This window comes from Streptomyces sp. NPDC043176 (genome assembly GCF_056436715.1).
This window is the reverse complement of the sequence record NZ_JBWKCA010000008.1, coordinates 1-114,204: the sequence shown is the minus strand read 5'-3', so window position 1 is coordinate 114,204 and position 114,204 is coordinate 1. Positions and strand designations below refer to the sequence as shown.

Genomic DNA, 114,204 nt, shown 5'->3' with positions numbered 1-114,204 from the left:
GCCACTACGTCGCCGGTCCCGAGCGCATGGAGCGGGCCGTCAACGACATCGAGCGCGAGCTGGAGGTGCGCCTCGCCGAGCTCGACAAGCAGGGCAAGCACCTGGAGTCCCAGCGCCTGCGCATGCGCACCACGTACGACATCGAGATGATGCGGCAGATCGGCTCCTGCTCCGGCATCGAGAACTACTCGATGCACTTCGACGGACGCGAGCCCGGCTCCGCGCCGAACACCCTCATCGACTACTTCCCCGAGGACTTCCTCCTCGTCATCGACGAGTCGCACGTCACCGTGCCGCAGATCGGCGCCATGTACGAGGGCGACGCCTCCCGCAAGCGAACCCTGGTCGACCACGGCTTCCGGCTCCCGTCCGCCCTCGACAACCGCCCGCTCAAGTGGGAGGAGTTCCAGGAGCGGATCGGCCAGACCGTCTACCTGTCCGCGACCCCCGGGACGTACGAACTCTCCCGCGGCGACGGCTTCGTCGAGCAGATCATCCGCCCCACCGGCCTCGTCGACCCCGAGGTCGTCGTCAAGCCCACCGAGGGGCAGATCGACGACCTGGTCCACGAGATCCGGCTGCGCACCGAGCGGGACGAGCGGGTCCTCGTCACCACCCTCACCAAGAAGATGGCCGAGGACCTCACCGACTACTTCCTGGAGCTCGGCATCCAGGTCCGCTACCTGCACAGCGACGTCGACACCCTGCGCCGCATCGAGCTGCTCCGCGAACTGCGCGCCGGCGAGTACGACGTCCTCGTCGGCATCAACCTCCTCCGGGAGGGCCTCGACCTTCCCGAGGTGTCGCTCGTCGCCATCCTCGACGCCGACAAGCAGGGCTTCCTGCGCTCCGGGACCTCCCTGATCCAGACGATCGGCCGTGCCGCCCGAAACGTCTCGGGCCAGGTCCACATGTACGCCGACCGGATCACGCCGGCGATGGAGCAGGCCATCGACGAGACCAACAGGCGCCGCGAGAAGCAGATCGCGTACAACACGGAGCACGGCATCGACCCGCAGCCGCTCCGCAAGAAGATCAACGACATCGTCGCGACCATCGCGCGCGAGGAGATCGACACCGAGGAGCTGCTGGGCAGCGGCTACCGCCAGGCGAAGGAGGGCAAGGGCGCCAAGGCACCCGTCCCCTCGCTCGCCGCGCACGGCGCCAAGGGCCGGGGCAAGGCGGGCTCGACGGTCGAGCTCGGCGACCGTCCCGCCACCGAACTGGCCGCGATCATCGAGGAGATGACCGACCGGATGCGGGCCGCGGCCGCCGAGCTGCAGTTCGAGGTGGCCGCCCGGCTCCGCGACGAGGTGGGAGAGCTGAAGAAGGAGTTGCGCCAGATGAAGGAGGCGGGACTCGCCTGACCGGACACGGTCCGGTGTGTTGCAAGACCGACACAAAACCGGACCGCGCCCACCGTGTGTCGGTGGCGCTGCGTAGGGTGCTCGACAACCGCACGCACCGGAACGGCGGACGCGGGGAACGCAAACGAGAGGGGCATACGCGTGTCGGTCAACATGACCAAGGGTCAGGCCATCAGCCTGGAGAAGAAGGGCGGGGGCAGCCTCACCCAGGTGCGGATGGGCCTCGGCTGGCAGGCCGCGCCGCGCCGCGGCCTCTTCGGTTCGCGCACGCGGGAGATCGACCTGGACGCCTCGGCGGTCCTCTTCGCCGACAAGCAGCCGGTCGACGTGGTCTTCTTCCGTCACCTGGTCAGCGACGACGGCTCGGTCAAGCACACCGGTGACAACCTCGTCGGCGGCGCGGGCCAGGGCGGCGACGACGAGGCGATCCTCGTCGACCTGGAGCGGGTCCCGGTCCACATCGACCAGATCGTCTTCACGGTGAACTCCTTCACCGGCCAGACGTTCCAGGAGGTGCAGAACGCGTTCTGCCGGATCGTCGACGAGACGAACGGTCAGGAGCTCGCGCGCTACACCCTCGACGGCGGCGGCAACTACACCGCGCAGATCATGGCGAAGGTCCACCGGGTCGGCTCCGGCTGGCAGATGACCGCCCTGGGCAACCCGGCCAACGGCCGCACCTTCCAGGACCTGATGCCGGCGATCCTGCCGCACCTGTAACCGCGGCGCGGACGCACCCACAGCTCCCGGAGGCATCAGGCCGCCGGGAGCTGTCCCGCATGAACTTGTTCCGGTACCAGGAAACACCGAGGGGACAGAGTCGATGACGGCCGAGCTGGTCCGGGGGCAGAACCACCCCCTGCCCGACACCCGACTGGAGATCCGCGTGTCGGCCGGGCACCCCGTCCTCGCCGGAGCCACCCTCGGCGACGAGCACGGCAGGGTGCCGGGCGCGGAGTGGGTCGTCCACCCCGGAGCGCCCTCGCTCCCCGGCGTCGAGGTCCCGGGACGGTGCGCCGCCGACCACCGTCTCACCGTCGATCTGGAGGCCGTCTCCGACACGGTCCACCGGGTCTCCGTCCTCCTGGCGCTCCCGGCGGGCGGCGCCGCCCGCTTCGGCGCCCTCGCCGCCCCCTTCGTCGCCGTCGCCGGCCGCGACGGCGCGGACGTCGCCAGCTTCACGATCACCGGACTCGAGAGCGAGTCCGCCGTGGTGGCCCTGGAGCTGTACCGCCGCCAGGGCGCCTGGAAGGTCCGCGCCATGGGCCAGGGGTACGAGGGCGGTCTCGCCGCCCTGCTCGGCGACCAGGGCCTGGAACGGCCCGCGGAGCTGGCCGCGTCGATCCAGGCGGCGGTGGAACCCGGGCGGCCCGCGGAGCCGGCGCCTCCTGCGGCCGACCGGACGGCGCGCCTGCCCGAGGTGGAGCGCGTGGGCCGGTCCGCTCCGCCGGGCGCGCCGGACACGGTACCGACCCCGGTCCCGCCCCTGCCGCCGACGGCCCCGGCCACCCCGACGACGGACACGCCCACGACGGGCACGCCCACCCCCACGACGGCCGCCCCGGCGACGGGCACGCCCACCCCCGCCATGGGTACCGGCGGCCCCATCAGCTACGCCCACCCGCGGCGGCAGGCGGCCCCCGCCCCCGCCCCGGAGCCCCGGCAGGCGCCGCCGACGCCGGTCGCCGGAGACGCCTCGGGCTGGTCGATGGACGAGCGCCTGTACAACCAGGTCTGGGGGATGTTCGAGGACCTGGCCCGTACCGCCGCCGCCTACCGCAGCGCCTGCGACTTCGCGGAGTCCCGGCTCGACCGGGAGCTGGACCAGTCGCTCTCCGACTACCGCTCCCGGGTCGGCGGCGCGAACGACGCCGCGCGGGCGGCCGCCCGCGCCCGGCACGACGAGCTGGTGGGGCGGGCCCAGGAGGTCCTGGACCGGGACCTCGCCCAGCTCGCCGCCGAGTCCGAGGTCGTCGAACCGGCGCTGCCGCCGGCGTACGCCCGCTGGGACAGCCCCGTCTGGCACGCCTACCGCGTCCCGGCCGAGGAGCCGATGGCGATCCGCCTGGGCGACCTCCACCTTCCGGAGCGCACCGACCTGCGGATCCCGATGCTCGTCCGGCTGCCGCTGGAGCGCGGGCTGTGGGTCGACAGCGGGCGCGGGCACTCCGAGGCGGCGGGCCTGCTCGACGAGGTCGAACTGCGGCGGCTCGCCCTGGACTGCGCGGTCGCGCACGCCGCCCGGCTGCTCGCCGCGCACCCGGCGGGGGAGTTCGCCGTCCACGTCCTCGACGCCGCCGGCGCGGGCACGGCCGCGCTCGCGCCGCTCGTGGAGACGGGCGTGCTGGCCGCCCCGCCGGCCCGGGGAGCGGCCGGGGTGTCGGCGGTCCTGGAGCAGCTCACCGAGCGGGTCGACCTGTTGCAGATGGCGATGCGGGGCGGCGCCGCCGACGCGCTGCCGCCCGGCCTGGACATGGCCCGGCAGCTGCTGATCGTGCACGACTTCCCGCACGGGTTCGACGACCGGGCGGTCACCCGGCTCCGGTACCTCGCCGACGAGGGCCCCTCGGTCGGCGTCCATCTGCTGATGGTCGCGGACCGGGCGGACGCCGCCGCGTACGGTCCGCTGCTCGACCCGCTGTGGCGCTCGCTGCTGCGCCTCACCCCGGTTCCCGACGACCACCTCGCCGATCCGTGGGTCGGGCACGCCTGGTCGTACGAGCCGCCGATCCTTCCGCCGGGCGGTCAGGTCCTGCGGCAGATTCTTGGGCAGGTGGCGGCGGCTCGTTATGGAAAGCAGCCCTGACCTGCACTTTTGATGGCCCTTTACCCTGCCCTTTACCTTCTCTTGGTCTTTCGGGTAGTCTTTTCCGTGCGGAGGGGAGTACTCCCTATACGCGGCGTACCCGTCAATACGGACGGATCTCGATGATCCGATCCCGGGGCGTCGGCCCGGCGGCGATCGTCCCCGGGTGGAAGAGACCTCCGGCAGCGACGACGCTGATCAGTAGCCGTACGACGCCGGAGGCGCAGTGGACGTTTCAATGACCCTGTGGGTCCTGACCATTCTCGGTCTGGGTGCCCTGATCGGTGCCGACTTCTTCATCGGCCGCAAGCCGCATGACGTGTCGGTCAAGGAAGCCGGCATCTGGACGATCGTCTGGATCGTGCTCGCCGCGCTCTTCGGCGTCGGCCTGCTGGTCTTCGGCAACGCCCAGGCCTCCGGAGAGTTCTTCGCCGGCTACATCACCGAGAAGTCGCTCAGCGTCGACAACCTCTTCGTCTTCGTCCTGATCATGGCGAAGTTCTCGGTCCCCTCCCACCTCCAGCAGCGCGTGCTGCTCGTGGGCGTGCTGATCGCCCTGGTGCTCCGCGCGATCTTCATCGCCGCAGGCGCCGCGATCATCGCGAGCTTCTCCTGGGTCTTCTACATCTTCGGCGCGTTCCTGATCTACACCGCGTGGAAGCTCATCCAGGAGGCGCGCGCCGACGAGGACGAGGACGACTGGGAGGAGAACCGTCTCCTCAAGACCGTCGAGAAGAAGTTCGGCGTCGCCGACCGGTACCACGGCACCAAGCTCTTCATCCGCAGCAACGGCAAGCGGGTGCTGACCCCGCTGATGATCGTCATGCTGGCCATCGGCACCACCGACATCCTCTTCGCCCTCGACTCCATCCCGGCGATCTTCGGCCTCACCCAGGACCCGTACATCGTCTTCACCGCCAACGCCTTCGCCCTCATGGGTCTGCGACAGCTGTACTTCCTGATCGGCGGCCTGCTCAAGAAGCTGGTCCACCTCAGCTACGGCCTGTCGGTGATCCTCGGCTTCATCGGCGTCAAGCTGGTGCTGCACGCCCTGCACGAGTCCGGGGTCCACGTCCCCGAGATCTCCATCCCGGTCTCGCTCGCGGTCATCGGCGGCGTCCTGACCGTCACCACGATCACCAGCCTGATCGCCTCCAAGAAGCAGGCGGAGCGCGAGGCCGCCGAGAGCGTGGCCGACGCCGACGGCGCCGAGAAGGACAGCGTCGACGCCTGACGCGGCACACACGGCGACGGCCGGCCCCGGGACAGCGTCCCGCGGCCGGCCGTCGCCGTGTGTGCCGGTCCGCCCGTCAGGCGGCCGTCACCTCCCCCGCCCGCGCCCGCCCCGGCAGGGTCTCGGGCAGCAGGGCGAAGCAGACCAGACTGACCAGGGCCACCAGCGTCAGATAGGCCGCCACGCCCCACGGCGGGCCGGAGCCGCCGTCGGAGAGCGCCGTGGCGACGAGGGGCGTGAGGGCCCCGCCGAGGACGCCGGCGAGGTTGTAGCCGACGGCGGCGCCCGTGCAGCGGACCCGGGGCTCGTACAGCTCCGGCAGGTACGCGGCGACCACGGCGAACATCGTGACGAAGGCGAGCAGCGAGCCCAGGAAGCCGAGGAACATCAGCAGCGGCTGCGCGGTGTGCAGCAGCGCCACCATCGGGAACGTCCAGAGCGCCGAGCCCGCGCACCCCGCCAGGCACAGCGGGCGGCGGCCCCACCTGTCGGCGAGCAACGCCACGAACGGGGTCACGGCGCCCTTGACCGCCACCGCCGCCATCACACAGGTCAGCATCACCGTGCTGCTCACCCCGAGCCGCTCGGTGCCGTAGGCCAGCGCCCAGGTGGAGACCGTGTAGAAGACCGCGTACCCGACCGCGAGCGCCCCGGCCGTCAGCAGCACCAGCCGCCAGTGGTCGCGCGCCACCTCGGCCAGCGGGGCGCTCGCACGCCGCCCGGACACGGACAGCTCCTCGAACTGCGGCGTCTCCGCCAGCGAGGTGCGCAGCAGCAGTCCGGCCGCCGCGAGCACGCCGGCGGCCCAGAACGGCACCCGCCAGCCCCAGGCCCGGAACTCCGCGTCGCTCAGCCCGGCCGTGAGCGCCAGCATCACCCCGTTCGCGAGGAGGAAGCCGATCGCCGGGCCGACCTGCGGGAAGCTCGACCACAGCGCCCGCCGGTGCGCCGGGGCGTGCTCGGCGGTCAGCAGGACCGCCCCGCCCCACTCGCCGCCGAGCCCCAGACCCTGGAGGAAGCGCAGGACCAGCAGCAGGACGGGGGCGGCGATGCCGAGCGTCGCGTACGTGGGGACGCAACCGACCGCGACGGTGGCGCAGCCGGTCAGGAGCAGCGAGGCGAAGAGGACAGGCCGGCGGCCGTACCGGTCGCCGACGTGGCCGAAGAGGACCGAGCCCAGCGGCCGGGCCAGGAAGCCGACGGCGAAGGTGCCGAAGGCCGCCAGGGTCCCGGCGAGCGGGGAGAAGGTCGGGAAGAAGAGCGGCCCCAGCACGAGGGCCGCCGCGGTCCCGTAGACGAAGAAGTCGAAGAACTCGATGGCGGTGCCGACGAGCGAGGCAGCCGCGAGCCGTCCCATCGAGGGGGCCGGGGCCGCCGGGGGATCCGGCACGGCGGGGGCGGCGGGCGGCGACGGAGGGTGACTGTGGCGCATGTCGCGCCAACTGCCCCGCCGCCGTCCCGGTTACGGGGCGTGCGGAGGCACGCGGCCCGGCGGCCGCGCGCCGGGCGTCACCAGCCGCGCTCGCGCCACTCCGCGAGGTGCGGGCGCTCGTCACCGAGCGTGGTGTCCTTGCCGTGGCCCGGGTAGATCCAGGACTCGTCCGGCAGGACCGCGAAGAGCTTGGTCTCCACGTCGTGGATCAGGCTCGTGAAGGCCTCCGGGTCCTTCCAGGTGTTGCCCACCCCGCCGGGGAAGAGGCAGTCGCCGGTGAAGACGTGGGGGTGGCCGTGCGGGTCGTCGTAGACGAGGGCGATGGAGCCGGGGGTGTGCCCGACCAGACGGCGGGCGGTCAGCTCGACCCGGCCCACCCGGATCGTGTCGCCGTCCTCGACGGGCACCTCGGTCGCGACCGGGATGCCCTCCGCGTCGTACGCGCCCGCGTAGGTCCGGGCTCCGGTGGCCGCGACCACCTCGGCGAGGGCCTGCCAGTGGTCGCCGTGGCGGTGGGTGGTGACGACGGCGGCGATGCCGTCGTCACCGATCAGCGTGAGGAGCGTGTCCGCGTCGTTCGCCGCGTCGATCAGCAGCTGCTCGCCGGTCGCCCGGCAGCGCAGCAGATACGCGTTGTTGTCCATCGGGCCGACGGCGACCTTCGAGATCATCAGGTCCGTCAGCTCGTGCACGTCCGCAGGACCGCCGACCTTCACCACTCCGCTGTACGTCATGGCCTCAGACTAGCCCTGGGGGATGACGGTGGCGGCTACAGCGCGGGGAGCGCGGGCAGAGGGCCTCCCTCGACCTTCAGCGCGGAGCCGTCGCGGCGGCCCGCGAGCCATCCGAGGAGCTCGGGCGCGGGGCCGGAGACGACCAGGGGAGCCCCCCCGGCGCCGCCGCCGGTCGTCCAGGTGCCGCCCTCCTGCAGTCCTCCGCCCGGCGTCCAGACGCGGCCGTCGTCGGAGCGGACGGCGGTGGAGGGCACGTCCTTGTGGCCGGCGAACCGCTCCGCCAGAAAGTCGATCTCCCGCAGGACGAACTCCTCCGGCAGGTCCTCCAGCTCGTAGCCGACGCCGAGGTCGACGTGGTGCAGGGCCACCTCCACCCAGCGGCGGAAGGGGATCCGGGAGGCGCTGTCGGTGACGCCGTTGCGGAGCTCGACCGTGCGGGCCCAGTCGGCGGGCTCCGCGCCCACGGCCTGGAAGCGGTCGGCGGACCCGCGCAGGTCTGCGAGGTGGACGTCGAGGGGGCGGGTGGAGTCGCGCTCGATGTCGGCGTCGCGGGTCGCGGCGTCCGCGTACATCGGCCGGCCCTGGAGGACGTTGACCAGAGCGTCGGCGTTGCGGGAGAGATGGGCGAGCACGTGGCCGCGTGTCCAGCCGGCAAGCCGTGACGGCTCGGCCGCCGATGCGTTGTCCCATGAGGCGACGTCGGCGATCAGCCGGTCGGTCGCTTCGCGTACGGAGGCAAGGTCGAGTTCGTGGTCGATCATGGCGCCGACCCTAGGGGGTGGCGCACCGGTCCGGCCAGGTCATCGAGGGCTCGGCACCCCGGCACGGCCACTCGTTCGGGTGAAGCGGTCTCCACGCGGCCGGAAATCGAATGTGCGTGCTATAGGCTCGATGGAAGCATCCGGCATCCTTGGTTGTTGGGTGTGTCAGGCACATCCGCTCTCTCAAGAAAGGTGCGGACCGGCGTGGCCGACCGTCTCATCGTCCGTGGCGCTCGCGAGCACAACCTCAAGAACGTCTCGCTCGACCTCCCGCGTGACTCCCTCATCGTCTTCACCGGGCTCTCGGGATCGGGCAAGTCCTCCCTCGCGTTCGACACGATCTTCGCCGAGGGGCAGCGCCGGTACGTCGAGTCGCTCTCCTCGTACGCCCGGCAGTTCCTCGGCCAGATGGACAAGCCGGACGTCGACTTCATCGAAGGTCTGTCGCCCGCCGTCTCCATCGACCAGAAGTCGACCTCGCGCAACCCGCGCTCGACGGTCGGCACCATCACCGAGGTCTACGACTACCTCCGGCTGCTCTTCGCCCGCATCGGCAAGCCGCACTGTCCCGAGTGCCGCCGCCCGATCTCGCGCCAGTCGCCGCAGGCCATCGTCGACAAGGTCCTCGAGCTGCCCGAGGGCAGCCGCTTCCAGGTCCTCTCGCCGCTCGTCCGCGAGCGCAAGGGCGAGTTCGTCGACCTCTTCGCCGACCTCCAGACCAAGGGCTACAGCCGCGCCCGGGTCGACGGCGTGACCGTCCAGCTCAGCGAGCCGCCGACGCTGAAGAAGCAGGAGAAGCACACGATCGAGGTGGTCGTCGACCGCCTCACCGTGAAGGACAGCGCCAAGCGCCGGCTCACCGACTCCGTCGAGACCGCGCTCGGACTCTCCGGCGGCATGGTCGTGCTCGACTTCGTCGACCTCCCCGAGGACGACCCGGAGCGCGAGCGGATGTACTCGGAGCACCTGTACTGCCCGTACGACGACCTGTCCTTCGAGGAGCTGGAGCCGCGCTCCTTCTCCTTCAACTCGCCCTTCGGCGCCTGCCCCGACTGCACGGGCATCGGCACCCGCATGGAGGTCGACCCCGAGCTGGTCGTCCCCGACGAGGACAAGTCCCTCGACGAGGGCGCCATCCACCCCTGGTCGCACGGCCACACCAAGGAGTACTTCGGCCGGCTCATCGGAGGCCTCTCCCAGGCCCTCGGCTTCCGCACGGACATCCCGTACGCCGGACTGCCGCAGCGCGCCAAGAAGGCCCTGATGCACGGCCACAAGACCCAGGTCGAGGTCCGCTACCGCAACCGGTACGGGCGCGAGCGGGCGTACACCACCCCCGCCTTCGAGGGCGCCGTCTCCTTCGTCAAGCGGCGCCACACCGAGGCCGAGAGCGACTCGAGCCGCGAGCGCTTCGAGGGCTACATGCGCGAGGTGCCCTGTCCCACCTGTGAGGGCAGCCGCCTCAAGCCGATCGTCCTCGCGGTCACGGTCATGGAGCGGTCCATCGCCGAGGTCGCCGCGATGTCCATCAGCGACTGTGCCGAGTTCCTCGCCCGGCTCACGCTCAACGACCGCGACAAGAAGATCGCCGAGCGGGTCCTCAAGGAGGTCAACGAGCGACTGCGCTTCCTCGTCGACGTCGGCCTCGACTACCTCTCGCTCAACCGCGCCGCGGGCACCCTGTCCGGCGGCGAGGCCCAGCGCATCCGGCTCGCCACCCAGATCGGCTCCGGCCTGGTCGGCGTGCTGTACGTGCTCGACGAGCCGTCCATCGGTCTCCACCAGCGCGACAACCACCGGCTCATCGAGACCCTGGTCAGGCTCCGTGACATGGGCAACACGCTCATCGTCGTCGAGCACGACGAGGACACCATCAAGGTCGCGGACTGGGTCGTCGACATCGGCCCCGGCGCCGGCGAGCACGGCGGCAAGGTCGTCCACTCCGGCTCGCTGAAGGAGCTCCTCGCCAACGAGGAGTCGGTGACCGGGCAGTACCTGTCCGGCCGCAGGGCCATCGCCACCCCGGAGATCCGCCGCCCCGTGGACCCCGGGCGCCGGCTCACCGTGCACGGGGCCCGCGAGAACAACCTGCGGGACATCGACGTCTCCTTCCCGCTGGGCGTCCTCACGGCCGTCACCGGAGTCTCGGGATCCGGCAAGTCGACCCTGGTCAACGACATCCTCTACACCCACCTGGCGCGCGAGCTCAACGGCGCCAAGTCGGTGCCCGGACGGCACACGCGGGTGGACGGCGACGACCTCGTCGACAAGGTCGTGCACGTCGACCAGTCCCCGATCGGCCGCACCCCGCGGTCGAACCCGGCGACCTACACCGGCGTCTTCGACCACGTCCGCAAGCTCTTCGCCGAGACGATGGAGGCCAAGGTCCGGGGCTATCTGCCCGGCCGGTTCTCCTTCAACGTCAAGGGCGGCCGCTGCGAGAACTGCTCCGGCGACGGCACGATCAAGATCGAGATGAACTTCCTCCCGGACGTCTACGTCCCGTGCGAGGTCTGCCACGGTGACCGGTACAACCGGGAGACCCTGGAGGTCCACTACAAGGGCAAGTCCATCGCCGAGGTCCTGGACATGCCGATCGAGGAGGCCCTCGACTTCTTCGAGGCCGTCCCGACCATCGCCCGGCACCTGCGCACGCTCACCGAGGTCGGCCTCGGTTACGTCCGCCTCGGCCAGTCGGCGCCGACGCTCTCCGGTGGCGAGGCGCAGCGCGTCAAGCTCGCCTCCGAGCTCCAGAAGCGTTCGACGGGCCGCACGGTCTACGTCCTGGACGAGCCGACCACCGGTCTGCACTTCGAGGACATCTCGAAGCTGATCAAGGTCCTCTCCGGCCTGGTCGACAAGGGCAACTCGGTGATCGTCATCGAGCACAACCTCGATGTCATCAAGACCGCCGACTGGGTCGTCGACATGGGCCCCGAGGGCGGCAGCGGGGGCGGCCTGGTCATCGCCGAGGGCACACCGGAGGAGGTCGCCTCCGTCCCGACGAGCCACACGGGCAAGTTCCTCCGGGAGATCCTGGGCGCCGACCGGATCAGCGACGCCGGCGTCACCGTCCCGGCGGCCCGCGGTACGAAGAAGGCGGCGGCGAAGAAGGCCCCCGCCAAGAAGACCGCGGCCCCGGCCAAGAAGACGGCCACGAAGGCGGCGGCCGCCAAGACGGCCACGAAGGCGGCGGCCGCCAAGACGGCCACGAAGGCGACGGCCGCCAAGACGGCCACCAAGGCGACGGCCACCAAGGCCACGCCCCGGGCCCGCAAGGCGTGACGTCTCGCGGCAGGGCCCCCACCAGGGGGTCCTGCCGCATGCCCGACCCCTGCCCCTGCCCCCGCCCCGGACCCGGGGTTACGGCCAGGTCAGGGTCGGGCGTCGGGGCGGGGGAGGGCGCCGGTATCGTCGGTTCGGTCACCCCTGGGGTGTGTTGTCCCCGATCTCACCGTGGAGCGCTCATGTCCGGCCAGTCCAGCCGCCGCACCGTACTGAAGGGCGCGGCTCTCGCCGGTGCCGCCGGGCTGGGAGTCGCCGCCTGCTCCACCGAGTCCAAGCTCGGCCACGCCCAGGTCCCCACGCCGACCGCCCCGGTCCCGCTCGGCGCCCCGGACGAGGTCCCGGTCGGCGGGTCCAAGCTCTACCGCGAGCAGCGGCTGGTGGTGAGCTGCCCGGCCAAGGGCCGGTACAAGGCGTTCAGCGCCCAGTGCACCCACGCCGGCTGCGTCCTCGACAAGGTGGAGGAGAACGAGGGCAACTGCCCGTGCCACGGCAGCCGCTTCGACGTCACGACCGGCAAGGCGCTCCGCGGCCCGGCCACCGTCCCGCTCCCCGAGGTCCCGATCCGCGTCGAGAACGGCACGCTGGTGGCCGGCCCCGAGGCCTGAGCCGGAGGGCTCACGCCCAGTCCCAGTCGATCCCCAGGATCCCGGGACGCACGCCCTGCTCCACGAGGTGCACCGTGCGGTGCCGGCCGCTCAGGGTCAGCTCCGCCCGGCCCCCGCGCGGCGCGCCCGCGGAGACCTGCGCGAACCTCCGGCAGCGCACCGGAAGCGCGGCCTCGTCGAAGCGGACCTGGAGCACGTACTGCCCGCCCGCGAAGCTGAAGCCGCGCACGTACTCCCCGCTCGGACCCGCCGTACCGTCCTCGAAGCCGTACGAGAAGAGGTACGTGTCGCCGGCCCGCAGCCGCGCGTCGAAGAGGAGCTCCGCGACCAGCACACCCGTCCCGGCATGCCACCGCACCCGCCCGGCACGGCAGTTCTCCACCGCCCGCACCGCCACCCGGGACGGGTCGCAGCCCGGGTCCCCGTGGTGGATGGCGAGATAGCGGTCGACGCCGTTCCGGTGCGCCCGCACCACGTGCTGCGACTCCCGGCCGACCAGCTCGCGCCCCGCCCCGATCCGTACCCGCTCGTGGTGCCCCACCGTGTGCAGCCCGCCGTCCGTCGGCACGTCGAGCTCCGCGAGCAGCTCCTCGACCGAACCGGACGTCTCCACCAGCGAGCGGTACGAGCGGGTCGCCGGGCGCTCCCCCTCGGACCGGGCGGCCGCGTCCTCCGTCAGGAGCCGCAGCAGCGAGTTCCCCGGCAGCTGGAGCACCTCCTCCAGGGCGCGGACGGCCTTCAGGGACTCCGGCCGCTGCGGGCGGCGGGCTCCCTGCTGCCAGTAGCTCAGACTCGTCACCCCGACCTTGACGCCCCGGTGTGCGAGATGGTGCTGGACCCGCTGGAGCGGCAGGCCGCGCACCGCGAACGCGGTGCGCAGCGCCAGGTGGAAGGGACCGGTGTGCAGCAGCTGTGCCAGATCGGCCTCGGTGTGGCTCACGAGGACTCCTCAGTGAACATTCACGGTGGGGGGTGCGGACCGTCGCGCCGCGTGGGGTGGGCGGGCAGGTGGGCCGAGGGCGTCCGTTCACACCCGGGGTCACACCGTTCACAGTCCGATGTCACCCCGCATTGAAGCGTGTTGACCCGTTCCGGACAACGGAACATGCTCCTGACCAGCGTCCGGAAGCGCTCCTCCACTCCCCACATCCCCACACCCCCCGCTTTGGGAGGAACGCGATGCGCAGTAGAAGACTGTCCCTCGCGGCACTCGCCGCAGCCGCCCTCTTCCTCGTCCCCACCACCTCGGCCACCGCCGCCCCCGCCGGTGAGGACGCCGCCCTCGCCTCCAAGAGGCTGAACATCACCATGCAGGCCCAGCAGAAGACCAACTGGTGCTGGGCCGCGAGCGGCAACACCATCGCCACCTGGTTCGGCCGCAACTACAGCCAGAACCAGTTCTGCAACGCCGCGTTCAACCGCCAACAGGGCTACGACTGCCCCAACTGGCAGGCCACGCTGGGCAACGTCCAGACCGGCCTCGACTGGGCCGGCATCAACCCCGGCTCGTACGTCGACGGCTGGCTCCGCTACTCGACCGTCCAGACCGAGATCAACGCCAACCGGCCCGTCGAGACCCGCATCCAGTGGTCGAGCGGCGGCGGCCACATGCACGTGATCCACGGGTACGACGACGCGAACAGCTGGGTCTACTGGGGCGACCCCTGGCCCTCCAGCGACCGCTACAACTGGGCCTCGCACGCCTGGTACGTGAACAACAGCTCGTTCTCCTGGACCCACTCGCTCTACCGGATCGGAGCGTGACCACGATGAACGCACGTGCCACGGCCACCGGCCTCCTCACCGCCGCCCTCATCACCCTCGGCACCCTCCCGGCCACCGCCACCACTCCGGCACCCACCACGAACGGCGCGCCGCCCGCCCCGGCCGCCGCGAACGGGATGCCGCCCGCCCCGGCCGCCGCGAACGGGATGCCGCCCGCCCCGGCCGCCGCGGGCGGGGCGCCGCTCGCCGACGCCCTGCCCGCCGCGCCGACGCCCGAGCAGGCCGCATCCGCGCCGCGGACCCTGGACACCCTCTCCCGGTTCTTCGCCCGGGACGGCGCCCTCGCCCGCTCCGCCGCCGCCCCGCGCGTCGACGGCGCGTCCGTCCCGGTACGGCTCCTCTCCCCGGACTTCGTCGCCGGGAAGCCGGGCGCGCCCGTCGCCCGCGTCGAGTTCCACGCCAGCCGGGCCGTCGCCTCGGACGGCCAGAAGGCCTCCCTCTGGACGGTCCGCCGGGCCGCCGGCTGGCAGGTGGTCAACATCGCCACCGGCGACGACGAGATCCGCTACGCCGAACAGGGCGGGCGCCTCCTCCCCGGCGGCCTCGTCTTCCGTGAGCCCCAGATCGACGCGTGGTACGTCCACAAGGGCACGAAGGTCCTGCCCCTCGACGAGGACGCGATACGGGCCGTCGGCCGCAACGGCACCACGCTCGTCGCCTACCGGTCCCGGGTCGCCCGCGCCTACGCCGACAAGCTCCCCGACTCCGCGTACGCCCGCCGCGGGGCGGCCGGCGGCTACGCCGCCACCTCCTCCGGGCCGCCCTCGTCCGCCGACTCGCCCGCCGTCGCCGCGGGTGGTACGGGTGCCGTCCTGGCCGTCGCGCTGGGCGCCACCGTCGCGATACGTCGTCGCCGCCGCACCGCCGCCGCGACCTGAACCCGCCCCCACCGCCCGCCACGGCCCGCCCCCACCGGCCCCGTGGCGGGCCTCCGCCCACCGGCCCCGTGGCGGGCCTTTGCCCCCCCGGCTCCCGTGGCGGGCCTTTGCCCCCCCGGCTCCCGTGGCGGGCCTCCGTCCCTCCGGCTCCTGTGGCCCGCCGCCGGCTCCCGCGGCGGGTTTCCGTCTCCCCGGTTCCCGTGGCCCGCCGCGCCCCACGGTCGTGCGGGCCCGCGTCCGCCGCAGTGTGGGCCTGCGCCCGTCTGGGCTGTCGCCCTCGCCCGCCGTGTGCGCTTGCGCCCGCCTGGGGGCTGTCGCGCACCGAGCCCCCGCCCCGTGTGGGCCGTCGCCCCACCGCCGTGTGGGCAATCGTCCCGCTGGGCGGGACGGGTGGGCACACGGGACGGCGCGCTTGGCGGCGCCTCCGCCCCTTGTGCCCTGGCCCGCACCCACAGTCCGGTGCGCACCGGGCGCGGGTACAGACCCGAAAGCCTGGGCCCGGCAAAGGGCGCCGTCCGTTGTGCCCACCCGTTCCGCCCCAGCGGAACGATTGCCCACAACGGAGTGGACGGAGGCGCGGGGGTGGGCACCGCCCCGGCGGAACGATTACCCCCAACGCGCGGGGGCCCGGGGGTGGGCACTGCCCCAGCGGAACGATGGCCCCCAACGCGCGGGGGCGCGGGGGTGGGTACCGCCCCAGCGGAACGAGGCCCACGACGAGGGGGCGGGGCGCGGCGGGCCGGCGGGAGCGCACGGAGGGCCAGGCGCGGGAGCGCGCGGAAGGCCGGGCCAGGCGACGGAGCCACCGAAGGCGCCGATCGGCCGGCGAGGTCCACGCGAGGGCCACGTGGCGAGGGCCGCGCCGGGCGCAGGCCGACGAGGCCACCGAGGGCGCCGGCCAGTCGGCGGGGGCGGGGGCGGGGTCAGTGGGCCAGGTAGCCGCCGTCGACGGGGAGGATGGCGCCGGTGACGAAGGACGCTTCGTCGGAGGCGAGGAAGAGGATGGCGGCGGCCACCTCGTCGGGGGTGCCGAAGCGGGCCATGGGATGCGCGCGGACGACGTCGGCGAGGTACTCGGGGCCGCCGGGTTCGAGGCGCGCGGCGGCGACGCGTTCGGTCTCGATGGTTCCCGGGGCGACGGCGTTGACCCGGATCCCGTGCTCCGCCCATTCCACGGCGAGGTGTTTGGTCAGTCCGGAGGCGACGAACTTCGCGGGACCGTAGACGGCCTGCCGGGCCTGGCCCGCGACGCCGGAGACGGACGAGGTGCAGACGATGGCGCCGCCGCCGGAGAGGAGCATGGCCTCGATCGCGTATTTGCAGGTCAGGAACATGCCGCGACCGTCGACTGCCATCACCTCGTCGAAGTCGGACGCCTCGGCCTCCGTGACGGAGAGCAGCGGGATGACGCCGGCGTTGGCGACGAGGACGTCGAGCCGGCCGTAGCGTTCGACCGCGGTGGCGATCATGCGCCGGGCGTCGTCCGGGAGGGAGACGTCACCGGTGACGGGGACGACTCCGCGCAGGGTCGCCAGGCGCTCCGCGTCGCGGTCGGCGGCCACCACGCGGGCCCCTTCGCGGAGGAATCGCTCCGCCGTCGCCCGCCCGATGCCGCTCGCCGCGCCCGTGATCACGCACACCCGGTCCGCGAGCCGTCCCCGAGCCGTGTCCGCACTGTGGTTCACCATGCTTCGCCAACGAGCGCGCCCGGCCGGAGTGTCGGTGGGCGACAGTAGGGTGGGGAGCATGGCAGACCCCTCCAGCTACCGCCCCAAGCCGGGTCAGATCCCCGACTCCCCGGGGGTCTACAAGTTCCGCGACGAGCACCGCAGGGTGATCTACGTGGGCAAGGCGAAGTCGCTCCGCCAGCGCCTGGCGAACTACTTCCAGCCGCTCACGAGCCTGCACCCCCGCACGGCGACGATGGTGACGACGGCCGCCTCGGTGGAGTGGACGGTCGTGTCGACCGAGGTCGAGGCGCTGCAGCTGGAGTACACCTGGATCAAGGAGTACGACCCCCGGTTCAACGTCAAGTACCGGGACGACAAGAGCTACCCGTACCTCGCGGTGACGCTGAACGAGGAGTTCCCGCGGGTCCAGGTCATGCGCGGCCAGAAGAAGAAGGGCGTGCGGTACTTCGGGCCGTACGCGCACGCGTGGGCGATCCGCGAGACGGTGGACCTGATGCTGCGGGTCTTCCCGGTCCGCACCTGCTCGGCGGGCGTCTTCCGGAACGCGGCGTCGGCCGGCCGGCCCTGCCTCCTGGGCTACATCGGCAAGTGCTCGGCGCCCTGCGTCGGCCGGGTGGCGCCGGAGGAGCACCGTGAACTGGCCGAGGAGTTCTGCGACTTCATGGCCGGCCGCACCGGCACGTACATCCGCCGGCTCGAGAAGCAGATGACGATCGCGGCCGAGGACATGGAGTACGAGAAGGCCGCCCGGCTCCGGGACGACGTAGAGGCGCTGCGCCGGGCGATGGAGAAGAGCGCGGTCGTCCTCGGCGACGCCACCGACGCCGACCTGGTCGCCCTGGCCGAGGACGAGCTGGAGGCCGCCGTCCAGATCTTCCACGTCCGCGGCGGACGTGTCCGGGGCCAGCGCGGCTGGGTCACGGACAAGGTGGAGGCGGTCGACACGGCGGGCCTCGTCGAGCACGCGCTCCAGCAGCTGTACGGCGAGGAGAGCGGCGACACGGTGCCCAAGGAGGTTCTGGTGCCGGCGCTGCCGGACGACGTGGAGGCCGTCACGGCCTGGCTGTCCGGCCGCCGCGGGGCCGGCGTCTCGCTGCGGGTCCCGCAGCGCGGCGACAAGAAGGACCTGATGGAGACGGTCGCGCGCAACGCCCAGCAGGCGCTCGTGCTGCACAAGACGAAGCGGGCCAGTGACCTGACCACCCGGTCCCGTGCCCTGGAGGAGATCGCCGAGGCCCTGGACCTGGAGTCGGCGCCGCTGCGCATCGAGTGCTTCGACATCTCGCACCTGCAGGGCGAGGACGTCGTGGCCTCGATGGTGGTCTTCGAGGACGGGCTGCCCCGCAAGAGCGAGTACCGCCGCTTCCAGATCAAGGGCTTCGAGGGCCAGGACGACGTCCGGTCCATGCACGAGGTGATCAGCCGCCGCTTCCGGCGCTACCTCGTGGAGAAGGACAGGACGGGGGAGTGGGGGCCGGCCGCCGACGGCGAGGTCCCCGGCGACGGCGAGGTCCCGGCCGAGGACGAGGGGCGGCCCAAGCGCTTCGCGTACCCGCCGCAGCTCGTGGTGGTCGACGGCGGGCAGCCGCAGGTCGCCGCCGCCCGTCGGGCCCTGGACGAGCTGGGCATCGACGACATCGCGGTCTGCGGGCTCGCCAAGCGGCTGGAGGAGGTGTGGCTGCCCGGCGATGACGACCCGGTGGTGCTGCCGCGCTCCAGCGAGGGCCTCTACCTCCTGCAGCGGGTGCGTGACACCGCTCACGACTTCGCCATCCGCTACCAGCGGTCCAAGCGGACGAAACGCATCCGGACCAGCCCTCTCGACGCGGTCCCGGGGTTGGGCGACACCCGGAAACGAGCGTTGATCAAGCATTTCGGCTCGGTGAAGCGGCTCCGGCAGGCGACAATCGAGCAGATCTGCGAGGTCCCCGGCATGGGCCGGAAGACCGCGGAGGCGGTCGTCGTGGCCCTCGCCCAGGCGGCCCCGGCCACACCCGCCGTGAACACGGCGACAGGAGAGATCATGGAAGACGGGGACGGCACGGCATGACCGCGCACCAGCAGGACCGGAACGAACCGCAAGACCAGCACGACCGAGAAGACGGAGCAGGACACGTGAGTACGGGCACGAAGGAGACCCCCGGCGACAACGGCGCCGAGGCGGCCATTCCCGAGCTGGTGATCATCTCCGGCATGTCCGGAGCCGGCCGGTCCACCGCGGCGAAGTGTCTGGAGGACCTCGGCTGGTTCGTCGTGGACAACCTGCCGCCCGCGCTGATCCCCACCATGGTGGAGCTCGGCGCCCGCTCCCAGGGCAACGTCGCCCGGATCGCCGTCGTCGTCGACGTCCGCGGCCGGCAGTTCTTCGACAACCTCAGGGAGTCCCTCGCCGACCTCGACTCCAAGCAGGTCACCCGCCGGGTCGTCTTCCTGGAGTCGTCCGACGACGCCCTGGTCCGGCGCTTCGAGTCGGTCCGCAGGCCTCACCCGCTCCAGGGCGACGGCCGGATCACCGACGGCATCGCCGCCGAGCGCGACCTGCTGCGCGAGCTGCGCGGCGACGCCGACCTGGTGATCGACACCTCCAGCCTCAACGTCCACGAGCTGCGCGCCAAGATGGACGCCCAGTTCGCGGGCGACGAGGAGCCCGAGCTGCGGGCCACCGTGATGTCCTTCGGCTTCAAGTACGGCCTGCCCGTCGACGCCGACCTCGTCGTCGACATGCGCTTCCTGCCGAACCCGCACTGGGTCCCCGAGCTGCGCCCCTTCACCGGCCTCAACGAGGAGGTGTCGAACTACGTCTACAACCAGCCCGGCGCCAAGGAGTTCCTCGACCGCTACACGGAGCTGCTCCAGCTGATCGCCGCGGGGTACCGCCGCGAGGGCAAGCGGTACGTCACCGTCGCCGTGGGCTGCACCGGCGGCAAGCACCGCTCCGTGGCCACCGCCGAGCGGCTCGCCGCCCGCCTGGCGGCCGAAGGGGTCGAGACCGTCGTGGTCCACCGGGACATGGGGCGCGAGTGAAACCGTACCGCCGGCGTACGTCCACCCTCGCGGTGCGGCGTACGCTCCGCAGGCGCGGCACCCAGCCGAAGGTCGTCGCGCTGGGCGGCGGCATGGGCCTCTCGGCGTCCCTCGCCGCGCTCCGCCGGATCACCGGCGACCTCACGGCCGTCGTCACCGTCGCGGACGACGGGGGCTCCAGCGGCCGGCTCCGGGAGGAGCTCGGCGTGCTGCCCCCGGGCGACCTGCGCAAGGCGCTCGCCGCGCTCTGCGGGGACGACGACTGGGGCCAGACCTGGGCCCGGGTCATCCAGCACCGCTTCCAGTCCAAGGGCGAGATCAACGGCCACGCCGTCGGCAACCTGCTGATCGTCGCCCTCTGGGAGCAGCTCGGCGACCCCGTCCAGGCCCTCGACCTGGTGGGGCGGCTGCTCGGCGCCCAGGGCCGGGTGCTGCCCATGTCGGCCGTACCCCTGGAGCTCCAGGCCCTGGTCAGGGGCCATGATCCGGAGCGACCGGACGACGTGGACACCGTGGCCGGACAGGCGACGGTGGCGCTCACCCCGGGCGAGGTGCAGTCCGTGCACCTGGTGCCGAACGACCCGCCCGCCGTGCCCGAGGCGGTCGCGGCGGTCCTCGACGCGGACTGGGTCGTGCTGGGGCCGGGCTCCTGGTTCTCGTCCGTGATCCCGCACCTCCTTGTCCCCGAACTGCTCGACGCCCTGGCCGAGACGAAGGCCCGTAAGGTGCTCTCGCTGAACCTCGCGCCGCAGCCCGGAGAAACAGAAGGCTTCTCCCCGCAGCGTCATTTGGAGGTTTTGGGACGACACGCCCCTAAACTCGCCCTGGACGTGGTGCTCGCCGACGAGGCAGCCGTGCCCGACCGCGAGTCCCTCGCCGATGCCGCCAAGCGGCTCGGTGCCGCGGTCGAGCTGGCGCCGGTGGCCGGGCCCGACGGCTCCGCGAAGCATGACCCGGAGCTGTTGGCCGCCGCGTACGACCGTATTTTTCGGATGCATGGAAGGATCGGCCCATGGCGATGACGGCAGCGGTGAAGGACGAGATCTCCCGGCTTCCCGTCACCCGGACCTGCTGCAGGAAGGCAGAGGTCTCGTCGATCCTGCGGTTCGCGGGCGGGCTGCACCTGGTGAGCGGCCGCATCGTGATCGAGGCGGAGCTGGACACGGCGATGGCGGCCCGCCGCCTCAAGCGGGACATCCTGGAGATCTTCGGGCACAGCTCCGAGCTGATCGTGATGGCCCCCGGCGGGCTGCGCCGGGGCTCCCGGTTCGTGGTGCGGGTGGTGGCCGGAGGCGACCAGCTGGCCCGCCAGACGGGTCTCGTGGACGGTCGGGGCCGCCCCATCCGGGGTCTCCCGCCACAGGTGGTCTCCGGTGCCACCTGTGACGCGGAGGCGGCCTGGCGGGGGGCTTTCCTGGCGCACGGTTCGCTGACGGAGCCCGGCAGGTCCTCCTCTCTGGAGGTCACCTGCCCGGGGCCGGAGGCGGCGCTCGCCCTGGTCGGCGCGGCCCGTCGGCTCTCCATCGCGGCCAAGGCCCGCGAGGTGCGGGGGGTGGACCGGGTCGTCGTCCGCGACGGCGACGCGATCGGCGCCCTGCTGACCCGGCTCGGCGCGCACGAGTCGGTGCTCGCCTGGGAGGAGCGGCGGATGCGCCGCGAGGTCCGCGCCACCGCCAACCGCCTCGCCAACTTCGACGACGCCAACCTGCGCCGTTCGGCCCGCGCCGCGGTCGCCGCGGGCGCCCGGGTGCAGCGGGCCCTGGAGATCCTCGCCGAGGAGGTGCCCGAGCACCTGGCGGCGGCCGGCCGGCTCCGCATGGAGCACAAGCAGGCCTCCCTCGAGGAGCTGGGCGCGCTCGCCGACCCGCCGCTGACGAAGGACGCGGTGGCCGGCCGGATCCGCCGGCTGCTCGCGATGGCCGACAAGCGGGCACAGGACCTGGGCATCCCGGGGACCGAGTCCAACCTGACCGAGGAGCTCGACGACAGCCTGGTCGGCTGACCGCCCCGTCGTCGTACGGAACGGTGAACTCCACGCTGCCGGTGCCTTTCTGAGGCACCGGCAGCTTTTTCGTACACCCGCGAGGCACCCTTGACAGGGCCATGGGCGCCGATGAGCCTGGCGTCTGTTCACCATCGTGACGGACAACAGCAAGGGGGGCTCATGGGACGCAGAGCGAGATCGATCCTCGCCGCGGCTTCACTGCTGATCGCGGGAGTGGCGGCGGCACCCGTCGCCGGAGCGCAGCCGAACGACCGGGACGGCGGCGACGCCCTCGCCGTATGGCGCGCGGTGGTCACCAAGGAGCAGGTGCCGCTGCTCCTCGACGCCGGCGCCGACGCGCACGAGATGACCGAGCAGGTGCCCGCGCGGGGTTCCGCGACGGTCGAGCTCTTCCTCACCGACCGGCAGGCAGGACGGCTGCGCGGCCAGGGCGTCGAGCTCACCGAGCACCGGCTGACCGCCCAGGCCGAGAAGCGGGTCGCCGCCGCCGGGGACGGCGTCTTCCGCCCGTACGGCGGTCCGGACGGCCTCAAGCAGGAGATCCTGGACACCGCCCGGGCCAACCCCGGCATCACCAAGGTCGTCTCCATCGGCAAGACGGTCAAGGGCCAGGACATCCTCGCCCTCAAGGTCAGCAAGGGGGCGCAGCGCGTCAAGGACGGCTCCAGGCCCGCCACGCTGTACATGTCCAACCAGCACGCGCGCGAGTGGATCACCCCCGAGATGACCCGGCGGCTGCTCCACCACTACCTCGACCACTACGGCAAGGACGAGCGGATCACCCGGATCGTCGACTCGACCGAGCTGTGGTTCGTGCTCTCCGCCAACCCGGACGGCTACGACTTCACGCACGCCGACCCCGACAACCGGCAGTGGCGCAAGAACCTCCGCGACAACGACGGCGACGGACGGACCACCACCGGCGACGGCGTCGACCTCAACCGCAACTTCGCCTACAAGTGGGGTTACGACAACGAGGGTTCGTCGCCCGACCTCGCCGACGAGACCTACCGCGGCAAGGGACCCATGTCGGAGCCCGAGACCAGGGCCCTCGACGCGTTCCAGAAGCGCATCGGCTTCGCGTACGGCATCAACTACCACTCGGCCGCCCAGCTCCTGCTGTACGGCGTCGGCTGGCAGGTCGCCACCGACACCCCGGACGACGTGGCCCTCAAGGCCCTCGCCGGCACCCCGCAGAACCCGGCCGTGCCCGGCTACCGCCCGCAGGTCTCCTCGGAGCTCTACATCACCAACGGCGAGGCGGACGGACACGCCGCCAACGTCAACGGGATGCAGATGTTCACCCCGGAGATGTCGACCTGCGCCACCGCCTCCCGGGTCGACCCGAACGACGCCTGGAACCCGGCCGACTGCGCCTCCGTCTTCACCTTCCCGGACGACGAGAAGCTGATCCAGGCCGAGTTCGCCAAGAACATCCCCTTCGCGCTCGCCGTCGCCGAGACCGCCGCCCACCCGGACCGGCCCGTTTCCCCGGTCGGCATCGAGGCCCCCGACCTCACCCCGAAGGCCTTCGCCACCTCCTACGCCCGCGGCGGGGAGCAGGAGGTCGCCGTCACCGCGCGCAAGTCGCTGCGCGCCAAGACGCTGAAGTACCGGATCAACGGCGGCCGCACCCACAGCGAGGAGCTCGCGGCCTGGAAGGGCGGCGAGACCTTCGGCGGCGAGGACAACCTCTACTTCGACGAGTACCGGGCCGAGGTCGAGGGCGCCCGCCCCGGCGACTCCGTCGAGGTCTGGTTCACCGCCCGCACCCGGGAGGGCCGGGCCACCGCCTCCGCCCCCTTCACCTACGAGGTGGCCGAGCGCCCCCGCGGCGACGTGCTCGTCCTCGCCGACGAGGGCGGCACCACGGCCGCCCGGCACACCGCCGCGTACGTGAAGGCGGTCGCCGCCAACGGCCGCTCCGCCGCGGTCTGGGACGTCGCCACCCAGGGCGCCCCGGACGCCCTCGGAGTCCTCTCCCACTTCCGCACGGTCGTCTGGTACACCGGCGCCGAGAGCCCCTCCGGGGCCACCCAGCTCGCCGTCCGCGCCTACCTCAACGAGGGCGGCAAGCTGGTCAACGCCGGCGAGAAGTCCGGCGGGCTCACCCGGATCGGCCGGGCCGAGTCCAACGACTTCGCCCAGTACTACCTCGGCGCGTACCACCGCGCGGGCCTCAAGAACCCGCCCGCCTTCGCGGGCGCGGGCGGCTTCGCCGGCGCCGGCGCGTCCCTCGGCGCGGCCGCCGACAACCCGCTCGACAACGCGGGCGCGTACACGGTCACCTCGGACACGCTGACGCCGGACCGGTTCCCGCAGTTCGCGAGCAGCGCCTCCGCAGGTGACTACCCGGGCATCAGGACCCCGTTCGAGCCCGCCGAGGGGGCGACCTTCGCCGCCGTCAAGCACGCCGACGACACCTGGGCCCGGCTCGCCAGGACCGTCGACCTCACCGGCGTCGTGGCCGCCCAGCGGCCCCGCCTCGACTTCCAGGTCAGCTACGACACCGAGCCCGGCTACGACAACCTCGTCGTCGAGGCCCACACCGTCGGCCAGGACGACTGGACCACCCTGCCCGACCTCAACGGCGGCACCTCCGCCGAACCCCCGGCCGACTGCGGCGAGGGCTACTACGTCCGCGGCCACCCCTTCCTCGCCCACTACCTCACCGTCGGCGAGGACGGCTGCGCGCCCTCCGGCACCACCGGCTCCTGGAACGCCTTCACCGGTCCCTCCAACGGGTGGCGCCAGGCCTCCGTCGACCTGAGCGCCTGGGCCGGCAAGCAGGTCGAGCTCTCGATCTCGTACGTCTCCGACCCCGGGACGGGCGAGACGGGCGCCTTCGTCGACGACACCCGGCTCGTCACCGGCACCACCACGGAGGCGGAGGGCTTCGAGACCGCCTTCGGCGCGTGGACCGTGCCGGGCGCCCCGGCGGGCAGTCCCGGCAACGCCTCCGACTGGACGCGCTCCGCCGCGCTCTTCCACTCCCAGGCCGCGGTCACCACGCGTGACACGGTCCTCCTGGGCTTCGGGCTGGAGCACGTGCCCGGCGAGGCGGACCGGGCACGTCTGGTCGGCCGGGCCCTCGCGGTGCTCCGCCGCTGACGGAGAGTAGTGGGGACAAAGGTCCCAAGGCGGCCCGTACCCGTCGGTAGGTACGGGCCGTCGGCCATTTTCCCTCACTTTCCGGGCTCGCCCGGATGAGCTCGATGTCACTCCGCGGCCCCTGGGGGGGTAGGGTCGTAAGCGGTCGGGGACATCCCAAAAAACAAAAATCTCGCCGGCGTCGAGCACACCGGCGTTAGCTGACGAGGAGATCGGTTCGTGACGATCCGCGTAGGCATCAACGGCTTTGGCCGCATCGGCCGAAACTACTTCCGCGCGCTCCTTGAGCAGGGTGCCGACATCGAGATCGTGGCTGTCAACGACCTGGGTGACACCGCGACCACCGCACACCTGCTGAAGTACGACACCATTCTGGGACGCCTCAAGGCCGAGGTCACCCACACCGCCGACACCATCACCGTCGACGGCCACACCATCAAGGTCCTCTCCGAGCGCGACCCGGCCGACATCCCCTGGGGTGAGCTGGGCGTCGACATCGTCATCGAGTCGACCGGCATCTTCACCAAGAAGGCCGATGCCGAGAAGCACATCGCCGGCGGCGCCAAGAAGGTCCTCATCTCGGCTCCGGCCACCGGCGAGGACATCACCATCGTCATGGGCGTCAACCAGGACAAGTACGACGCCGCGCAGCACCACGTCATCTCCAACGCGTCCTGCACCACCAACTGTGTGGCGCCGATGGCGAAGGTCCTCGACGAGAACTTCGGCATCGTCAAGGGCCTGATGACCACGGTCCACGCGTACACGAACGACCAGCGCATCCTGGACTTCCCGCACAAGGACCTGCGCCGCGCCCGCGCCGCCGCGGAGAACATCATCCCGACCACGACGGGTGCCGCCAAGGCCACCGCCCTGGTCCTCCCGCAGCTCAAGGGCAAGCTCGACGGCATCGCCATGCGCGTCCCGGTCCCGACCGGTTCCGCCACCGACCTCGTCGTCACCCTCGGCCGCGAGGTCACCAAGGACGAGGTCAACGCCGCGTTCAAGAAGGCCGCCGACGACGGCGACCTCAAGGGCATCCTGTTCTACACCGAGGACCCGATCGTCTCCTCGGACATCGTCAGCGACCCGGCGTCCTGCACCTTCGACGCCTCCCTGACGATGGTCCAGGAAGGCAGCACGGTCAAGATCCTCGGCTGGTACGACAACGAGTGGGGTTACTCCAACCGTCTCGTCGACCTCACCGTCTTCGTCGGCGGCCAGCTCTAAGCTTCAGGGCAGGCTTTCGATGTGAGCAGGGCTCGGGCAGCGCAACGCCGCGCTGTGCGAGCCCTGTTTGTGTGCTCCACCGCGTACCAAGGAGTCTGTTAACAGATGAAGACGATCGACGAGCTCCTCCACGAGGGCGTCGAAGGCAAGCGCGTGTTCGTCCGCGCCGACCTCAACGTGCCGCTCGAAGGCACCACCATCACCGACGACGGCCGCATCCGCGCCGTCGTCCCCACGGTCAAGGCGCTGGCCGACGCCGGCGCCCGGGTCGTGGTCGCCTCGCACCTGGGCCGTCCCAAGGGGGCGCCGGACCCGGCGTTCTCCCTCGCCCCGGCCGCCGCCCGTCTCGGCGAGCTGCTCGGCGCCGACGTGGCCTTCGCGACCGACACGGTCGGCGACTCCGCCACCGCCACCGTCGCGGGCCTCGCCGACGGCCGGGTGGCCGTCATCGAGAACCTCCGCTTCAACGCCGGCGAGACCTCCAAGGACGACGCCGAGCGCGGCGCGTTCGCGGACCGTCTGGCCGCCCTCGCCGACCTCTACGTCGGCGACGGCTTCGGTGCCGTGCACCGCAAGCACGCCTCGGTGTTCGACCTCCCGGCGCGCCTCCCGCACGCCGCCGGCTACCTCATCGCCACCGAGGTCGGCGTCCTGAAGAAGCTCACGGACGACGTCCGGCGGCCGTACGTGGTCGCGCTCGGCGGCGCCAAGGTCTCCGACAAGCTCGGCGTGATCGACCACCTCCTGGAGAAGGCCGACCGCATCCTCATCGGCGGCGGCATGGCGTACACCTTCCTCAAGGCCCAGGGCCACGAGGTCGGCATCTCGCTGCTCCAGGAGGACCAGATCCCGGCGGTCCAGGAGTACCTGGACCGCGCCAAGGAGCGTGGCGTGGAGTTCGTCCTCCCCGTCGACGTCCTGGTATCGCCCGAGTTCCCGGACCTCAAGACCAAGGCCCCGGCCAACCCGACCACGGTCGCCGCGGACGCCATCCCGGCGGACGAGGAGGGCCTGGACATCGGTCCGGAGACCCGCAAGCTCTACGCCTCGAAGCTCGCCGACGCCGGCACCGTGTTCTGGAACGGCCCGATGGGCGTCTTCGAGCACCCCGACTACGCCGAGGGCACCAAGGCCGTCGCCCAGGCGCTCGTCGACTCCCCGGCCTTCACGGTCGTCGGCGGTGGCGACTCCGCCGCGGCCGTCCGCATCCTGGGCTTCGACGAGAACGCATTCGGCCACATTTCGACCGGCGGCGGCGCCTCCCTCGAGTACCTCGAGGGCAAGACGCTTCCCGGCCTCGCCGCACTGGAGGACTGACCCACCCATGAGCACCCGTACCCCGCTGATGGCGGGCAACTGGAAGATGAACCTCAACCACCTCGAGGCCATCGCCCACGTCCAGAAGCTCGCCTTCGCCCTGACCGACAAGGACCACGACGCCTGTGAGGTCGCGGTCCTGGCCCCCTTCACCGACCTGCGGTCCGTCCAGACCCTGGTCGACGGCGACAAGCTGAAGATCAAGTACGGCGCCCAGGACATCTCGGCGCACGACTCCGGTGCCTACACCGGCGAGATCTCCGGCCTGATGCTGTCCAAGCTGAAGTGCGCCTACGTCGCCGTCGGCCACTCCGAGCGCCGCCAGTACCACGCCGAGACCGACGAGGTCTGCAACGCCAAGGTGAAGGCCGCCTTCAAGCACGGCGTGACCCCGATCCTCTGCGTCGGCGAGGGCCTGGACGTCCGCAAGGCGGGTCAGCAGGTCGAGTACACCCTCGCCCAGCTCGACGGCGGCCTGAAGGACGTCCCGGCCGAGCAGGCCGAGACCATCGTGATCGCGTACGAGCCGGTGTGGGCCATCGGCACCGGCGAGGTCGCCACCCCCGAGGACGCCCAGGAGGTCTGCGGGGCGATCCGCGGCCGCCTCGCCGAGCTGTACTCGCAGGAGCTGGCCGACAAGGTCCGCATCCAGTACGGCGGCTCGGTGAAGTCCGGGAACGTCGCCGCGATCATGGCGCAGCCGGATGTCGACGGCGCCCTGGTGGGCGGCGCGGCGCTGGACGCCGACGAGTTCGTCAAGATCGTGCGCTTCCGCGACCAGTGAGTATGCGGTAGCGGAGTTACGTCGTACCCTTGCGGGGGTCGGGCAGGTGCCCGGCCCCCGTCCGTATAAGTCCGAGGAAGTTGGTCCAGCCGTGGTTATGGGGTTCTCGATCGCCCTGATCGTCTTCAGCGCGCTGCTGATGCTGCTCGTGCTGATGCACAAGGGGAAGGGCGGCGGCCTCTCCGACATGTTCGGTGGCGGTATGCAGTCCTCCGTCGGTGGCTCCTCGGTCGCCGAGCGCAACCTGGACCGCATCACCATCGTGGTCGGTCTGCTGTGGTTCGCCTGCATTGTCGTACTCGGCCTGCTGATGAAGTTGGACGGGTAACTCCAATCACTGGACGCGCGTTGGGCCTTACGTAGACTGGGGCATCTTCGAGCACCATCACGCAGGGAGTTACGACCGTGGCAAGTGGCAACGCGATCCGGGGAAGCCGGGTCGGAGCGGGGCCGATGGGGGAGGCCGAGCGGGGCGAGTCGGCACCGCGCCTCCGCATCTCCTTCTGGTGCTCGAACGGGCACGAGACGCAGCCGAGCTTCGCCAGCGACGCGGCTGTCCCGGAGACCTGGGACTGCCCGCGCTGCGGCTTCCCGGCAGGTCAGGACCGGGACAACCCGCCGGACCCGCCGCGCACGGAGCCGTACAAGACCCACCTCGCCTATGTGCGTGAGCGGCGCAGCGACGCCGACGGCGAGGCGATCCTCGCCGAGGCGCTCGCCAAACTGCGCGGCGAGATCTGAGCGTGGTGTGACGGTGTGACGAACGGGCCTTGCCCGCGAACCGGGTTCGCGGGCAAGGCCCGTTCGCCGTTCCCCCGTTGTCAGTGGCGCCCCCTATCGTCGGTCGCACGGGGGATCACTCGATCGAGGGGGCGGAGTGGCGACGACGAGCGCGGTGGGCGAGCGGACCGTGCCCGCATGGCGGGGCGGCTTCGGACGGCTGTGGACGGCCGCCGTCGTCTCCCGGTTCGGCGACTCGCTGCGCACCGCGGCGATGCCCCTGCTCGCCGCCTCGGTCACCGACGACCCCCTCCTCATCGCCTCCGTCACGGCCTGCGGCTTCCTGCCGTGGCTGCTCTTCGGTCTCCTCGGCGGGGCCGTGGCCGACCGGGTCGACCAGCGGCGGGCCATGTGGGCCGTGGACCTCGTCCGCGGCGCCCTGATGGCCGCGTTCGCCGTCGCCGTGGCGCTCGGACACGCCGGCATCGCCCTGCTGCTCGCCCTCGCCTTCGTCCTCACCACCCTGCAGACCCTCTTCGACAACGCGGCCACCGCGCTGCTCCCGGCCCTCGTCCCCGCGGAGACCCTGGCCGGGGCCAACGCCCGCCTGATGACCGGTCAGCAGCTCGCCGGCGGCCTCCTGGCCGCGCCCCTGGTGCCCGCCCTGCTCCTCGCCGGGGCCGCCGTTCCGTACGCGGCGGACGCCGCCACCTACGTCCTGGCCGCGTTCCTCATCGCCTCCCTGCGCGCCGGGGCGCCCGAGCGGCCGCCCAGACCGGCCGGCTCCACCCTCCGCAGGGAGATGGCCGAGGGGCTCGCGGTCCTGCGCGGGGACCGGCACCTGCGGTGGCTCTGCACCGCCACCACCCTGTGCAACACCGGCATGGGCGCGCTCATCGCCACCCTCGTCGTCCACGTCACCGAGGGACTCCACGCGGGGAACGCGGGCTACGCGGCCACGATCACGGCCTACGCGGTCGGCGGCGTCGCCGGTGGGTTCCTCGCCCGCCGGATCGCCGAACGGACCGGGCGGGTCCGCGCGGTGTTCCTCGCCGGGGCCGTCCAGACCGGCTGCCTGGTGCTGATGGGGGCGGTGCCGGTGCTCGTCGCGTCGATATCCGCCATGGCGGTGTTCGGCTTCATGGGGACGGTGTGGAACGTCCAGCAGACCACCCTCATGCAGGAGCGCGCCCCCGAGGGAATGCTCGGCCGCATCGCCGCCGCCTTCCGCACCCTCGCGGTCGCCGGCGCCCCGCTCGGGGCGCTCCTCGGCGGCGCCGCGGCGGCCGGCTGGGGTCCGCAGACGCCCGCCCTCCTCGCGGCGGCGCTGTTCGCGCTCGCCGTCGCGTCGCTGGCCCCTCTGATCAATTAGGTTTGGGGGTGCAGCGGGGCAGACAAGCAGTACGAGAAGAAGTGGGCGATGTCCGACATGACTACCGAAGGCCGTACCAGGCTCAACCGGCTGCCCGAGTGGGCTGCCCTCGGCAAGCACCGTGAGCAGCTGGGCGAGACCCATCTGCGGGAGCTGTTCGCCGCCGAACCGACGCGCGGCACCGACCACACCCTGCGGGTCGGCGACCTCTATCTGGACTACTCCAAGCACCTCGTCACCGGCGAGACCCTGACCCTGCTGCGCGAACTGGCCGCCGCCACCGGCGTCGCCGAGCTCCGCGACGCCATGTTCCGTGGCGAGAAGATCAACACCACCGAGGACCGGGCGGTCCTCCACACCGCGCTGCGCGCTCCCCGCGGGGCCGTCGTCGAGGTCGACGGGGAGAACGTCGTCCCGGGCGTGCACGCCGTCCTCGACAGGATGGGCGCCTTCGCCGACAAGGTCCGGGCGGGCACCTGGACCGGCCACACGGGCAAGCCCGTCAAGAACGTCGTGAACATCGGCATCGGCGGCTCCGACCTCGGCCCCGCCATGGCCTACGAGGTCCTGCGCTCCTTCACCCAGCGGGACCTGACGTTCCGTTTCGTCTCCAACGTGGACGGCGCCGACCTCCACGAGGCCGTCCGCGACCTGGACCCCGCCGAGACCCTCTTCATCGTCGCCTCGAAGACCTTCACGACCATCGAGACGATCACCAACGCCACCTCCGCGCGCGACTGGCTGCTCGCCGGCCTCGGCGCCGGCCAGGAGGCCGTGGCCAGGCACTTCGTCGCCCTCTCGACCAACGCCGAGAAGGTCGAGGAGTTCGGCATCGACACCACGAACATGTTCGAGTTCTGGGACTGGGTCGGCGGCCGCTACTCCTACGACTCCGCCATCGGCCTCTCGCTGATGATCGCCATCGGCCCGGAGCGCTTCCGGGAGATGCTCGACGGCTTCCACCTCGTCGACGAGCACTTCCGCACGGCTCCGCCCGAGGAGAACGCGCCGCTGCTGCTCGGCCTCCTCGGCGTCTGGTACGGCGCCTTCTTCGACGCCCAGTCGCACGCGGTCCTGCCGTACTCCCACTACCTGTCCAAGTTCACCGCCTACCTCCAGCAGCTCGACATGGAGTCCAACGGCAAGTCGGTGGACCGCGACGGCAACCCGGTCGACTGGCAGACCGGCCCCGTCGTCTGGGGCACCCCGGGCACCAACGGGCAGCACGCGTACTACCAGTTGATCCACCAGGGCACCAAGGTCATCCCGGCGGACTTCATCGGCTTCGCCCGGCCCGTGGCCGACCTGCAGCCCGGTCTGGTGGCCCAGCACGACCTGCTCATGGCCAACTTCTTCGCCCAGACCCAGGCGCTCGCCTTCGGCAAGACGCCCGAGGAGGTACGGGCCGAGGGCGTCCCCGAGGAGCTCGTCCCGCACAAGACCTTCCTGGGCAACCACCCCACCACCACGATCCTCGCCGACGCGCTCACCCCGTCCGTCCTCGGCCAGCTGATCGCGCTCTACGAGCACAAGGTCTTCGTCCAGGGCGCGATCTGGAACATCGACTCCTTCGACCAGTGGGGCGTCGAACTCGGCAAGGTCCTCGCCAAGAGGATCGAGCCGGTCCTGACCGACGGGAAGGGCGGCGAGCAGCTCGACAGCTCGACCGCCGGACTCGTCACCGCCTACCGGTCGCTGCGCGACCGCGGCTGACCGCGTGACGGGGGAGAACACGGTGCGGCTGCGGCCGCCCAGGAACGCCGTGGACGAGCGGGCGGTCACCTGGTGGCGCTGGCAGCTCCTGGTGGCCACCGCCGTCCCGGTGGCGGTGCTCGCCGTCCTCGGCGCGTTCATCGGGTCCGCCCGGTCCTGGCTGCTGCTCGCGGCCGGGGCCGTGGCGGTCCTGGGCCTGGCCTGCGCCGCGTTCTTCCCCGTCTGGTGGTTCCGGCTGCACCGCTGGGAGGTCACCGACGACGCCGTCTACGTCCGCACGGGCGCCCTCCGGCAGGAGTGGCGGATCGCCCCCATGTCCCGGATCCAGACCGTCGACACCGTGCGAGGCCCGCTGGAGCAGTACCTCCGGCTCGCCACGGTCACCGTGACCACCGCCTCCGCCAAGGGCGCGATCCGGATCGAGGGCCTCGACCACGAGCTGGCCGCCGCACTCGCCGAGCGGCTCACCCTCCTCACCCGCGCCACCCCCGGGGACGCCACGTGAGCGAGGAGCACGGGGACGCGGACGCCCGGGAGTGGCGGCGACTCGACCCCCGTACCGTCCTCGTACGGGTCACCCTGTTCGGCGGTGTCCTGGTCGGCGCCGCGCTGCCCCTCGCGTTCGCTCTGGCCGGGCGGCGCCCGCTGTGGCAGGCCTTCGCCTGGGTAGCCGCGGGGGTCACGCTCGCCCTGGCCGTCGACGTCGTCACCGAGACGGTCCGCTTCCGCCGCACCCGCTACCGCGTCGGCCCCGACCGGGTCGAACTCCACACCGGGCTGCTCGTGGTGCAGCGCCGCTCGCTCGCCCGCGAGCGCGTCCGCAGCGCCGACCTGAGCGCCAACCCCCTCCAGCGCGTCCTCGGCCTCGTCAAGGTCCGCGTCGGCACCGGCGAACACAGCGGCGGCGAGTCCAGCCTCGAACTCGACCTCGTCACCCGGGCCGAGGGCGAGCAGCTCCGGCGCGAACTGCTCGCCCGGCCCGCCGGGCCCGCCGCCGACCCGGACCGCGACGACGCGCTCGCCGTCCTCGACCCGCGCTGGATCCGCTTCGCCCCCGTCTCCTTCCTCGCCCCCGCCCTCGGCGGCGCCGCGATCGGGGCCGTCCTGCAGGTCAGCGAGTGGTTCGGCGCCCAGAGCGAGGTCATCCACTGGATAGGGGACCGGTTCCAGGGCGTCTCCGTCGCCTGGATGGTCGTCGACCTGGTCCTGCTCGCCACCCTCACCGGTGCCGCCGGCGCGCTCGGCCTGTGGGTGGAGATGTGGTGGAACTACCGCCTGGAGCGCGAACCGGGCGGCACCCTCCGGGTCGCACGCGGCCTCCTCACCACCCGCTCCGTGTCCCTGGAGGAGCGGAGGCTGCGCGGGGTCGAGCTGGTCCAGCCGCTCGGCGTGCGGCTCTGCGGGGCCGCCCGCGTCGACGCCGTCGCCACCGGTCTCGCCCAGGACGACGGCGACCGGCACGGCGACCTGAAGAACCTGCTGCCGGCCGTGGAGCGGACCGTCGCCGACCGGGTCGCCGCCCAGGTCCTGCGCGAGCCGGAACCGCCCACCGCGGCGCCGCTCACCGTCCACCCCCGGGCCGCCCGCACCCGGAGGCTGCGCCGGGCCCTGTGGGCCGCCCTGGTCCCGGTCGTGGTCCTGGCCGGCCTCGGGTTCCTCCTCACCCCGGTCCTGCTGTACGTGGCCGCCGGGTGTGCGGTCGTCCTCACGCCGCTCGCCGTGCTCTTCGCCCTCGACGCGTACCGCGGCCTCGGACACGGTGTCAGCGGCGCCTACCTGGTGACCAGGTCGGGCACGCTGCGCCGCGCCACGGTCGCGCTCCAGCGCTCCGGCGTCATCGGCTGGACCGTCAGGCAGTCGTACCTCCAGCGCCGGGCCGGCCTGCTGACCCTGACCGCCACGACGGCGGCGGGCACGGGCGCGTACGACATCATCGACGCCGGCGAGAGCGAGGGCCTGGCCTTCGCGGCCGGGGCGGTGCCGGACCTCCTCGCACCCTTCCTGGAAACGCGGCCCGCGCGAGGGGAAAGAGAAGCCCGTGCGAAACGTGTGACCGATGCACCGTAATATGTGCGCCTGAATCGGGGCCTGATCGCGGTGTACCGCGCTCCTGCCGGTCCACTGTCGAACGGAGTGTTTTCTTGCCCACGCTCATACGCGAGGCGCCGCTACCCGAAGCCCCCGCTGCCCCGTCGGCCGGACGCGCGGGTGGCATGCTGCCCTCCCTCACGGGCATGCGCTGGGCCGCGGCGTTCCTGGTCTTCGCGTTCCACACGTACAAGTTCGGATATTACGGACCCGAGGACGAGAAGCTGGTGGCCTGGGCCACCCGCTCGGGCAGCGTCGGGGTCATGTTCTTCTTCGTCCTCTCCGGATTCGTGCTGACCTGGTCGGCCCGTCCGAAGGATCGATTCTTCTCCTTCTTCCGGCGTCGGCTCGCCCGCATCTACCCGATCCACGTGGTCACGGCGGTCGTCGCCCTCGCCCTGGCCTTCACCGTGCTCCCCTGGCTGAGGGACGGCGAGCGGGCCGCCCCCGAGGCGATCGCGGCGAACCTGCTCCTGGTGAGCTCCTGGAAGTTCGAGTGGTGGCAGGCGGCCAACCCGGTCAGCTGGTCCCTCGTCTGCGAGGCGTTCTTCTACGCGTGCTTCCCGCTGCTCTACGCGGTGCTGCGGCGCGTGGGACCGGCGGTCCTGACCGCGGTGGCGGTGCTGTGCGTCCTCACCGTCGTCTACCAGCCGGACGTGTACAAGGCGCTGGACATCGACGTGTTCTTCTACAGCTTCCCGCTGGCCAGGCTCCCCGAGTTCATCCTCGGCGTCGCGGTGGCGAGGCTCGTCCAGCTCGGCAAGTGGCGCGGCCCCGGCCTCGAAGGCGCCATGGCCGTGACGCTGGTCGGCTACTTCGTCGCCCCGCTCGTGCCCGGCGGTCTGTCCTGGACCCCGCTCATCGGCCTCACGTTCCTGATCGCGGCCGGCGCCGTCGCCGACATCAAGGACGAGCCGTCGATGTGGCGCCGCCCTGTGCTCGTGAAGCTGGGCGAGTGGTCGTTCGCCTTCTACATGGTGCACCTGCTCGTGATGCACTCCCTGCGGCTGTGGGTGGGCGACAAGCCCAAGTTCGACACCCTGCCGGCGTTCGGTCTCGCCGGACTGGCCTTCGTCATCTCCCTCGCCCTGGCGGCCCTCCTCTACACCTACGTGGAGGAGCCCGGACGCCGGCTGGTCCTGGGGAAGACGCGCCTGAGGCTCCGCGGGCGCCGCTGACCACGGCGCGACCCGCACCGAACGACGGAGGCCCGGTTCACCAGCAGGTGAACCGGGCCTCCGTCGTCGTGCGTCAGGCCGAAGCCGGCGGGTACAGGCTCCGCGGCAGCTCCGAGGCCGCCGCGGCGTCGAGCAGCCACAGCGTGCGCGAGTGGCCGTAGGCACCGGCCGCCGGGGCCTGGACCTCGCCCGCGCCGGACAGGGCGATGGCCGCGGCCTTCGCCTTGTCCTCGCCGGCCGCGAGCAGCCAGACCTCCTTCGCCGCCCGGATCGCCGGAAGGGTCAGCGAGACCCGCAGCGGCGGGGGCTTGGGCGCGCCGTGCACGCCGACCACCGTCCGCTCGGTCTCGCGGACCGCCGGCAGCTCCGGGAAGAGCGAGGCCACGTGCGTGTCGGGGCCGACGCCCAGCATCAGCACGTCGAAGGCGGGCACGGCGCCGTGCCCGGCGGCGGCGGCCAGCTCCTCCGCGTACGCGGCCGCGGCGGTGTCGACGTCGCCGTACGGCCCGTCCGAGGCGGGCATGGCGTGCACCCGCGCCGGGTCGAGCGGCACGCGGTCGAGCAGCGCCTCACGCGCCTGCGTGACGTTGCGCTCGGGGTCGCCCTCGGGCAGGAAGCGCTCGTCGCCCCACCACAGGTCGAGCCGCGACCAGTCGATCGCGTCCCGCGCGGGCGCCGAACCGAGCGCCGCGAGCAGACCGTTGCCGTTGCGGCCGCCGGTCAGCACGACCGAGGCCGAGCCGCGGGTGGCCTGGGCGTCCACGATCCGGGTGATCAGCCGGGCCGCGGCGGCCTGCGCCATCAGCTCCTTGTCGCGGTGGACCACCAGCTGGGGGGCGCTCACTTGGCCGCCGCCTTCTTGGCCGGGGCCTTCTTCGCGGCGGGCTTGGCGGCGGGCTCGGGCGCCTCGACGGCCACGGCCTCGGCCTCGGGGGCCCGGGGCTCGGGCGCGACGGTCGCCGCCTCCTCGTCGAGACGCTCGAGGCCGAACTTGAGGGCCGTCGCGTACGTGTCGTCGGGGTCGAGCCTGCGCAGCTCCTCCGCGATCAGCTCGGCCGTCTCGCGGCGCTTCAGCGCCACGGCACGGTCCGGCTGGCCCTGGATGGAGAGCGTCGCGAGCGAACCGTCGGGCCGGTCGAGGACGATCGGACCCGAGCTGGTCTCCATGCGCACGGAGGTCAGGCCGGGGCCCGCCGACCTCGAGCGCCGCACCGGCACCTGCAGCCGCTCCGACAGCCACATCGCGAGCAGTTCGACGCTCGGGTTGAACTCCTCGCCCTCCACCTCGGCGGAGGTGACCTCGCACGCGACCTGGTCGAGCGCGGCGGCCAGCATCGAACGCCACGGGGTGATCCGGGTCCACGAGAGGTCCGTGTCGCCCGGGGTGTAACGGTCCGCGCGCGCGGACAGCTCCTGGATGGGCTGCTCGGCGGCGTACGTGTCGGTCACCCGGCGCTGGGCGAGGGCGCCCAGCGGGTCGTTCGCCGGGTCGGTCGGCGCGTTCACCGGCCACCAGACGACGACGGGGGCGTCCGGGAGAAGCAGCGGCAGCACCACCGACTGGGCGTGGTCGACGACCTCGCCGTACAGCCGGAGCACCACCGTTTCGCCGGTGCTGGCGTCGGCGCCGAGGCGGACCTCGGCGTCGAGCCGCGCCTGGGCGCGGTCCCGCGGCGAGCGCGAGACCCGCTTGATGACGACGAGCGTCCGCGAGGGGTGCTCGCGGGACGCGTCGTTGGCCGCCTTCAGCGCGTCGTAGGCATTCTCCTCGTCGGTGACGATCACGAGGGTGAGCACCATGCCGACGGCCGGCGTGCCGATCGCCCGCCGCCCGAGCACCAGCGCCTTGTTGATCTTGGAGGACGTGGTGTCCGTCAGGTCGGTCTTCATGGCCGGCGCCAGCTCCTGCCGTCTCGTGCGAGCATCTCGTCCGCCTCGACCGGACCCCAGGTCCCGGACTGGTACTGCGCGGGCTTGCCGTGCTTGTCCCAGAACTGTTCGATCGGGTCGAGGATCTTCCACGACAGCTCGACCTCCTCCACCCGCGGGAAGAGGTTCGAGTCGCCGAGCAGGACGTCGAGGATGAGCCGCTCGTACGCCTCGGGACTGGACTCCGTGAAGGACTCGCCGTACGCGAAGTCCATGGAGACGTCCCGGATCTCCATCTGGGTGCCGGGCACCTTGGAACCGAACCGCATCGTCACGCCCTCGTCCGGCTGGACCCGGATGACGATGGCGTTGCGGCCGAGCTCCTCGGTCGCGGTGTGGTCGAAGATGGAGTGCGGGGCGCGCTGGAACACGACCGCGATCTCGGTGACGCGGCGGCCCAGACGCTTGCCGGTACGCAGGTAGAAGGGGACGCCCGCCCAGCGGCGGTTGTCGATCTCCAGCTTGATGGCGGCGTAGGTGTCGGTCTTCGACTGGGGGTCGATGCCGTCTTCCTGGAGGTAGCCGACGGCCTTCGCGCCGCCCTGCCACCCGGCCGCGTACTGGCCGCGGACCGTGGACAGGCCCAGGTCCCTGGGCAGCTTCACCGCGCCGAGGACCTTGGTCTTCTCGGCGGCCAGCGCGTCGGCGTCGAAGGAGGCGGGCTCCTCCATCGCGGTCAGCGCGAGCAGCTGGAGCAGGTGGTTCTGGATGACGTCACGGGCGGCGCCGATGCCGTCGTAGTAGCCGGCCCGGCCGCCGATGCCGATGTCCTCGGCCATGGTGATCTGCACGTGGTCGACGAACGACCGGTTCCAGATCGGCTCGAAGAGGGTGTTGGCGAAGCGGAGCGCCAGGATGTTCTGGACGGTCTCCTTGCCGAGGTAGTGGTCGATCCGGAAGACCGCCTCGGGCGGGAAGACCTCGTGGACGACCTCGTTGAGCTCCTTCGCGGAGACGAGGTTGTGGCCGAAGGGCTTCTCGATGACCGCGCGGCGCCAGGAGCCGTCCTTCTGGTCGGCCAGGCCGTGCTTCTTGAGCTGCTGGACGACGAGCTCGAAGAACTTCGGCGGGACGGACAGGTAGAACGCGAAGTTGCCGCCCGTGCCCTGCGCCTTGTCGAGCTCCTCGATCGTCGCCTTGAGCTGCTCGAAGGCCGTGTCGTCGTCGAAGTCGCCCTGGACGAACCGCATGCCCTGGATCAGCTGCTGCCACACCTCCTCGCGGAAGGGGGTGCGCGCGTGCTGCTTGACGGCCTCGTAGACCTCCTGGGCGAAGTCCTCGTCCGCCCACTCGCGACGCGCGAAGCCGATGAGCGAGAAGCCCGGCGGCAGCAGGCCGCGGTTGGCCAGGTCGTAGACGGCGGGCATCAGCTTCTTACGGGACAAATCGCCCGTGACGCCGAAGATCACCAGGCCCGACGGCCCCGCGATGCGCGGGAGCCGTCGGTCTGCGGCGTCACGGAGCGGGTTGGCTCCGTGGACTGCGCTCAAAGTGCTTACGCCTCCGAAGGTGCGAGGCGCTGAAGCTCCGCCTCGGTGGACTTGAGCAGGTCGTTCCAGGACGCCTCGAACTTCTCGACGCCCTCGTCCTCGAGGAGCTGGACGACGTCGTCGTAGCCGATGCCCAGCTTCTCGACGGCGGCCAGCTCGGCGCGCGACTGCTCGTAGGTGCCGCGGATGGTGTCACCGGTGACCTCGCCGTGGTCGGCGGTGGCCTCCAGGGTGGCCTCCGGCATGGTGTTCACCGTGCCGGGCGCGACCAGGTCCACGACGTACAGCGTGTCCTTGTACGCCGGGTCCTTGACGCCGGTCGAGGCCCACAGCGGACGCTGCTTGTTGGCCTGCGCCTTGTCGAGGGCGGCCCAGCGCTCCGAGGAGAAGATCTCCTCGTAGGCCTCGTACGCGAGACGGGCGTTGGCCAGGGCGGCCTTGCCCTTGAGCGCCTTGGCCTCGTCGGTGCCGACGCCGTCCAGGCGCTTGTCGATCTCCGAGTCCACGCGGGAGACGAAGAAGGAGGCCACCGAGTGGATCTTGGAGAGGTCCAGGCCGCGCTCGCGGGCCTTCTCCAGACCCGCCAGGTAGGCGTCCATGACCGCGCGGTAGCGCTCCAGCGAGAAGATCAGCGTGACGTTGACGCTGATGCCGAGGCCGATGACCTCGGTGATCGCCGGCAGGCCCGCCTTGGTGGCCGGGATCTTGATCAGGGTGTTGGGGCGGTCCACCAGCCAGGCGAGCTGCTTGGCCTCGGCGATGGTCGCGGCCGTCTCGTGGGCGAGGCGGGGGTCGACCTCGATGGAGACCCGGCCGTCCTGGCCCTCCGTCGCGTCGAAGACCGGCCGGAGGATGTCGGCGGCGTCGCGGACGTCCGCCGTCGTGATCATGCGGATGGCCTCGTCGACGGTCACCTTGCGCGCGGCGAGGTCGGCGAGCTGCTGGTCGTAGCCGTGCCCCTCCGAGATGGCCTTCTGGAAGATGGACGGGTTCGTGGTGACCCCGACCACATGGCTCTGGTCGATCAGCTCGGCCAGGTTGCCGGACGTGATCCGCTGGCGCGAGAGGTCGTCCAGCCAGATCGCGACGCCTTCGTCGGAGAGGCGCTTGAGAGCGTCTGTCATGAGAGTTGCATCTCCAATTAAGTCGTACGTATGGGCGTCAGCGCGCGGCGGCGGCGATCGATTCCCGGGCGGCGGCGACGATCGCCTCGGGGGTGAACCCGAACTCGCGGAAGAGGACCTTGGCGTCCGCCGAGGCACCGAAGTGCTCCAGGGAGACGATCCGGCCGGCGTCGCCGACGTACTTGTGCCAGGTGAGACCGATGCCCGCCTCGACGGCGACCCGGGCCCTGACCGACGGCGGCAGGACCGAGTCCTTGTAGGCCTGGTCCTGCTCCTCGAACCACTCCACGGACGGCATCGAGACCACGCGGGTCGGGACGCCGGCGGCCTGGAGCTGCTCACGGGCCTCGACGGCCAGGTGCACCTCGGAGCCCGTGCCGATCAGCACGACCTGCGCGTCTGCGGTCTGCCCGGAGGGCCCTTCGGCGTCGAACAGGACGTAGCCGCCCTTGACGGTGTCCTCGTTCGGCGCGTACGTCGGCACGCCCTGGCGGGTGAGCGCGAGGCCGTGCGGGGCGCCCTTGCCGAAGACCTTGGTGTGGCGCTGCATGATCTCGCGCCAGGCGATCGCCGTCTCGTTGGCGTCGGCCGGACGGACCACGTTCAGACCGGGGATCGCGCGCAGCGAGGCCAGGTGCTCCACGGGCTGGTGCGTCGGGCCGTCCTCGCCCAGACCGATCGAGTCGTGGGTCCAGACGTACGTCACGGGCAGGTGCATCAGCGCGGACAGACGCACGGCGTTGCGCATGTAGTCGGAGAACACCAGGAAGGTGCCGCCGTAGATGCGCGTGTTGCCGTGCAGCGCGATGCCGTTCATCTCCGCGGCCATGGAGTGCTCGCGGATGCCGAAGTGGATCGTGCGGCCGTACTTGTCGGCCTCCGGCAGCGGGTTGCCCTCGGGCAGGAACGACGAGTCCTTGTCGATCGTCGTGTTGTTCGAGCCGGCGAGGTCGGCCGAACCGCCCCACAGCTCCGGGATGACCGCGCCGAGCGCCTTGAGGACCTGGCCCGAGGCGGCACGGGTGGCGACACCCTTGCCCGGCTCGAAGACCGGAAGCTTGTCGGCCCAGCCGGCCGGCAGCTCGTTCGCCTCGATGCGGTCGAACTCGGCGGCACGCTCCGGGTTGGCCGTACGCCACTCGGCGAGCGACTTGTCCCAGGCGGCGCGGGCCTCACGGCCGCGGTCGCCGAGCGAACGGGTGTGCGCGATGACCTCGTCGGAGACCTCGAAGGTCTGTTCCGGGTCGAAGCCGAGGACGCGCTTGGTGGCCGCGATCTCCTCGTCGCCGAGCGCCGAGCCGTGCGCGGCCTCGGTGTTCTGCGCGTTCGGGGCGGGCCAGGCGATGATCGAGCGCATCGCGATGAACGACGGACGCTCGGTCTCGGCCTCGGCGGCCTTGATCGCCGCGTACAGCGCGGCCGGGTCCAGGTCGCCGTTGGCCTGCGGCTCGACGCGCTGGACGTGCCAGCCGTACGCCTCGTACCGCTTCATCGTGTCCTCGGACACGGCCGTCTCGGTGTCGCCCTCGATCGAGATGTGGTTGTCGTCCCACAGCAGGATCAGGTTGCCGAGCTTCTGGTGGCCGGCCAGCGAGGACGCCTCCGCGGAGATGCCCTCCTGGAGGCAGCCGTCACCGGCGATCACGTAGATCCGGTGGTCGAACGGGGAGGCGCCGGTGGCGGCCTCCGGGTCGAACAGACCGCGCTCGTAACGGGCGGCCATCGCCATGCCCACGGCGTTGGCGACACCCTGGCCCAGCGGGCCCGTGGTGGTCTCGACGCCGGCGGTGTGGCCGTACTCCGGGTGGCCCGGGGTCTTCGAGCCCCAGGTGCGGAAGGTCTTCAGGTCGTCCAGTTCGAGACCGAAGCCACCCAGGTAGAGCTGGGTGTACAGGGTCAGGGACGAGTGGCCCGCGGAGAGGACGAACCGGTCGCGCCCGACCCACTCGGGGTCGGCCGGGTCGTGCCGCATCACCTTCTGGAAGAGGGTGTACGCGGCGGGCGCCAGGCTCATCGCCGTACCGGGATGGCCGTTGCCGACCTTCTGTACGGCGTCCGCGGCCAGGATGCGGGCGGTGTCGACGGCCCGCTGGTCCAACTCGGTCCACTCGAGGTCTGTGGTGGTCGGCTTAGTGCTCACCCTGGGTCAGGGCTCCTCTCCACATGTCTTGGGCCGGTGACTGAGGGTGTACCGGCGTTGTCGAGCCTACCCCCGCCGAACGCCCCTCTTTTCGTGTGCGCGCCCCTCAAATGAGCGGACACAGCAAGACTGCCGCCGGGTGTGGGACTTCGCCTCCCGAGCGGCGTCCACCCCTTGGGACGTACCCCTCCAACACGACCCCACCCCCACGAAGATCGGTGTCTGGGCAACGTCTACAGTGGCGTGGTACGCGCAAGCTTCACCCCGCCTTCATCCGGGGGGCTTGCTGGGAATTTCTCTGTCAGGGGTGTGCGTGACGGCCGTCGAGTCCCGACCCGCAGGGGTCGTCTTGACTCCCAGCCCGGGGGGCCATCGGCCGTTCGGGGCCCGCGTCAAGGCATTCGTGGCGCTGACCAAGCCGCGGATCATCGAGCTTCTGCTCATCACCACCGTCCCGGTGATGTTCCTCGCCGAGCAGGGCGTGCCCGACCTGTGGCTGGTGCTCGCCACCTGCTTCGGCGGCTACCTGTCGGCGGGCGGCGCGAACGCGCTGAACATGTACATCGACCGCGACATCGACGCCCTGATGGACCGCACCTCCCAGCGACCGCTGGTCACCGGCGTGCTCACCCCGCGCGAGGGCCTGGTCTTCGGCCTCACCCTCGCCGTGGTCTCCACGCTCTGGTTCGGCCTGCTCGTCAACTGGCTCTCCGCCGCGCTCTCGCTCGGCGCGCTCCTCTTCTACGTCGTGGTCTACACGATGATCCTGAAGCGGCGCACCGCCCAGAACATCGTCTGGGGCGGCATCGCGGGCTGCCTGCCGGTGCTCATCGGCTGGTCGGCCGTCACCAACTCCATGTCGTGGGCCGCCGTCATCCTCTTCCTCGTCATCTTCTTCTGGACGCCGCCGCACTACTGGCCGCTGTCGATGAAGGTGAAGGACGACTACGCACGCGCGGGCGTGCCCATGCTGCCGGTGCTCGCCTCCAACAAGGTCGTCGCCAAGCAGATCGTGCTCTACAGCTGGGTCATGGTCGCCGTCTCGCTGCTGCTCACCCCGCTGGGCTACACGGGCTGGTTCTACACCGCCGTCGCGCTGCTCACCGGCGGCTGGTGGCTGTGGGAGGCGCACGCCCTGCTCAACCGCGCCAAGAACGGCGCCACCGGCGCCAAGCTCAAGGAGATGCGCCTCTTCCACTGGTCCATCACCTACGTGTCGCTGCTCTTCGTGGCCGTCGCGGTGGACCCGTTCCTGCGCTAGCGCTCCGCTCGTTTGAGGTGTCCGGCCGGCGGCCGGGTCACGTGGGATAGGCCACGTGGCCCGGCCGTCGCCACTCGATTTACCCCTGGGTAGCATCCTTGTCATGGCAGAAACGAAGCAGGCAGAGCGCAAGGCGGCCAAGCTCGCCAAGGAGATCCAGGCCTTCTCCAAGGAGCACGGCGGCTCCGAGGGACACCTCGCGCACATCGGCCAGGCCGGTACCCGGATCGTCCTCGTCGGCACCGACGGCGGCTGGGGCGACCTGGTGGCGCCCACCTACGAGGTCGCGCGGCAGGCGGCCGAGAAGGCCGGACTGACCCTCCACGAGGAGTTCGACGGCGAGTTCGCGGCCAAGGTCGCCACCGGCCCGTACGAGTGGACCCGGATGGCCGGCATCCAGATCGGCGGACCCTCGGACCGCTGAGCCGACAACCTCGCGCGGGGCTCACCCGTTAGGACGTGTGGAGACACGTCCACACAGGGAGCCCCCCGAGATGATCGACACCCCGAGCCTGGTCGACCAGTACTGCCACGGGGTGCTCCGTACCGAGCTCGGCCTCGGCACCTTCGAGGCCCGGCTCGGCGCCCAGCTCGCCGGGACCGCCGCGCTGCCCGCCGCCGGCACCACGTTCTTCGACACCCAGACCGGGTTCGCCGTACGCCGCTGGTGCCCGCCGCTGCTCGGCCTCGAACCGCACTGCCCGCCCGCCCGCTACCTCGCCCGCCGCCGTGAACTCGGGGTCGCCGAAGCGGGCCGCAGGCTCCTGCGCGCCTCCGGCATCTCCACCTACCTGGTCGACACCGGGCTCCCCGGCGACCTCACGGGGCCCGCCGAGATCGCCGCCGCCGGCGCCGCCGAGGCCCACGAGATCGTCCGCCTCGAACCGCTCGCCGAACAGGTCGCCGACACCTCGGGGACCGTCGAGGCCTTCCTCGCCAACCTCTCCGAGGCCGTCCACGGCGCCGCCGCCGGGGCCGTCGCCCTCACCTCCGGCACGGGCGTGCGCCGGGGGCTCGCGCACACCCCGGAACCCCCCGGACCCGGCGAGGTCCGCGGGGCCGCCGGCCGCTGGCTGGCCGGTCGCACCGCCGGTGACCGCCTCACCAACCCCGTCCTGCTGCGCCACCTGCTCTGGATCGCCGTCACCGCGGGGCGCCCCCTCCAGCTGCACACCGGCGACCGGGACCCGTCCGCCGTCGCCGGCTTCGCCGCCGCCACCGCGGGACTCGGCACCGACCTGGTGCTGCTGCACCCCCACCCGTACCACCGCGAGGCGGCGCGGCTGACCGCCGTCCACGCGCACGTGTACGCGGATCTCGGCCCCGTCCTCGCCCACACCGGCGCCCGGGCGGCCGCCGCGCTCGCCGAGGTCCTGGAACGCGCGCCCTTCGGCAAGCTGCTCTTCTCCAGCGGCGCCCACGCGCTGCCCGAGCTCCACGTGGTCGCCGCGAGCACCTTCCGCTCGGCGCTCTCCCGGGTGCTCGGCGAACGGGTCGCCGACGGGGCCTGGTCCCGTACGGACGCCCAGCGCGTCGCCGCCATGCTCGCGGGGGACAACGCCCGGCGCCTCTACCGGCTCGGACCCGCTGTCAGTCCGCGTTGGTAACGTGCGGAGCAGATGGAAACGATCACGGGGGAGGCGGCAGCCATGGGAGAGACGACCGTGCACGAGGTCGACGGGGCGAGGATCGAGCGGGCGCTCGACGGCATCAGGAGCCGGACCTTCGGCCGCTGGCACGACCTCCGGTACGGCAGCGGCATGTCGCTGACCGGCCTCGGGGAGACCCGCGACGAACTCCTCGACCACGTCGGGGCCCGCACCCTGGAGGACCCCGAGCTCGCCACGGAGCCGTCCCGCGCGGCGCTGCTCACCGCCGCCGAGTGCTCCCTGGGAATCCTCGGCATCGGCTGCTTCCCCGACGGTGACTGGGACGTCCCGCTGCCCCTCGCCGGGGAGACCCTGAGCAGCGACGACCAGCTCTTCGACGAGGGCTGGGACCGGGGACACCGGGTGCCCACCGCGCGGACCTGGGTGGAGGCGTTCGCGCTCTGCCTGATCAGCGGCCTCGTCCGGGAGCGCCGGCGGGTGATCGGCCCGCTGCTCCACGAGGACTACGCACCCGCGATCCGCTCCGGGGTCCCGTACTCGCGCTTCGACTCCGTCTCGGAGCCGGCGGACCTCGCCGAGATGGACGCCCTGTGCCTCTACCTGACGGTGGAGAGCGGTCCGGTGCCCGGCGCCGTGCCCGGCGAGCTCCCGCTGCGCCGCCCCGGTGCCGAGGAACTCGCCGCGGCCGCGGCCCGCCTCGACGAGGCCGGGGCGCTGACCCCGGACCAGCGGCTGCTGCGCGTCCTGCTCGACGACGACCGCGAGGCCTTCGAGCGGGCCCTCGTGGCGCGGCTCGACGCGCACCGGGAGGACGCCGGCGCCGATCCGGAGCCGAGGAGCCTGCTGCCCGTGGTGACCGTCGCCCTGGCCTCCCTCGCCCATCTGGCGCACGGCTGGGAGCCCGCCGTCCGCTCCGGCTACCTGCCCGAGGCGCTGCTGCGCGCGCCGGTGTCCGCGTAGCCGGACCGCCCGGACCCCCGCCCGGCGGGGCGGGGATCCGGGCGGTCCCGGGCGTGGTCTCAGGCGGCCGTGAGCGCGGAGTCGGCCTGCGCGGGGATCTCCGGGGCGGGGACCGGGCGCTCGCGCAGGCTCAGGGCCAGCCGCACCACCGCGACCCACATCAGGGAGGAACCGAGCATGTGGGCGGCGACCAGCAGCTCGGGGACGCCGGTGAAGTACTGGACGTAGCCGATCCCGCCCTGGGCGAGCAGCACGATCAGCAGGTCGCGGGCGCGCGCCCGGGTGTCGTCGGGGGCGTCCACCACGCGCAGGACCAGCCACATGGCGAGCGCGAGGGCGCAGACGACCCAGGCGGCGATCGCGTGGACGTGGGCGGCGTTCGTCCAGTCCCACGGCATGCGCGGCACGTCGCTGCTGTCGCCGGCGTGCTTGCCGGCGCCGGTCACCGTCGTACCGAGCACGATCAGCAGACCCGAGGTGATCGTGATCGCCCAGGACAGCTTGCGGACCGGGCGCGGCACCCGCGGCCGGGGCGCGGTGTCGCCCTCGCCGGCCCGGTGCCAGGTGATCACCGCGACCGTGAGCAGCGAGTTCGCGGCGAGGAAGTGGCCGGCCACCGTCCACGGGTTGAGGCCCATCCACACGGTGATGCCGCCGATCACGGCGTTGCTCATCACGATCCAGAACTGCGCCCAGGCCCAGCGGGTCAGGTTCCGGCGCCACGGCTTGGTGGACCGGGCGGCGACGATCGCCCAGCCGACGGCCGCCGACAGCACGTACGTCAGCATCCGGTTGCCGAACTCGATGACGCCGCGGTAACCCTGCTCGGGCGTCACGATGAGGCTGTCGTCGGTGCACTTCGGCCAGGTGTCGCAGCCGAGACCGGAACCGGTCAGCCGGACCGCGCCGCCCGTGACGATGATGAAGACGCTCATCACGACGGCGGAGAGCGCGGCGCGCCGGAGGGTCCGGGGGGACGGCGTCCAGCGCTGGGCGATGTAGGCGAGGGGGGTCAGCACGGGCCCTATCGTAGGGCGGCGCTTGTGCGCGCTTTCACGAGGGGGGCGTATATGGCGGAACGGAACCTTACGGTTACTCCCAGCGGAAGAACCTCGCCGCCGCGCCGAGCCCCAGGGCCGCCCAGATGGCCAGGATCAGCGCGTCGCCCCACGGCATCGCGGCCCCGTTCTGGAGGACGTCGCGCAGGCCGTCGGAGAGCGCGGAGATCGGGAGCAGCGCGAGCACGTCGCCCGCGGCGCCGAACCGGTCCAGCGGCACGATGACCCCGCCGCCCACCAGGAGCAGCAGGAAGACCAGGTTGGCGGCGGCCAGCGTGGCCTCCGCCTTGAGCGTGCCCGCCATCAGCAGGCCGAGGCCCGAGAAGGCGGCCGTGCCCAGGACCAGGAGCAGCAGGACCGACAGGGGGTTCCCCCGAGGCGACCAGCCCAGCGCGAGGGCGATCGCGGTGAGGAGCACGACCTGGAGCACCTCGGTGACCAGGACGGCGAGCGTCTTGGCGGTCATCAGCGCCCAGCGGGGGAGCGGCGAGGCGCCGAGCCGCTTGAGCACCCCGTACCGCCGCTCGAAGCCGGTGGCGATCGCCTGGCCGGTGAACGCGGTCGACAGCACGGCGAGCGCGAGGATCCCGGGGGCGAGGAAGTCGACGGCCTTGTCGGAGCCGGTGTCGACGATGTCGACCGTCGAGAAGAGCACCAGGAGCAGCGAGGGGATGATCACGGTCAGCAGCAGCTGCTCGCCGTTGCGCAGCAGCATCCTGGTCTCCAGGGCGGTCTGCGCGGCGATCATCCGTCCGACGGGGGCGGCCCCCGGCTTGGGGGAGTAGGTACCGGTGCTCACGACCGCAGCTCCTTGCCGGTCAGTTCGAGGAAGACGTCCTCGAGGGTGTGGCGCTCGACGGAGATGCCGCCGGGCAGGACGCCGTGCTGGGCGCACCAGCTGGTGACGGTGACGAGCAGCTGGGGGTCGACGTCGCCGGTGATCCGGTAGGTGCCGGGGAGGGGCTCCGCCGCGGCGGTGCCGTCCGGCAGGGCCTTGAGGAGCGAGCCGAGGTCGAGCCCGGGGCGGCCGGTGAAGCGCAGGGTGTTCTCGGCGCCGCCGCGGCACAGCTGCTCGGGGCTGCCCTGGGCGACGACCCGGCCGGCGTCGACGATGGCGACGTCGTCGGCGAGGTCCTCCGCCTCCTGCATGAAGTGGGTGGTGAGGACCACGCTGACCCCGTCGGCGCGGAGCTCGCGCACGAGGTCCCAGGTGGCGCGCCGGGCCTGCGGGTCGAGCCCGGCCGTCGGCTCGTCGAGGAAGACCAGCTCGGGGCGGCCGACGACGGCCATGGCGAGTGCGAGGCGCTGCTGCTGGCCACCGGAGAGGCGCCGGTAGGTCGTGCGGCCGCAGGATCCGAGGCCGAGCCGCTCGATCAGCGCGTCGACGTCCAGGGGGTGGGCGTGCAGCTTGGCCATGTGGCGGAGCATCTCGTCGGCGCGGGCGCCGGAGTAGACGCCGCCGGACTGGAGCATCACGCCGATCCGGGGGCGCAGGGCGGCGGCGTCGGCGACCGGGTCGAGGCCGAGGACGCGGACGGTGCCGCCGTCGGGCCTGCGGTATCCCTCGCAGGTCTCGATGGTGGTGGTCTTGCCGGCCCCGTTGGGGCCGAGGACGGCGGTGACGGTGCCCGCCCGCACGTCGAGGTCCAGGCCGTCGACGGCCGTCTTGGCGCCGTACCGCTTGACCAGGCCGCGGACGCGGACGGCGGTGTCGGCCGATTCACTCGGTGCGGGCTTCCCGTGCATGCCGGGAAGTCTAAGGACCCGCCGGTACGCCCCGGGCCGCGCCCCCGGCCCGGGGCGGTGCCGGGCGGTGCCGGATGGGCGGCCGCGGAGGGGGCAGGAGCTCCGTATGACGGTCTTCGTGGGAACTTCGGGGTGGCAGTACAAGGACTGGCGGGGGACGTTCTATCCCGAGGGCGTGCCGCAGCGGCTCTGGCTGGAGGAGTACACGCGCCGGTTCGCCACCGTGGAGAACAACAGCGCCTTCTACGGGCTGCCCGAGCGGGACACCTTCGCCACCTGGCGGAAGCGGACGCCCGAGGGCTTCGTCATGGCGGTCAAGGCGAACCGCCGGCTGACGCACGTCGAGCGGCTGCGGGAGCCGGAGGCGCTGGTGGCGCAGCTGCTGGGGCGGGCGGAGGCGCTCGGGGACCGGCTCGGGCCGGTCCTGCTCCAGTTCCCGCCGTCGCTGCGGGCCGACCCCGGTCTGCTCGACGCGGTCCTCGCCTGTTTCCCGGCGGGGGTGCGGGTCGCCGTCGAGCCCCGGCACGCCTCGTGGTGGACGGACCGGACCGAGGCGGTGCTGGTGGAGAGGGGCGCCGCGCTCTGCTGGGCGGACCGGCGGTCGAGGCCGGTGACGCCCCTTTGGCGGACGGCGGACTGGGGGTATCTGCGGCTGCACGAGGGCCGGGCCCGGCCCTGGCCCGCGTACGGCCGCCAGGCGCTGGAGGGGTGGGCCGGGCGGATCGCCGGGAGCTGGCCGGAGGGGGCCGACGCGTACGTCTACTTCAACAACGATCCGGGCGTCGAGGCGGTCCGTGACGCGGCCTTTTTCCGCCGTCTGATGAGCGAGGCGGGCCGGACGGTGGCCGTGCCGGCCGAGCCGGCGGACGGCTGGGAAACCGCTGGTCGGGGCGGCCGCGATTCATCCCACGAATGATCGTTTTCCCAGGTCAGGTAAGCCTTACCTGAGTGATGTACGGCACCGCCGCCGGATCCGGCGGCGCTTGTCACTCGCCGATTAATTACGCAACAATGGTGTTGTGAAAAACGTTGGCGCGGCTCCGGTGGAGGAACTCGCGACCCGAGAGCGTTCGACGCGCAACCGGGTCGCGCGGTCGATCCTGGACCACGGGCCGTCGACCGTCGCCGACCTGGCCGGACGGCTCCGCCTCACGCAGGCCGCCGTCCGCCGCCACCTCGACTCGCTCGTCGCGGAGCACGTCGTCGAAGCGCGCGAGAAGCGCGTCTACGGCACCCGCGCGCGCGGCCGCCCCGCGAAGGTCTTCGCACTGACCGACGGCGGCCGGGACGCCTTCGACCAGTCGTACGACTCCCTCGCGGTCGAGGCGCTCCGCTGGATCGAGCGCAACGCCGGGGGAGAGGCGGCCGTCGCCGCCTTCGCCCGCGACCGGATCGAGGCCCAGGCGGGCGCGTACCGCGAGGCCGTCGAGTCGGCCGAGCCCGCCCGGCGGACCGAGGCGCTGGCCAAGGCCCTGACGGCGGACGGGTACGCTGCCACTGCGCGGAACGCGCCGGTCGGCGAGCAGCTCTGCCAGCACCACTGCCCGGTCGCCCACGTCGCCGAGCAGTACCCCCAGCTGTGTGAGGCGGAGACGGAATTCTTCTCCCGCCTCCTGGGAACGCACGTCCAGCGTCTGGCCACCATCGCCCATGGTGACGGCGTCTGCACCACGTTCATCCCGCACAGCACACCACAGACCACGTCATCAGCATCTGTCAGCACGGCCGGGAGGAACCCCGCATGACCACCGAGATCAGCCACCCCGAGCTTGAGGGCCTGGGTCGGTACGAGTACGGCTGGGCCGACTCCGACGCGGCCGGTGCCACCGCCAAGCGCGGCCTCAACGAGGACGTCGTCCGCGACATCTCCTCGAAGAAGAACGAGCCCGAGTGGATGCTGAAGCTCCGTCTCAAGGGTCTGCGGCTCTTCGGCAAGAAGCCCATGCCGACCTGGGGCTCCGACCTCTCCGGCATCGACTTCGACAACATCAAGTACTTCGTGCGGTCCACCGAGAAGCAGGCCGAGTCCTGGGAGGACCTGCCGGAGGACATCAAGAACACGTACGACAAGCTCGGCATCCCGGAGGCGGAGAAGCAGCGCCTCGTCGCCGGTGTCGCCGCCCAGTACGAGTCCGAGGTCGTCTACCACCAGATCCGCGAGGACCTGGAGGAGCAGGGCGTCATCTTCGTCGACACCGACACCGCGCTGAAGGAGCACGAGGAGCTCTTCCGCGAGTACTTCGGCACCGTCATCCCGGTCGGCGACAACAAGTTCGCCTCGCTGAACACGGCCGTGTGGTCCGGCGGCTCCTTCATCTACGTGCCGAAGGGCGTGCACGTCGAGATCCCGCTCCAGGCCTACTTCCGCATCAACACGGAGAACATGGGCCAGTTCGAGCGGACGCTGATCATCGTCGACGAGGACGCCTACGTCCACTACGTCGAGGGCTGCACCGCCCCGATCTACTCCTCGGACTCGCTGCACTCCGCGGTCGTCGAGATCATCGTCAAGAAGGGCGGCCGCTGCCGCTACACGACCATCCAGAACTGGTCGAACAACGTCTACAACCTGGTGACCAAGCGCGCCGTCGCCTACGAGGGCGCCACCATGGAGTGGGTCGACGGCAACATCGGCTCCAAGGTCACCATGAAGTACCCGGCCGTCTACCTCATGGGCGAGCACGCCAAGGGCGAGACCCTGTCCATCGCCTTCGCGGGCGAGGGCCAGCACCAGGACGCCGGCGCCAAGATGGTCCACATGGCCCCGAACACCTCCTCCAACATCGTCTCCAAGTCGGTGGCGCGAGGCGGCGGCCGCACCTCCTACCGCGGTCTCATCGAGATCGGCGAGGGTGCCCCGGGCGCCAAGTCGAACGTGCTCTGCGACGCGCTGCTCGTCGACACCATCTCCCGCTCCGACACGTACCCCTACGTGGACGTGCGCGAGGACGACGTCTCCATGGGCCACGAGGCCACCGTCTCCAAGGTCTCCGAGGACCAGCTCTTCTACCTCATGAGCCGCGGCCTCACCGAGTTCGAGGCGATGGCGATGATCGTCCGAGGCTTCGTCGAGCCCATCGCCAAGGAGCTGCCGATGGAGTACGCCCTGGAACTCAACCGGCTGATCGAGCTGCAGATGGAAGGCGCGGTCGGCTGAGAGCCCGCCCCACCCCCGCAGCGACTGATTTCTTTTACGCAGGAAGAGAGCAACACGACAGCCATGGCTGAGGCTCAGAACATCCCGGCGGGTTCCACCACCGCGGGCTCGATCGCGGTGGCCGCAGAGTCCACCGTCGCCACGCGCATGAGCGCGCCCCCGTCCTTCGACGTCGCGGACTTCCCCGTCCCGCACGGCCGCGAGGAGGAGTGGCGCTTCACGCCGCTGGCGCGTCTGCGCGGCCTCCACGACGGCACCGCCGTCGTCTCCGACGAGGGCGTCAAGGTCGAGATCGAGGCCCCCGAGGGCGTCACCGTGGAGACCGTCGGCCGCGACGACCAGCGGCTCGGCAGGGCCGGCACGCCCGTCGACCGCGTCGCCGCCCAGGCGTACACGTCCTTCGAGAAGGCCTCGGTCGTCACCGTCGCCAAGGAGGCCGTCCTCACCGAGCCGATCCGCATCTCGGTGCACGGCGTCGGAGGGGTCGCCTTCGGCCACCAGGTGATCGAGCTCGGCGCCTTCGCCGAGGCCGTCGTGGTCATCGACCACACCGGTGACGCCGTGCTCGCCGCCAACGTGGACTACGTCCTCGGCGACGGTGCCAAGCTGACCGTCGTCTCCGTCCAGGACTGGGACGAGAACGCCGTCCACGTCGCCCAGCACAACGCGCTGGTCGGCCGCGACGCCTCCTTCAAGTCGGTCGTCGTCACCTTCGGCGGCGACGTCGTCCGCATCCACCCGCGCGTCTCCTACGCGGCTCCGGGTGGCGAGGCCGAGCTCTTCGGCCTGTACTTCACCGACGCCGGGCAGCACCAAGAGCACCGCCTCCTGGTCGACCACAACACCCCGCACTGCAAGTCCAACGTGGCCTACAAGGGCGCGCTGCAGGGCCAGGACGCGCACGCCGTCTGGATCGGCGACGTGCTCATCCAGGCCGCCGCCGAGGGCACCGACACGTACGAGCTCAACCGGAACCTGGTCCTCACGGACGGCGCCCGGGTCGACTCCGTGCCGAACCTGGAGATCGAGACCGGCGAGATCGCCGGCGCCGGTCACGCCTCGGCCACCGGCCGCTTCGACGACGAGCAGCTCTTCTACCTGATGGCCCGCGGCATCCCGGAGGCCGAGGCCCGCCGCCTCGTCGTCCGCGGCTTCTTCGCCGAGCTGGTCCAGCAGATCGGTCTGCCGGACGTCCAGGAGCGCCTGATCGCCAAGATCGAGGCCGAGCTGGAGGCCTCCGTCTGATGGCCTTCGTACGAGTCTGCGCGCTGAGCGAGCTCGAGGCCGACACCCCGAAGCGGGTCGAGGTCGACGGCACGCCGATTTCCCTCGTGCACACCGAGGGCGAGGTGTTCGCGATCAACGACATCTGCTCGCACGCGAACGTCTCCCTCTCGGAGGGCGAGGTCGAGGACTGCGCCATCGAGTGCTGGCTGCACGGCTCCAGCTTCGACCTGCGCACGGGCAAGCCCTCGGGCCTTCCCGCGACGCGCCCCGTCCCCGTATACCCCGTACAGATCGAAGGGGACGATGTGCTCGTCTCCGTCACCCAGGAGTCCTGAGTCACCCATGGCTACGCTTGAAATCCACGACCTGCACGTCTCCGTCGAGGCGGAGAACGGCCCCCGCGAGATCCTCAAGGGCGTCGACCTGACCATCAAGCAGGGCGAGACCCACGCCGTCATGGGCCCCAACGGCTCCGGCAAGTCGACCCTGGCGTACTCCCTCGCCGGCCACCCGAAGTACACGGTCACCGGCGGCACCGTCACGCTCGACGGTGAGGACGTCCTGGAGATGTCGGTCGACGAGCGCGCCCGTGCCGGCGTCTTCCTCGCCATGCAGTACCCGGTCGAGGTCCCCGGCGTCTCGGTCTCCAACTTCCTGCGCACCTCCGCCACCGCCGTCCGCGGCGAGGCCCCCAAGCTGCGCACCTGGGTGAAGGAGGTCAAGTCCGCCATGGAGCAGCTCCAGATGGACCCGGCCTTCGCCGAGCGCAACGTCAACGAGGGCTTCTCCGGCGGTGAGAAGAAGCGCCACGAGATCCTCCAGCTGGAGCTCCTCAAGCCGAGGATCGCGATCCTCGACGAGACCGACTCCGGCCTGGACGTCGACGCGCTCCGCATCGTCTCCGAGGGTGTCAACCGCGTCCGCGAGACCGGGGAGGTCGGCACCCTGCTGATCACCCACTACACGCGCATCCTGCGCTACATCAAGCCCGACTTCGTGCACGTCTTCGCGAACGGCCGCATCGCCGAGTCCGGCGGCGCCGAGCTCGCCGACCAGCTGGAGAACGAGGGCTACGACAAGTACGTGAAGGGTGGCGCGTCCGCGTGACTTCTGCCCATATGGGGCTCTCCGGCCTCCTCGACACCGAGGCGATCCGCAAGGACTTCCCGCTCCTGGATCGCGTGGTCCACGACGGCAAGAAGATCGTGTACCTCGACTCCGCGGCGACCTCGCAGAAGCCGCGGCAGGTCCTCGACGCGCTCAACACGTACTACGAGCGTCACAACGCCAACGTCCACCGCGGCGTCTACACGGTCGCCGAGGAGGCGACGGCGCTGTACGAAGGCGCCCGTGACAAGGTCGCGGCCTTCATCAACGCGCCGAGCCGCGACGAGGTGATCTTCACCAAGAACGCCTCGGAGTCGCTCAACCTCGTGGCCAACATGCTGGGCTGGGCCGACGAGCCCTACCGCGTGGACCACGAGACCGAGATCGCCATCACGGAGATGGAGCACCACTCCAACATCGTGCCGTGGCAGCTGCTCTCGCAGCGCACGGGCGCGAAGCTGAAGTGGTTCGGCCTCACCGACGACGGCCGTCTCGACCTCTCGAACATCGAAGAGGTCATCACCGAGAAGACCAAGATCGTCTCGTTCACGCTGGTCTCGAACCTGCTGGGCACGATCAACCCGGTGGAGACCATCATCCGCCGCGCCCAGGAGGTCGGTGCGCTCGTCTGCATCGACGCCTCCCAGGCGGCCCCGCACATGGTCCTGGACGTGCAGGCGCTCCAGGCCGACTTCGTGGCCTTCACCGGCCACAAGATGTGCGGTCCGACCGGCATCGGCGTGCTGTGGGGACGGCAGGAGCTCCTGGAGGACCTCCCGCCCTTCCTCGGCGGCGGCGAGATGATCGAGACCGTCTCGATGCACTCCTCGACGTACGCGCCCGCGCCGCACAAGTTCGAGGCGGGTACGCCCCCGATCGCCCAGGCCGTCGGCCTCGGCGCGGCCGTGGACTACCTGTCGGCGATCGGCATGGAGAACATCGCGCGCCACGAGCACGCGATCACCGAGTACGCCGTCCGGCGCCTCCAGGAGGTCCCGGACCTGCGGATCATCGGCCCCACCACGGCCGAGGACCGCGGCGCGGCGATCTCCTTCACGCTGGGCGACATCCACCCGCACGACGTGGGCCAGGTCCTCGACGAGCAGGGCATCGCGGTCCGGGTCGGCCACCACTGCGCGCGTCCGGTCTGCCTGCGGTACGGAATTCCTGCGACCACGCGGGCGTCGTTCTATCTGTACTCCACTCCGGCCGAGGTCGACGCCCTGGTCGAGGGTCTGGAGCACGTACGGAACTTCTTCGGCTAGGGGACGGCTCGTGAAGCTCGATTCGATGTACCAGGACGTCATCCTGGACCACTACAAGCACCCGCACGGGCGCGGTCTTCGGGACGGCGACGCCGAGGTGCACCACGTCAACCCGACGTGCGGCGACGAGATCACGCTCCGCGTGAAGTACGACGGCTCGCGCATCGAGGACGTGTCGTACGAGGGCCAGGGCTGCTCGATCAGCCAGGCCTCGGCGTCCGTCCTCAACGAGCTGCTTGTCGGCAAGGAGCTGGCCGAGGCGCAGAAGATCCAGGGCACGTTCCTGGAGCTGATGCAGTCCAAGGGCCAGATCGAGCCGGACGACGCGATGGAGGAGATCCTGGAGGACGCGGTCGCGTTCGCCGGGGTCTCGAAGTACCCGGCCCGTGTGAAGTGCGCGCTGCTCAGTTGGATGGCGTGGAAGGACGCGACCGCCCAGGCGCTGGGCGACGCGGAGAGGAAGTCGGCATGACCGAGAACGCCGAGGCCACGATGAAGCCGGCCTCCGAGGAAGAAGTCCGCGAGGCGCTGTACGACGTCGTCGACCCCGAACTGGGCATCGACGTCGTCAACCTGGGCCTGATCTACGGCATCCACATCGACGACTCGAACGTCGCGACGCTGGACATGACCCTGACGTCGGCGGCCTGCCCGCTGACCGATGTGATCGAGGACCAGGCCAAGTCCGCGACGGACGGCATCGTCAACGAGCTGAAGATCAACTGGGTCTGGATGCCCCCGTGGGGCCCGGACAAGATCACGGACGACGGCCGCGAGCAGCTGCGCGCGCTCGGCTTCAACGTCTGATCGCAGGTGCACGCGAGAACGGCCGCGCCCTCCGGGGCGCGGCCGTTCTCGCGTGTCCGGGGACCGCGGTCAGAAGAGACCGGCGGCGCGGGCGAGTTCCGGGGCCAGGTTCTCCTTGCGGATGCGCTGGTCGACGTAGAGCAGACCGGCGACGAGCAGCGGGAAGAGCGAGACGACCCCCTGGCTGACGAACTGGCCGATGGAGAGGAAGACGAAGAAGACGGCGAAGGACGCGATGGCCGCGGTGGGGTCGTCGGCGGAGAAGTCGACGGCCGCGAGCGGGGCCGTGACCAGCAGGGAGAGCATCTGCTGGATCAGCCAGCTCGCCACCGTGGCCATCGCGCCGATGGCGAGCAGGCAGCCGAAGATCCGCCACCAGGAGCCGCGGACCAGGTGCGAGGAGCGGCGCATCGAGGCGATTGTGCCCTGCCCCTCCATCACCGCCGCCGCCGGGGCCAGGCTGAACTTCACCCAGATCCACAGCGCGAGCGGGAAGATGAGCAGGGCCACGCCGATCGCGACCAGGGGGACGAGCAGCAGGCCGCCCACCGGGGTGCCCGTGGCCTCGTCCGCGGCCAGCAGCAGCGCCACGACCGTCCCGACGAAGGCCACGACGGCGAGGGCCATCGGGATGACCAGGAGCACGCTGGTCAGGAGCACCGTGCCGAGGACGGCGGGCATGCGGGCCCAGGAGCGGCGCCAGATCGTGCCGAAGGTGGTGGGCCGGCCGAGGACCGCCTCCTGGATCACGGCCGGGCAGGCCGCCGCCACCACGGCGTTGGCGCAGACGATGGCGAGCATCGCGGCGAGCCAGACGCAGCCGAAGGCGATGAGCAGCGGACGGACGTCGTCCCACCGCGGCTCCTGGCCCGTGGGCAGGTCGAAGACGGCCGGGAGGATGTCGCCGACGGCGGCGTAGCCGATGGCGATCGCCGCGCCGACGACCACCAGCGCGCCGCCGTAGACGGTGCCGGTCACCCCGAGCAGCTGCTTCCAGTAGCGGCCGAAGGTCGTGAAGGCGCCGCTCAGGATCGTGCCGAAGCCGAGCGGCGCCAGGGGTATCACGCCGGGTTTCGGCGGCGGGGGCGGCGGCGGACAGCCGTAGCCGTAGGGCGGACCAGGGGGATACGTCATGCGGGACACCGTATCGGTGCTCGTTGCGTACGCTCGTACGCAACGGTGTGTACGCTCGTACGCATGGGATACGGACTGCTGGCGGGAGCCATCGCCGCGGAGATACTCGCCACCACCTCGATGAAGTACAGCGACGGCTTCAGCAGGCTGTGGCCCTCGCTCGTCACCGCCGCGGGCTATCTGATCGCCTTCACGCTCCTGGCCCGGGCCCTCAAGACGCTCCAGATCGGCACCGCGTACGCCATCTGGTCGGGCGTCGGCACCGCCGCCGTCGCCGCCATCGGCTTCCTCTTCCTCGGCGAGAGCCTCAACACCGCCAAGATCGCCGGGATCGTCCTCATCGTCGCCGGAGTCGCCGTCCTCAATCTCGGCGGTGCCCACTGATGGCCCGCGCGCGGCGGTACGACCCCGAGCGGCGCGAACGGATCGTGGACGCCGCCCTCCGGGTGGCCGGGCGCTCCGGCATCGCCGGACTGAGCCACCGCACCGTGGCCGCCGAGGCCGACGTGCCGCTCGGCTCCACCACCTACCACTTCGCCTCCCTCGACGAACTCCTCGTCGCCGCGCTGCGCAAGGCCAACGAGAGCTTCGGGCGGCTGCTGAGGGAGAGCCCCGGCATCGCCGCCCCGGACGGCGACCTCGCCGCCGCCCTCGCCCGGCTCCTCGGGCGGTGGCTCGGCGGTGAACGCGCGCGCGTGGAACTGGAGTACGACCTCTACCTCGCCGCCCTCCGGCGGCCCGCGCTGCGTCCGGTCGCCGCCGAGTGGACCGAGAGCGTCACCGCGGCCCTGACCCCCCGCACCGACCCGGTGACCGCCCGCGCCGTCGTCGCCCTCATGGACGGCATCTGCCTCCAGGCGCTGCTCACCGACACCGCCTACGACGAGGAGTACGGACGTCTCATGCTGGCCCGGATCCTGGACGCCGGGACCTGAAGGAAGCGCCGAAACCGCACGCCGGGGGCTCGTCGGAACCGCCTACGCACGGGACCGACACCTGAGACCGGTTGGCCCGTGCGGGGGGCCGCCGGTTAGGTTTTCCGTCATGACCACTGCTCCTCGCACCACCGGCGCCGTCGCCGCCGGCCTCGCCACCATCTCCGGCGACGGCACCGTTCTCGACACCTGGTTCCCCGCACCCGGGCTGACCGACGCTCCCGGCCCCGCCGGCACCGAGCGGCTCACCCCCGACGAGGCCGTGAACGCCCTCGGCGAGGGCGCCGCCAAGGCCCTCGGCGTGGACGCCCGCCGCGGCGTCGAGGTGGTCGCCGTCCGTACCGTGATCGCCTCGCTCGACGACAAGCCGCTCGACGCCCACGACGCCTACCTGCGTCTGCACCTGCTCAGCCACCGGCTGGTCAAGCCGCACGGCCAGAGCCTGGACGGCGTCTTCGGCCTGCTCGCCAACGTCGCCTGGACCTCGCTCGGCCCGGTCGCCGTCGACGACATCGAGAAGGTGCGCCTCAACGCCCGCGCCGAGGGCCTGCACCTCCAGGTGACCTCGATCGACAAGTTCCCGCGCATGACCGACTACGTCGTGCCCGCCGGCGTCCGCGTCGCCGACGCCGACCGCGTCCGCCTCGGCGCCCACCTCGCCGCCGGCACCACGGTCATGCACGAGGGCTTCGTCAACTTCAACGCCGGCACCCTCGGCACCTCCATGGTCGAGGGCCGGATCTCCGCCGGTGTCGTCGTCGGCGACGGCTCCGACATCGGCGGCGGCGCCTCCACCATGGGCACCCTCTCGGGCGGCGGCAACGTCGTCATCTCGATCGGCGAGCGCTGCCTGATCGGAGCCGAGGCGGGCGTCGGCATCGCGCTGGGCGACGAGTGCGTCGTCGAGGCCGGTCTGTACGTCACCGCCGGCACCCGGGTCACCCTGCCCGACGGCCAGATCGTGAAGGCCCGCGAGCTCTCCGGCGCCTCCCACATCCTCTTCCGCCGCAACTCGGTCACCGGCGCCGTCGAGGCCCGCCCGAACAACGCGGTCTGGGGCGGCCTGAACGACGTCCTGCACAGCCACAACTGAGCCCCCGACAGAGGTGACGACCGGCCGCCCGCCCCGCCCCACACGGCGGGGCGGGCGGTCGGCCGCCTTCCGGGTGCCGTCGAGCCGTGGAACCCCGCCGCACGGCAACCGTTGCGACGACCCCGCGTTAACGGAGGGGAACGCAAGGTTCCCGTACATGGACAAGGCGAGGAGTCGACATGAGGACGAAGCCCACGGTCGTCGGGGTGCTCACGCTGGCGGCGGTCCTGCTGCCGGCCGGTGCGGCCACGGCGGACGAGACGCACACGCACAACGGGCCCACCGTGACGAACGGCCCCAGTCTCTCGCTCCACACCGGGCAGATCGACGACCCGCTGGAGGACGTCCTGGAGCACGCCGCGATCCTCGGCAGGACCTACACCACCGACTCCGCCTGAACCAGCGCCTCGTACGCCGCCCGCAGCCCGTCGACCGCCTCCCGGCCGGCGGGCTGCAGCGGGTCCCGGACCGGACCGCCGAGCAGCGCCTTGGCGGTGACCGTGCCCGGCAGCCCCGAGGCCATCATCAGTTCGGTCAGCGGCAGGAGCCGGGCGTTGAGCCGGGCCGCCCCCGCGGTGTCGCCGGCGTCGAAGGCGTCCAGGACCGCGCGCAGCTGACGGGGTGCCACGTTCGCCACCGTGCTGACGTAGCCCGCGCCGCCGACCGCGTACAGCGGCAGGTTGAGCTCCTCGCTGCCGGAGTAGTACGCGAGCCCGCTCTCCGCGATGACCCGGGCCGAGCCGAGCAGGTCGTACGCGCAGTCCTTCACCGCGACGATCCGCGGGTGCGCCGCGAGCCGCAGCATCGTCGCGGGCTCGACGCGGGTGCCGGTGCGGCCGGGGATGTCGTAGACCATCACCGGCAGGTCCGTCGCGTCCGCGACCTTCAGGAAGTGCGCCTCGACCGCCGCCTGGGGCGGGCGGCTGTAGTACGGGGTGACGACGAGCAGTCCGTCGGCCCCGGCCCGCCCGGCCTGCCGGGCCAGCTCGGCGGTGTGCCGGGTGTCGGCGGTGCCGACGCCCGCCACCAGCGACGGACCGGGGCCGACCGCCGCACGGACGGCACGCACGAGCGCGGCCTTCTCGGCGTCCGTGGTGGTCGGCGACTCGCCGGTGGTGCCGCTGAGGACCAGACCGTCGCAGCCCTCCGCGACGAGCCGGGCGGCCAGCTCGCCCGCCCCGTCGAGGTCGAGCGCGCCGGAGGGGGTGAACGGGGTGATCATCGCGCAGAGGGCGCGGCCGAAAGGGCGTGCAGGCGTCATCCCGAAAGTCTGGACACAACGGACCGTATAGGTCCACTTAGATCTTCTTGCTTCGAGGAATAAGAGATGCTGAAGAGTGGTGGGGGACCGGCCGGGCGGACGGCGGCCGCCACCTCCTGGATCCCTCCCGTCAGAGCGTCAGCTTGAAGCCGTCGTGGCTGCGTGCGAAGCCCAGCGAGGCGTAGAAACGGTGGGCGTCCGTCCGCTGCTTGTCACTGGTCAACTGGACCAGCGCGCAGCCGCGCCCCTTCGCGCGCGCCGCGGCCCGCTCCATCAGCTCCCGGCCGAGACCGCCGCCGCGCCGGTCGGCCCTGACCCGGACCGCCTCGATCAGGGCCCGCTCGGCGCCGCCCTTGCCGAGGCCGGGGATGTACGTGGCCTGGAGGCAGCCCACGACGAGGCCGCCGTCCACGAGGACCAGCATCTCGTTGCGCGGGTCGCCCTCGATGTCCGCGAAGGCCCGTTCGTACGCGGGCGTGACGACGACCGAGCCGGGTTCCACGACCTTCTCCTCGTCGGCGAGCAGGGCGAGGACGGCGGGAAGTTCGGCGCGGGTGGCGGGGCGAAGGATCACGGCGGGAAGTCTCGCACGGCGAAACGCCTTGACCTCGACCACGGTTGAGGGAGGAGCGTGGAGGCATCGAACGGAGCCGATCACTGTCGAAGGAGACCCGCCCATGAACGCCGTCGCACACCCCGACGCCCGCCCCGACCTCCACCGCCCCGGCCTCGGAGCCGTCCTGGTCAGCACCTGGCGGGTCGGCACCCCCGAGCGGCAGCGGGCCGCCGTCGAGGCCATCCGCAAGGCCTGGGAGAGCAGGGAGTGGCCCGACCTGGGCCTGCTCTCGTACAGCGTCTACCTCGGGACGGACGGGGACACGCTGCTGCACTACTCGCAGTGGACGGCCCAGGACGCGTACGACGACTTCGTCCGCACCTACCGCGACGACCGGAACGCCGAGATCGACGCCGCCGTCCCCGGCATCGAACGCGTCGAACTCCGCCGGTACGCCCCGCCGTCCCGGTCCGTCGTCCTCGGCGAGGAGAGCGCCGGAGCGCTCCCCGGCGCCGTCGCGGTCGTCGAGGCCGACTTCGGCGGGCCGGACGCCGGGCGGCCGGAGGCCTGGGTGGAGGCCGTGCTGGCCGCCCTGGCCGACGACGCCCGCGAGCGACCGGCGACCGGCGGGATCGGGGCCCACTTCCACGTGTCCGTCGACGGCCACCGGGTCCTGAACTTCGCCGAGTGGGAGAGCGAGCAGGCCCACGAGGCGTGGCCGGCTCCGGACTCCCCGCCCGGCGAGGCCTGGGAGCGGGTGCTCCGCCACCCCGGGCTCACCGGCAGCCGGATGCGGCGGTACACGCCCGCGCTGAGTCTCGGCGCGGGCGTGTGACCGGGGGCTTCGCGGTGGCGACTACGGGCGGAAGCGCAGGACCTGCGGGTCGTGGTCGCTGTCCTGGTCGGCGAACTCCGCGTTGATGTGCACGCTGTCGTACTCGAAGTGGTGCACGCCCGGGCTGGTCAGAATCTGGTCGAGGACCTGGCTGTTGCCCTGGTAGACGTACGAGTAGCGCTCGCTGCGGGGCAGCGACCTCACGGCGGGGTACAGCGCGCCGCCGTCGGTCAGCGCCTGCGTCGTCCCGGAGAACTCGAAGTCGTTGATGTCACCGACGACGAGGACGTCGGCCTGCTTGTCGATCGCGATGACGTCCTTCACGAAGGCGTTGACGGCCTGCGCCTGGAGGAGTCGCTTCGCCTCGGAGGAACGGTTCGGCGGCTGGTGGTGCGAGACGATGGACTCGTCGCCGCCCTTCGAGCCGAAGTGGTTGGCGATCACGAAGACCGTGCGGCCGCGGAAGACGAACTCGCCCGCGAGCGGCTTGCGGCTGGCGTCCCAGGCGGTGTTCGCCGGGTCGATGCGGCCGGGGGAGAGGGTCAGCGCGGCACGGCCCTTCGTGCCCGTCACGGCGGTGGCGGTGGTCGCGTCGCCGCCCGCGCGGTCCGTGAAGGAGACCCGCTCCGGGTTGAAGAGGAAGACCTGACGGATGTTGCCGCCGGGCTCGCCGCCGTCCTTGCCGTCCTGCGGGTCGATCGAGCGCCACTCGTACGCCGGGCCGCCGGCGGCCACGATCGCGTCGGTGAACTTCTTCACCGTCAGGCCGGCGGTGACCGTGCCGTCGTTCTTGGCGCCGTTGTCGTCCTGGATCTCCTCCAGGGCGACGATGTCGGGCGAGGCGAGGTTCTCGACGACCGCCTTCGCGAGCGCGTCGAACTTCTCCTGCGGGTCGGTCGGGTCGAGGTTCTCGACGTTGTACGTCGCCACGGCCAGCTCGTTCTTGTGCTGCCTGTCCGTGGTCTCGCGCTCCAGGCCCTCGTCGACGACCGTGCCCAGGGTGCGGGCCGTCAGCGTGTAGCCGCCGAACTGGTTGAAGTCGAGCGGGCCCTCGGTCGTGCCGGTCAGCCGGTCGCCGACGTTCGCCTTGGGGAAGGGCTGCTGGGCGAGCGGGACCAGCGACTGGATCTGGAGCCGGCCGGTGTTCTGGGACTCGTACGAGCCGTAGACCGTGCCGCCGCGCTCGTTGTCGTTCTCCCAGGGCTTCACCGTCACCCAGAGCTCCGCGTACGCGTCGGTGGCGCCGACCACCCGCGAGGAGGCGATCCGGACGTTCGTGCCCTCCAGGGACTCGTAGTAGTCCAGGGCGTACGCCTCGGGGTCCAGGGTCAGACCGTTGATCGAGCCGCCCGCGGCCGGGTCGCCCTCGGGGGTGTACCCGTCCGGGACCGACCAGCCCGAGATCGTGACGGGGGCCGGGACGGCGTTCCCCTTCGAGAGGACCGTGACGACCGGCTTGGAGATCTGGGTCAGCGACTGGTTGCCGGAGTTCAGGCCCCCGGGGACGTACTCCGTGACCGTGCCGTTCAGGCTGACCGCGTCGCCGACGGCCACGGTCGGGACGGAGCTGGTGAAGACGAAGACGCCCTCGCTGGTGGCCGGGTCCGCGTCGGCCTCGGGGTCCTGGATCCAGAAGCCGCGCGAGCCGTAGGTGCGGACGGCGGTGACGATGCCCGTGACGCCCGTGACCTGCTTGCCGACGAGGGGGGAGACGCGGGTCGTGCCCTGGATGTCGTGGATGCGGACGGCGGCGGAGTCCTCGGCGGCGGCGCTCGACGAGCTCGCGAGCAGACCGGCGGCGAGGGCGGCGGCGACGACGGCGGAGACCGCGGCGGATCTCGGTATGGAGGAAGACATCAGAGGACTCCGAGGGTGTTTGGACGATCGGCAGATGGATCTACGCGCGTCAATGTCTTTCGAGAGCGGTGGACTTGTCAAGAGTCGACGGGTGTACGAAGGCTGACGGATCCGTGAACCGGCGGACGGACCCCCGGATGCGTCTACGCTGAGGACCGCTCTTTGAGCCCTTTCGCCCACACCCACGCACGCGTCGAGGAGACACCCCAGATGTCAGCGGACCACCCCACCCTTCCCCCCGTTCGGCTCCGTGCGGACGCGGAGCTGGCGCGGGACGCCCTGGCCGCCCCCCTCCTCGTCCAGGCGGTACGCCTCGCCCGCTGGGCCGGGCCCGACACCCGGGTCGACGCGGGCGGCGAGCTCGTCGACGAGCAACTGCCCGAGGCCGTCGGAGTCCTGGGCCTCGCCGACGAGGAGGACGCCGAGATGATGGCCGCCGACGCCTGGCGGCTCGCGGTCGACACCGGCCTCGTGGACGTCGAGGACGGCGAGGAGACCGAGGAGGGCGTGACCCCCGGGCGCGCCGCGGCCGGCGAGAACCTCGCGCTCGTGACGGGCGGTTCCCCGCAGGACGTCCTCGCGCTCTGGCTGGACGGCTTCGACGCGGTCTTCGCCGACGCCGTCGCCCCCGTCCTCGACGACCTCGACGCGATCGTCGGCGACGACGGCGAGATCGACTTCGAGGCGCTGGACTGGGACCCCGAGGTGGAGGCCGACTTCCTGGAGGGCGTCCTCGGCAACCTCTACCTGCTGACCGTCAGCGCGGGCGGCGCCGGCGAGGGCCCGGTGCCGCTGCCCGCGCTCGCCGCGTCGATGGTCGTCCCCGCCGACATGGGCGAGCCGACCGACGACGTCCTGGAGCAGGTCTCCGACGCGATGATGCGGCTCGACGAGCAGTTCCGGCTCCTCGAACCGATCGGGCTCGTGGAGTACCAGCCCGTCGACGAGGCCCTGATGGCCGAGGAGGGCGAGGAGCCCGCGCCCCCGGTCGACGAGGAGGACGTCTCCCGGTACGGCATGGTCCGCCTCACCCCCCTCGGGCTCTACGGCGTCCGGGCCCGCATGCTGGAGGCCGGCGTCGACGCGCCCGCCGTCGGCGACCTGGCCGGGAAGGGCGCCGACGCGCTCCTCGACGGGATCGCCGGCTACCCGGAGGGCGCGGCCCGCGAGGAGACCGCCGCCTGGCTCACCGGCCGCGACGCGGTCACCGCCGCCCGCGAGCTCCTCGCCGCGGCCCGCGGCGCGGACGCGGGCTCGCCGCTCCGCCGGCTGCACTGCCAGCAGACGCTCTCCCTGGTCGGCGCCGAGGCGGAGCCCGCCGTACGGGAGGTGCTCGACGACCCGGAACTCGGCGGTCTGGCACGGGTCTGGCTCACCGAGCGGGGCGCGTCCGACGTGCCCGCGCCCTCCGAGTCGATGGTCTTCTGGCTGGCCATCGACACGATCGCGGCCCAGCTCGGCGCCGACGGCGACCTGGAGGAGCTCCAGGAGCTGATCGAGGGGCTGACCGGACGCCACAGCGGCTTCTTCGAGACCGCCTGGCGAGTGGAGCACCCGGCGACCGCGGAGGTCCTGGAGGCGATGGGCCGGCTCCACCGCGACAAGGCCGCCGCCAAGGACGCCCGCAAGGCCGCCTTCAAGGCCCGCTCGCGCTCGGGCTCCTGACGCGACCGGGCCGGCGGCCGGTGGGCCCGGTGCGCGGCGGGACGGTGGCGCCCACCGGTGTTCCCGTCGTGTTCAGGCGGTGTTCGCGGGCGCGCGGCAGGGTGGCCCGCGAGATCCGGCCATCACAGGGAGAACGCCACACCATGCCCCTCAACCGCAGAGAGTTCACCAAGCAGTCCGCCGCCGCCGGCGCGGGCCTCGCCCTCACCGGTGCCGTCGGTGCTCTCGCCACCGCGCCCGAGGCGCTCGCGTCCGACGAGCCGGAGGCGCACGGGGCCGGCCACGGCCACGGCCACGGTCACGCGCTCGGGTACGGGCCGCTCGAAGCCGATCCCGACGGGGTGCTCGCGCTGCCCGCCGGGTTCTCGTACCGCGTCATCACGCACAGCGGTGTGACCCGTCTGGAAAGCGGCGAGTTCACGCCGTCCAACCACGACGGCACGGCCGCCTTCGCCGGCCCGCGCGGCACCACGTACCTGGTCAACAACCACGAGCTGAAGGGCCCCCGCGCCAAGTGGGCGCACCCCGTGCCGCTCACCGAGGGCCTGGTCTACGACCCGGCCGCGGCCGGCGGCTGCACGGTCGTCGAGGTGCACCGCGACGGCACCGTGGCCGAGTGGGTCGGCATCGCCGGCACCTCCACCAACTGCGCGGGCGGCCGCACCCCCTGGGGCACCTGGCTGACCGGCGAGGAGAACTCCGACCGCGCCGGGGTCAACGGCATGACCATGGACCACGGCTACGTCTTCGAGGTCGACCCGCGCGACCGCCGCGCCAACCGCGACCCGAAGCCGGTCAAGGCCTTCGGCCGCTACGACCACGAGGCCGTCGTCGTCGACCCGAAGCGCGGCCACGCCTACCTCACCGAGGACGCCTCCAACCCCAACGGACTGCTCTTCCGCTGGACGCCGCCGGCGGGCTTCGAGCACGGCCGCGGGAAGCTCCGTACCCTCGCCGACGACGCCGGTGTGCTCCAGGCCTTCAAGTGCACCGACTCCACGGGCCGCTTCGTGGACGACCTCTCCCGCGCCACCCGGATCGGCACCGTCTACGGCGTGGACTGGGTCGACGTCCCCGACCGCGACGGCCGCACCACCGCCGTCCGCAAGCAGTTCGCCGACGGCCAGGTCACCCGCGCCCGCAAGCTGGAGGGCATGTGGTGGGCCGACGGCGGCACCTACGTCGTCTCCTCCTACGCGCGCGAGGAGAGCCCGGGCGCCGCGCACGACGGCCAGGTCTGGTTCTACGACCCGAAGCGCCGCACCCTCACCCTCAAGGTGCTGCTCGGGGTCAACGCGTCCCCCGCCGAGGACGGCGCCTACGACGGCCCCGACAACATCACCGTCTCGCCCTACGGCGGGCTCGTCATCGCCGAGGACGGCGAGGGGGTCCAGCACCTGTTCGGCGCCACCGACTCCGGCCGCACCTACCCGATCGCCCGGAACGACCTCAACGACAGCGAGTTCACCGGCGTGACCTTCTCGCCCGACGGCGACACGCTGTTCGCCAACATCCAGGATCCGGGCATCATGGTGGCGATCACCGGCCCCTGGCGCCGCCAGCCCCGCCGCTGAGGCCGAAACTGATCCCTGTTCAGGTCCATGGACTGACATCTAACATGTCAGTCCATGGACGCACTGCGGCCCGTGGGCCGGACCCTGCTGCGTGACCGGGCGTACGAGGCGCTGCGCGAGGCCATCGTGCGCGGCGACCTCGCGCCCGGCGCCCCGCTGAAGGACGCCGACCTCGCCGACCGGCTCGGCCTCTCGCGCGCACCCGTGCGCGAGGCCCTGGTCCGGCTCGGCGACGAGGGCCTCGTCGAGTCCAAGCCCCAGAGCTACACCCGGGTCACCCGGCCGGTCAGCCGGGTGGTCCGGGACGCCGCCTCCGTCGTGCGGGTGATGCACGAGCTCGCCGCCAGGACCGGCGTGCCCCTCCTGGGCCCCGAGGGAATCCGGGCCATGCGCGAGGCCAACGAGCGCTTCGCCGCCGCCGTCCGCGCCTCCGACGTCGAGGCCGCGCTCGACGCCGACGACGAACTCCACGAGGTCCTCGTCGTCGCCAGCGGCAACCACGCCGCCGCCGCCACGATCGCCCGGTACACCCCCCTCATCCGCCGCGTCGAGCGACGGCTCTTCGGCGACGCCGGAAGCTGCGGATCGGCCGAACTGCACGCCCTGCTCATCGACGCCTGCGCGGCCGGGGACGCCGAGGAGGCGGTCCGGGTCACCACGGAGATCTGGGCGGCCCTCGAACAGCTCGCGGACGACGCCATCGAGGTCGCCGAGGTCACCGGCATCCCGGCCCCCACGCGGCCCCCGGTGCCGTAGCGCCGCCGTGCCGTAGCGCCGTCGTGCCGATCGGGCGGCGCACGGCCCCGCAGGACCGCCGGAGCGTGTCCCCGTCGCGGGCCCGGCGCCGTAGCGCCGTAGCGCGTCCAAGGACCGTCGACCAGTCGCCGTCACCCACCGGGAGCAGCTTTGCCGATCACCGACTTCGACCGCTATCCGCTCCTCTTCGGACCCTCCCCGGTCCACCCCCTCGAACGGCTCACGCACCACCTCGGCGGGGCCACGCTGTGGGCCAAGCGCGAGGACTGCAACTCGGGCGTGGCGTACGGCGGGAACAAGACCCGCAAGCTGGAGTACCTGGTCGCCGACGCCCTCGCGCAGGGCTGCGACACCCTCGTCTCGATCGGCGGCGTCCAGTCCAACCACACCCGCCAGGTCGCCGCCGTGGCCGCACGGGCGGGCCTGAAGTGCGTCCTCGTCCAGGAGAGCTGGGTCGACTGGCCCGACGCGGTCTACGACAAGGTCGGCAACATCCTCATCAGCCGCCTCGCCGGCGCCGACGTGCGTCTGGTGAGGGCCGGCTTCGGCATCGGGTTCAAGGAGAGCTGGGAGCAGGCACTGCGGGAGGTCGAGGAGGGCGGCGGCAAGCCGTACGCGATCCCGGCCGGCGCGTCCGACCACCGGCTCGGCGGTCTCGGCTTCGCGAACTGGGCGTACGAGGTGGCCGAACAGGAGAGCGCCCTCGGCGTCTTCTTCGACACGGTGGTGGTCTGCTCGGTCACCGGCTCCACCCAGGCCGGCATGGTCGCGGGCTTCGCCGCGCTCGCCGAGGAGGGCGGACCGGCCCGCCGGATCATCGGCGTCGACGCCTCGGCGAAGCCCGTCCCCACGCACGAGCAGATCACCCGGATCGCCCGGGACACCGCCGCGCTGATCGGCGTCGAACGCGAGGTGACGGCGGCCGACGTCGAACTGGACGAGCGCTACCACGCGGGCGTGTACGGCATCCCGGACGAGGCCACCCTCGACGCGATGCGGCTCGCCGCCCGCACCGAGGGGATGGTCACGGACCCCGTCTACGAGGGGAAGTCGATGGCGGGCCTGGTCGACCTGGTGGACCGGGGAGAGATCGGCCGGGACTCGACCGTGCTCTACGCCCACCTCGGCGGCCAGCCCGCCCTCAACGCCTACAGCGCGCTGTTCTCGTAGACGGCGAACGGAGGCCGGTCGCTCAGAGCGCCTGGGCGGCCGGCTTCACCATGCCCCGGACGGTCCGGGACTTCACGAACTCGCCCATCGCCGTCATCTCCCACTCGCCGGAGAACTGCTTGATCAGCTTGGCCATCATCACGCCGGTCTGCGGTTCGGCGGTGGTGAGGTCGAAGCGGACCAGCTCCTCGCCCGTCGCCGCGTCGATCAGCCGGCAGTAGGCCTTGGCGACCTCGGTGAACTTCTGGCCGGAGAACGAGTTGACCGTGAAGACGAGGCCGGTGGTGTCGGCCGGCAGCCGGCCGAGGTCGACGACGATCACCTCGTCGTCGCCCGCGCCCTCGCCGGTGAGGTTGTCGCCGGAGTGCTTGACCGAGCCGTTCAGGATGGACAGCTTGCCGAAGTAGCAGCTGTCCAGGTGGTTGCGCTGCGGGCCGTACGCGATGACGGAGGCGTCCAGGTCGATGTCCTTGCCTCGGTAGGCGGGCTCCCAGCCGAGACCCATCTTGACCTGGGAGAGCAGCGGGCGGCCGCCCTTGACCAGCGACACCGTCTGGTTCTTCTGGAGACTGACCCTGCCCTTGTCGAGGTTGATCTTGCCGGTGGAGACGGGCGCGGCGGCCGGGGGAGCGGGCGGCGCCGGCGGGGCGGCGACCCGGGGGTCGACCGGGGCGGCGGCCGGCGCGGGCGGGGCCGGGGGCGCGACGGCCGCGGGGGCGGCCGGTGCCGGGGCGGCGGCCGGTTCCTCGTCCACCGAGACGCCGAAGTCGGTCGCGATGCCGGCCAGGCCGTTCGCGTACCCCTGGCCCACGGCGCGGGCCTTCCAGGCGCCGTTGCGCAGGTAGATCTCGACGACGACCAGCGCCGTCTCGGTGGCGAGGCGCGGCGGGGTGAAGGTGGCCAGGACGCTGCCGTCGTCCGCGTTGCGCAGGGTGGCGGTGGGCTCGATGCCCTGGAAGGTCTGGCCCGCGGCGTCGGGGCTCGCCGTGACGACGATCCGCTCGATGCCGGCGGGGAGGGCGCCGGTGTCCACCACGATGGCGTCGGGCGCGGCCCCGCCGCCGGAGCGGTAGGTGACGCCGGGCCCGGCCGGCTGGTTGTAGAAGATGAAGTCGTCGTCCGAGCGCACCTTGCCGTTGGCGCCGAGCAGCAGGCCCGAGACGTCGAGCCGCACCGGTGCGGCGACGTCCACCGCCACGCGCGCGGCGGTGAGAGGGATGTTCGAGCCGGGGGTCATAGCGGTCATGCCAGGGCTAACGATCCGGGCCCCTTTGCCGTTCCCTTACCCGCGCCCGGTTCGGCCACCCTGGTTACCCCGGCCGCCCTGGTTGCGCGGGTGGTTCCCGGCCTGCCGCTCGTTGCCGAAGCGGTACGCGCCCGTCCAGCGGGCCATGACCAGCTGGGCGTCGCCCGCCTCCACCTCCGCGAGGAACTTCTCGGCACGCCCGCCGCGCAGCACGCCCGCGGCGCGGCCCTGGTGGGTGAGGGCGACGGAGCCGTCCCGGCGTCGTTCGTAGGTGAATCCATGAGGTCGTGGCATGCCGGGCATCCTGCCGTTCCCGGTCAGATCCGTCATATGAATATTCTTTCGACCCATGGGCGCAGTGGGGGCGGCGGGTGCCGCGGGCGGGGTGGGTGGCAGTTCGTTCCGGACGCGGGACGTGGACGAGGCGCGCGAGGAACTCGACGCCCGGTACTACGCGAACCGGATGGACGTCCTCGAAGGGGAGCGGCGGCCGTTCGCGGCCCGCTTCGACACCGTCGCGCTCGGGCCGCTGGTCATCGGCGACCTGAGCTGCGGCGCCGACGTGCGGATGAGCTTCGGGGAGCTCGGCGCGTACCACCTGAACGCGCCGCTGAGCGGGACGATGGAGATGCGCCAGGGCGGCGGCTCCACGATCGTGGCGACGCCGGCCGAGGCCCTGCTGCTCGATCCGGCGGGGGACACCTTCCTCGACCGCTGGAGCGGCGACTGCCGCACCCTGTCGGTGAAGGTGGGGGCCGCCGCGCTCCACGACCGGCTGGGGGAGCTCATCGGCCATCGCCCGGGCGGCCCGCTCGTCTTCGCGCCGCGCCTGGACATCACCCGAGGCCCCGGTCTGAGCTGGGTCCGCTTCGCCCGTCAGGTCGCCGCGGAGACGCTCGCCGGCGACGGGCTCGCCCGGCACGAACTGGTGGCGCGGCCCCTGCAGGAGGCCCTCCTGAACGGGCTGCTCCTGGCCGCCGACCACCCCTGGCGCGAGGCGCTCGCGCACCCGGCGGAGCCGCGCCGCCCGGCCCCGGTCAAACGGGCGATGGACGCGGTGCGGGAGCGCCCCGAGCACCCCTTCACCTCCACCGAACTCGCGGCCCTGTCCCGGGTGAGCGTGCGGCGCCTCCAGGAGTCCTTCAGGGAGTACGTGGGGATGTCGCCGATGGCGTACGTGCGGGAGGTCCGCCTCGACCGGGTCCGCGAGGAGCTGCGGGCGGCGGCGCCGGACGGGGCGAGCGTGAGCGAGGTGGCCTGGCGGTGGGGTTTCGCCCACCAGGGGCGGTTCGCGGCGCGATACCGGGAGAAGTTCGGCGAATCGCCCTCCCGCACGCTGCGCACGGGCCGCTGACGGGCCGGGCGCGCGTTTCACGCGCCCCCTGTGCGCCGGTTCGTGCTTCTGTGCGTCGACTCGTCGCGCATTCCGGACAGAGGCCGCGTTCCGTGGCTCGCGATGATCTTCGCCCCGGCCTACGGTGGACGAGTCCGGTCTGCCAGCGCGCACCGTGACCCGGGCCCCGGCCGGCTCCCCCGTATCAGTCCGGCCGGGTCCTGCGTACCCCCGTCCCCCCGTCGGGTACGCGCCCGGCGGACGCCCCCTGGCCGCCTGTCGCTCAGTGCGGCCAGCGGGGCGGGTCCACGCAGAAGTGACCGCCCAGGTAGAGGTCGTCGGCGCTGCCCTCGGGCGGGAGGCCCCTGTCGGCGACGAGCTTCTGCGCGTACGCCTCCGAGTCGTCCTGGGGCTCGTAGCCGAGCGCCCTGGCCGAGTCGAGGTCCCACCACGCGCGGGTGTTGGCGGAGGAGCCGTGGACGACGGTGTGGGCCACGTCCGGTGCGGTGAGCGCGGCGTGCAGGAGGCGCGCGCAGTCGGCGGGGCTGAGCCACATCGAGAGCATCCGCACGGACGTGGGCTCCGGGAAGCAGGAGCCGATGCGGACGGAGACCGTCTCGACCCCGTGCAGGTCCCAGTAGAGCTGGGCCAGGTCCTCGCCGAAGCACTTGGAGAGGCCGTAGAAGGTGTCGGGCCGGTGCGGGGTGTCGACCGGGATCAGGGGCTCGCCCTCGCGCGGGCGCCGGGTGAAGCCGACGGCGTGGTTGCTGGAGGCGAAGACCACGCGCCGGACGCCCTCCTCGCGGGCGGCCTCGTAGAGGTGGTGGGTGCCGGCGATGTTGGCGGCCATGATCCTGTCGAAGTCGGCCTCCAGGGAGATGCCCGCCAGGTGCACGATCGCGTCGACGCCCCGGACCGCCTCGCGCAGCGCCGCGCGGTCCGCGAGGTCGGCGACGATCGCGTCCGGCTCCCCGGGGACGGGGACGGCGTCCAGCAGGCGGAGCTCGTAGCCGTACGGGGGCAGCAGCTCCCGCATCAGCGTGCCGACGCCCCCGGCGGCGCCGGTGAGCAGGACGGTGCGGGGTACGGACATGGAGCGGGTCTCCTCCGTCGAGTGCCATGCGGCTGAGTGTCGTTCACAACCATGGACACGCTAGGGAGCGGTCCGATGGAGCGTCAAGGGTCGGTGGGGCGACGGGCTTTCTCCTTGACCCCGGTTCGGGGCTGATCTAGCGTGCGTGTCGGCATCGTTCAAGAATATGGATGACAGTCATAACCGTGCACAGAGGCTGTGCATGACGGACTTCCCTGGGAGCGCCCGTGACCACTGCCCCGCTCGCCGGCCGGCTCGACGGCCTGCTCTTCTTCCCCGTCACCGCCTTCGCGCCGGACGGCTCCGTCGACCTCGACGCCTTCCGCGCCCACGTCCGCGCCGGCGTCGACGCGGGCGCCGCGGCCGTCTTCGCCTGCTGCGGCACCGGCGAGTTCCACGCCCTCACCCCCGAGGAGTTCCGGGACTGCGTCGCCGCCGCCGTCGAGGAGGCCGCCGGCCGCGTCCCGGTCCTCGCCGGCACCGGATACGGCACCGCGCTCGCGATCCGGTACGCGCGCCTCGCCGAGCAGGCGGGCGCGGACGGCCTCCTCGCCATGCCCCCCTACCTCGTCGTCGCCGACCAGGCCGGGCTGCTCCGCCACTACACCGAACTCGCCGCCGCCACCCCGCTCGACGTCATCGTCTACCAGCGGGACAACGCGATCCTCACCCCCGCCACCGCCGTCGCCCTCGCCCGCACCGACGGCATCATCGGCCTCAAGGACGGTCACGGCGACCTCGCCCTCATGCAGCGGATCGTCAGCGCCGTCCGCGCCGAAGGCCTCGACCTGCTCTACTTCAACGGCCTGCCGACCGCCGAACTCACCGGCGCCGCCTACCGGGCCATCGGCGTCACCCTCTACTCCTCCGCCGTCTTCTGCTTCGCCCCCGACATCGCCCTCGCCTTCCACCGGGCCCTCGCCTCCGGCGACGACGCCACCGTCGACCTCCTCGTCGACGGCTTCTACCGGCCGCTCGTCGAACTCCGCGACCAGGGGCGGGGATACGCCGTCTCGCTCGTCAAGGCGGCGGTACGGATGGCGGGGACGGACGTCGGCGAGGTGCGGCCGCCGCTGAGCGAGCCCACCCCCGAACACCTCGGGGAACTCGCCCTGCTCGTCGAGCGCGGCCGGGCCCTCCTCAAGGAGGCCGGAGCATGAGGGCGGCGGCCTTCGTCTACCCGTGGGACGTCGACGGCGACCCCGCCGCCCCCGGACTCCTCGCCGGACTCGGCGTCGCCCAGGTCACCCTCGCCGCCGCCTACCACTCCACCCGGGCACTGAGCCCCCGCCACCCGGCGCACCGGATCGTCACCGCCGAGCACGCCGCCGTCCTCTACCCGCCGGACCCGGACCGCTGGGCGGGCCGCGCGCCGCGCCCGTACCCGGCGGGCGAGTGGGCGCCCGGCGACGCGTACGGGCGGGCCGCCGACGCGCTCGACGGCACCGGTCTCGAGGTGCACAGCTGGGTGGTCCTCGCGCACAACTCCCGCCTCGGCGCCGAGCACCCGGAGACCTCCGTCGTCAACGCCTACGGCGACCGCTACCCCTGGGCCCCCTGCATCGCCCGCACCGACGTCCGCGCCCTGCTCGTCGACCTCGCCGCCGAGGCCGCCGTACGGCCCGGCGCGGCCGGCACCGAACTCGAGTCCTGCGGCTGGTACGGCCTGGCCCATCTGCACGCCCACGACAAGACCGGCGGGATCGACCTCGGGGAGCGCGCGCAGTACCTGATGTCGCTCTGCTTCTGCCCCGCCTGCCGACAGGGGTACGGGGACGGGGGCGCCGACCCCGACGAGCTGACCGCCGCCGTACGCGCGGCCCTGGCGCCCGTCTGGGCCGGCACGGGACCGGCCGGCGGCCTCGGCGCCCTGGAGGCCCCGGCCCTCGCCTGGCGCGCCCGGACCGCCCGCACCTTCCAGGAGGCCGCCGTCTCCGCCGTACGCGCCGCCGCCCCGCCCGGCTTCCGGATCCTCCTCCACGCCGACCCCGACCCCTACCGCTGCGGCGCCGACGCCGGCACCGACCCGGCGCACGTCCTGGGACTCGCGGACGGCGTCGTCGCCCGCCCCCCGAAGATCGCCGACTTCGCCGCCCACGCCCGCCCGGACAACGTCCTCGCCGCCAACCTCTCCGTCGTCGCCGGCATGGGCGGCGCCCCCGGCCGGCTCGCCCACGACGCCGAACAGGCCCGCGACGCCGGGGCCACCGAACTGCGGCTCTACCACGCGGGTCTGGCCTCGGACGAGGACCTGGACGCGATCCGCACGGCGCTCCGGAAGCTGAACTGAAGGACGCTCCGCCGATCGGCCCCGCCCTGCTCTGGCCTCCGACCTGCCCTGCCCCGACCTGCCCCGACGCGCCCTGCCCCGACCTGCCCCGACGCGCCCTGCCCCGAACTGCCCCGACGCCCCTGCCCCGAACTGCCCCGACGCGCCCTGCCCCGAACTGCCCCGACGCCCCTGCCCCGACCTGCCTCGACGTGCGCTGCCGTGACCTCCGACCTGGCTCGACCCGCTCCGCCCAGCCCCTGACCGGGCCCGCCCCGCCCCGCCCCGCCCGGGCCAGGCAGGCCCGACCCGGCGGGCCCCGCCGCCCCTCACCAGCCCAGATCCTCCAGCGCGTCCAGATCCGGCACCGCCACCGCCACCGGCTCGGCGTCGCCCGCGCCCACCCGCAGCTCGGCCCAGATCGTCTTCCCGCGCCGGGCGTACCGGGTGCCCCACCGCTCCGCGTACTGGGCGACCAGGTACAGCCCGCGCCCGCCCTCGTCCGTCGTGGCCGCGTGCCGCAGGTGCGGGGACGTACTGCTGCCGTCCGACACCTCGCAGATCAGCGACCGGTCGTGCAGCAGCCGCACCCGCACCGGATCCGCCCCGTACCGCACCGCGTTCGTGACCAGCTCGCTGAGCACCAGCTCCGCCGAGAAGGCGAGCTCGTCGAGCCCCCACTCCGCCAGCTTCGCCGCCGCCGCGTTCCGCACCGGCGAGACCGCCGACGGGTCCCGTGCCACCTCCCACTCCGCGATCCGCTCCCGGCCGAGCAGCCGGGTCTGCGCCACCAGCAGCGCGATGTCGTCACGGGGCGTGGGCGAGAGAAGGGTCGCGAGGACGTCCGCGCAGGTCTGCTCCGGAGTCCGGTCCGGATGGGCGAGCGTCGACCGCAGCAGCCCGATCCCCGTGTCCAGGTCCCGCCCGTGATCCTCCAGGAGCCCGTCCGTGAACAGGACCAGTTTGCTCCCCTCCGGCAGCCGCAGCTCCGTCGCCTCGAACGGCACGTCGCCGAGTCCGAGCCCCAGCGGCAGGCCCGGCGACAGCTCGGGGAACTCCACTCTCCCGTCCGGAGCCACCAGCGCCGGCCCCGGATGCCCGGCGCTCGCCACCGTGCACAGGCCCGACGCCGGATCGTAGATCGCGTACAGGCAGGTCGCGCCGGTGATGCCCTCGTCCCGCCGCCGGCCCTCGGGGTCCGGGCCCTCCGCCTCCCGGTCGTCGATCCGGCCCGTCAACTCGTCGAGATGACCGAGGAGCTCGTCCGGCGGCACGTCGAGCGTCGAGAAGTTGTGGACCGCCGTCCGCAGCCGCCCCATGGTCGCCGCCGCGTGCAGCCCGTGCCCCACCACGTCCCCCACCACGAGCGCCACCCGCGCCCCCGGCAGCGGGATCACGTCGAACCAGTCGCCGCCGACCCCCGCCTTCGCCGGGAGGTAGCGGTACGCCACCTCCACCGCGCTCTGCTCCGGCAGCACCCGGGGCAGCAGGCTCCGCTGGAGCGTCACCGCCATCGCGTGCTCCCGGGTGAACCGGCGCGCGTTGTCGATCGCCACCGCCGCCCGCGCCGCCAGCTCCTCCGCGAACGACAGGTCCTCCTCCCCGAACGGCTCCGGGGTGTCCGCGCGCCAGAAGTTCGCCATGCCGAGCACCACCCCACGGGCCAGCAGCGGCACCGTCAACAGCGAGTGCATCCCGTACGCGAGCGCCCGCGCAGCGCCCTCCGGGTCCTGCGCCCGCCAGCCCTCCGCCGCCGCCAGCTCCGCCTGCACCATCGCGTGCCCCGCGTGCAGGGCCTTCGCCATCGGGGTGCTGGGCACGTCGAAGCGGACGGTGTCCCCGACCGGCTGGAGCGGCTGGTCGGGCCGCAGCCCGCTCAGCGCCGTGCGCCGCAGCTCGGTGGCCGCCGCGGCGGTCTCCGGCGGCTCCTCCCCGCGCAGCACCGGCTCGAGGAGCTCCACCGTGGCGAAGTCCGCGAACCGCGGCACCGCCACCTCCGCCAGTTCCTCCGCCGTCCGGACGACCTCCAGGGTCGTCCCGATCCGCACCCCCGCCTCGTACAGGAGCTGAAGCCGGCCGCGGGCCACCGCGGCCCGGCCCGTCAGCGCCGCCAACTCGGTGGTGTCCCGCATCGTCATCACGCACCCGGACTCCTTGCCGCCCGCGACGGTCGGCCGCACGCTCACCGCGAGCAGCCGGTCGCCCGCCCGGTGCACCTCGTCCGTCGCCGACCGCCCCGACTCCAGGAGCTCGACGGTACGGGGATCGAGACCGAGCTCCGAGACGCGCCGGCGCTCCGCGTCCGCGCCGAGCCCGAGCAGCCGACGGGCCTCGTCGTTGGCGAGCAGCAGCCGGCGGTCCGGGCCCATGATCAGCACGCCCTCCCTGACCGCGTGCAGCACCGCCTCGTGGTGCTCCTTCATCCGGGTCATCTCCGCCGGGCCGAGGCCGTGCGTCTGCCGCCGCAGCCGCCGGCTCACCAGCGCCGCGCCGCCCACCGCGAGCGCGAGCGCGCCGGCCGCCGTGCCGATCAGCAGCGGCAGCCGGCCCTGCACCGCGTGCGTGATGCTCTCCACCTCGATGCCGCTGCTGACCATGCCGACGATCCGGCCCCGCTCGTCCATCACCGGGACCACGGCCCGTACCGCGTCGTTCGGCGCGCCCCGGAACAGCTCGGTGAACGACTCGCCGTCCTGCGCCGCCCGCGAGAGGTCCCCGGTGGCCGTCCGGCCGATCAGCTCCGGCTGCGAGTCGGTGTACCGCACCCCGGCCGGGCTGAGCACCGCGATGAAGTCGACGCCGGTGGACCGCCGGGTCGCCTCCGCCCGACCCTGGAGCGCCGCCGTCGGATCGGGCGACGTCAGCGCCGCGTCGATGCCCGGGGCGTGCGCGAAGGCCTCCGCGACCGCGAGCGAGCGGATCTGGGCGTCCCGCTCGGTGTCCCGCCGCGCCTGGTGGAACGTGATGAACACCGCCGCCGCGATCACCAGGAGCGCGATCAGCGCCTCCAGGACGAACACCTGCCCGGCGAGGCTCCGCAGCCCCGTCTCCCGCTCACCCGGACCGGCACCGCGCGCCCGGCCCCGGCCCCGGTTGCCCCACCGGCCCGCTCCGGAGCCGTTGCGGGCCGTCATCCCGTGCTCCGCGCGATGAGCAGCGCCACGTCGTCCGGCGCGCCCGGCCGGCGCAGCGCCCGCAGCAACAGATCGCAGGTCTCCTCCAGGGGTCCGCGCGCCTTGTCGAGGAGACCCACCAGCAGCGCGAGCCGCTCGTCGATCGCCTCGTCACGGGTCTCGATCAGACCGTCCGTGTACAGCACCAGCCGGTCCCCGGGCCGGAACGGCACCCTCGCCGTGTGAAACCTTCCGCCGCCCACCCCCAGCGGCACCCCCGTGGACAACCGCACCAGCTCGGCCGGCCCGTCCGCCGGGACCCGGACGGGCGGCAGATGTCCCGCGTTCGCGATCCGGCACCGGCCGCGGACCGGGTCGTGCACGGCGAACAGACACGTCGCGATGTAGTGCTCGAGACCCGCGGTGATCCGGTCCAGGTGCCGCAGCACCTGCGCCGGCGAGAGGTCCAGGTCGGCGAAGGCGCAGGTGGCGGTGCGCAGCCGGCCCATCGTCGCCGCCGCGTCGATGCCGCTGCCCATCACGTCCCCGACGACCAGCGCCGTCTTGTCGTCGGGCAGCGGGATCACGTCGTACCAGTCGCCGCCGACCTCGCTCGACGCCTGCGCCGGCTGGTAGCGGGCCGCGATCTCCAGACCCGCGCGATCCGGCGGCGCGCCCGGCAGCAGACTGCGCTGGAGCGTCACCGCCGAGTTCCGCACGCTCTGGTACCAGCGCGCGTTGTCGATGCTCACCGCCGCCCGTGCCGCCAGCTCCGTCGCGAGCAGCACGTCGTCGCCGTCGAACGGCAGCGCGTTCCGGTCCCGCTTCAGGTCGAGCGCCCCCAGCACCTCGCCGCGCGCGATCAGCGGCACCGCCAGGTACGAGTGGACCCCGGCCCGCGCGAGCAGCTCCGCCGCCTGGGGGCTCCGGGCGATCCGGGACAGGTCACCGGGGCTGACGTGCTCCACCAGGACCGGCAGACCGGTGTGCACACACCGGGTGACCAGCCGGTCCGCCCCGTACATCGCGACCGCCCCGGGCGGGTCCGCCGCCGGCAGCGCCTCCGTCCGGCCCGCGGCCTTCACCGCGAGGGCGCGGAACAGCTCGGGCCCCTCCTCGGGCGCGCCGGGCCTGCGCAGCGCCAGCACCGAGTCCAGCACGTCGACGGCGGCGATGTCCGCCAGCTCCGGCACCACGACCGAGGCCAGCTCGTCGGCCGTCCGCTCCACCTCCAGGGTGGTGCCGACCCGGGCCGAGGCGTCCGCGATCAGCGCGAGCCGCCGCCGGGACCGGTCCGCCGCCGCGTCCGCCCGGTGCCGCTCGGTCACGTCGATCACCGACATCGCGACCCCGAGCACCCGGCCCTCGGCCGCCTCCAGCCGGGACAGCGACACCGACCAGACGTGGTCGTGCTCGGGATCCGCCGGGGTCCGGCCCGTCGTGGCGTGGTCCAGCAGCGGCACGCCCGTGGTGAGCACCGTACGGAGCGCCGTCTCCAGGCCGCCGGTGTCCAGCATCGGCAGCATGTCGCCGATCCGCCGCCCCACGTGCAGCGCGGCCGGCATGCCGTTGATCAGTTCGAGTGCCGGGTTCACCAGGACGTACCGCAGCTCGCTGTCGAGCAGGGCGAGACCGATCGGCGACTGGGTGACCAGCCGGTCGGAGAGGGCCAGCTCGGTCTCGATCCGCTCCACGGCGGAGCGGTCGGCGGCGATCCCGAGCGCGTAGAGGTCTCCCCGGTCGTCGGTGAGACGCATGTTGCGGAACTCCACCAGCCGGTCCGTCCCGTCCTTGTGCCGTACGGGGAAGGTGCCCGACCAGGTCGTCCCGCCGCGCAGCACCTCGCCGAAGAGACGCATCGCCTCCTCCCGGTGCTCCTCGCCGACGATCAGCCGGGCGACGTACCGGCCGAGCGCCTCGTCCGCGCCGAAACCGAAGAGGTCCTCCGCCTGTGGGCTCCACAGCACGATCCGGCCCCGGTCGTCCACCACGATGGCCGCGACGCCCAGGACGTCGAGCAGCCCCTTGCCGTCCAGGGGCACACCGACCCGCCCCGCCGTCCCCGGGAACGAACCGGCCGTCACACTGCCCTCCTCCCGCCGCGCCCGAACGCCTCCCTCCATGCTCCCCGCCCCCCGGTCCGGCCGCGCGCCGAGCCCGCGCGCCGAGCCCGCGCCGAGCCCGCCCGCCGGGGGCCGCGCGCGGCGAGGCCCGCGGCCCGTCCCGGCCCGTCGGCGCGAGCAGCGGCGGCAGGACCCGGACGTCGGCCACCGCGACCGGGCCCGTGCCGAGCGCGAGGGCCACCGGACACCCTTCGGAGCCTGTCCGGCGGAGCAGGGCCGGACAGGTCCCGGCAGCCGGGGGCGGTGCGGGTCACCGGTCGCCGCGCCGCCGCTCGTACCGGAGGGCGGCCCCCGTCACCAGCGCGCCGAGGCCCTCCCAGAGGCCGACGCCGAGGAAGCCGGTGGGGGCGCGGCCGGTGAGGACGGCGAGGGTGAAGACGGCGCAGGTGAGGAGGCGGAAGGGGACGGTCCAGCGGAAGAAGGGCTTCCAGTCGGCGAGGGCGGCCAGGACGTAGTAGACGCCCATGTTGAGGGCGGCCATCGAGGAGGCCGTCAGGAAGACCAGGGTGTGGTCCCCGTCCGCGCGACCGCCGTCGGGCACCGGATCGAACCCCATGACGGTGAGCAGGGCGTCCGGGGCGACGAGGCCCACCACGCCGAGCGCGGCGGCGAGCACGCCGAAGACCGCCATGGTCCAGCCGGACAGGGAACGGGGCAGGCGCACGGCGGTCCTCCGTGGGACGAGAGCAGGGGCACACCCCCGCGATCCGAGTACGCATTCGAATCGAGGGGTGTGCCCCTGCATATCGCGGTACGGGGGCCGGCGGCCAATCGGCCCCCGCCGCAGGTCACTTCAGCGCCGCCGCCATCATCTTCTGCGCCACCGGCGCGGCGAGGCCGTTGCCGCTGACCTCGGAGCGGGCGGCGCCGGAGTCCTCGATCAGCACGGCGACGGCGACCTGCTTACCGGTGGAGGGGTCCTTGGCGTAGGAGGTGAACCAGGCGTACGGCGTCTTGCTGTTGTTCTCGCCGTGCTGCGCGGTGCCCGTCTTGCCGCCGACCTCGGCGCCGGCCACGGCGGCGTTGCCGCCCGTGCCCTGCTCGATCACGGTCACCATGGCGCTGCGCAGCTGCTCGGCCGTCGAGGAGGAGACGATCCGCTCGGTGTCCCCGTCCTCGAACGAGGTCAGCGCGTCGCCGTCGGAGTCGACGACCTTCGACACCATGTGCGGGGCCGCGAGGAGGCCGTCGTTGGCGATCGCCGCCGAGACCATCGCCATCTGGAGCGGAGTGGCCGTGACGTCGAACTGCCCGATGCCGGTCAGCGCCGTCTGGGCCTTGTCCATGCCCGAGGGGTACACACTGGCGTAGGCGCGGACCGGCACGTCGAGCGCGTCGTCGTCGAAGCCGAACTTCTCCGCCATCGCCTTCACCTTGTCCTGCCCCAGGTCGACGGCCATCTTGGCGAAGACGTTGTTGCAGGAGTACCGGAGCGCGGTGCGGATCGTGGCGTTCTCGCAGGGCGCGGACGCGTTCTCGTTGGGCAGGACCCTCCGGGTGCCCGGCAGCGTGTACGGGTCGGGGCTCTCCGTCGCCGTGTCCACCGAGCCGTAGAGACCGTCCTCCAGGGCCGCCGCGGCGACGACCAGCTTGAAGGTCGAGCCGGGCGGCAGCGGCCGGCGCAGCGCCCGGTTGACCATCGGCTTGTCCTCGTCGGTGGTCAGCGCCTTCCAGGCGTCCCCGTCCGTCGTCCCGGCGATCCTCGACGGGTCGTAGGACGGGGTGGACACCATGGCGAGGATCCGGCCGGTCGCCGGGTCGATCGCGACGGCCGCGCCCTTCTTGCTCCCGAGGGCTCGGTAGGCGGCCTTCTGGACGTCCGGGTCGATGGTGGTGACGACTGTGCCCGGCGCCTGCTGCTTGCGCGTGACGGCGTCCAGCGGGTTCTTCAGCCGGTCGTCGGTCCCGTCCAGGACGTCGGAGTAGATGCCCTCCAGCTGCGTGGCGCCGTACGCCTGCGAGCTGTAGCCGGTGACCGCCGCGTACAGCTCGCCGTCGGTGTACGTGCGCTGGTAGGCGAGGTCCCCTCCCTTCGTCTTCTTCGAGCCGGTGACCGGCGAGCCGGCCACGACGATGTCGCCCAGCGGCTGCGCGTACTGCGCGATCGTCTTCCGCCGGTTCTTCGAGTCGTCCGCGAGCGCCTTGCCTTCGTACGCCTGCACCCAGGTGGCCCGGCCCAGCAGGGCGAGCACCAGGACGAGGACGAAGACCGACGTGTGCCTGATCGTCTTGTTCATCGCACCCATGGGGACGAACGGGCCGGCGGCGGACGTTCCGGCTGTGTCCCGTTTCTCAGCGAACCTTCATGTCCGGGCCCCGCGGCCGGACCGCCGGTCACGACGCCCCGACCGCGTGTGTGATCATGCTGGGGCCCCGGGGGGAGGGGCCGAAGACGCGTGGGGTGGGGAGTCGGTCGTGAGCAAGGGTGTGGGGAACGGCGGTCCGGACGTACCGGACGAGGTGTGGGAGGAGTTCCTGCGGACCTCGGCCGACGGTACGGCGGACGCCCCGGAGGAGCCGTCGGCGAAGGTCCGTGAGGCGGCCGCCCGGCTGCGGGCGCGGCCCGCGGAACCGACGGCCTGGCGTGCGCACACCCCCGTGCGCCCCCGGCGGAGGAAGGGCTGGTACGTGGCGGGGTTCGTGGCCTCGCTGGCCCTCCTCGTCGTGGCCGTGGACCCGGGAGGGCTCGTCGGGTGGTCGGGTGACGACGGCGCCGCGCGGCCCCTGGCGCAGGAGACGGCGCGGCCGGAGCAGGCGCCCCCCGCGGAGCCGGGTGGGCGGCCCACCCTCGCCGAACCCTTCCGGGGCTCGCCCGCGGTGCGCTGGTCGGACGGCAGCGCCGGCATCACCGTGCCCGCCGCCGAGGCGACCGGGTGGATGACGAAGGCGGAGGTCGCGCGGGCGCTCGCGCGGACCCGCGACTTCCTCGCCGACGCCGGTCTGGATCCCGCGGTGCTGCGGGGCGGACGTCCCGAGAAGGCGATCGCGCTGATCAACCCGCACCAGCCGGGCATGAGGGAGTTCGTGTCGACCGCGCTGCGCGCGCCGGACGAGGAGCACGACCCGCTGTCGCTCTTCAGCCGCTTCGACCCGGCGCAGGCGCGTCTCGTCGGGGACGTGGTGAAGACCCGGGGGCGCCTCACGTACCGGGAGGGGCGGCGCGGCGCCCTGGAGGTGACCGCCGACGTCACCTATGTCTACCCGGTCGCCCCGGCGGGCGGCGGCGACGAGGTCGTGCGCGTCATCGTGCGGCGGGAGATCGTGGTGAGCTGGGACGACCCGGCGAAGGTGAGGACCGAGAAGGGGACGCTCACCGTCCTCTCCCACCGGTCCGACACCACCAACGGCGGTTGTGGCGACCCCACCGGCTACTTCCGGCCCGAGTTCGGCGGCGGAGGATCCGGCACCGGCACCAGCGGCCGCACGGTCGACCCCTACGACCGCACGGCGCCCCTCCCCGACGCCGAAGCCGGCTGCGGGACCGCCACCCGGTCCTGACCCGGCGCGCGGTGCCGGCGACCGGCCGGCCGGTCGCCGGGGCCGGCCGGACCGGGCAGGAACGACGGCGATCAAAGCGCCGACCTGCCGACCTGCCGGGCCCGCCGGGCCGAGCGGACTCACCGGGCCCAGCGGACTCACCGGGACGGTGACCGGCCGCGTCACCCCGCGCGGACGAACCCCGACTCGTACGCCAGGATCACCGCCTGTGTACGGTCGCGGGCGCCGAGCTTGGCGAGGACCGCGGCCACGTGGGTCTTCACGGTGGCGGGGCCGACGCCGATGCGCTCGGCGATCTCGGCGTTGGTGAGACCGGTCGCGACGAGCCGCAGGACCTCGGCCTCACGGTCGGTGAGGCGGGCCGCCCAGGCCGGGGCGGCCGGCGGCCGGTGGCGGGCGTGTTCGGCGGCGAGGCTCCGCACGGCGGCCGGGTAGAGGAGCGAGTCGCTGCGCGCGACCAGGCGCACGGCGCTCACCAGATCCTCCGCCGCGGCCCGCTTCAGCAGGAAGCCGGCGGCGCCGACGCGCAGCGCGTCGTACACGTAGGAGTCGTTCTCGAACGTCGTGACGACGACGATCCGGGGCGCGTCCGGCATCCCGGCGAGGATCTGCTCGGTGGCCCGGATGCCGTCGATCTCCGGCATGCGGACGTCCATCAGCACGACGTCGGGCCGCTCGGCGCGCACCACCGAGACCGCCTCGGCGCCGGTGGCCGCCTCGCCGACGACCTCCAGGTCCGGTTCGGCGTCGAGGATGACCCGCAGGGCGGTCCTGACCATCCGCTCGTCGTCGGCGAGCACGACCCTGATCGGGGCGCTCACCGGGGAATCCTGACCGCGAGGCGCCAGACGCCGTCCACGGGGCCCGCCTCGGCGGTGCCGCCGAGCAGCCGGGCCCGCTCGCCGACCCCGCGCAGGCCCCGCCCGCCGTGCGGGCGGGCGACCGGCGGCCGGGCGGGCAGGGGGTTCTCCATGCTGATCTCCAACTCCTCGGTGCGTGCGTCGAGCCGTACGGCGACGGGCTCGCCGCCCGCGTGCCGGGCCGCGTTCGTCAGCCCTTCCTGGACGATCCGGTACGCCTCGCGGGACAGCGCGTCCGGTACGGGGGCCAGGTCCCCCGCGACGGTCAGCGCCACCCGCGGCCCCGCACCCCGCACCAGGGCCTCCAGGGCGTCGAGCCCGGGTCCCGGGCCGGCCGGGGCCGCCTCCCCGTCGTCCCGCAGGAGCCCCAGGACCCAGTCCAGCTCACCGACCGTGCGCCGGGTGGTCTCCTCGATGGCGGTGAGCGCCTCCCGTACGAACTCCAGGTCGGCCCCGTCGCCGTCCAGGACCCGACGGGCCGCGCCCGCCTGGAGGGTGACCGCGCTCAGGGCGTGGCCGACCGAGTCGTGCAGCTCCCTGGCGAGGCGGTTGCGGGACTCCGCCTCCGCCGCCCGGCGCTCGGCCGCCGCGAGCCGGTCGGCCGGGCTCGGCCCCAGGAGCCGGGGCGCCTGGCGGGCGAGCAGGGCGCCGGCGGCGGCCGCCGCGACGGCCAGGGCGAGCAGCATGAGCAGTCCGGCCGGAACGCCCGCCCAGACCCACCCGGGCCGGTCGAGCCCCCACAGCCGGCCGAGCTCGGACTCCCGGAGCGCGGGCGAGAACGGCAGCGCCATCACCGACACCGCGAACGGCGGCAGGGCCAGGGTCGCCCCGCTGACCAGCGCCCCGCATCCCAGGTGCAGGCCGAACCAGCCGGCCGTCCTGGCCCGCGCCGCCCGGCCGCGCGCCGGGCCGTCCGCGAACCGGTCGGCCGGCACCCCGCACAGGGCCCGCGCCGCGGCCACCGACATCGGCCGGGCCAGCGGGAACAGCGCGGTGACGGCGGCGAGCGGCAGTCCCGCCGCGTACGCCCCGAACTGGACTCCCAGGCCGCCGGTGAACATGCCGCCGCCGAGCAGGGGCGCCACGACCAGCGTGCCGACCATCCAGAAGGGCATGAACAGCGCGCCGCCCAGGATCAGATGGAGCCACCGCAGCCTGGCCCGCTGCCCGAACAGCGCCGGCACCCGCCTCACGCCCCGGCGCTCCGCCGCCGCAGGAACAGCGCCACGCCCGCGGCGAGGAGGAACCCGGTGATCATGTCGCCAGCGTAGGACAGCTGTACGAGCTCGGGGACGCGCTTGGTCGGATCCGACTCCGGCAGGAGCGTCACGAGCGACAGGTAGGCGCCCCAGCAGCCCACGGCGGCCGAGGCCGTCCAGGCCAGGGCGAGCGTGGTGCGGACCCGCTGCCGGGCGGGCCGGCGCAGCACCAGGAACAGGGTGAAGACGACGGCTGCGGCGAGGAAGCCGAGCCGCTCGGCCTCCAGGACGTAGAAGTCGGGGTCGCGTTCGGCTATGCGCCGGGCGGACAGACCCGTGGTCGAGCCCGTCGCCCACAGCAGGTGCAGCGAGGCGGACCCGAGCGCGGACACCGCACCGGTCACGGCGAGCGCCCGCGCTCCGGCCCCCGACGTGCGGGCGGACAGCTCGCCGAGCCGGCCCCGCCACAGGTGCCCCCAGCGGTCCCGGGCGTACAGGGCGAAGAGGGTGCCCAGGGTGAGGCCCTGGAGGATGAATCCGCCGTAGACGACGCCGAAGACCCAGTCGTCCAGGAAGGGTTCGCTGGGCGCGGCGGCCCTCTCGTCGCCGGTGAGGGCGGCGACCGCGAGCTGCACCGGGTAGCCGGTCATGATCGGGGCGAGCAGTCCGGTGGCCGCCCACATGGGGAGGGCGAGCAGCCAGGCGGGGAACCGCCGGCCCCAGGCCTGGGTGAGCAGCAGGGCGAGGACGACGACGAGGACGTCGGCGACGACCGTCACCGAGTTCGCGATCGCCATCATCTGCCGGTGGTCCAGGAGCGCGCTCCCCGCCGGGATCCCGACCTCACTGCCCGCCACCCAGGCGACCTTCAGCGAGATGTACGGGAGGCAGGCGAGGATCGCGAGGGCGCGCAGCACCCGGCGGAGGGCGCCGGGTCGGCGGTCGGCGCCGGGCGCCGGGGCGGGGAGGTGCGCGGTCTGTGTCATGGCTCCAGGCTCCCGCCCCGACCGGCCTCCCCACCTCCTTCTGACAGGGGAACCGCCTCCCCCGGGTGGGGGAGAGGCGCTCCTCCCAGGGCCGTCAGGGAAGCGGAATTGACCCATCTTTTCGATGATCGATTGAACCCTGCCGAAGGGTCAATGGCGCCCTAGGGTAGTGATCATGAACGAGATCGCGACCTTCGCCCCGCTCCTGACCCGCGCCGCCACCGCCGAGACCACCGCCGACCCCAGCAGCGTGATGACGCTCCTCGCCGACTCCGACACCACCGGCGGACAGCTCACGAGCTACCGCTCCTCGTTCGCCAAGGGCGCCGTCGGGGCCCCGGCGCACTTCCACACCAAGGCCTCGGAGATGTTCTTCGTGCTCGGCGGCTCGCTCCAGGTCCTGGTGGGCGAGGAGCTGACCGTCCTGGAGCAGGGCGACTTCCTCCTCGTCCCGCCGCACACCCCGCACGCCTTCGCGGCGGCGCCCGGAGCCGAGGCCGACGTGCTCTTCGTGTTCACGCCCGGCATGGCCCGCTTCGACTACCTCCGCCTCCTCGGCCGGGTCATGCGGGGCGAGGCGAGCTTCGAGGAGATCAAGGCGTCCTCCGAGCAGTACGACAACCACTACGTCGACAGCCCGGTCTGGCAGGCGGCCCTCGCCGAGCGCGGCTGACTCCGCCGAGCGCGGCCGACCCCGCCGAGCGCGGCCGACCCCGCGGGGCGGGGTCGGCCGGCGGGTCGGAATCAGAAGCGCCGGATCGGAATCAGAAGCGCCGGATCGGAATCAGAGGCGCCGGGTCAAAATCAGAAGCGGCGGGTCGGAATCAGAGGCGGCGGGTCGCGAGCGTCAGCCGGTCGCGCGCGTCGAACAGCGCGTCCTTGATCATCTGCTCGTGGGCCGGAGTGAGCCGTGCCACCGGCACCGAGCAGCTGATCGCGTCCCGGGCCGGGGTCCGGTACGGGATGGCGACGCCGAAGCAGCGCAGGCCGAGGGTGTTCTCCTCGCGGTCCACCGCGTAGCCCTGTTCGCGGATGACGCGCAGCTCCTCGATGAGCCGCTCGCGGTCGGTGATCGTGTGCTCGGTCAGCGCCGGCAGGGTCTCCGGCAGTAGCTTGCGCACCTGCTCGTCGGTGTGGGTGGCGAGCAGCGCCTTGCCCAGCGAGGTCGAGTGCGCGGGCAGCCGGCGCCCGACCCGGGTGAACGGCCGCAGGTAGTGCTGGGACTGGCGGGTGGCCAGGTAGACCACGTTCGTGCCGTCGAGGCGTGCCAGGTGGATGGTCTCGGTGGTGTCGTCGGAGAGCCGGTCCAGGGTGGGCCGGGAGGCGGCCACCACCTCGTCGCCGTCGATGTAGGAGGTGCCGACGAGCAGGGCCCGCACCCCGATGCCGTACCGGGTGCCGGTGGAGTCCGTCTCCACCCAGCCGAGCTCGACCAGGGTGCGCAGCAGCATGTAGAGGCTGGACTTGGGGTAGCCGACGGCCTCTTGGACGGCGGCGAGCGAGTGCATCCCGGGGCGCCCGGCGAAGTACTCGAGCAGCTCCACGGTCCGCACCGCGGACTTCACCTGTGCCCCACCCGCGTCGGCAGTCGCCATGACCCTCGCCCCTTTTCCGTTGTCCGGTCGCCCACCCCGCGCCGGCCGGCCACCCCGGCCGGCCGTCGGCCTTGTGGAGACGGCCGGGCCGTCAATAGAGTCCCACCCAGATGCGTTCATCTACGGGAACTGTGTTCAGAATAGCGAACAGGGGCGTGGCGGTGGCGGCAGAACCAGTGTGGAGTGTGGACCCCAGGACGGGGAAGCCGCGCGAGCAGGTTGCGGTGGAGGCCACAGCGGAGGAGGTCGACCGGGCCGTACGGGCCGCCCACGCCACCCGCGGGGCGCTCGCCGACCGCGCCGTGCGGGCCGCCTTCCTCCGTACCGCCGCCGACCTCCTCGACGGGGCCGGCGAGCAGATCGCCGAGGCCGCCGACGCCGAGACCGCCCTCGGTCCGGTCCGTCTCGGCGGCGAACTCGCCCGGACCACAGCCCAGTTGAGGGCTTTCGCCGACGTCGTCGAGGAGGGCTCCTTCCTCGACGTCCGGATCGACCTCCCCGACCCCGGAGCCACCCCGCCCCGGCCCGACATGCGCCGCTGGAAGATCCCGCTCGGCGTCGTCGCCGTCTACGCCGCCAGCAACTTCCCGCTCGCCTTCTCCGTCCCCGGCGGCGACACCGCCAGCGCCCTGGCCGCCGGCTGCCCCGTGGTCGTCAAGGCCCACCCCGACCACCCGGCGACCTCCGAGCTCTGCGCCTCCCTGCTGCGCCGGGCCGCCGCCAAGGCCGGTCTCCCCGAGGACGTCCTCGTCCTCGTCCACGGCTTCGACGCGGGCGTCGAGCTCGTCCGCCACCCGCTCGTCGCGGCGGCCGGCTTCACCGGCTCCATCCGCGGCGGCCGGGCCCTCTTCGACGCGGCCGTCGCCCGGCCCGTCCCCATCCCCTTCCACGGCGAACTCGGCTCCCTCAACCCCGTCGTGATCACCCCCGCCGCCGTCGGCGAGCGGGCCGAGGAGATCGGCGGCGGTCTGGCCGGCTCGATGACCCTGGGCGCGGGCCAGTTCTGCACCAAGCCCGGCTTCGTCCTGGCCCCCCGGGGCGAGGACGGCGACCGCTTCCTGGCCGCGCTCACCGCCGCGGTCAGCGAGACCGAACCCGCCGTGATGCTCGACCACCGGATGAGGGACGCCTTCGTCGCCGGGGTCGCCGAGCGGGCCGCGCTCACCGGTGTGCGCACCACCGTCACCCCCGGCGCCGGCGGCGAGCACACCGTCAGCGCCGGCGTCCTCGACGTCGACGCCGACCGGCTCGCCGAAGGCGACCACCGCCTCCTCCTCGAGGAGTGCTTCGGACCCGTCACCGTCGTCGCCCGCTACGCCTCGCGCGAGGAGGTCAGCGCCGTCCTCGGCCTGCTGCCCGGCAACCTCACCGCCACCCTGCACATCGCCGAGGAGGACGCCGACGCCGCCCCGCTGCTCGCCGAACTCACCCCGCTGGCCGGCCGCGTCCTCGTCAACGGCTGGCCCACCGGCGTCGCCGTCGCGCCCGCCCAGCACCACGGCGGCCCCTACCCGGCCACCACCTCCACCAGCACCTCGGTCGGCGCGACCGCGATCGAGCGCTGGTTGCGCCCCGTCACCTACCAGTCGACCCCCGGCCACCTCCTTCCGCCGGAACTCCGCGACGGCAACCCGCTGGACGTGCCGAGGCGCTGAGCCGGGCGGTGCCGTGCCGATCGGGACCCGCGAGCGCGCGCTTTCCGGACGGGGCCCGGGGGCCTGCCGGAAAGCGACGCGAGGCAGGACCTCCCGGACACCTCCCTAGGGGGAGACGCGCACCACGATCTTCCCGAAGTGCGTGTTCGACTCCATCAGCCGGTGGGCGTCGGCGATCCGCTCCAGGCCGTCGAAGGTCTCGGCGATCACCGGCGCCAGGGAGCCGTCGCGCAGCCCCGAGCCGATGAACCCGGCGGCGCGGCGGCGCCCCTCCTCGGTCCTGGCCAGGGCGCCGTTCGCGTACGTGTGCGTGGTCAGCGGCCAGTTCGCCGACAGGGCGACCGGGCGCGGGTCGAGCCAGCCGTACAGGACGGCGGTGCCGCCGGTCCGCAGCGCGTCGCCGAGCCGGGCGAAGCCGGGCCCGCCGATCGCGTCGAAGGCGAGGTCGGCGCCCGCCCCGCCGGTGATCCGGCGCACCTCGCCGACCAGGTCCTCCGTGTCGGTGACGATCACGTGGGGCGCCCCGAGTGCCAGAAGCCGCTTCCGCTTGTCCTCGCCGCGCGTGGTGGCGATCGGCACGGCGCCGATCCGCAGCGCCGACTGGATTGCGGCCGTCCCCACCCCGCTCGACGCCCCGGTGACCAGCACGTGGTCGCCCGGGCGCAGCCCGCCGGTCAGCACCATGCCGCCGTACGCGGTGAAGTACGTCAGCCACACCGCCGCCGCCGTCACCGCGTCCATCCCCTCGGGCCGGGCCACCAGGTACTCCTCCGGCAGCACCACCCGCTCCGCGTACACCCCGTACGTCCCGAAGTCGAAGTTCGCCGCGGCCATCACCGGGTCGCCCGGGGCGTATGCCGTGACCCCCTCGCCGACCGCCTCGACCACTCCGGCCGCCTCGTAGCCGAGCCGTGAACCCGGCAGCGTCGCCGGGTAGTAGTAGGTACCCGCGCGGAACAGGGCCTCGGCGCGGTTGAGTCCGAGCGCCTCGACCCGTACGAGCACCTCCCCGGGGCCGGGGTCCGGAAGCGGAACCTCCTCGACCGTCAGCACCTCGGGACCGCCGGTCTCGTGGAAGAGAACCGCCTTGGTCGTCCTGCTCGTTGTGGTCGTCCTGCCCGTTGTCGTCGTCATGCCTCCGACCGTAGGAAAGCGCGGCGAGACGATCCATGTCCTCATCGCTCCCGATCATGTCCGATCGTCTCGCCGCCGTGCATGGGGAGTCGCGTACGGGAGTACGGTGCCGGGATGGACGTACTGAGCGATGCCATCGCCGCCATGCGCACCGGGCGGCCGCACTCCTCCCGCACGGTCCGCTTCGCGCCCTGGGGCATCCGCTTCCCCGAGAGCGAGGGCGCCGGATTCCACGTCGTCCTCCAGGGCACCGCCTGGCTGCTGCCGCCGGACGACGGTGCCCCCGTCCGGCTCGGCCCCGGCGACGTCGTCCTCCTCGCCCACGGCACCGGCCACGGGCTCGCCGACCGGCCGGGCACCCCGCTCGTCGACGCCCTGCCCGCGGCCGACGGCCACTGGCCCACCCCGCCCGACCGGGGCCCGGTCGGTGCCGAGGAGACGCTGCTGCTGTGCGGCGCCTACCAGCTCAGCCGGGCCCGCGCCCATCCGCTGCTCACCGAGTTGCCCCCGTACGTCCACCTGCCCGCACGGGTGGGCGCCCACCCCCGGCTGCGCGCCGCCGTCGACCTGCTCGGCGCCGAACTCGCCGAGCCGCAGCCGGGATCCGACGCCATCGTCCCCGCGCTCCTCGACACCCTGCTCCTGTACCTGCTCCGCACCTGGTGGCTCGCCGAACGCGCCGACCGGTCCACCGGCTGGTCCGCCGCGCTCGGAGACCCGGCGGTGGCCCGCGCGCTCCGCGCCCTCCACGACGACCCCGCGAGAGCGTGGACGGTCGAGGAGCTCGGCGCCCTCACCGGTCTCTCCCGCGCCCCCTTCGCCCGCCGGTTCACCACCCTCGTGGGCCGCGCGCCCCTCGCGTACCTCACCTGGTGGCGCATGACCACGGCCGGCCGGCTCCTCCGCTCCGCCGACCTTCCGCTCCGCGTCGTGGCCCAACGCTCCGGGTACTCCTCGGAGTTCGCCTTCGCCAAGGCCTTCAAGCGCGAGTACGGCATGGCGCCGGGGCAGTACCGCAAGGGCGCCTGACCCCGCTCGGGTCCGGCGGGCCCGGCAGGCGCAGCGAGGCCAGGGCCGTCAGGGCCAGCAGGCCGGCGCTGACGAGGAGGCCGGTGCGCAGGGCCGTCGTCAGGTCCTGGGCGGCGAGCGAGCCGAAGACGGCGATGGCGAGGCCGCCCGCCGTCTGGCGGATCGCGTTCAGGAGCCCCGCCGCCGTGCCCGCCCGCTCCGCCGGGACGGCCTCCATCATCGAGGCGATCAGCGGGGGCAGGGAGAAGCCCGCGCCGAGCGCCAGCGGCACGAGCAGCAGGGCCTGGGCCGCCCGGGAGGAGTCCGCGTCCACGGTGAGCAGGCCGAGCAGGCCGGCCACCGCGACGACCTGCCCCCCCACGATCGGCAGCTTCGCCCCGTACCGCGCCGCCGCCTTCGCCGAGAGGACGTTCACCCCGGCCAGCAGCCCCGTCATCGGCAGGAACATCAGCCCCGCGCCGAGCGCCGACAGTCCCAGGACCTGCTGGAAGAAGAGGCTGAAGACGAAGACCATGCCGTAGAAGGCCACGCTGTTCGCCGCGCCCGCCGCCACCGCCACCGCCACCGTCGTGTTCCGGAAGAGCCCGAGCGGGACCATCGGATGCCGCCGCCGGGCCTCGATCAGGAGGAACGCGGCGAAGGAGGCGACCGCGACCCCCAGCGCCCACCGGCCCTCCGTGCCGCCCTCGATGGCGGCGTACGTCAGGCCCCCGAGCGCCGCCACCGCCGTCAGCTGCCCCGGCAGGTCGAGCGGCGCCGGCCGGCGCTCCGAGCGGACCACCCGGGTGAGCAGGGCGAGGGCGACGAGCCCGAGGGGGAGGTTGACGAAGAAGATGCCGCGCCAGCTCCAGGCCGTGGTCAGCGCCCCGCCCGCCACCGGGCCGAGCGCCACCGCGACCGTGCCGCCGGCCGCCCACAGCGACACCGCGCGGGCCCGCTGCCCCGGATCGCCGTACGCCTCCCGCACGAGGGCCAGTGAGGCCGGCAGGATCACGGCCGCCGCCGCGCCCTGCACGGTACGGGCCGCGAGCAGCGCCGGAAGGCCGGGGGCGAGGCCGCAGGCGGCCGAGGCGAGGGTGAAGGCGACGGCCCCGGCCCCGTACGCCCGGCTCGCCCCGACCCGGTCGGCGAGCGCCCCGCTGGAGAGCAGCAGCGCGGCGAAGGCCAGCGTGTACGAGTCGACCACCCACTGGAGACCGGACATGCCGGCCCCCAGGTCGGCGCCGATGGCGGGGAGCGCCACGTTGACGACGGAGGTGTCGAGGGTGATGAGGGCGAAGCCGAGCATCGCGGCGGCCAGCGCGGGGCCGGGGGAGCACTCGGGGGCCGGGTCGGGCTGAGGGAGAACGGGGGCTTCGGTGCGGACCGTCGGGGACATGCCCCCAGCCTGGTGAGCGGCGGCGACGTACAGTAGTGGCCCGAATGCCATATGCCCGGAGGTTCTGGCCATGTCCGTCGGGTCCCGCGCCCAGGGGGTCCGGCGTGTCGCCGTGATCGCCGCCCCGCCCGTCTCGATGTTCAACCTGGCCATCCCCGAGATGCTGTTCGGCAAGGTCGAGATCGACGGCCGGCCCGGCTACGAGACCGTCATCTGCGCCCCCGACCCCGGACCCGTCGCCACCACCGGCGGCCTCGACCTGGTCGTACCGCACGGCCTGGACGCCGTCGCCGCCGCCGACACCGTCGTCCTCGCGGGCAGCGGCTCCTCCACGGACACCGATCCGCGCATCCTGGACGCGCTGCGGGGGGCCGCCGCCGACGGCAAGCGCATCGCCTCCCTCTGCACCGGCGCCTTCGCGCTCGCCGAGGCCGGACTGCTCGACGGCCGGGCGGCGACGACGTACTGGGCGTACCGGCGGCGACTCGCCGACCGGCACCCGTCCGTCGCCCTCCAGGACGACGTCCTGTTCGTCCAGGACGGCCCCGTCCTCACCTCCTCCGGATACGCGGCGGGCATCGACCTCTGCCTGCACGTCATCCGCACCGACCACGGCGCCGCCGTCGCCAACACCGTCGCCCGGCTCGCCCTCGTCGCGCCCGTCCGGCCCGGCGGCCAGACCCAGTTCACCCAGACCCCGCTGCCGCCCGAGCGCGGGGTCTCCTTCGCCGACACGCGCGCGTGGGCGATGGCGCACCTCGACGAGCCGCTCGGCCTCGCCGACCTCGCCCGGCACGCAGGGGTCTCCGTCCGCACCCTCTCCCGCCGCTTCCACGCCGAGACCGGCGTCAGCCCGCTCCAGTGGCTGCTGCACCAGCGCGTCGAGCGGGCGAAGGAGCTCCTGGAGACCACCCCGCTCGCCATGGACCAGGTGGCCCGCGCCAGCGGCCTCGGCACGGCGGACTCGCTGCGCGGGCACCTGACCCGCCGCACCGGCCTCACCCCGAGCGCCTACCGCGCCTCCTTCAGCCGTCCGGCGGCCGCCGGAACCCGCTGACGGCCGCCGGAACCGCCTGACCCCGGGCGCGCGCGACGGCGGTCGCCCCGTGCTCCGGCTCACACCGGGGCCGGAAACGGAATGGCGGAGGACGGCCGGGGCGTTCGCCCCTACGGAAGACCCCACCGGCAACCCTCGGAGAGAAGTCACATGCGCGTCGAGATCTGGAGCGACATCGCCTGCCCCTGGTGCTACATCGGCAAGGCCCGCTTCGAGAAGGGGCTCGCGGCCTTCGCCCACCGCGACGACGTCGAGGTGGTGCACCGCTCCTTCGAGCTCGACCCGAACAGCCCCAGGGGCGACCGGGCCCCCGTCGTGGACATGCTGGCCAGGAAGTACGGCCGCACCCTCGACGAGGCCCGCGCCATGGAGGCGCACGTCGCCTCCAACGCGCACTCCGAGGGCCTCGGCTACCTGACCGAGGGCCGCGACCACGGCAACACCTTCGACATCCACCGGCTCCTCCACCTCGCCAAGGAGCGCGGCCGCCAGAACGAGCTGCTCGACCTGGCCTACCGCGCCAACTTCGCCGAGGAGCGCTCCGTCTTCGACGCGGAGACCCTCGTGGCCCTCGGTGTCGAGGCCGGTCTCGACGAGACCGAGGTGCGGGCCGTCCTCGCCGACGAGACCGCCTACGCCGCGGCCGTGCGGGAGGACGAGCGCGAAGCCGCCGAACTCGGCGCCAACGGGGTGCCGTTCTTCGTCCTCGACCGCCGCTACGGCGTCTCCGGCGGACAGCCCGCCGAGGTCTTCACCCAGGCCCTCGAACAGGCCTGGCAGGGCCGGGCGCTCCAGCCGGTCGGCTCCGACGCGGAGGTCTGCGGCCCGGACGGCGCCTGCGATGTTCCCCAGGCCTGACCGCCTGACCTGCGCGTTCCGACCTGCACGGATAAGCGCTGCTTGGGTCTCCCCACGGTCGGAACGTCATTGACGGGTGATCGTGGGGAATCCAGGGTGGACGCATGGATGCCCTTGACCAGCCGCTCGGCGGCACCGAGTTCGCGCCCAAGCAGACCTACCTGAACACGTCCGCCGCCGGCCTGCTGCCGCGCCGGACCGTCGAGGCCGTCACGCTGCTCGCCGAGGAGACCGCCGACGGCCGCTCCGACGGCGCCGGCAGCTTCGACATCGTCGACGAGGCCCGGGCCGCGTACGCCCGGATCGCCCACGTGTCCCACGAGCGGGTGGCCGTCGGCAGCTCGGTGGCCGTCCACTGCGGGATGATCGCCCAGTCGATGCCCCCGGGTGCGGAGATCCTCTTCCCGGAGGGCGACTTCTCCTCGCTCATCACCCCGTTCACGATCCGCGGCGACCTCAAGACCCGGTTCGCGCCGCTGGAGCGGCTCGCCGAGTCCGTCCGCCCCGAGACCGCGCTCGTCGCGTTCTCCGCCGTGCAGTCGGCGGACGGCCGGACGGCCGACTGCACGGCGGTACGGGCGGCGGCGGCCGCCCACGGCGCCCGCACGCTCCTCGACGCCACCCAGTCCGCCGGCTGGCTGCCGCTGCACGCGGGGGAGTGGGACTACACGGTCGCCGGCGGCTACAAGTACCTGCTCTGTCCGCGCGGGGCGTCCTTCCTCACCGTCACCGAGGAGGCGCAGGACTCGCTCCTCGCGATCCACGCCAACTGGGTCACGGGCGAGGAGCTGTGGGTGAACAGCTACGGCCCGGTCCGCGAACTGGCCCGCACCGCACGCCGCTTCGACGAACCCGCGGCCTTCCTGTCGTACCACGGGGCGGCCCGCTCGCTCGCCCTCCTGGAGGAGATCGGCATCGAGCGGATCGAGGCCCACGACAAGGGGCTCGCGGCCCGCTTCCGCTCCGGGCTCCTCGCCCTCGGCCACGCGCCGGTCATGGACGACTCGACGGTCGTCGCGGTCCCCGGCCTCGGCGACCGGGCGGACGCGCTGCGGGAGGCCGGCGTCCTGCTCTCGGACCGCGCGGGCAACCTGCGCGCCTCCTTCCACCTGTACAACACGGCGGCGGACGTCGACCGCGCCCTGTCCGTCCTCGCGGACTGACCCGCGCCCGGCCCCGCCAGGGCGGCCGCCCCGGACGCCCTTACGGGCCGGCCCGCCGCCCGGCCCCGCGTCCTCGCGGGTCGGCCCGCGAGGACGTCAGCAGGCCGCGCCCGGCGGGGGTGGGCAGGCGCCGTCGTCGCCGGCCTCGTCGGCCAGGTTGTCGCCGAGTAGGCCGAGCAGGCGGGCGAGCTCGGCCCGGTCGGCCTCGCCGAGGCCGGCCAGGGTCGCCGTCTCCAGGTCCGACCAGGCGCCCTCGACGCCGACGCGCAGCGCCTGCCCCTGCTCCGTCGCCTCGACCAGGACCGCGCGCCGGTCGGCCGGGTCCGGGCGGCGGCGCACGTACCCGCACTGCTCCATGCGCTGGAGCATCTTGGTCACCGTCGAGGGGTCGAGGCCCAGGGACTGGATCAGCTCCGACTGCCGGACCGCGCCGCAGTCCCACAGCCGCATCATCATCAGCTCCTGGCCCGGATAGAGGCCGAGGTCCCGCAGTCTGCGTCCCATGGCGATCCGGTGCATCCGCGCGACGCGCGCGAGGGCGTGGCTGACGGGGCCGCCACGCGCGGCGGCCGGCAGCGGACCGCCCGCGGGGGCGGTACAGACGGGGTCGTTTCCTGACATCGGGGCTCCTCGGGAAGGCTCTCCCACAAGATTACCTTGGTCGGCCAATGAATGGGTTACAGTGACAACGGCCCGATTAGTTGGCCGACCACATATTCGATGTGAGGGAACCGCCATGCCCACTGCCTTCGACTCCGTCGACCTCGCCGGAACCCGCCTCGCCAACCGCATCGCCATGGCCCCCATGACCCGCAGCAGGGCCGACGCCGAGCTCCGCACCCCCACCGCGGCCGTCGCCGAGTACTACGCCCAGCGCGCCTCGGCCGGCCTCATCATCACCGAGGGCGTCCAGCCCGTCGCCGAGGGCCAGGGCTACCCCTTCACCCCCGGCCTCCACAGCCGCGAGCAGATCGCCGCCTGGCGCCGCGTCACCGACGCCGTCCACGAGCGCGGCGGCCGCATCTTCGCCCAGCTGATGCACTCCGGCCGCATCGGCCACCCCGACCTCCTCGACGGCGGCCTCCACCCCGTCGGCCCCTCCGCCGTCGCCGCCGCCGGACAGGTCTTCACCCCCGAGGGCCCCAAGGACTTCGTCACCCCCCGCGCCCTCACCGGCGACCAGGTGCGCGAAGCCGTCGCCGGCTTCGCGAGCGCCGCCCGCAACGCCGTCGAGGCGGGCTTCGACGGCGTCGAGATCCACGGCGCCAACGGCTACCTGATCCAGCAGTTCCTGGCGAGCGGCTCCAACCACCGCACCGACGAGTGGGGCGGCTCCGTCGAGAACCGCGTCCGCTTCGCCGTCGAGGTCGTCAGGGCCGTCGCCGCCGAGATCGGCCCCGAGCGCACCGGCCTGCGCGTCAGCCCGGCCAACACGCTCAACGACATCAGCGAGACCGACACCGAAGAGCTCTACGCCGCCCTGCTCACCGCCATCGAGCCCGTCGGCATCGCCTACCTCCACGTCCTGGAGACCGCACCGGAGCGCCGCCCGCTCGTCCTCGACCTGCGCAAGCGGTTCGCCGGCACCTTCATCCTCAACCCGGCCACCGAAGGGGAGACCGACGCCGCGTCCCTCGCCCTGATCGAGGACGGCACCACCGACCTCGTCGCCTTCGGCCGGCTCTTCATCGCCAACCCCGACCTGCCCGCCCGCCTGCGGACCGACGGCCCCTACAACGAGCTCGACGCCACCACCATGTACGCCGGCGACGAGCGCGGCTACACCGACTACCCCGCCCTGGAGCCCGTCGCCTGAGCCCCCGGCCCGCACCCCGGGTGCGCGGAGGGGGCGGCGTCCGGCACCGGACCCCGCCCCCTCCGCGCACCCGTGACCACCGGGTCGAGCGTGACTACCGCCCCCAGGCCTCCGTCGCCGCCCGCAGGCCGTCCTCCAGGTCCACCGGCCGGCCCAGCTCGCCGAGCGCCGCGCCCAGCGCCGCCAGCGAGGACTGCACCGCGCCCGGGGTCGCGTCCACGCCGTAGTGGTTCACCCGGATCATCTCCTTCGCCAGCGCGCCGCCGCCCGCGATCAGCGGCAGCGACGGATCGGCGGCCAGGGCCCTCGCCACCAGCTCCGAGGCGTCCACGCCCGCCGGCGTGCGCAGCGTCGTCGCCACCGGAGCCGCGTCCCCCGCCGCGTACACGTACGGCTCGAGCCCCCCGCCGAGCGCCGAAGCGCCCGCCCGGGTCGCCGCCGCGGCCGAGGCGTGCCGCGCCATCAGCGCGTCCAGGCCCTCCGTCTCGATCCGCTCCAGGCAGGCCTCCAGGGCCAGCATCTCCAGCTGCGCCGGCGCGTGCAGCAGCGCCTTGCGGCCGCCGTCGATCCAGCGCTCCTTCCAGTCCAGGAGGGAGAGGTACGAGCGGCGCGGGGCCGCCGGGTTGGCGGCGAACCGCTCCCAGGCCCGCGCGCTCACCGACACCGCGGACACGCCCGCGGGCCCGCCCATCGCCTTCTGCGCGCCGATGATGCACATGTCCACGCCCCACGCGTCCGGCAGCACCGGCTCCGCGCCGATCGACGCCACCGCGTCCAGGTAGAACAGCGCGCCGTGCGCCCGCACGACCTCGCCGATCTCCGCCACCGGGTTGGTGTTGCCGGTCGCCGCCTCCGCGTGCACGAGCGACACGAAGTCGATCTCCGGGTGCTCGGCGAACGCCTGCTCCACCTGAGCCGCCGTCACCGCCGTGTGGAACGGCACCTCCAGGTCGACCACGCTCGCCCCGCAGTCCCGCAGCCAGTTGCCGAAGGTCTGCCCGTACGGACCGGTGACGATGTTCAGCGCCGTCGAACCGGCCCGGGCACCGCTCCGGATGCACCCCTCGAGGGGCAGCAGCGCCTCGCCCTGGGTGATCACCACGTCCTGCTCCGTGGAGAGCAGCGCGGCCACCCGCCGCTCGATCGACGCGAAGTGCGCGGCGGTCAGCGGGGCCAGGTCCAGGAGCGGATGTGTCACGGTCACGGCGGTGCCTTCTTCGACTCGGTTCGGTGCGGGCGGAGCTCCGGATCAGCGTACCCAGCGGCCCCCGCACGCCCCCCGGGACCCGCCTGGCGCCGGGGCCGGGCGGCCGCCCTCGTACAGTGCAGGCATGAGCGATCACGCGGTGCTGCACGTGAAGGGGCGGGTGCTCGTCGGCCCGGAGGACGTACGGGACGAACTGTGGTGCGTCGACGGGCGGATCACCTTCGACCGGCCCGCCGCCGAGGCGGTGACCGTCGAGGGCTGGGTGCTGCCCGGACTCGTCGACGCCCACTGCCACGTCGGCCTCGACCGGCACGGCCCCGTCGACGACGCCACCAGCGAGAAGCAGGCACTCACCGACCGGGACGCCGGAACCCTGCTGATCCGGGACGCCGGCTCGCCCTCCGACACCCGCTGGATCGACGACCGCGAGGACCTGCCGAAGATCATCCGCGCCGGCCGGCACATCGCCCGCACCCGCCGCTACATCCGCAACTACGCCCACGAGATCGAGCCGGCCGACCTCGTCGCGTACGTCGGGCGGGAGGCCCGCCGCGGCGACGGCTGGGTCAAGCTCGTCGGCGACTGGATCGACCGCGAGGCGGGCGACCTCACCGCCTGCTGGCCGCGTCCGGAGGTCGGGGCCGCGATCGCCGAGGCGCACCGGCTCGGCGCCCGGGTCACCGCCCACTGCTTCGCCGAGGACTCGCTGCGCGACCTGGTCGAGGCGGGGATCGACTGCGTCGAGCACGCCACCGGACTCACCGAGGACACCATCCCGCTCTTCGCCGAGCGGGGTGTCGCCATCGTCCCGACCCTGGTCAACATCGCGACCTTCCCGCACCTGGCCGACGGCGGCCAGGAGAAGTTCCCGCGCTGGTCGGCCCATATGCGCAGGCTGCACGAGCGGCGGTACGACACCGTCCGCGCCGCCTACGACGCCGGCGTCCCCGTCTTCGTGGGCACCGACGCGGGCGGCTCCCTCGCCCACGGCCTCGTCGCCGAGGAGGTCGAGGAGCTGACCAGGGCCGGCATCCCGCCGATCGACGCGCTCGCGGCCACCGCCTGGCGGGCCAGGGCGTGGCTCGGCCGCCCGTCCCTGGAGGAGGGCGCCCCGGCGGACCTCGTCGTCTACGGCGAGGACCCGCGCGCGGACGTCCGCGTCCTCGCCGCGCCGCGGCGGGTCGTCGTCAACGGCCGGGTCGTCGGCTGACCGGCCGGTCCGTCAGCGGGAGTAGAAGGCGAGCCGGGCCTTCTTCTCCGGGATGAAGACCTCCGGCAGGTCCACCTCGGGCAGCACGACGAGCGGGCCGGGCTCGAAGCCGCCCCGGATCATCCGGGCGATCGCCTTCTCGTTGCCGGCGTCCGGGTCGACCACGATCCGGGTGCGGTCGCGCAGCGCGAAGTCGATCAGGGCGACGAGCAGCCGGCCCGAGAACCCGGGCTCGGGCGCGGCGCTGGGCGCGACGAGCAGGTGGACGCCGATGTCGCCGGGGAGCACCTCGTAGCACTCGCCGACCCGGTCGGCGTCGGGGTCGTACGTCTGGAAGAGGGCGACGGGCACGTCGTCCCGGGTGACCAGGTAGCCGTGGTGGGTGGTGAGCGAGTCGAGGTGCGCGTAGATCTCCCGGACCTGCTCGACGCTCGTGCCGCCCATGCCCCAGAAGCGGGCCCGGTCCTCGTTCACCCAGCCGTGGATGAGGGGGGCGTCCCGGTCGGGGTCGACGGGCGTGATGCGGACGGTGCCGAAGCCTTCGACGGCCTGGTCGTGGACGGCGGTGGTCATGCGGATTCCTCTTCGGTCGCTTCGGTCTCTTCGGTCAGCAGGTCCCAGTCGGTGGTGACGGGGGCGAGTTCGCCCCGCAGCCACAGGGGGAGCTGGTCGTGGTGGTGCGGGTCGCCGGGAACGCCGGAGGCGCCGAACGGCACGATCCAGCGGCTCCGTTCGCGGTCGGCGAGGTCCCAGACGTACCGGGCGGCGGACGCGCGGGCGCTGCGGTCGGTCCAGCCGGGCACGCTGGACGTGGAGAGGACGCAGTCGTGGTCCCCGCCGAGCCCGGGCCACCGGTCGTCGTCCGGGTCGGGCAGCGCCTGCCAGGGCGCGAGCCGGTGCGTCACGCCCCAGGCGGCGGGCGGCTCCCCGGCGCCGACCTCGTCGAGTGCCTCGCGCACGATCCGGTCGACGTCCCCGGCCGGCACCGGTCCCGTCGTGAGCAGGGTCTCCAGGGCGTAGGCGACCCGCGGGCCGAGTGCCAGCCAGGGCCGGAACACCTCGGGGTACGGGGAGGGTTCGCGCAGTGCGGCGAAGGCCTCGTGGCCGGCGACCCGGCGCACCACGGCCCCGCGCACGGCCGCGTACAGGCCCGCGTCGGCGCTCTCCGCGTCCATCCGCCGGTCCCAGCCGAGCAGCCGCCGCCGGACCTCGGCGCCGGCGGGGGAGAGGCCGTCGCCGTTTCCCGCCACCTTGTCCAGGAGCCGGGCCGCCGAGGGGTTGTCGGTGTCCGCGTGGATCGCGGCCGTCGTCTCCGGCGTCCAGGCCGCCGAGGCGTCGAGCAGCTCGGCGATCCGGGCCGCCCGGTGCGGCGGGGCGAACTCGACGCCCAGGGGCGCGGCGAGCCCCCGGGCGTTGGCCATCACGGCGTGGCCGCGGACCTCGGCGCGGGGCAGCGGGGCGGGTGCGGCCCGCCAGTCGTGCGCGGGGTCCCAGGCGGGCACGACGCGCAGGGAGTTGGCGCGGTCCCGTACGGGGACGTGGCCGGCCACCCGGTGGAGCAGGCCGCCCCGGGTGTCGGCGGCCTGGACGACGTTCACCGGCTCGACCCAGCCGTCGAGGGCCGCGTCCACGTCGGCGACGGTCCGGGCGCGCAGGAGCGCCGGCAGCACGCCGAAGCCGAGTTCTCCGGTGGCGCGGGGCGGGTACCGCAGGCTGACCGCCTCCCAGCCGGAGGCGTCCCGGGCGTCGTCGGGCTCCCCGTCCACCCCGATGATCACCGGGCCCCGGTCGGTCTCGATCACCTCGATCACGACCGGTTCCGCGCCGGCGACCTCGATGGTCTCGGTGTGCGTGGCCGCCGGGCGCCGGCCGTCGGGACCGAGGGCCTCCACGCTCCCGTCGGGCAGCCGGTGCAGCCGCTCGCGGTACAGGTCCTGGTAGTCGGCCATCGCGTTGGTGATGGCCCAGGCGACGGCTCCGGTGTGGCCGAAGTGGGCGAGACCGGGGATGCCGGGCACGGCGAGGCCCACCACGTCGTACGCGGGGCAGGCGAGCCGGATCTGCTGGTAGACGCCGGGCGCCTCGATGAACCGGTGCGGGTCGCCGGCGACCAGGGCCGCGCCGCTCGCGGTCCGTTCGCCGGCCACCAGCCAGCCGTTGGAGCCGGCGGTGCCGGGGCCGTCCGTCGCGAAGAGCTCCGTCCACTCCTCGCCGAGCCGCCGGGCGACCTCGTCCCGCCACAGTTTGGTGGGGAAGCCGGCGAAGAGGATGTGGGTGGACAGCCAGACGGCGAGCGGGGTCCAGGGCTCCCAGCGGCCGGGCGCGAGTCCGGTGGCCGCGAACTCGGGCGCGCGCCGGGCCCCTTCCGCGAGTCCGTCGTTGACGCCGTCCACGTACGCGCGTACCCAGGTCGCGGTCGCCGGGTCGGTGCGGTCGAGCCGCTCGAAGCAGCGGCGGGCGGTGTCGGCGAGCCGGGCCTGCCGGACGAACGTGTCCCAGCCGAGCTCCGCGGCGCCGAGGAAGGCGGCGGTGGTGCCCTGGGCCCGGTGCCGCTCGACCTCCAGCTGCCAGGCGCGGTCGCGGGCGGTGACCCGGCCCTGGGCGAAGGCGAGTTCGTCCGGGTCCGCGGCGCGCAGATGGGGGACGCCCCAGGCGTCCCGGTAGACCTCGATGCTCACGGAGATCCCGATCCCGTCCATGTCTTCGTAGATTTTTCTTAGGTTAGGCTGGCCTAAATTAATCTACAGCAGGCCCACGGGGTCGCGTGCACCGGGTTGACGATCCGTGACGCACGACCGCCGTGGATCGTTCTCACCCTCTCCGTGTGCGCCGGCTCGTGCGAAAGACGCGGGACCTGCGGGAACGGTTGTGTCGAGAAAAATCGAAAAAGAACACGGAAACCCCCCTTTGGAGTGAACTCACCTCAGGCGACTGCCGGTTCACTCTCCGTGCGTAAAGATTCCGGTGTCTCGAGTCGCCGAGGCCGCGCCGACCCACCGTCCCCGTGGTGAGCGGCCGGCGACGCCATGTCTCCTGTGGGGGTTCCACCATCTTGAACAGCAACACCTTCGGCATGCCCGTACGCCGTACCGCCGCCGTCGCGACCGTCGCCGCGCTGACCGTCGGACCGGTGCTCCTCGCCGCCCCCGCGGCGCACGCCACGGGCGACGAAGGACGTGCCACCGCCGTCGTCCTGCGGACCGGCCTCGACGTCTCCCTCCTCGGCAAGACGGTCGACGTGCCCGTCCGCGCCTCCCTCAACCAGGTCGAGGCACCGAGGACCGAGAGCGAGACCGCGCTCTCCGTGAAGGTGCAGGGGGCCGAAGGCGGAAAGCCGATCGACATCCTCGCCGCCGACGTCGCCACCTCGAAGGCCACCGTGGACGAGGACAAGGCCGAGGGGTACGTGAACCTGGTCAAGGCGCAGGTGCACGTCCCCGGCATCCCCGCACTGTCCCTCATCGAGGTCGAGAAGGTGACGTCCAGGGCGCTGTGCGAGAAGGGCAGGAAGCCGGTCGCCGAGTCCAACGTCCTCGGCCACGTCATCGTCTTCGGCAAGAAGACCACCCTGTCCACCGGCGGCCGGACCCAGGTCGGCGTGCCCGGCGTCGGCGCCGTGACCCTCGACCTCTCCCGTACCTCCACGACCTCCCGCACCGCCGCCGCCACCGCCCTCGAACTCAAGGTGGAGGTCGACCCGCTGAAGCTGGGCGTGGCCGAGGTCAACGGCACGGTGACGCTCGCCGAGGCGACCTGCGAGACCCCCCGGGGCGACGCCCCGACGCAGGAGCCCACCGAGGAGCCCACCGGGCAGCCCACGGAGGAGCCCACCGGGCGCCCTTCCGAGCAGCCCACCGCCAAGCCCGGTGACGCGGGCGGCATCAAGACCGACAACGGCGGCACCGCCCCCCTCGGGAACCTCGCCGAGACCGGCGGCAGCTCCACCACCCCGTACATCGCGGGCGGAGCCCTCGCCCTCCTCGTGGCGGGCGGCGGCGCCCTCGCGCTGACCCGCTCGCGCGCCCGCTCGCGCGACTGACGGCCCGAGGGGGAGGCGCCGGGGAGGAAAGGGGTGCGGGGAGGGCGACCGTCGTCGCCCTCCCCGCACCCGCGTGTACGTGCCCGTCAGCCGCCGATCAGCAGCGCTTGGTCCAGGGCCTGGAGGAAACGGTTCGTCGTCACCCGGTCCCGCACCGCGAGCCGCAGCCAGTTCCGGTCGAGCCCCGGGAACGTGTCGCCCCGGCGGGCCGCGAAGCCCAGCGACCGCAGCGTCTCCCGCACCGCGTCGGCGCCGTCGATCCGGATCAGCACGAAGGGGCCCTCGGACCCCGGCACCGTCCGCACCTCGTCGAACTCCGCGAGGCCGGCGAGCAGATGGGCCCGCTCCACCCCGACCCGGTGCGCCGCGTGCTCGGCCTCGGCGAGCGCCGCCCGCGTCGTGCACGCCTCCGCCGCCACCAGGGCCGGCGTCGACACCGGCCACAGCGGCTGCGCCCGCTCCAGCGCCGCGACCGTCTCCGGCTCCGCGAGCACATAGCCGATCCGCAGCCCGGCGAGCCCCCAGGTCTTGGTGAGGCTCCGCAGCACCACGAGCCCCGGCACGTCGGTCCGTCCCGCCAGCGACTCCCGCTCGCCCGGAACCGCGTCGATGAACGCCTCGTCCACCACCAGCGTCCGCCCCGGCCGGGCCAGCGCGGCGATCGACGCGGCCGGATGCAGGACCGAGGTCGGGTTCGTGGGGTTCCCGATCACCACCAGGTCCGCGTCCTCGGGCACCGCCGCCGGGTCCAGCCGGAAGCCGTCCTCCTCGCGCAGCAGCACCCGCCCCACCTCGTGCCCGGCGTCGCGCAGCGCCGCCTCCGGCTCGGTGAACTGCGGATGCACCACCACCGGCCGCCGCACCTCCAGCGCCCGCGCGAGCAGCACGAACGCCTCCGCCGCGCCGGCCGTCAGCAGCACCCGGTTCGACGGCAGGTCGTGCCGCTCGGCGACCGCGGCCCGCGCGGCCCGGTCGTCGGGGTAGGCCGCGAGACCGGTCAGCGAGTCGGCGATGCGCTTCCGCAGCCAGTCCGGCGGGGTGTTCGTCCGGACGTTGACCGCCAGATCGATCAGTTTCTCGTCCCGGACCTCGGCGTCACCGTGGTGGCGCAGGTCGTGGGCGTCGGTATCCGTGTGCGTGTCCATGGCCGCCGTCGTGTGGGGGGTGGGGATGGTGGGGGGTGAGCCGGGCTCGCGAGCGATGTACCCGTGAGCCGAGGGCAACAACCGTACGCCTGGGGCATCTTCGTTCGGACGAAGCGGGACGTATGTGGCGATCGCGCACGTCACGCGTCGCGATTTCCGCTTCGGCACGAGCAGGACGACCCCGCTGCCGCCGCCCCGTAACGTCGCGGGCCCCACGCCCGCACCCCCACCGCCTCCGCCCCCGGCGCACCCCGGCGCCCCCGCGTCCCCGTCCGTCCCGGCCACCGCTCCAGAGGCCGCCGCGTCCGAGGCCGCCGCTCCAGAGGCCGCCGCTTCCGAGGCCACCACTCCCGAGGCCGCCGCGAGGAGGGCCGCCGCCTCCGCCACCGAGGCCGTGCCCGTCGCGGCCAGCGGCAGCGCCGAGGGGTGCGGTACGGACACGGCGGCCAGCTCCCCGGACGCGAAGCCGCGCACCGGCACGCCGAGCGCCGCGGCCGCGCCCACGATCCCCGGCTCCGCCGCCCGCGCGTCCAGCGTGGCGAGCGACCGGACGTCGGCGCGCGTCAGCCGTGCCTCCCGCAGGACGGCGTCGACCAGGACGAGCACCTCGTCCACCGCCACGCCCGACCGGGCCCCGACACCGAGGTGCGCGGAAGCCGTCCCATCGGATAGCAAAGCCCCATGGCTGTAGTCGTCGCGCTCGGCGCGTTCCTGATGACGCTCTTCGGCGGCTGGGTCGCGCAGCGCGTCACCGACCGCCGCCACCTCGTCCTCGGCCTGGCCGGCGGACTCATGCTCGGCGTCGTCGGACTCGACCTGCTGCCCGAGGCCCTGGAGGCCGCGGGCGAGGAGGTCTTCGGCGTGCCGGAGGCCCTGCTGCTCTTCGTCGGCGGCTTCCTGCTCGCCCATGTGATGGAGCGTCTGCTCGCCGTCCGCAGCGCCGCGCACGGCGTCGGCCCGCACGACCGGGTCCCGCAGGTCGGCCTCACCGCCGCCGCGGCGATGGTCGGCCACAGCCTCATGGACGGCATCGCCCTCGGCGCCGCGTTCCAGGTGGGCGGCGGGATGGGCGCCACGGTCGCGCTCGCCGTCATCACCCACGACTTCGCCGACGGCTTCAACACGTACACCATCACGAGCCTCTACGGGAACGCCCGCCGCAAGGCCGTCGCCATGCTCGTCGCGGACGCCGCCGCCCCGCTCGTCGGCGCCGCCTCCACCCTGCTGTTCACCCTTCCGGAGGAACTCCTCGGGGCCTATCTCGGGTTCTTCGGCGGCGCCCTGCTCTACCTCGCCGCGGCCGAGATCCTGCCCGAGGCCCACCACGAACACCCCGCCCGCTCCACCCTGCTGTGCACGGTGGGGGGCGTGGCCTTCATCTGGCTCGTGGTGGGCCTCTCCGGCGGCTGAACTCACCCGCAGCGCCCCACGAACCGCGCGGCGACCTCCGGGGTCCCCGCCCAGTGCGTGTGCACGTAACTGGCGTGCACCCCGCCCTGCACGAACCCCTCGACGCGCCGCTCCGGCTGCCGCAGCCCCCAGGCCGCCAGCGGCCCGGCGCCCGGCTCGATCACGGTCCGGTGGAACTCGTGACCCCGCATCCGCGCCCCCGCCGGAGCGATCACGCTGTCGTTCACCGCGACGGCGTCCCGGTACCCGAGCGTCAGCCGCTCCGACATCCGCGCGTCGGCGTCCAGCACCCCGCACATCGGCGTGCCGTCCAGCGACCGCGCCAGGTACAGCAGCCCCGCGCACTCCGCCGCGACCGGCGCGCCCGACGCGGCGAGCTCGGCCACGGCCTTCCTGAGCGGCTCGTTGGCCGACAGCTCGGAGCCGTACATCTCGGGGAACCCGCCGCCTATGACGAGCCCGCTCGTCCCCTCGGGGAGGGCCTCGTCGCGCAGCGGGTCGAAGGTCACGACCTCCGCCCCGGCAGCGGTGAGCAGCTCCGTGTGCTCCGCGTACGAGAACGTGAACGCGGCGCCACCGGCGACGGCGACGACCGGTCCCGTCGTGGGCATCCGCTCCGCCGGGGCGGAGCGGGCGGGCGCGACGGGACCGCCGGCGTGCAGCCGCTCCCCGGCCTCCGGCACCCACGGCTCCGCGTGCAACTCGGGCGCACTGCGAGCCAACGCCAGCAGGGCCTCCAGATCGCACCCCGCCCGCACCTGCTCCGCCTGCGCCGCCACCGCGGCGACCGCGGCGGCCTGCCGCTCGGCGACAGGCACCAGCCCCAGGTGCCGCGAAGGCGTCGCCACGGCGGGCGCCCGCCGCAGCACGCCGAGCACCGGCACCCCCGACTCCCCGAGCGCCTCCCGCAGCAGATGCTCGTGCCGGTCCGTGGCGACCTTGTTGAGGATCACGCCCCCGATCCGCACCTCGGGGTCCCACGACGCGAACCCGTGCACCAGCGCGGCCACCGACCGCGACTGCGACGAGGCGTCCACGACGAGCACCACCGGCGCCTTGAGGAGCTTCGCGACCTGGGCGGTGGACGCCAGCTCGCCCTGGTCGGCGGCACCGTCGTACAGGCCCATGACGCCCTCGACCACGGCCAGGTCGCAGCCGCGCGCCCCGTGCAGGAAGAGCGGCGCGATCTGCCCCGTACCGCACATGTAGGCGTCGAGGTTGCGGCCCGGCCGGCCGGTGGCCAGCGCGTGGTAGCCGGGGTCGATGTAGTCGGGGCCGACCTTGTGCGGGGAGACGGCCAGGCCACGGCCGGCGAACGCGGCCATCAGGCCGGTCGCGACCGTGGTCTTGCCCGCGCCCGAGGAGGGCGCGGCGATGACGAGACGTGCTACCACTCGATGCCCCGCTGGCCCTTCTGACCGGCGTCCATCGGGTGCTTGACCTTGGACATGTCGGTGACGAGATCGGCGAAGTCGACCAGTTCCTGCGGAGCGTTGCGACCGGTGATCACGACGTGCTGGTGCCCCGGACGGTCGCGGAGCACCTCGACGACCTCCTTGACGTCGATCCAGCCCCAGTGCAGCAGGTAGGCGAACTCGTCGAGGACGTAGAACTTGTACTTCTCCTCGGCGAGGTCCCGCTTGACCTGCTCCCAGCCCTCGCGGGCCTTCTCCTCGTGCGACTGCTCGCCGTCGGCGACCTCGCGCTGGATCCAGGACCAGCCCTCGCCCATCTTGTTCCAGGTGACCGTGCCGCCCTTGCCGGTCTCGCCGAGCGCCTTGAGGGCGTTCTCCTCGCCGACCCTCCACTTGGCGGACTTGACGAACTGGAACACCCCGACCGGCCAGCCCTGGTTCCAGGCGCGCAGCGCCATGCCGAACGCGGCGGTCGACTTCCCCTTGCCGACGCCCGTGTGCACCATCACGAGTGCGCGGTTGCGGCGCTGACGGGTGGTGAGACCGTCGTCGGGTACGACGGTCGGCTGTCCCTGCGGCATTAAGCGGCCCTCCATGCGGTCTGCGTTGTCTGTCCTGCTGCCTGTACGTCTCTGACGAGGCCGGCGATCGAGTCGGCGCGCAGCTCGTCCAAGGTCACGGCGGTGCCGGCGAGTTCGCGGGCGAGCTGCCCGGCGAGACCCAGCCGCACCGGTCCGGTCTCGCAGTCCACGACCACGCTCGCCGTGCCGTCGGCGGCGTGCAGCCGCGCGGCCCGGGCGGCGAGCGCCACCGGGTCGCCGGCCGTCTTCGCGCCGGTCGCCCGGCCGTCGGTCACGACGACGAGCAGCGGCCGCCGCGACGGGTCCCGCAGCCGCTCGACCCGCAGCACGTCGTGCGCCTTGAGCAGCCCGGCCGCCAGCGGCGTACGGCCGCCCGTCGGGAGCAGTTCGAGCCGGGCCGCGGCCGCGTCCACGGACGACGTCGGCGGCAGCGCCACCTCGGCGTCCCGGCCCCGGAAGGTGACCAGACCGACCTTGTCGCGCCGCTGGTAGGCGTCGAGCAGCAGGGAGAGCACCGCGCCCTTGACCGCGCTCATCCGCTGCCGCGCCGCCATCGAACCGGAGGCGTCCACGGCGAAGAGCACCAGGTTCCCCTCCCGGCCCTCCCGGGTCGCCTGCCGCAGGTCGTCCCGGCGGACCACCAGACCGGGCCCGGACCGGCCGCGCGCCCGCTGGTGCGGGGCGGCGGCCCGGACGGTCGCGGCGAGGTGCAGCTTGGTCAGCGCGCCCTTCGGCCGCGTCGAGCCGGTCGTACGGCCGTGCTCGGTACGGGCCCGGGAACGGCGCCCGGCCGCGCCCTGGCCGAGGCCGGGCACGCTCAGCATCCTCGTACGGAACGGCTCGCCGGCCGTGACCGCTGCCCGCTCACCGGGCGCGGCACCGGAACCCTGCGGGGCCGGCGCCGGTTCGGGCGCGGGCGCGTCCTCGGCCGGCGGCGCGTCCTGCGGCGCCGGTACGTCCTCGGGCGCGGGGCCCTCGCCCTGCGGCGGGATGCCACCGCCCTCCGGGCCGTCCCCGCCGGGGCCCCCGCCGTCCGGGCCCCCGTCGCCCGGGCCGTCGGGCTCCGGGTCCTCGTCGGGCTCCTCGCCCTTGAACTGCTCCAGGGTCTCGTCGAGCTTGTCCTCGTCGAGGCCGGGCGCGTCGAACGGGTTGCGCCGCCGCCGGTGGGGGAGCGCCAGGAGCGCCGCCTGCCGCACGTCCTCGGAGGTGACCTCGGTCCGTCCCGCCCAGGCCGCGAGCGCGGTCGCCGTCCTGGCCATCACGATGTCGGCGCGCATGCCGTCCACGTCGAACGCGGCGCAGGTCGCGGCGATCTGCAGCAGCACCGCGTCACCGAGCGCCACCCGCGGCAGCAGCTCGCGGGCCGCGACGATCCGGCCCCGCAGCTCGCTCTCCTCGCAGGCCCAGCGGGCCGCGAACCCCGCCGGATCGTCCTCGAACGCCAGCCTCCGCCGCACGACCTCCACCCGCTCCTCGGGCACCCGGGAGGCCGCGACCTCCACGGTCAGCCCGAACCGGTCGAGCAGCTGCGGCCGCAGCTCGCCCTCCTCGGGGTTCATCGTCCCGACGAGCAGGAACCGCGCCGCGTGCCGCACGGAGACGCCTTCGCGTTCGACGTGCGAGGCACCCATGGCGGCGGCGTCGAGCAGGTGGTCGATCAAGTGGTCGGAGAGGAGGTTGACCTCGTCGACGTACAGGATTCCCCGGTGCGCGGCGGCGAGCAGCCCCGGCTCGAACGCCTTCACGCCCTCGGCGAGCGCCTTCTCGATGTCGAGCGCGCCGACGAGCCGGTCCTCGGACGCGCCGACGGGCAGCTCCACCATCCGCGCGGGACGCGCTTCGGCGCCGGCTCCCGTGTCGTGCGGCCCGTCCGGGCAGCCGGGGTCGGGCGATGCCGGGTCGCAGCTGAACCGGCAGCCCCCCACGACCGGCACCGACGGCAGCAGTTCGGCGAGCGCGCGGACGGCCGTGGACTTCGCGGTGCCCTTCTCTCCCCGGACGAGCACCCCGCCCACCGCCGGGGAGACCGCGTTCAGCAGCAGCGCGAGCCGCAGGTCGTCCATGCCGACGACGGCCGTGAACGGAAAGCGGGTGCTCATCGGGGGGTCACTCCTTCGGGGGTTGCGGAAGTCGGGGCGGCGAGGCCGGTCACGGTGCGCCCGGCGGTACGAAGGGCAGCCCCGCCGGGGCGCCCTCCTCGATCAGCCGCAGCAGCGCGTCCGTGTCCGCGTGCTCCTCGATCAGGTCGCCGAGGCGGTCGAGCTGCTCCTCGCGGAGGGCGCCGAAGGAGGTGTCGGGGGCGGGCACGAAGCGGCGCCCGGCCGCGGCGGCGACCTCCCGCAGGAACGCCCTGCGGAAGCCGTCGCTCTCCAGCGATCCGTGCCAGTGGGTGCCCCAGACGGAGCCGACCCGGCAGCCGTCGAGGAAGGGGTCCCCGCCGAGGACCTCGGCCACGCCGTGGTGGATCTCGTACCCCTCGACGCGCTCGCCGAGCGCCTCGCCGACCGGCCGGGCGAGGGTCTTCTCGACCCCGAACCGCACCCGCACGGGCAGCAGCCCGAGCCCGTCGACCACGCCGGCCTTCGACTCGACGTCGTCCTCGATGCGCTCGCCGAGGGCCTGGAACCCGCCGCAGACGCCGAGCACCGGCCGGCCTTCGGCGGCGCGCCGGGCCAGGGCGTCCGCCAGCCCCCGCTCCCGCAGCCAGGCCAGGGCCCTGACCGTCCCGCGGGTGCCGGGCACGACGACCAGGTCGGCGTCGACGAGCTCTTCCGGCCGGTCCACGAACCGGACGACCACGCCCGGTTCGGCGGCCAGCGCGTCGACGTCCGTGAAGTTGGACATCAGCGGAACGGCGCAGACGGCGACCCGCAGCACGTCGGCGCCGACCGGCGGCGCGACGACGGACTCCCGGACGGTCCCGCGCAGCGAGACCCGCAGGCCGTCCTCCTCGTCGATGCCGAGCCCGTGGGCGTACGGCAGGACGCCGAAGGTGCGGCGCCCGGTGAGGCCGTGCAGCATGTCGAGGCCGGGTTCGAGCAGGGTCACGTCACCCCGGAACTTGTTGACCAGGTATCCGGCGACGAGCGACTGGTCCTCGGGGCCCAGCAGCGCCGTCGTGCCGAAGAACTGGGCGAAGACGCCGCCGCGGTCGATGTCGCCGACGACGACCACGGGCAGCTGCGCGGCCCGCGCGATGCCCATGTTCACGATGTCCGTGCGCCGCAGGTTGATCTCGGCCGGACTGCCCGCCCCTTCGCAGATCACGGCGTCGTACATGCCCCGGAGTTCCTCCAGGCACGCCAGGACGGGCTCGAGGAGTTCCTTCTGCCGGCCGCCGTGGTAGCCGCGGGCGCTCAGTTCGCCGACCGGCTTGCCCATCAGGACGACCTGGCTGGAGCGGTCGCTGCCGGGCTTGAGCAGCACCGGGTTCATCAGGGCGGTCGGTTCCACCCGGGCCGCCTGCGCCTGCATGGCCTGCGCGCGGCCGATCTCGGCGCCCTCCCTCGTGACGAAGGAGTTCAGGGACATGTTCTGCCCCTTGAACGGCGCGACCTTGACGCCCCGCCGGACCAGCCAGCGGCAGATGCCGGCCGTCACGACGCTCTTGCCGGCGTCCGACGTGGTCCCGGCGACGAGCAGTCCGCCACCCCTCATGCGTTCCTCCGCTTCAGCGCGCTCACGATCAGCCGGCCGCCCACGCAGGCGGCCAGGGTCAGTCCGGTGACCCGGCGGGACAGCCGGACCGCCCGCTCGATGTCGTCGACCTCGACGGCCCGCCCCTGCCCGTTGAGCACCGGCCGGTGCTCGACCCGGCCGCCGTACGCGAGGGTGCCGCCGAGCCGGACGCCGAGGGCGCCCGCGAAGGAGGCCTCGACCGGGCCGGCGTTGGGGCTGGGGTGCTCGGCCGCGTCCGCCCGCCAGGCCCGTACGGCTCCGCGCGGATCGCCGCCGGCGACGGTCGCGAGGGCGGCGGTCAGCCGGGCCCCGGGCCAGCCGGCCACGTCGTCGAGCCGGGCCGAGGCCCAGCCGAAGCGGCGGTGGCGGGGGGACTTGTGGCCCACCATCGCGTCGAGGGTGTTGACGGCCCGGAAGCCGACGAGCCCCGGCACGCCCGCGACGGCGCCCCAGAAGAGGGCCCCGACCACGGCGTCGGAGGTGTTCTCGGCGACGGACTCGACGACCGCGCGGGCCATCGCGGGACCGTCGAGGGAGTGCGGGTCGCGCCCGCAGAGGTGGGGCAGCCGCTCACGGGCCGCCTCCAGGTCGCCGGCGGCGAGCGCCCCGCCGATGGCGCGGGCCTCGCGGCCCAGGGTCGTACCGCCGACGACGGCCCAGACGGACGCGGCGGTCAGGGCGACGGAGGCGGCGCGGTTGCCCCGCACCGTCCGGGCGGCGAGGGCGCCGGCCGCGACGGTGCCACCGGCGCAGACGGCGGTGTGCAGGGCTCCCCAGCCGCGGTGGTCGCGCCACAGGGCCCGTTCGACGCCGGCCGCCGCCCGGCCGAACACGGCGACGGGATGTCCGCGTCGGGGATCGCCGACGAGCCGGTCGACGGCGAGGCCGAGGGCGGCTCCGTACGCGAAGACACCGGTGGCTCGGGAGACGCTGCGGCTGCGGCCGGGCATGGCGCTTTGTCCTCACTCAGGGTCCGCGCCCTGGATCGACGTGACGGGCGGCGAGAGTTCCTGACTCCCGGACCCGTCGGATCCGGTCACAGTGGCGGGACCGCGCCGGATTCGCACCGGGCTTCCTCTGCTGCCGCCGTAATGGCCTCGGCAGTCCACCACGGGCCGAGAACACCCGTCAACTCACCCTTGACCTGCGTCGCGTCACTGTGTGGCGCACCACAAACACGACGGCCGGGGGGGGCGGCCCCCCCCGGGGGGCCCCCCCCCCGGGGGGGGGGGGGGGGGGGGACCCACATACTGTGGATGGCCGAAAGCCCCGCC

99 protein-coding genes and 1 riboswitch (1 of these 100 only partly in view) are annotated in these 114,204 nt (G+C 73.1%); of the genes, 59 read left to right on the top strand and 40 right to left on the bottom strand.

The annotated features are described in order from the left end of the window. The 4 genes from uvrB to AC067A_RS15595 all read left to right on the top strand — a co-directional run. Positions 1-1,367, top strand: the 3' portion of a protein-coding gene (uvrB, locus tag AC067A_RS15610) for an excinuclease ABC subunit UvrB (RefSeq protein ID WP_478619875.1). It extends 763 nt beyond the left edge of the window; the window shows 1,367 of its 2,130 coding nt (coding positions 764-2,130); its start codon lies off the left edge, out of view; its stop codon occupies positions 1,365-1,367. Between the two features lie 141 nt (positions 1,368-1,508). After that, positions 1,509-2,087 (top strand): TerD family protein, encoded by a 579-nt coding sequence (locus AC067A_RS15605; RefSeq protein WP_367828334.1) that lies wholly within the window; start codon positions 1,509-1,511, stop codon positions 2,085-2,087. Between the two features lie 103 nt (positions 2,088-2,190). Further along, positions 2,191-4,173: a TerD family protein gene (locus AC067A_RS15600; RefSeq protein ID WP_478619871.1), complete on the top strand. Its 1,983-nt coding sequence runs from the start codon at positions 2,191-2,193 to the stop codon at positions 4,171-4,173. 238 nt (positions 4,174-4,411) lie between these two features. Beyond that, positions 4,412-5,407 (top strand): TerC family protein, encoded by a 996-nt coding sequence (locus AC067A_RS15595; protein WP_478619868.1) that lies wholly within the window; start codon positions 4,412-4,414, stop codon positions 5,405-5,407. A 76-nt stretch (positions 5,408-5,483) separates the two neighbouring features. Here AC067A_RS15595 and AC067A_RS15590 read toward each other — a convergent pair whose 3' ends face one another. The 3 genes from AC067A_RS15590 to AC067A_RS15580 form a co-directional block, all read right to left on the bottom strand. Beyond that, the gene (locus AC067A_RS15590; RefSeq protein ID WP_478620430.1) at positions 5,484-6,764 is read right to left on the bottom strand and encodes an MFS transporter; all 1,281 of its coding nucleotides are present in this window, start codon (positions 6,762-6,764) and stop codon (positions 5,484-5,486) included. A gap of 152 nt (positions 6,765-6,916) precedes the next feature. After that, positions 6,917-7,573, bottom strand: coding sequence for an MBL fold metallo-hydrolase (locus AC067A_RS15585; protein ID WP_478619866.1), 657 nt, complete (start codon positions 7,571-7,573; stop codon positions 6,917-6,919). A 35-nt stretch (positions 7,574-7,608) separates the two neighbouring features. Then, positions 7,609-8,334: a maleylpyruvate isomerase family mycothiol-dependent enzyme gene (locus AC067A_RS15580; RefSeq protein WP_478619863.1), complete on the bottom strand. Its 726-nt coding sequence runs from the start codon at positions 8,332-8,334 to the stop codon at positions 7,609-7,611. Positions 8,335-8,538: 204 nt separating this feature from the next. Between AC067A_RS15580 and uvrA the strand changes: the two genes are divergently transcribed. After that, complete coding sequence (gene uvrA / locus AC067A_RS15575; RefSeq protein WP_478619860.1) at positions 8,539-11,619, top strand: excinuclease ABC subunit UvrA; 3,081 nt, start codon at positions 8,539-8,541, stop codon at positions 11,617-11,619. A gap of 182 nt (positions 11,620-11,801) precedes the next feature. Further along, positions 11,802-12,227 (top strand): Rieske (2Fe-2S) protein, encoded by a 426-nt coding sequence (locus AC067A_RS15570; protein WP_478619858.1) that lies wholly within the window; start codon positions 11,802-11,804, stop codon positions 12,225-12,227. A 10-nt stretch (positions 12,228-12,237) separates the two neighbouring features. Here AC067A_RS15570 and AC067A_RS15565 read toward each other — a convergent pair whose 3' ends face one another. Further along, entirely contained in the window at positions 12,238-13,167 is a 930-nt protein-coding gene (locus AC067A_RS15565) for a hypothetical protein (RefSeq protein ID WP_478619855.1), read from the bottom strand. 239 nt (positions 13,168-13,406) lie between these two features. On the opposite strand from AC067A_RS15565, the gene AC067A_RS15560 reads away from it, so the two are divergent. Both AC067A_RS15560 and AC067A_RS15555 read left to right on the top strand, forming a co-directional pair. Further along, positions 13,407-13,991: a papain-like cysteine protease family protein gene (locus AC067A_RS15560; RefSeq protein WP_478619852.1), complete on the top strand. Its 585-nt coding sequence runs from the start codon at positions 13,407-13,409 to the stop codon at positions 13,989-13,991. Between the two features lie 5 nt (positions 13,992-13,996). Continuing rightward, the gene (locus AC067A_RS15555) at positions 13,997-14,890 is read left to right on the top strand and encodes a hypothetical protein (RefSeq protein WP_478619849.1); all 894 of its coding nucleotides are present in this window, start codon (positions 13,997-13,999) and stop codon (positions 14,888-14,890) included. Positions 14,891-15,813: 923 nt separating this feature from the next. Here AC067A_RS15555 and AC067A_RS15550 read toward each other — a convergent pair. Then, positions 15,814-16,578, bottom strand: coding sequence for an SDR family NAD(P)-dependent oxidoreductase (locus AC067A_RS15550; RefSeq protein ID WP_478619846.1), 765 nt, complete (start codon positions 16,576-16,578; stop codon positions 15,814-15,816). 58 nt (positions 16,579-16,636) lie between these two features. Here AC067A_RS15550 and uvrC point away from each other — a divergent pair, with 58 nt between their 5' ends. From uvrC to AC067A_RS15475, 15 genes are all read left to right on the top strand, one after another. Beyond that, positions 16,637-18,631 carry an excinuclease ABC subunit UvrC gene (gene uvrC, locus AC067A_RS15545; RefSeq protein WP_478619844.1) on the top strand — a complete coding sequence of 665 codons (1,995 nt, stop codon included), beginning with the start codon at positions 16,637-16,639 and terminating at the stop codon, positions 18,629-18,631. Beyond that, on the top strand, positions 18,628-19,605 hold the full coding sequence (rapZ, locus tag AC067A_RS15540; RefSeq protein ID WP_478619842.1) for an RNase adapter RapZ: 978 nt from the start codon (positions 18,628-18,630) through the stop codon (positions 19,603-19,605). Before uvrC ends, rapZ begins: the two co-directional genes overlap by 4 nt. Continuing rightward, positions 19,602-20,627 carry a gluconeogenesis factor YvcK family protein gene (locus tag AC067A_RS15535; protein ID WP_478619840.1) on the top strand — a complete coding sequence of 342 codons (1,026 nt, stop codon included), beginning with the start codon at positions 19,602-19,604 and terminating at the stop codon, positions 20,625-20,627. Before rapZ ends, AC067A_RS15535 begins: the two co-directional genes overlap by 4 nt. Beyond that, positions 20,618-21,607, top strand: coding sequence for a DNA-binding protein WhiA (gene whiA, locus AC067A_RS15530; protein ID WP_017238652.1), 990 nt, complete (start codon positions 20,618-20,620; stop codon positions 21,605-21,607). Before AC067A_RS15535 ends, whiA begins: the two co-directional genes overlap by 10 nt. Before the next feature lie 162 nt (positions 21,608-21,769). After that, positions 21,770-24,721, top strand: a complete 2,952-nt coding sequence (locus AC067A_RS15525) for a M14 family metallopeptidase (protein WP_478619837.1) — start codon at positions 21,770-21,772, stop codon at positions 24,719-24,721. Positions 24,722-24,940: 219 nt separating this feature from the next. Further along, positions 24,941-25,951: a type I glyceraldehyde-3-phosphate dehydrogenase gene (gene gap, locus AC067A_RS15520; RefSeq protein WP_478619835.1), complete on the top strand. Its 1,011-nt coding sequence runs from the start codon at positions 24,941-24,943 to the stop codon at positions 25,949-25,951. A gap of 105 nt (positions 25,952-26,056) precedes the next feature. Further along, complete coding sequence (locus AC067A_RS15515; RefSeq protein WP_478619832.1) at positions 26,057-27,268, top strand: phosphoglycerate kinase; 1,212 nt, start codon at positions 26,057-26,059, stop codon at positions 27,266-27,268. A 7-nt stretch (positions 27,269-27,275) separates the two neighbouring features. Then, positions 27,276-28,052 (top strand): triose-phosphate isomerase, encoded by a 777-nt coding sequence (tpiA, locus tag AC067A_RS15510; protein ID WP_478619829.1) that lies wholly within the window; start codon positions 27,276-27,278, stop codon positions 28,050-28,052. A 97-nt stretch (positions 28,053-28,149) separates the two neighbouring features. Further along, positions 28,150-28,380, top strand: a complete 231-nt coding sequence (secG, locus tag AC067A_RS15505; RefSeq protein WP_309055488.1) for a preprotein translocase subunit SecG — start codon at positions 28,150-28,152, stop codon at positions 28,378-28,380. A gap of 77 nt (positions 28,381-28,457) precedes the next feature. Then, entirely contained in the window at positions 28,458-28,793 is a 336-nt protein-coding gene (locus AC067A_RS15500) for an RNA polymerase-binding protein RbpA (protein ID WP_309055485.1), read from the top strand. A gap of 136 nt (positions 28,794-28,929) precedes the next feature. Continuing rightward, the gene (locus AC067A_RS15495) at positions 28,930-30,144 is read left to right on the top strand and encodes an MFS transporter (RefSeq protein WP_478619824.1); all 1,215 of its coding nucleotides are present in this window, start codon (positions 28,930-28,932) and stop codon (positions 30,142-30,144) included. Positions 30,145-30,192: 48 nt separating this feature from the next. After that, positions 30,193-31,857, top strand: coding sequence for a glucose-6-phosphate isomerase (pgi, locus tag AC067A_RS15490; RefSeq protein WP_478619821.1), 1,665 nt, complete (start codon positions 30,193-30,195; stop codon positions 31,855-31,857). Between the two features lie 4 nt (positions 31,858-31,861). Further along, positions 31,862-32,362 carry a PH domain-containing protein gene (locus tag AC067A_RS15485; RefSeq protein ID WP_478619819.1) on the top strand — a complete coding sequence of 167 codons (501 nt, stop codon included), beginning with the start codon at positions 31,862-31,864 and terminating at the stop codon, positions 32,360-32,362. After that, a complete protein-coding gene (locus tag AC067A_RS15480) occupies positions 32,359-33,924 on the top strand; it encodes a PH domain-containing protein (RefSeq protein ID WP_478619816.1) in 1,566 nt (521 codons plus the stop codon). Before AC067A_RS15485 ends, AC067A_RS15480 begins: the two co-directional genes overlap by 4 nt. Before the next feature lie 74 nt (positions 33,925-33,998). Further along, complete coding sequence (locus AC067A_RS15475; protein WP_478619813.1) at positions 33,999-35,123, top strand: acyltransferase family protein; 1,125 nt, start codon at positions 33,999-34,001, stop codon at positions 35,121-35,123. 73 nt (positions 35,124-35,196) lie between these two features. On the opposite strand, the gene pgl is transcribed toward AC067A_RS15475, so the two are convergent. The 5 genes from pgl to tkt are packed head-to-tail and all read right to left on the bottom strand — an operon-like array spanning position 35,197 to position 41,806. Next, positions 35,197-35,967, bottom strand: a complete 771-nt coding sequence (gene pgl, locus AC067A_RS15470; protein WP_478619810.1) for a 6-phosphogluconolactonase — start codon at positions 35,965-35,967, stop codon at positions 35,197-35,199. Further along, on the bottom strand, positions 35,964-37,013 hold the full coding sequence (opcA, locus tag AC067A_RS15465) for a glucose-6-phosphate dehydrogenase assembly protein OpcA (protein ID WP_478619807.1): 1,050 nt from the start codon (positions 37,011-37,013) through the stop codon (positions 35,964-35,966). The genes pgl and opcA overlap by 4 nt, the downstream gene beginning before the upstream one ends. Beyond that, on the bottom strand, positions 37,010-38,542 hold the full coding sequence (gene zwf, locus AC067A_RS15460) for a glucose-6-phosphate dehydrogenase (protein ID WP_478619804.1): 1,533 nt from the start codon (positions 38,540-38,542) through the stop codon (positions 37,010-37,012). Before zwf ends, opcA begins: the two co-directional genes overlap by 4 nt. Before the next feature lie 5 nt (positions 38,543-38,547). After that, positions 38,548-39,666 (bottom strand): transaldolase, encoded by a 1,119-nt coding sequence (gene tal / locus AC067A_RS15455; protein ID WP_478619801.1) that lies wholly within the window; start codon positions 39,664-39,666, stop codon positions 38,548-38,550. Between the two features lie 37 nt (positions 39,667-39,703). Then, entirely contained in the window at positions 39,704-41,806 is a 2,103-nt protein-coding gene (gene tkt, locus AC067A_RS15450; protein WP_478619798.1) for a transketolase, read from the bottom strand. 313 nt (positions 41,807-42,119) lie between these two features. Between tkt and AC067A_RS15445 the strand changes: the two genes are divergently transcribed. The 4 genes from AC067A_RS15445 to AC067A_RS15430 all read left to right on the top strand — a co-directional run bounded on the left by AC067A_RS15445 (position 42,120) and on the right by AC067A_RS15430 (position 45,637). After that, complete coding sequence (locus AC067A_RS15445) at positions 42,120-43,067, top strand: heme o synthase (protein ID WP_017238635.1); 948 nt, start codon at positions 42,120-42,122, stop codon at positions 43,065-43,067. A gap of 103 nt (positions 43,068-43,170) precedes the next feature. Next, on the top strand, positions 43,171-43,491 hold the full coding sequence (locus tag AC067A_RS15440) for a hypothetical protein (RefSeq protein WP_478619794.1): 321 nt from the start codon (positions 43,171-43,173) through the stop codon (positions 43,489-43,491). Between the two features lie 70 nt (positions 43,492-43,561). Next, the gene (locus AC067A_RS15435; protein ID WP_478619792.1) at positions 43,562-44,674 is read left to right on the top strand and encodes an amidohydrolase family protein; all 1,113 of its coding nucleotides are present in this window, start codon (positions 43,562-43,564) and stop codon (positions 44,672-44,674) included. A gap of 42 nt (positions 44,675-44,716) precedes the next feature. Continuing rightward, positions 44,717-45,637 (top strand): immunity 49 family protein, encoded by a 921-nt coding sequence (locus tag AC067A_RS15430; RefSeq protein WP_478619790.1) that lies wholly within the window; start codon positions 44,717-44,719, stop codon positions 45,635-45,637. A gap of 59 nt (positions 45,638-45,696) precedes the next feature. Here AC067A_RS15430 and AC067A_RS15425 read toward each other — a convergent pair whose 3' ends face one another. The 3 genes from AC067A_RS15425 to AC067A_RS15415 all read right to left on the bottom strand — a co-directional run bounded on the left by AC067A_RS15425 (position 45,697) and on the right by AC067A_RS15415 (position 48,441). Further along, entirely contained in the window at positions 45,697-46,665 is a 969-nt protein-coding gene (locus AC067A_RS15425; RefSeq protein ID WP_478620427.1) for a COX15/CtaA family protein, read from the bottom strand. Between the two features lie 64 nt (positions 46,666-46,729). Then, a complete protein-coding gene (locus AC067A_RS15420; protein ID WP_478619787.1) occupies positions 46,730-47,494 on the bottom strand; it encodes an ABC transporter permease in 765 nt (254 codons plus the stop codon). Then, positions 47,491-48,441: an ABC transporter ATP-binding protein gene (locus AC067A_RS15415; protein WP_478619784.1), complete on the bottom strand. Its 951-nt coding sequence runs from the start codon at positions 48,439-48,441 to the stop codon at positions 47,491-47,493. The genes AC067A_RS15420 and AC067A_RS15415 overlap by 4 nt, the downstream gene beginning before the upstream one ends. A 106-nt stretch (positions 48,442-48,547) precedes the next feature. On the opposite strand from AC067A_RS15415, the gene AC067A_RS15410 reads away from it, so the two are divergent. The 9 genes from AC067A_RS15410 to AC067A_RS15370 all read left to right on the top strand — a co-directional run bounded on the left by AC067A_RS15410 (position 48,548) and on the right by AC067A_RS15370 (position 56,004). Beyond that, a complete protein-coding gene (locus AC067A_RS15410) occupies positions 48,548-49,357 on the top strand; it encodes a DUF72 domain-containing protein (protein WP_478619782.1) in 810 nt (269 codons plus the stop codon). Positions 49,358-49,460: 103 nt separating this feature from the next. Continuing rightward, entirely contained in the window at positions 49,461-50,186 is a 726-nt protein-coding gene (locus AC067A_RS15405) for a helix-turn-helix transcriptional regulator (protein WP_478619779.1), read from the top strand. Continuing rightward, on the top strand, positions 50,183-51,598 hold the full coding sequence (sufB, locus tag AC067A_RS15400; RefSeq protein ID WP_367828300.1) for a Fe-S cluster assembly protein SufB: 1,416 nt from the start codon (positions 50,183-50,185) through the stop codon (positions 51,596-51,598). The genes AC067A_RS15405 and sufB overlap by 4 nt, the downstream gene beginning before the upstream one ends. Before the next feature lie 63 nt (positions 51,599-51,661). Next, positions 51,662-52,843: a Fe-S cluster assembly protein SufD gene (sufD, locus tag AC067A_RS15395; RefSeq protein ID WP_478619775.1), complete on the top strand. Its 1,182-nt coding sequence runs from the start codon at positions 51,662-51,664 to the stop codon at positions 52,841-52,843. Further along, positions 52,843-53,160, top strand: a complete 318-nt coding sequence (locus tag AC067A_RS15390; RefSeq protein ID WP_017238624.1) for a bifunctional 3-phenylpropionate/cinnamic acid dioxygenase ferredoxin subunit — start codon at positions 52,843-52,845, stop codon at positions 53,158-53,160. Before sufD ends, AC067A_RS15390 begins: the two co-directional genes overlap by 1 nt. A gap of 7 nt (positions 53,161-53,167) precedes the next feature. Continuing rightward, on the top strand, positions 53,168-53,932 hold the full coding sequence (sufC, locus tag AC067A_RS15385) for a Fe-S cluster assembly ATPase SufC (RefSeq protein WP_033208829.1): 765 nt from the start codon (positions 53,168-53,170) through the stop codon (positions 53,930-53,932). A gap of 11 nt (positions 53,933-53,943) precedes the next feature. After that, positions 53,944-55,197, top strand: coding sequence for a cysteine desulfurase (locus AC067A_RS15380; protein ID WP_478620424.1), 1,254 nt, complete (start codon positions 53,944-53,946; stop codon positions 55,195-55,197). 10 nt (positions 55,198-55,207) lie between these two features. Further along, positions 55,208-55,669, top strand: coding sequence for a Fe-S cluster assembly sulfur transfer protein SufU (gene sufU, locus AC067A_RS15375; RefSeq protein ID WP_017238621.1), 462 nt, complete (start codon positions 55,208-55,210; stop codon positions 55,667-55,669). After that, positions 55,666-56,004 (top strand): metal-sulfur cluster assembly factor, encoded by a 339-nt coding sequence (locus AC067A_RS15370; RefSeq protein WP_017238620.1) that lies wholly within the window; start codon positions 55,666-55,668, stop codon positions 56,002-56,004. Before sufU ends, AC067A_RS15370 begins: the two co-directional genes overlap by 4 nt. A 69-nt stretch (positions 56,005-56,073) precedes the next feature. Here the strand turns inward: AC067A_RS15370 and AC067A_RS15365 are convergent, their stop codons facing one another. Further along, on the bottom strand, positions 56,074-57,138 hold the full coding sequence (locus AC067A_RS15365) for a DUF7847 domain-containing protein (protein ID WP_478619768.1): 1,065 nt from the start codon (positions 57,136-57,138) through the stop codon (positions 56,074-56,076). Between the two features lie 63 nt (positions 57,139-57,201). Between AC067A_RS15365 and AC067A_RS15360 the strand changes: the two genes are divergently transcribed. The 4 genes from AC067A_RS15360 (at position 57,202) to AC067A_RS15345 (ending at position 59,564) form a co-directional block, all read left to right on the top strand. Continuing rightward, complete coding sequence (locus AC067A_RS15360; RefSeq protein ID WP_478619765.1) at positions 57,202-57,522, top strand: DMT family transporter; 321 nt, start codon at positions 57,202-57,204, stop codon at positions 57,520-57,522. Continuing rightward, positions 57,522-58,073: a TetR/AcrR family transcriptional regulator gene (locus tag AC067A_RS15355; protein ID WP_478619762.1), complete on the top strand. Its 552-nt coding sequence runs from the start codon at positions 57,522-57,524 to the stop codon at positions 58,071-58,073. Before AC067A_RS15360 ends, AC067A_RS15355 begins: the two co-directional genes overlap by 1 nt. Positions 58,074-58,182: 109 nt before the next feature. Beyond that, a complete protein-coding gene (dapD, locus tag AC067A_RS15350; RefSeq protein WP_478619759.1) occupies positions 58,183-59,166 on the top strand; it encodes a 2,3,4,5-tetrahydropyridine-2,6-dicarboxylate N-succinyltransferase in 984 nt (327 codons plus the stop codon). A gap of 179 nt (positions 59,167-59,345) precedes the next feature. Further along, positions 59,346-59,564: a hypothetical protein gene (locus AC067A_RS15345; protein WP_478619757.1), complete on the top strand. Its 219-nt coding sequence runs from the start codon at positions 59,346-59,348 to the stop codon at positions 59,562-59,564. Here AC067A_RS15345 and dapA read toward each other — a convergent pair. Both dapA and AC067A_RS15335 read right to left on the bottom strand, forming a co-directional pair. After that, positions 59,543-60,427: a 4-hydroxy-tetrahydrodipicolinate synthase gene (dapA, locus tag AC067A_RS15340; protein WP_478619754.1), complete on the bottom strand. Its 885-nt coding sequence runs from the start codon at positions 60,425-60,427 to the stop codon at positions 59,543-59,545. The genes AC067A_RS15345 and dapA overlap by 22 nt on opposite strands. Before the next feature lie 130 nt (positions 60,428-60,557). Then, complete coding sequence (locus AC067A_RS15335; protein ID WP_478619752.1) at positions 60,558-61,001, bottom strand: N-acetyltransferase family protein; 444 nt, start codon at positions 60,999-61,001, stop codon at positions 60,558-60,560. Positions 61,002-61,104: 103 nt separating this feature from the next. Here AC067A_RS15335 and AC067A_RS15330 point away from each other — a divergent pair, with 103 nt between their 5' ends. After that, positions 61,105-61,818, top strand: coding sequence for an antibiotic biosynthesis monooxygenase (locus tag AC067A_RS15330; RefSeq protein WP_478619749.1), 714 nt, complete (start codon positions 61,105-61,107; stop codon positions 61,816-61,818). A 21-nt stretch (positions 61,819-61,839) separates the two neighbouring features. Here AC067A_RS15330 and AC067A_RS15325 read toward each other — a convergent pair whose 3' ends face one another. Next, positions 61,840-63,675 carry an endonuclease/exonuclease/phosphatase family protein gene (locus AC067A_RS15325; protein WP_478619746.1) on the bottom strand — a complete coding sequence of 612 codons (1,836 nt, stop codon included), beginning with the start codon at positions 63,673-63,675 and terminating at the stop codon, positions 61,840-61,842. Between the two features lie 210 nt (positions 63,676-63,885). Between AC067A_RS15325 and AC067A_RS15320 the strand changes: the two genes are divergently transcribed. From AC067A_RS15320 to AC067A_RS15305, 4 genes are all read left to right on the top strand, one after another. After that, complete coding sequence (locus tag AC067A_RS15320) at positions 63,886-65,340, top strand: hypothetical protein (RefSeq protein ID WP_478619743.1); 1,455 nt, start codon at positions 63,886-63,888, stop codon at positions 65,338-65,340. A 143-nt stretch (positions 65,341-65,483) separates the two neighbouring features. After that, complete coding sequence (locus AC067A_RS15315; RefSeq protein WP_478619740.1) at positions 65,484-66,914, top strand: alkaline phosphatase PhoX; 1,431 nt, start codon at positions 65,484-65,486, stop codon at positions 66,912-66,914. Positions 66,915-66,968: 54 nt separating this feature from the next. Beyond that, on the top strand, positions 66,969-67,670 hold the full coding sequence (locus tag AC067A_RS15310) for a GntR family transcriptional regulator (protein ID WP_478619737.1): 702 nt from the start codon (positions 66,969-66,971) through the stop codon (positions 67,668-67,670). Between the two features lie 150 nt (positions 67,671-67,820). After that, positions 67,821-68,840: a 1-aminocyclopropane-1-carboxylate deaminase gene (locus AC067A_RS15305; RefSeq protein ID WP_478619734.1), complete on the top strand. Its 1,020-nt coding sequence runs from the start codon at positions 67,821-67,823 to the stop codon at positions 68,838-68,840. Positions 68,841-68,862: 22 nt separating this feature from the next. Here AC067A_RS15305 and AC067A_RS15300 read toward each other — a convergent pair whose 3' ends face one another. Together AC067A_RS15300 and AC067A_RS15295 are read right to left on the bottom strand one after the other, a co-directional pair. Then, on the bottom strand, positions 68,863-70,086 hold the full coding sequence (locus AC067A_RS15300) for a TerD family protein (RefSeq protein ID WP_478619732.1): 1,224 nt from the start codon (positions 70,084-70,086) through the stop codon (positions 68,863-68,865). 36 nt (positions 70,087-70,122) lie between these two features. Continuing rightward, complete coding sequence (locus AC067A_RS15295) at positions 70,123-70,380, bottom strand: hypothetical protein (protein WP_478619729.1); 258 nt, start codon at positions 70,378-70,380, stop codon at positions 70,123-70,125. A gap of 55 nt (positions 70,381-70,435) precedes the next feature. Between AC067A_RS15295 and AC067A_RS15290 the strand changes: the two genes are divergently transcribed. Beyond that, a complete protein-coding gene (locus tag AC067A_RS15290) occupies positions 70,436-71,440 on the top strand; it encodes an AraC family transcriptional regulator (protein ID WP_478619726.1) in 1,005 nt (334 codons plus the stop codon). A 262-nt stretch (positions 71,441-71,702) separates the two neighbouring features. Here AC067A_RS15290 and AC067A_RS15285 read toward each other — a convergent pair whose 3' ends face one another. Next, complete coding sequence (locus AC067A_RS15285; RefSeq protein WP_478619723.1) at positions 71,703-72,512, bottom strand: NAD-dependent epimerase/dehydratase family protein; 810 nt, start codon at positions 72,510-72,512, stop codon at positions 71,703-71,705. A 227-nt stretch (positions 72,513-72,739) separates the two neighbouring features. Here AC067A_RS15285 and AC067A_RS15280 point away from each other — a divergent pair, with 227 nt between their 5' ends. Together AC067A_RS15280 and AC067A_RS15275 are read left to right on the top strand one after the other, a co-directional pair. After that, positions 72,740-73,672 carry a 5-dehydro-4-deoxyglucarate dehydratase gene (locus AC067A_RS15280; protein ID WP_478619720.1) on the top strand — a complete coding sequence of 311 codons (933 nt, stop codon included), beginning with the start codon at positions 72,740-72,742 and terminating at the stop codon, positions 73,670-73,672. Beyond that, on the top strand, positions 73,669-74,802 hold the full coding sequence (locus AC067A_RS15275) for a hypothetical protein (protein WP_478619718.1): 1,134 nt from the start codon (positions 73,669-73,671) through the stop codon (positions 74,800-74,802). The genes AC067A_RS15280 and AC067A_RS15275 overlap by 4 nt, the downstream gene beginning before the upstream one ends. 308 nt (positions 74,803-75,110) lie before the next feature. Here AC067A_RS15275 and AC067A_RS15270 read toward each other — a convergent pair whose 3' ends face one another. The 4 genes from AC067A_RS15270 to AC067A_RS15255 all read right to left on the bottom strand — a co-directional run bounded on the left by AC067A_RS15270 (position 75,111) and on the right by AC067A_RS15255 (position 82,254). Next, positions 75,111-77,915, bottom strand: a complete 2,805-nt coding sequence (locus tag AC067A_RS15270) for a SpoIIE family protein phosphatase (protein ID WP_478619716.1) — start codon at positions 77,913-77,915, stop codon at positions 75,111-75,113. Then, positions 77,912-79,978 carry a SpoIIE family protein phosphatase gene (locus AC067A_RS15265; protein ID WP_478619713.1) on the bottom strand — a complete coding sequence of 689 codons (2,067 nt, stop codon included), beginning with the start codon at positions 79,976-79,978 and terminating at the stop codon, positions 77,912-77,914. The genes AC067A_RS15270 and AC067A_RS15265 overlap by 4 nt, the downstream gene beginning before the upstream one ends. Before the next feature lie 289 nt (positions 79,979-80,267). Continuing rightward, complete coding sequence (locus tag AC067A_RS15260; protein ID WP_478620422.1) at positions 80,268-80,648, bottom strand: hypothetical protein; 381 nt, start codon at positions 80,646-80,648, stop codon at positions 80,268-80,270. Positions 80,649-80,805: 157 nt separating this feature from the next. Further along, the gene (locus tag AC067A_RS15255; RefSeq protein ID WP_478619710.1) at positions 80,806-82,254 is read right to left on the bottom strand and encodes a peptidoglycan D,D-transpeptidase FtsI family protein; all 1,449 of its coding nucleotides are present in this window, start codon (positions 82,252-82,254) and stop codon (positions 80,806-80,808) included. Between the two features lie 178 nt (positions 82,255-82,432). On the opposite strand from AC067A_RS15255, the gene AC067A_RS15250 reads away from it, so the two are divergent. Continuing rightward, positions 82,433-83,515 (top strand): hypothetical protein, encoded by a 1,083-nt coding sequence (locus AC067A_RS15250; protein WP_478619707.1) that lies wholly within the window; start codon positions 82,433-82,435, stop codon positions 83,513-83,515. 161 nt (positions 83,516-83,676) lie between these two features. Here the strand turns inward: AC067A_RS15250 and AC067A_RS15245 are convergent, their stop codons facing one another. Genes AC067A_RS15245 through AC067A_RS15235 form a run of 3 tightly spaced genes read right to left on the bottom strand, consistent with a single transcriptional unit; the run spans position 83,677 to position 86,560 of the window. Continuing rightward, on the bottom strand, positions 83,677-84,294 hold the full coding sequence (locus tag AC067A_RS15245) for a response regulator (protein WP_478620419.1): 618 nt from the start codon (positions 84,292-84,294) through the stop codon (positions 83,677-83,679). Positions 84,295-84,332: 38 nt separating this feature from the next. After that, complete coding sequence (locus AC067A_RS15240) at positions 84,333-85,568, bottom strand: sensor histidine kinase (protein ID WP_478619704.1); 1,236 nt, start codon at positions 85,566-85,568, stop codon at positions 84,333-84,335. Continuing rightward, positions 85,565-86,560 carry a hypothetical protein gene (locus AC067A_RS15235; protein ID WP_478619702.1) on the bottom strand — a complete coding sequence of 332 codons (996 nt, stop codon included), beginning with the start codon at positions 86,558-86,560 and terminating at the stop codon, positions 85,565-85,567. The genes AC067A_RS15240 and AC067A_RS15235 overlap by 4 nt, the downstream gene beginning before the upstream one ends. Positions 86,561-86,735: 175 nt before the next feature. On the opposite strand from AC067A_RS15235, the gene AC067A_RS15230 reads away from it, so the two are divergent. Continuing rightward, complete coding sequence (locus AC067A_RS15230) at positions 86,736-87,233, top strand: cupin domain-containing protein (RefSeq protein WP_478619700.1); 498 nt, start codon at positions 86,736-86,738, stop codon at positions 87,231-87,233. A 151-nt stretch (positions 87,234-87,384) separates the two neighbouring features. On the opposite strand, the gene AC067A_RS15225 is transcribed toward AC067A_RS15230, so the two are convergent. Then, positions 87,385-88,155 (bottom strand): IclR family transcriptional regulator, encoded by a 771-nt coding sequence (locus AC067A_RS15225; RefSeq protein ID WP_470878296.1) that lies wholly within the window; start codon positions 88,153-88,155, stop codon positions 87,385-87,387. A gap of 161 nt (positions 88,156-88,316) precedes the next feature. On the opposite strand from AC067A_RS15225, the gene AC067A_RS15220 reads away from it, so the two are divergent. Next, positions 88,317-89,810, top strand: a complete 1,494-nt coding sequence (locus AC067A_RS15220; RefSeq protein WP_478619697.1) for an aldehyde dehydrogenase (NADP(+)) — start codon at positions 88,317-88,319, stop codon at positions 89,808-89,810. Positions 89,811-89,915: 105 nt separating this feature from the next. On the opposite strand, the gene AC067A_RS15215 is transcribed toward AC067A_RS15220, so the two are convergent. Then, positions 89,916-90,944: a zinc-dependent alcohol dehydrogenase family protein gene (locus tag AC067A_RS15215; protein ID WP_478619694.1), complete on the bottom strand. Its 1,029-nt coding sequence runs from the start codon at positions 90,942-90,944 to the stop codon at positions 89,916-89,918. Positions 90,945-91,058: 114 nt separating this feature from the next. On the opposite strand from AC067A_RS15215, the gene AC067A_RS15210 reads away from it, so the two are divergent. Then, positions 91,059-91,973 carry an AraC family transcriptional regulator gene (locus AC067A_RS15210; protein ID WP_478619692.1) on the top strand — a complete coding sequence of 305 codons (915 nt, stop codon included), beginning with the start codon at positions 91,059-91,061 and terminating at the stop codon, positions 91,971-91,973. Here the strand turns inward: AC067A_RS15210 and AC067A_RS15205 are convergent. Beyond that, entirely contained in the window at positions 91,924-93,351 is a 1,428-nt protein-coding gene (locus AC067A_RS15205; protein WP_478619690.1) for an MFS transporter, read from the bottom strand. The genes AC067A_RS15210 and AC067A_RS15205 overlap by 50 nt on opposite strands. A 70-nt stretch (positions 93,352-93,421) precedes the next feature. Here AC067A_RS15205 and AC067A_RS15200 point away from each other — a divergent pair, with 70 nt between their 5' ends. The 3 genes from AC067A_RS15200 (at position 93,422) to AC067A_RS15190 (ending at position 96,429) form a co-directional block, all read left to right on the top strand. Then, the gene (locus AC067A_RS15200) at positions 93,422-94,408 is read left to right on the top strand and encodes a GlxA family transcriptional regulator (protein ID WP_478619688.1); all 987 of its coding nucleotides are present in this window, start codon (positions 93,422-93,424) and stop codon (positions 94,406-94,408) included. Positions 94,409-94,558: 150 nt separating this feature from the next. Further along, a complete protein-coding gene (locus tag AC067A_RS15195; protein ID WP_478619685.1) occupies positions 94,559-95,266 on the top strand; it encodes a DsbA family oxidoreductase in 708 nt (235 codons plus the stop codon). Between the two features lie 104 nt (positions 95,267-95,370). Further along, on the top strand, positions 95,371-96,429 hold the full coding sequence (locus tag AC067A_RS15190) for an aminotransferase class V-fold PLP-dependent enzyme (protein ID WP_478619682.1): 1,059 nt from the start codon (positions 95,371-95,373) through the stop codon (positions 96,427-96,429). Between the two features lie 96 nt (positions 96,430-96,525). On the opposite strand, the gene AC067A_RS15185 is transcribed toward AC067A_RS15190, so the two are convergent. Continuing rightward, positions 96,526-97,050 (bottom strand): MarR family winged helix-turn-helix transcriptional regulator, encoded by a 525-nt coding sequence (locus AC067A_RS15185; RefSeq protein WP_478619680.1) that lies wholly within the window; start codon positions 97,048-97,050, stop codon positions 96,526-96,528. 115 nt (positions 97,051-97,165) lie between these two features. Here AC067A_RS15185 and AC067A_RS15180 point away from each other — a divergent pair, with 115 nt between their 5' ends. After that, positions 97,166-98,245, top strand: a complete 1,080-nt coding sequence (locus tag AC067A_RS15180) for an alkene reductase (RefSeq protein WP_478619677.1) — start codon at positions 97,166-97,168, stop codon at positions 98,243-98,245. Between the two features lie 94 nt (positions 98,246-98,339). Here the strand turns inward: AC067A_RS15180 and AC067A_RS15175 are convergent, their stop codons facing one another. Continuing rightward, positions 98,340-99,443, bottom strand: coding sequence for a pyridoxal-phosphate-dependent aminotransferase family protein (locus AC067A_RS15175; RefSeq protein ID WP_478620416.1), 1,104 nt, complete (start codon positions 99,441-99,443; stop codon positions 98,340-98,342). Between the two features lie 133 nt (positions 99,444-99,576). On the opposite strand from AC067A_RS15175, the gene AC067A_RS15170 reads away from it, so the two are divergent. Continuing rightward, a complete protein-coding gene (locus AC067A_RS15170; RefSeq protein ID WP_478619674.1) occupies positions 99,577-100,662 on the top strand; it encodes an amidohydrolase family protein in 1,086 nt (361 codons plus the stop codon). A 12-nt stretch (positions 100,663-100,674) separates the two neighbouring features. On the opposite strand, the gene AC067A_RS15165 is transcribed toward AC067A_RS15170, so the two are convergent. Continuing rightward, entirely contained in the window at positions 100,675-101,235 is a 561-nt protein-coding gene (locus tag AC067A_RS15165) for a GNAT family N-acetyltransferase (RefSeq protein WP_478619671.1), read from the bottom strand. Then, positions 101,232-103,361, bottom strand: a complete 2,130-nt coding sequence (locus AC067A_RS15160; protein ID WP_478619670.1) for a penicillin acylase family protein — start codon at positions 103,359-103,361, stop codon at positions 101,232-101,234. The genes AC067A_RS15165 and AC067A_RS15160 overlap by 4 nt, the downstream gene beginning before the upstream one ends. Positions 103,362-103,714: 353 nt before the next feature. On the opposite strand from AC067A_RS15160, the gene AC067A_RS15155 reads away from it, so the two are divergent. After that, the gene (locus tag AC067A_RS15155; RefSeq protein WP_478619667.1) at positions 103,715-104,701 is read left to right on the top strand and encodes an SCO1860 family LAETG-anchored protein; all 987 of its coding nucleotides are present in this window, start codon (positions 103,715-103,717) and stop codon (positions 104,699-104,701) included. 86 nt (positions 104,702-104,787) lie between these two features. Here the strand turns inward: AC067A_RS15155 and cobC are convergent, their stop codons facing one another. Next, positions 104,788-106,521, bottom strand: coding sequence for an Rv2231c family pyridoxal phosphate-dependent protein CobC (cobC, locus tag AC067A_RS15150; protein WP_478619664.1), 1,734 nt, complete (start codon positions 106,519-106,521; stop codon positions 104,788-104,790). 6 nt (positions 106,522-106,527) lie between these two features. Here cobC and AC067A_RS15145 point away from each other — a divergent pair, with 6 nt between their 5' ends. Then, a complete protein-coding gene (locus AC067A_RS15145) occupies positions 106,528-107,256 on the top strand; it encodes a ZIP family metal transporter (RefSeq protein WP_478619662.1) in 729 nt (242 codons plus the stop codon). 2 nt (positions 107,257-107,258) lie between these two features. Here the strand turns inward: AC067A_RS15145 and AC067A_RS15140 are convergent, their stop codons facing one another. Genes AC067A_RS15140 through AC067A_RS15120 form a run of 5 tightly spaced genes read right to left on the bottom strand, consistent with a single transcriptional unit; the run spans position 107,259 to position 113,880 of the window. Further along, a complete protein-coding gene (locus AC067A_RS15140) occupies positions 107,259-108,650 on the bottom strand; it encodes a cobyrinate a,c-diamide synthase (RefSeq protein ID WP_478619659.1) in 1,392 nt (463 codons plus the stop codon). Further along, positions 108,644-109,252, bottom strand: a complete 609-nt coding sequence (cobO, locus tag AC067A_RS15135; RefSeq protein ID WP_478619656.1) for a cob(I)yrinic acid a,c-diamide adenosyltransferase — start codon at positions 109,250-109,252, stop codon at positions 108,644-108,646. The genes AC067A_RS15140 and cobO overlap by 7 nt, the downstream gene beginning before the upstream one ends. After that, positions 109,252-111,351 carry a putative cobaltochelatase gene (locus AC067A_RS15130; protein WP_478619653.1) on the bottom strand — a complete coding sequence of 700 codons (2,100 nt, stop codon included), beginning with the start codon at positions 111,349-111,351 and terminating at the stop codon, positions 109,252-109,254. Before AC067A_RS15130 ends, cobO begins: the two co-directional genes overlap by 1 nt. A 49-nt stretch (positions 111,352-111,400) precedes the next feature. Next, the gene (locus AC067A_RS15125) at positions 111,401-112,909 is read right to left on the bottom strand and encodes a cobyric acid synthase (protein ID WP_478619650.1); all 1,509 of its coding nucleotides are present in this window, start codon (positions 112,907-112,909) and stop codon (positions 111,401-111,403) included. Then, the gene (locus AC067A_RS15120; RefSeq protein WP_478619647.1) at positions 112,906-113,880 is read right to left on the bottom strand and encodes a cobalamin biosynthesis protein; all 975 of its coding nucleotides are present in this window, start codon (positions 113,878-113,880) and stop codon (positions 112,906-112,908) included. The genes AC067A_RS15125 and AC067A_RS15120 overlap by 4 nt, the downstream gene beginning before the upstream one ends. Positions 113,881-113,915: 35 nt before the next feature. After that, positions 113,916-114,055: riboswitch (cobalamin riboswitch) on the bottom strand. Positions 114,056-114,204: the final 149 nt, after the last annotated feature.

What these genes read in the sequence shown, in the direction of transcription:
- AC067A_RS15600 (WP_478619871.1), top strand. Translation starts at nt 2,191, where the DNA reads ATGACGGCCGAGCTGGTCCGGGGGCAGAACCACCCCCTGCCCGACACC.
- AC067A_RS15595 (WP_478619868.1), top strand. Translation starts at nt 4,412, where the DNA reads ATGACCCTGTGGGTCCTGACCATTCTCGGTCTGGGTGCCCTGATCGGT.
- AC067A_RS15590 (WP_478620430.1), bottom strand. Translation starts at nt 6,764, where the DNA reads ATGGGACGGCTCGCGGCTGCCTCGCTCGTCGGCACCGCCATCGAGTTC.
- AC067A_RS15585 (WP_478619866.1), bottom strand. Translation starts at nt 7,573, where the DNA reads ATGACGTACAGCGGAGTGGTGAAGGTCGGCGGTCCTGCGGACGTGCAC.
- AC067A_RS15580 (WP_478619863.1), bottom strand. Translation starts at nt 8,334, where the DNA reads ATGATCGACCACGAACTCGACCTTGCCTCCGTACGCGAAGCGACCGAC.
- AC067A_RS15570 (WP_478619858.1), top strand. Translation starts at nt 11,802, where the DNA reads ATGTCCGGCCAGTCCAGCCGCCGCACCGTACTGAAGGGCGCGGCTCTC.
- AC067A_RS15560 (WP_478619852.1), top strand. Translation starts at nt 13,407, where the DNA reads ATGCGCAGTAGAAGACTGTCCCTCGCGGCACTCGCCGCAGCCGCCCTC.
- AC067A_RS15555 (WP_478619849.1), top strand. Translation starts at nt 13,997, where the DNA reads ATGAACGCACGTGCCACGGCCACCGGCCTCCTCACCGCCGCCCTCATC.
- AC067A_RS15550 (WP_478619846.1), bottom strand. Translation starts at nt 16,578, where the DNA reads ATGGTGAACCACAGTGCGGACACGGCTCGGGGACGGCTCGCGGACCGG.
- uvrC (WP_478619844.1), top strand. Translation starts at nt 16,637, where the DNA reads ATGGCAGACCCCTCCAGCTACCGCCCCAAGCCGGGTCAGATCCCCGAC.
- rapZ (WP_478619842.1), top strand. Translation starts at nt 18,628, where the DNA reads ATGACCGCGCACCAGCAGGACCGGAACGAACCGCAAGACCAGCACGAC.
- whiA (WP_017238652.1), top strand. Translation starts at nt 20,618, where the DNA reads ATGGCGATGACGGCAGCGGTGAAGGACGAGATCTCCCGGCTTCCCGTC.
- AC067A_RS15525 (WP_478619837.1), top strand. Translation starts at nt 21,770, where the DNA reads ATGGGACGCAGAGCGAGATCGATCCTCGCCGCGGCTTCACTGCTGATC.
- AC067A_RS15515 (WP_478619832.1), top strand. Translation starts at nt 26,057, where the DNA reads ATGAAGACGATCGACGAGCTCCTCCACGAGGGCGTCGAAGGCAAGCGC.
- tpiA (WP_478619829.1), top strand. Translation starts at nt 27,276, where the DNA reads ATGAGCACCCGTACCCCGCTGATGGCGGGCAACTGGAAGATGAACCTC.
- secG (WP_309055488.1), top strand. Translation starts at nt 28,150, where the DNA reads ATGGGGTTCTCGATCGCCCTGATCGTCTTCAGCGCGCTGCTGATGCTG.
- pgi (WP_478619821.1), top strand. Translation starts at nt 30,193, where the DNA reads ATGTCCGACATGACTACCGAAGGCCGTACCAGGCTCAACCGGCTGCCC.
- opcA (WP_478619807.1), bottom strand. Translation starts at nt 37,013, where the DNA reads ATGAAGACCGACCTGACGGACACCACGTCCTCCAAGATCAACAAGGCG.
- tal (WP_478619801.1), bottom strand. Translation starts at nt 39,666, where the DNA reads ATGACAGACGCTCTCAAGCGCCTCTCCGACGAAGGCGTCGCGATCTGG.
- AC067A_RS15440 (WP_478619794.1), top strand. Translation starts at nt 43,171, where the DNA reads ATGGCAGAAACGAAGCAGGCAGAGCGCAAGGCGGCCAAGCTCGCCAAG.
- AC067A_RS15435 (WP_478619792.1), top strand. Translation starts at nt 43,562, where the DNA reads ATGATCGACACCCCGAGCCTGGTCGACCAGTACTGCCACGGGGTGCTC.
- AC067A_RS15430 (WP_478619790.1), top strand. Translation starts at nt 44,717, where the DNA reads ATGGGAGAGACGACCGTGCACGAGGTCGACGGGGCGAGGATCGAGCGG.
- AC067A_RS15415 (WP_478619784.1), bottom strand. Translation starts at nt 48,441, where the DNA reads ATGCACGGGAAGCCCGCACCGAGTGAATCGGCCGACACCGCCGTCCGC.
- AC067A_RS15410 (WP_478619782.1), top strand. Translation starts at nt 48,548, where the DNA reads ATGACGGTCTTCGTGGGAACTTCGGGGTGGCAGTACAAGGACTGGCGG.
- sufB (WP_367828300.1), top strand. Translation starts at nt 50,183, where the DNA reads ATGACCACCGAGATCAGCCACCCCGAGCTTGAGGGCCTGGGTCGGTAC.
- sufD (WP_478619775.1), top strand. Translation starts at nt 51,662, where the DNA reads ATGGCTGAGGCTCAGAACATCCCGGCGGGTTCCACCACCGCGGGCTCG.
- AC067A_RS15390 (WP_017238624.1), top strand. Translation starts at nt 52,843, where the DNA reads ATGGCCTTCGTACGAGTCTGCGCGCTGAGCGAGCTCGAGGCCGACACC.
- sufC (WP_033208829.1), top strand. Translation starts at nt 53,168, where the DNA reads ATGGCTACGCTTGAAATCCACGACCTGCACGTCTCCGTCGAGGCGGAG.
- AC067A_RS15380 (WP_478620424.1), top strand. Translation starts at nt 53,944, where the DNA reads ATGGGGCTCTCCGGCCTCCTCGACACCGAGGCGATCCGCAAGGACTTC.
- AC067A_RS15370 (WP_017238620.1), top strand. Translation starts at nt 55,666, where the DNA reads ATGACCGAGAACGCCGAGGCCACGATGAAGCCGGCCTCCGAGGAAGAA.
- AC067A_RS15365 (WP_478619768.1), bottom strand. Translation starts at nt 57,138, where the DNA reads ATGACGTATCCCCCTGGTCCGCCCTACGGCTACGGCTGTCCGCCGCCG.
- AC067A_RS15360 (WP_478619765.1), top strand. Translation starts at nt 57,202, where the DNA reads ATGGGATACGGACTGCTGGCGGGAGCCATCGCCGCGGAGATACTCGCC.
- AC067A_RS15355 (WP_478619762.1), top strand. Translation starts at nt 57,522, where the DNA reads ATGGCCCGCGCGCGGCGGTACGACCCCGAGCGGCGCGAACGGATCGTG.
- dapD (WP_478619759.1), top strand. Translation starts at nt 58,183, where the DNA reads ATGACCACTGCTCCTCGCACCACCGGCGCCGTCGCCGCCGGCCTCGCC.
- AC067A_RS15345 (WP_478619757.1), top strand. Translation starts at nt 59,346, where the DNA reads ATGAGGACGAAGCCCACGGTCGTCGGGGTGCTCACGCTGGCGGCGGTC.
- dapA (WP_478619754.1), bottom strand. Translation starts at nt 60,427, where the DNA reads ATGACGCCTGCACGCCCTTTCGGCCGCGCCCTCTGCGCGATGATCACC.
- AC067A_RS15330 (WP_478619749.1), top strand. Translation starts at nt 61,105, where the DNA reads ATGAACGCCGTCGCACACCCCGACGCCCGCCCCGACCTCCACCGCCCC.
- AC067A_RS15325 (WP_478619746.1), bottom strand. Translation starts at nt 63,675, where the DNA reads ATGTCTTCCTCCATACCGAGATCCGCCGCGGTCTCCGCCGTCGTCGCC.
- AC067A_RS15320 (WP_478619743.1), top strand. Translation starts at nt 63,886, where the DNA reads ATGTCAGCGGACCACCCCACCCTTCCCCCCGTTCGGCTCCGTGCGGAC.
- AC067A_RS15315 (WP_478619740.1), top strand. Translation starts at nt 65,484, where the DNA reads ATGCCCCTCAACCGCAGAGAGTTCACCAAGCAGTCCGCCGCCGCCGGC.
- AC067A_RS15310 (WP_478619737.1), top strand. Translation starts at nt 66,969, where the DNA reads ATGGACGCACTGCGGCCCGTGGGCCGGACCCTGCTGCGTGACCGGGCG.
- AC067A_RS15300 (WP_478619732.1), bottom strand. Translation starts at nt 70,086, where the DNA reads ATGACCGCTATGACCCCCGGCTCGAACATCCCTCTCACCGCCGCGCGC.
- AC067A_RS15295 (WP_478619729.1), bottom strand. Translation starts at nt 70,380, where the DNA reads ATGCCACGACCTCATGGATTCACCTACGAACGACGCCGGGACGGCTCC.
- AC067A_RS15290 (WP_478619726.1), top strand. Translation starts at nt 70,436, where the DNA reads ATGGGCGCAGTGGGGGCGGCGGGTGCCGCGGGCGGGGTGGGTGGCAGT.
- AC067A_RS15285 (WP_478619723.1), bottom strand. Translation starts at nt 72,512, where the DNA reads ATGTCCGTACCCCGCACCGTCCTGCTCACCGGCGCCGCCGGGGGCGTC.
- AC067A_RS15275 (WP_478619718.1), top strand. Translation starts at nt 73,669, where the DNA reads ATGAGGGCGGCGGCCTTCGTCTACCCGTGGGACGTCGACGGCGACCCC.
- AC067A_RS15270 (WP_478619716.1), bottom strand. Translation starts at nt 77,915, where the DNA reads ATGACGGCCCGCAACGGCTCCGGAGCGGGCCGGTGGGGCAACCGGGGC.
- AC067A_RS15260 (WP_478620422.1), bottom strand. Translation starts at nt 80,648, where the DNA reads ATGGCGGTCTTCGGCGTGCTCGCCGCCGCGCTCGGCGTGGTGGGCCTC.
- AC067A_RS15255 (WP_478619710.1), bottom strand. Translation starts at nt 82,254, where the DNA reads ATGAACAAGACGATCAGGCACACGTCGGTCTTCGTCCTCGTCCTGGTG.
- AC067A_RS15245 (WP_478620419.1), bottom strand. Translation starts at nt 84,294, where the DNA reads ATGGTCAGGACCGCCCTGCGGGTCATCCTCGACGCCGAACCGGACCTG.
- AC067A_RS15235 (WP_478619702.1), bottom strand. Translation starts at nt 86,560, where the DNA reads ATGACACAGACCGCGCACCTCCCCGCCCCGGCGCCCGGCGCCGACCGC.
- AC067A_RS15230 (WP_478619700.1), top strand. Translation starts at nt 86,736, where the DNA reads ATGAACGAGATCGCGACCTTCGCCCCGCTCCTGACCCGCGCCGCCACC.
- AC067A_RS15225 (WP_470878296.1), bottom strand. Translation starts at nt 88,155, where the DNA reads ATGGCGACTGCCGACGCGGGTGGGGCACAGGTGAAGTCCGCGGTGCGG.
- AC067A_RS15215 (WP_478619694.1), bottom strand. Translation starts at nt 90,944, where the DNA reads ATGACGACGACAACGGGCAGGACGACCACAACGAGCAGGACGACCAAG.
- AC067A_RS15210 (WP_478619692.1), top strand. Translation starts at nt 91,059, where the DNA reads ATGGACGTACTGAGCGATGCCATCGCCGCCATGCGCACCGGGCGGCCG.
- AC067A_RS15205 (WP_478619690.1), bottom strand. Translation starts at nt 93,351, where the DNA reads ATGTCCCCGACGGTCCGCACCGAAGCCCCCGTTCTCCCTCAGCCCGAC.
- AC067A_RS15200 (WP_478619688.1), top strand. Translation starts at nt 93,422, where the DNA reads ATGTCCGTCGGGTCCCGCGCCCAGGGGGTCCGGCGTGTCGCCGTGATC.
- AC067A_RS15195 (WP_478619685.1), top strand. Translation starts at nt 94,559, where the DNA reads ATGCGCGTCGAGATCTGGAGCGACATCGCCTGCCCCTGGTGCTACATC.
- AC067A_RS15190 (WP_478619682.1), top strand. Translation starts at nt 95,371, where the DNA reads ATGGATGCCCTTGACCAGCCGCTCGGCGGCACCGAGTTCGCGCCCAAG.
- AC067A_RS15185 (WP_478619680.1), bottom strand. Translation starts at nt 97,050, where the DNA reads ATGTCAGGAAACGACCCCGTCTGTACCGCCCCCGCGGGCGGTCCGCTG.
- AC067A_RS15180 (WP_478619677.1), top strand. Translation starts at nt 97,166, where the DNA reads ATGCCCACTGCCTTCGACTCCGTCGACCTCGCCGGAACCCGCCTCGCC.
- AC067A_RS15170 (WP_478619674.1), top strand. Translation starts at nt 99,577, where the DNA reads ATGAGCGATCACGCGGTGCTGCACGTGAAGGGGCGGGTGCTCGTCGGC.
- AC067A_RS15165 (WP_478619671.1), bottom strand. Translation starts at nt 101,235, where the DNA reads ATGACCACCGCCGTCCACGACCAGGCCGTCGAAGGCTTCGGCACCGTC.
- AC067A_RS15160 (WP_478619670.1), bottom strand. Translation starts at nt 103,361, where the DNA reads ATGGACGGGATCGGGATCTCCGTGAGCATCGAGGTCTACCGGGACGCC.
- AC067A_RS15145 (WP_478619662.1), top strand. Translation starts at nt 106,528, where the DNA reads ATGGCTGTAGTCGTCGCGCTCGGCGCGTTCCTGATGACGCTCTTCGGC.
- cobO (WP_478619656.1), bottom strand. Translation starts at nt 109,252, where the DNA reads ATGCCGCAGGGACAGCCGACCGTCGTACCCGACGACGGTCTCACCACC.
- AC067A_RS15130 (WP_478619653.1), bottom strand. Translation starts at nt 111,351, where the DNA reads ATGAGCACCCGCTTTCCGTTCACGGCCGTCGTCGGCATGGACGACCTG.
- AC067A_RS15125 (WP_478619650.1), bottom strand. Translation starts at nt 112,909, where the DNA reads ATGAGGGGTGGCGGACTGCTCGTCGCCGGGACCACGTCGGACGCCGGC.
- AC067A_RS15120 (WP_478619647.1), bottom strand. Translation starts at nt 113,880, where the DNA reads ATGCCCGGCCGCAGCCGCAGCGTCTCCCGAGCCACCGGTGTCTTCGCG.